This is a genomic window from Halomonas sp. HMF6819 (genome assembly GCF_044335525.1).
Lineage (GTDB): Bacteria > Pseudomonadota > Gammaproteobacteria > Pseudomonadales > Halomonadaceae > Vreelandella.
The window spans coordinates 167,897-279,277 of record NZ_JBIQVY010000004.1; the positions used below are offsets into that span (position 1 = coordinate 167,897).

Below are 111,381 nucleotides of genomic sequence, written 5' to 3' on the forward strand. Positions count from 1 at the left end.
CGGCGCCTGCGGTTGGAAGCCCCAGTATGCCCGCGCCAACACAGACACCGGCGATGATGCTAATGCCGCCCAGCAGGGTAGGCTTTTTTGTCATTGGAGTCGTCCTTAAGAGGGCCGACGAGCCCCCCGGTGCGTCGGGGACACGACAAGCCCGTTGGATTGCCGCCCTGGTGTCATCGAGTACTAATGTCATCGAGTACAAGCGTCATCGAGCGCCAAGGCGTTGTCTATGGCGATGAAAGTGGTTAGAGATCGGCTCTCACCGACCACAGCTCCGGGAAGAACTGCAGCTCCAGCGCTTTCTTGAGATAGCCCACGCCCGAGGTGCCGCCGGTGCCGGTGCGCTGGCCGATGATGCGCTCCACCGTTTTCATGTGGCTGAAGCGCCACTTGTGGAAATTGTATTCGGTATCGATCAGCTTCTCGGCGAGTTCGTAAAGATCCCAGTGACGCTCCGAGTGGCGGTAGATGGTTGACCAGGCGGCCTCGACTTCGGGCGAGGCGACATAAGGCGTCGACCAGTCGCGCGCAAGCGTCGCCGCCGGCAGCTCGAAGCCGCGCCGCGCCAGCAGCTGCAGGCAGACATCATAGAGGCTGGGAGCCGCCAGCACGTCTTGCAGGCGCTGGTAGTGGGTAGGGTGGCGGCGGTGCGCCTCGGCCAAACGGGGGTGCTTGTTGCCGAGCAGAAACTCGAGCTCGCGGTACTGGTACGACTGAAATCCCGAACTCTGACCGAGGCTATCGCGAAAGGCGAGATAGTCCGAAGGCGTCATGGTGGCGAGCACTTCCCAGGCGTTGATCATCTGCGCCTGGATACGCGCTACCCGGGTGAGCATCTTGAACGCCGGGCGCAGCTCATCGGTCTCGATCGCCCGGGCCGCCGCGTGGGCCTCGTGCAGGCACTGCTTCAGCCACAGCTCCGAGACCTGGTGAATGATCACGAACAGCATCTCGTCGTGCTGATCGCTGATCGGGTTCTGACAGGTGAGCAGCGGTGCCAGATCCAGGTATTCGCCGTAGCTCATGGGCTGGTCCCAATGCACCTGCTGCTCGTTGTCCAGATCGACGGCGCCGCGATCAGAAGGGGTCGGAGTGTCGTCATGCATGGGGGGTATCTCCCGTGTCTTGATCGAGCGTCGCCTCGGCGTGCTCGAGAATGTCGAAATGATCGCGCTGCGCCAATAGGGTGACCGTGGCCGGTACGCCATCGTGGCGGGCCTTTGTCGCCAGCGCTTCGCCCTGCTGCTGAAACACCGGCGGGTCCTGCTCGCCGTGGATCAGCTCCAGCGCCGGTAGCCCGGTCAGCGGCTGGCACAAGGGGCTCAGTCGAGTCGCGCGGGTGTCGTCCAGGTCGAGCGGGTGGGCGATCGAGGTGCCGAGCAGCGGGCGCAGGTCGTAGACGCCGCTGATCAGCCACAAGCCTTCGACCGACCGGCGGCATTCCGGCGCACGGCAGCTCATCAGCGCCAGATGCGCGCCGGCGCTATGGCCGCCCAGGCGTGCCCGGTCGCCCAGATCGAGCGTCTCGCGCTGGTCGAGCAGGTAGCGCACCCCGTTGATGCACTCTTCGATCTGCGTCTCCAGGGAGGCGTTTGGCGCCAGCGGGTAGTTCAGTGAGGCAAAGGCCCAGCCGCGCGCCAGCCAGCGCTTTGCCATGAAATCGGTGGCGGTGGCGTCGAGCGCCTGCCAGTAGCCGCCGTGGAGAAAGATCATCAGCGGCCAGGGCCCGTCGCCCGTTGGCCGATGCAAGTGCAGCCAGGCGTGGTCAGCGTCGCCATAGGCCAGGCGCAGCGGTGGGCGCATCTCGCGAAGCGCTCGGCCCTGTTCGGCCTGGTGCGCCAGGCTCGCATCGGCATCGCGCGCCCACTGGCTGGGCGAGTGGGCATGTTCGCGGGCGTCGAGATCCTGCCCTTCAAGAGCCTGTCCTTCAAGGCCCTGCCCGTCGAAACCCTGCCCGTCCGGCATCAGGTCACCTCCGTGCGGGTCTGAAAGCGCGGGTCGCGATACTCGCCGCCCTCGACGACCTCGCGGAACTGCTCGGCCGCGTGCCAGACATCGGCATGGCTGAGATAGAGCGGCGTGAAACCGAAACGCATCAACCCAGGCTCGCGGTAGTCGCCGATCACGCCGCGTTTGATCAAGGCCTGCACGACGGCGTAGCCGTGCTCACGCTGCACCAGGCCCACCTGGCTGCCGCGCTGTTCCGGGGCGGGCGTGATGTCCTCGATGCCGTGGGCATCAAAAAGATCGGCGAGGCAGGCGCGGAAGAGGTCGGTCAGCGCCAGACTCTTGGCGCGCAGCGCCGTCATGTCCACGCCTTGCCATAGCGTCAGCGAGGCTTCGAGCGGGGCGTAGGCCAGTGCCGAATGAGTACCGGTACGAAAACGCGTCATTCCCGAGGCGGGCGCGTAGTCGGCCTCAAACGCGAAGGGCTTGGCATGGCCGTGCCAGCCCGACAGCGGCTGCCATCCGGCCTGCTGGCAATCGCTGCGCACATAGAGAAACCCCGGTGCGCCCGGGCCGCCGTTGAGGTACTTGTAGGTGCAGCCGACGGCGTAACGAGCGCCGCTGCCGGCGAGGTCGACCGCTAAAGCGCCCGCCGAGTGGGCCAGGTCCCAGATCACCTCGGCACCCTTTGCGTGAACGCGACGAGTGACATCCGCCATGTCGCGCAGTTGGCCGGTGCGGTAGTTGACCTGGCTCAGCACCACCACTGCCACCTGATCGTTCAGGTGCTCCTCAAGCGGCGCGCCTTCGGGCAGCACGCCATGCTCGAAGCCGGCGCTGCGGCAGAATCCCTCGGCGATGTAGCCATCGGCGGGAAAGTTGCCGCCTTCGCTGAGGATGACCGGCCGAGCGCGCCCCTGGCGTTCGGTGATGTAGCCAAGCAGCTTGAACAGGTTGAGGGTGATGGTATCGCTGACCAGCACCTCACCCTTGCCGGCGCCGATCAGCGGTGCCAGCAGATCGCCCAGGCGCTCGGGGGCATCGAACCAGCCCTCGTTCCAGCCACCGACCAGCGAGTCGCGCCACTGGTCCCGCGCCTTGTCGAGTGCCTGGCGGGCAGCTTGCGGCTGCGCTCCCAGCGAGTTGCCGTCGAGATAGAGCATGCCCTCGGGCAAAGCGAAGTGGGCCTTGAAGTTGGCGAGCGTGTCCTGTTCGTCCAGCTTTTGGGCGTCGGTGAGCGTAGGGCGCATCGGCATATCCTGTCGTGTCGAAGATTCACCCCTAGTGTAAGACGGTCGGAGCGCTGCGGATTTGCGTTGTTTTGCGTAATATTGGCAAATAGTGATAGGTAAACGAGCTTTAACGTGGAGATATGCAAAATGTATGCACCGGACGCCTTTGATCGCCGTTTGCTGCACACCCTGCAGCGTGTGCCCCGCCAGACGCTGACGGAGCTTGCCGAGCGCGTCAACCTCTCCCCCAGCCAGTGCTCGCGACGCATTACCCGGCTCGAGGAAAATGGGATCATTCAGGGCCACGCCTTGCGGCTGGCGCCACAGGCGCTGGGGCTCATGGTGACGGCGTTCATCACGGTATCGATGGAGAAGTCACGGCTGGAAGCGCCGCGTGAGACGATCGCCTCGCTGCTCGCCTGCGACGAAGTGATCGATTGCCACTCGACCACCGGAAGCCATGATTTCATCCTCAAGGTGAAGGTGGCGGATCTCGCCGAGTTGTCCCACTTTCTGTCGTCGGTGGTGAGCCCGATTCCGGGGGTGCGCGACGTGGCCACTCAGGTGGCGCTGGAGTGCTTCAAGGAAGCCGGCCCGCTCAAGGTCATGTACTGAACATGGCCGACACGCAACAGCGTGCAAGACACTCCTTACGCGTTAAATATTTAATTCGTATTAAAAAAAATAACATATTAGATAATCTTTATTTTTATTCTCTCATCCATGAAACGTTAAGATTTATGTCATAAAACCTGGTTAGGGTTTCCATCGCCAAGGGACAGGCCGTTGATCGAGTGGCGGATTCACTGCGCCGGCCACGCGCTTATTTTTAAAAGATCAGGCAGCACGACGGCTGCTCACTGCAATGGGAACCTTCATGTTTAAGAAAACGCTACTGGCCCTGACGCTGGGTGGTTTGTTCGCAGGCGCCACCGCCCAGGCCGCCACGGTTTACGACGAAGACGGAACGAAGGTCAATCTGTACGGCCGCATCGCCATGGGGTTCGAAGGCGGTGGTGTAGGAGACGGCGTGGACAACGGCGCGGAGTTTCGTGATTACAGCTCGCGCCTTGGCTTCAAGCTGAGCCAGCAAATCACCCGCGACTTGACCGCCTTTGGCCGCCTGGAGTGGCGCTTCAACGGTGACGAGCGCAGCCGCCCCGGCTTCAAGGAAGTACGCAAGAGCTACATCGGTATCGAGAGCGACACCTTCGGTACGTTTACCGCGGGTAACTTCGACAGCTTCTACGACAACTTCGTCATGGGCGTCTTCGATGTTTACGTCGCCGAAGGCTATGAGTTCGCTGGCGGCGGCCTGCAAGCCCGCGGCGACTCCATCGGCTACCAGTCGCCGGATATCAACGGCTTCCAGGCCGTACTCGCGGTCAAGCACTTTTCTGAGCGCGGCCTGACCGTCGACGAGCAAACCGATGAAGGCAGCGGCTTCTCGTCTCAAGGCGGCATCGGCTATCAGGCAGGCCCCCTGGGCCTAGCGTTGGGCTTCGTGGATGACGACGTTCGCGGTGGCGGCAACAACCAGATGCGTTTCGGCGCCACGGCGGCGTTCGATGCGACTGAAGAGTTCCAGCTGCGCGCAGGCTTCGAAACCCGCGACGATAGCGATGTTTACGGCGGTGGGTTCGACCGCTACGGCCTCGGGGCCACCTACGCCGTCGGTGCGACCGCCTTCTACGGCGATGTCTACCATATCGATTCCGACGATGTCGACGACACGCGCAATGCCTGGGCGCTGGGCACGCTGCACAACCTGACCGACAATTTCGACCTCTTCGCCGAGCTCTACGACGGCGACCGCGATTCGCTCGGCAATGTCGACGACGAGGACCTCTACTACGCCCTGGGCGCCCGCTACTACTTCTAACCTGCGTTTAAACCAGAGACGGCTCTTTTAACGACGGCGTCAACAAGCGCCGGCTCTGACCCGTAGTGCGTCGCCCGCCGGGCGTTTTCGCGCGAGGTAGCGTGCCGATCATGCTGGCACTGCGTTGATCGATCCTTTTGGCCGGTACAAGACGTTCGTACCGGCCTTTTTGGCTTAGGCTCTGTCTGAAAAGTGTCTGCGCTCGACAATACGGCGTTAAAAATTGGCTCAGAATACTCATTTACACGGTGTAAACTCCGTTTCTTCGCCAATTTTTGCCTTGTCTTATCTTCGCTCAACGGCTTTTCAGACAGACCCTAGCGCTCGTCGTCGCGCTGATCGATGGTCTTTCGATAGCCGTCGATGAACGGCCGTTCGGCCTTGTCGATTCTATCCATGTTGGCGACCACGCGGTGCCAGTAGGGGTACTGTGGCGCCGGGCGCGTCGCCGCCTCGATGCGCTCGACCTCCTCTGGTGTAAGCGTCATTTCGGCAGCGGCCAGGTCGTCCTTCAGGTGCTCTTCGCTGCGCGCGCCGACGATCAAGGAGGTCACGCCGGGGCGGTCCTTCAGCCAGGCCAGGCACGTGCGCGGAATCGAGGCGTTGTGGGCCTGGCCGATCTCGGCGAGCAGCTCGATGATGTCGTAGGCGCGCTCCATGTCGTGGACGTAGGGCTCCGGCCAGCCGTTGCCCTGGCGGGTGCCCTCCGGTGCCTTCTGGCCGCGGCGCACCTTGCCGTTGAACAGCCCCTCGCCCAGCGGCCCCCACACCAGCGTGCCGACGTTCTGGTCGATGGCCAGCGGCATCAGCTCATACTCCGCCTCGCGGGATTCCGGGGTGTAGTAGATCTGCTGGCTGATTGGGCCGGGCACGCGGTTGAGCTCGGCCTTACCGAGGGTCTTCATCATCTGCCAGCCGGTGAAGTTCGAGGTGCCGTGGTAGCGGATCTTGCCGCTCTGAATCAGATGATCCAGCGCGTAGAGCATCTCCTCGACCGGCGTTACGCCGTCCCAGTTGTGGATCTGGTAAAGGTCGATGTGGTCAGTCCCCAGGCGCTTCAAACTCGCCTCGCAGGCCTGAATCAGGTGATAGCGCGAAAAGCCGCTGTGATTGGGGTTATCCCCTAGCGGGCTTCGCGCCTTGGAGGCGAGGATAACGTCCTGGCGCTTGTCGCCCAGCGCCTTGCCGACGATCTCCTCGGTCTCGCCCATTGAGTAGAGATCGGCGGTATCGATCATGTTCACACCGGCATCGAGGGCCAGGTCGATCTGACGTTTGGCGCCGGCGACATCGACGCTCGCCGCCTTCTCGAAGCCGCCGCTGCCGCCAAAGGGCACGGTACCAAGCACGATTTCCGACACCAGCAGGCCGGAGTTTCCCAACGGGCGATATTTCATTTCGCAGCATCCTTGTTGAACGAAAGTGTGAGCCTCTACCGTGAGGCCAAGCCGTAAGCTTGGGAGATGCGCGGGCGTTGTCAAGGTGATGCCTGGTTCGATGACCGCGTTGGCGGCCAGAGCATCGCTCGATAAACGCTCGACAGCGTGTCGACAAGAGGGCTCATAAAAGTGTTATTACTGGTCAAGGCGACTTCAAGACAACATCGATAAACGCTTCCAATGAAAACACCTACAACCTTACAAGGAGTTGGCATGCTCGTTTCCCGCACTGCGTTACCCGCTGGCGTCGTCCTGCTTGCGCTGGCGCCCGCTGCCCTGGCCGCCCCCTTTACGCTGACGATCTACCACACCAACGACCTGCACGGGCGCACCGACCAGTACCCGCAGCTTGTCAGCGCCCTCGAGCAGGCGCGCAGCGAGTACGGCGAAGGGCTGTTGCTCGACGCCGGCGATATTTTCTCCGGCACGCTCTACTTCAACGCGTTCAAGGGGCTGGACGCCGTCGAGTTCATGAATGCGATGGGAGTGGACGCCTTCGTTCCCGGCAACCACGAGTTCGACCTGAACGCCCCGGAAAACGGCCACCAGGCGCTGGCGGCGCTGTTCGAGGCCGCGGAGTTTCCCATTCTGGGCGCCAATCTGGACTTCACCGGCGCGCCGGAGTTTAGCGAGCTGCTGGGTGAATCGATCAGCGCCGAGCCGCAGCCGGGGCATCTTTATGACGGCGTGATCCTCGAGCAGGGCGGTGAGCGCATTGGCGTGTTCGGGCTGAGCACTCAGTCGAGCGAGAGCGTCTCGAGCCCGGGTAACGTCACTATTGGCGACTACCGCGCGGCGGCCGAGGCGATGGTCGAGGCGTTCGAAACCCAGGGCGTGAACAAGGTCGTCGCGCTAACGCATCTGGGCTTCGACAGCGACCCGGCAGTAGGCAACGACCGGCTGCTCGCCCAGCACGTCGAGGGGATCGACGTGATCATCGGCGGGCACAGCCACACCCGGCTCGAGCCGCCCGTGACCGTGGCCGAGAACGACCGTGGCGAGGCGAAGGCGCCCACGGTCATCGGTCAGGCGAACGAGTACGGCCAGTACCTAGGCGTGATGCAGGTTACCTTCGATGACGACGGCGTAGTGACGGATTCAAGCGGCGAGCTGCTGGCGGCAGAGGACTTCGAGCCGGACCCGGATGCCGACGCGATGCTCGCGCCTTATACCGCTCAAATCGAGGAGCTGCGCGACGCCGAGGTGGGCGTCACGCTCGACGAGACCTTGCCCAACCCACGCCACGGAAACGGCGACGAACAGAGCGTGCGTGCCAATGAAACCGCGCTGGGTAACCTAATCGCGGATGGCCAGCTTGCCGCCGCGCGCCGGGTGAACCCGGAGACCGTGCTGGCGCTGCAAAACGGCGGCGGCGTGCGCGAGCCGATTCCACAAGGCCCCGTGACTGTGGGTGAGCTGATCGCCGTGCAGCCCTTCGGCAATCGCCTGACGCTGATGGACCTGACCGGCGCCGAGCTTTTGGACACTTTCGAGATCGCGCTGGCCGGCGCTCCGGAGGAGAGCGGCGCGTTTTTGCAAATCTCCCAGGGCACCGAGGTGGTGTATGACAGCTCCGAGCCTGCTGGCGAGCGCGTGGTGAGCCTGAAGGTGACCGAGAACGGCGCGCTCACCGATATCGACCCGGCGCGCACCTACGTGGTCGCCACCAACAACTTCACCGCCGCCGGTGGCGATAGCCACACCGCGCTTGAAGGCGCGCATGAGGATGATCGTAGCCACATCGTCGGCAATACCGACTGGGAAATGCTGCGCGACTACCTGGTGGAGCAGGGCGAGATCGCGCCCCGAGTGGAAGGGCGCATCGTCGATGTGGCAGGGGAGTGAGAGTGAGTGAGCGAGTAAGCGCTTACTTGCTCGTCAGCCGGTGCGCTGACCGCTTTCACGGTTGAACGGGTGTAGAGCGCTGCGGGCGATATAAAAGCGCAGCGTCTCGCCCTCGTTCACCGGGGGCTCGCCGCCGCCGGTGCGGATCACCGTGGGCTGCTCGCTGCCCGCCAGACGCACGTACAGATGGCTTTCAGCACCGGCGGCTTCGAAAAGCTCGAGGGTGGCGTCGATGACCAGGTGCGGGGCGCTGGGGGCACTAAGATGCATATCGTCCGGGCGGATGCCGACGATATCGGTGCCGGCGGGCAGGTCGTCGAGCAGGTTGTCGGCGCTTCGCGTGGCCAGATACTCGACGGGCAGCATGTTCATCGCCGGCGAGCCGATGAAGCCGGCTACGAACATGCTCGCCGGGCTGTTGAAGATCTCCATTGGCGTGCCCACCTGTTCGATCTTTCCGGCGTTGAGCACGACCAGCCGGTCGCCCAGGGTCATGGCTTCCAACTGGTCGTGGGTGACGTAGAGGCTGGTGGTCTTGAGTCGGCGCTGTAACTGTTTGATCTCGACGCGCATCTGTACGCGCAGCTTGGCGTCCAGATTCGATAGCGGCTCGTCGAACAAAAACGCCGCTGGCTCGCGCACCAGTGCCCGGCCCATGGCCACCCGCTGGCGCTGGCCGCCGGAGAGGTTGCGCGGTTTGCGCTGAAGGTACTCCTCGATCTCGAGCATCTTCGCGGCCTTGCGCACACGCTCCTCGATCGCGGGCTTTTTGAAGCCGCGGTTTTTCAGCCCGTAGGCGAGGTTGTTATACACCGTCATGTGTGGGTAGAGCGCGTAGTTTTGAAACACCATGGCGATGTCGCGTTCGGCAGGCTCTAACGTGTTGACCACCCGGTCACCGATCTTGAGCGTGCCTTCAGAAATCGTCTCGAGCCCCGCTACCATGCGTAAAAGCGTGGATTTACCGCAGCCCGACGGACCCACCAGCACCACGAACTCGCCGTCTTCGATGGCAAGGTCGATGCCTTTGACGGCCTGCACGCCGCCGGCGTAGGTCTTCTTGATTCCTTCCAGGGTGATACTGGCCATGCTATTTCTCCGTCTCGGTCAGGCCTTTCACGAACAGTTTCTGCATCAACAGCACCACCATCACCGGCGGCACCATGGCCAGCATCACGGTGGCCATGATCAAATTCCACGCCGGTACCCGATCGGACGAGGCCATCAGGCGCTTGATCCCCAGCACGACGGTATAGAAATCCTCGTCGGTGGTGACCAGCAGCGGCCACAGGTACTGCACCCAGCCGTAGATGAACATGATCACGAACAGCGCGGCGATATTGGTGATCGATACCGGCAGCAGGATGTCCTTGAAGAACTTCATCGGCCCGGCGCCGTCGACACGGCTCGCCTCCATCAGCTCCTCGGGCACGGTCATGAAAAACTGGCGAAACAGAAACGTCGCCGTGGCCGAAGCGATCAGCGGCAGCGTCAGCCCGGCGTAGGAGTTGAGCATGCCAAGATTCGCGACCACCGCGTAGGTGGGGATGATGCGCACCTCCACCGGCAGCATCAGCGTGATGAAGATGATCCAGAACGCCAGCAGGCGAAAGCGAAAGCGAAAGTAGACGATGGCGAAGGCCGAGAGAATCGAGATCGCGATCTTGCCGATGGCAATGGTGAGCGCCATGATCGTCGAGTTGCCCAGCATCAGCCAAAGCGGCGGGGCGCCAGCGACCTGCCAGCCCGAGCCGAGCATCTGTGAGTAGGTGTCCCACAGGTTGTCGCCGGGGGTGAGCGGCAGCACCCCGCGCACGAAGGCGCCGGGTTCGTGGGTCGAGGCAATGAACGCCACGTACACCGGAAATGCCACGACCAGCACGCCGAGAATCAACACCGCGTGGGTCAGAATATTCAGGAAGGGTCTGTTTTCGACCATTGTTAAGACCTTTGCGCTAGTAGTTGACCCGGCGTTCCACGTAACGGAACTGGATGAAGGTCAGAAGAATCACGATGCCCATCAACAGCACCGACTGGGCCGACGACGAGCCAATGTTGAGCCCCGCCACGCCGTCGGTATAGACCTTGTAGACCAGCGTCATGGTCGCCTGGCCCGGCCCGCCGCCGGTGGTGGCGTCGATCACCCCGAAGGTGTCGAACATCACGTAGTTGATGTTGATGATCAGCAAAAAGAAGGTGGTCGGCGACAGCAGCGGAAAGACGATGCTCCAAAAGCGCTTGAAGGGCGTGGCGCCGTCGATGGCGGCAGCCTCGATCAGCGATTTGGGCACCGACTGAAGCCCGGCCAGAAAGAACAGGAAGTTGTAGGAGATCTGCTTCCAGGCCGCCGCGATGGTGATCAGTATCATCGCCTGGTTGCCGGAGACCCGGTGATTCCAGTTAATGTCGAACCAGTCGAGCACGTGGGGCAAAAGCCCGATGGTCGGGTTGAACAGAAACCACCACAGCACCCCGGCCACCACCGGCGCCACCGCGTAGGGCCAGACCAGCAGCGTGGTGTAGAACTTCGCGCTTCTCAGCACCCGGTTGACGCACACCGCCAGCAACAGCGCCAACCCCATGGAGAGCACCGTGACCGAGACGGCAAAGATCGCCGTGCGCCCCAGAGCGTTCAAGTAGCTTGGATCACTCAGAATGCGTGCGTAGTTCGAAAGGCCCACGAAGGTGGTCTTGAAGCCGAAGGCGCCGGTGCGCTCGAAGCTCGACTTCACCGCTTGGCTCGCCGGCCAGATGAAGAACACCAGCGTGATAATGAGCTGCGGCGCCAACAGGCAGTAGGGAAGCCACCGGTTCTGATAGGTGGAGCGTTTGGTCTGCATGATGAATCCTGTATTACGAGCGCCCGGAAAAGCCGTCCCGTGGGCCCCACCTTGAAAGTGAAAGGCAGGCCCAGGGGAAGGCTCTCACGACGAACCCCGGCGTAAGGGCCGGGGTTCGTGAGACGATCAAGCGTTAGTTATTGGCCGACTCGAAATCGCGCAGGATCTGGTTGCCGCGCTCTACCGCGTCATCCAGCGCTTCCTGGCCAGTCTTGTCGCCCGCCAGCACCGCCTGGAACTCTTCGTCGAGCACCATGCGTACCTGCGGGTAGTTGCCAAAGCGCAGGCCCTTGGAGTTCTCGGTGGGCTCGTTCAGGTTGATCTGCTCGATGGCGAGATCCGCGCCCGGGTTCTCCTCGTAGTAGCCCTGCTCCTGGCTCAGCTCATACGCGGCGGTGGTGATCGGCAGATAGCCGGTGCCCTGGTGCCACTCGGCCTGTACTTCAGGAAGCGACAGGTACTCCAAAAACTCTGCGACGCCGGCGTACTCGTCGTCTTCATGACCGGAGAGCACCCACAGGGTCGCGCCGCCGATGATCGAGTTCTGCGGGGCGCCCTCGACGTCATCGTAGTAGGGCAGCATGCCGAAACCGACTTCGAAATCGGAGTTGGCCAGCACGTCGGCGCGCGAGGCCGAGGAGTTCATGTACATCGCGCAGTCGCCGGCGTAGAACGAGGGCGCAGCGTCCGGGCCGTTGGCGGGGCCGGCGTAGCTGTAGACGCCGCTGTCGCTCCACTCCTTCAACTGATCCCAGAAGCGCGCCTGCACCTCGCCGTTGAAGACGAACTCGGTGTCCATGCCGCCAAAGCCGTTCTCTTTAGTGCCGATCGGCTGGTTGTGCAGCGCCGAGAAGTTCTCGAGGCCGATCCAGTTGGCCGCGTAGGCCATGGTGAAACCACACGACGCCGCGCCTTCGTCGACGATCTGTTGACCCATCTCGCCCATTTCCGCCCAGGTGGTCGGCGGGGTTTCCGGATCGAGTCCGGCGGCCTCGAAGGCGTCCTTGTTGTAGTAGAGGATCGGCGTCGAGGAGTTGAACGGCATCGAAAGCATGTTGCCGTCGGTGTCGGTGTAGTAGCCAGTCACTACGGGCAGATAGTTGTCCGCATCGAATTCGTTGCCGTGCGCTTCCATCAGCTCGAAGACGGGGTAGATGGCGCCCTGGGCGGCCATCATGGTGCCGGTGCCGACTTCATAGATCTGTACCAGGTGCGGCTGTTCGCCGGCGCGGAAGGCGGCGATGGTGTTGACCATGGTCGCTTCGTACTCGCCCCGGTAGGAGGGCGTGACCTGGTACTCATCCTGTGTGGCGTTGAAGTCCTCGGCCAGCGCGCTTAGGCGCTCGCCGAGCTCGCCGCCCATGGAGTGCCACCAGGTGATCTCGGTGGTGGCCTGGGCGGACATGCTCAGGGTGGCCGCGGCGATACCGACGGATAACGCGCGTAACGTGAAACGAGACATACATCACTCCTTGTAGGCCCGGGCAGGGCCGGGCGGCGCAGTACGTTTATTGAGCTTGTGGGGTGCACTGAACAGTAGTGAGTCTATATGACAAATTGATGAACGATAACCGGACAAAGGTTCAAGGCTCATGCCACTTTGGCAGTAGGCGAGCGCGGTGGGCAGTGCTAGGGTGGGGCAACGCGCTTAACCCGAGACACGTCATGACGAATGCAGAATCGCTTCTTTCCCAACTCATCGCCTTTGATACCACCTCCCGCGGCTCCAATCTGGCGCTGATCGAATTCGTCGAAGGTTATCTGGCCGAGTACGGCGTCGCCTCCGAGCGGGTGATGAGCCCCTGTCATACCAAGGCGAATCTGATCGCGCGCATCGGCCCGGACGCGCCGGGTGGGGTGATGCTGTCGGGCCATACCGACGTGGTGCCGGTCGAGGGCCAGCCCTGGTCGACGGACCCGTTCACGCTTCACGACGGCGGCGACGGCCGGCTTTACGGTCGTGGAAGCTGTGACATGAAGGGCTTTATCGCCTGCGCGCTGGCCATGGTGCCCGAGTGGGTAAAAGCACCGCTTGCTCAGCCCATCTACTTTGGCTTCTCTTATGACGAGGAGATCGGCTGTGTCGGCGCGCCGGACCTGATCAAGCGCTTTTACGAGCACTACTCCACCACCGCCCACGTCATCGTCGGCGAGCCGACACTGATGCAGCCGGTGGTGGCACAAAAAGGCGCGACCAACCTGCGTACCACCGTTACCGGGGTCGAGGCGCACAGCAGTCAGGTCAATCAGGGCACCTCGGCGATCCACGTGGCCGCGCGGCTGGTGAGTTTCATCGAGGACACCATGGCGGCGCTGGTGGAAGAGGGCCGGGTGGACGACGCCTTCAACGTGCCCCACACCAGCCTGCACGTGGGCAGAATAAAGGGCGGCACGGCGATCAACATCATGGCTCGCGAATGCACCTTCGAGTGGGAGATCCGCCACCTGCCGACCGAGACGTTCGACGAGGTGTTTGCCCGTTTCACGCAGTACGCCGATTCGCTCAAGGCAGAGCTTGCGGCGCGCGGCAAGCAGGTTGTGATCGACACCGAGGCGCTCAACGTCACCGTGCCGGGCCTGGCCGATCGCGACAACGCCGCCGTGCTGCGCCTGGCAAAGGATCATCTGCCCAATGAGTGCTGCAACCACGCGGTGGCCTACGCCACCGAGGCCGGCCAGTTCCAGGGCCAGGGGCTTCAAACGATCATCCTCGGCCCCGGCAGCATCGCCCAGGCCCACCAGCCGGACGAGTACATCGAGAAAAGCGAGCTTGAGGCGTGCGTCGAATTCATGAACCGGATGGGCCGGGCCCTGGAAGCACCATTCGAGGGGTGATCGCTGAGCTGTTCGAGGCAACTGTCGGTAGTGTCGGGTAGCCCGTAGCGAGGGTCTTTCGCCAGGGAGGGCGAAAGTAGCGTACAGGGAGGTATTCACAGCGCCCTCGCGTAGGGCTACCCGACACGGTAAAAGGCCACCAACGAAAACACCCGCCATGAGCGGGTGTTTTGGGTATCGCCAAACGTTTCTGTCAGGGCGAGGAGTGCTCTTCGAAAAGCTCCGCCTTGGCGTCGCGCATGACCTCCTCGCAGGCCTGCTGATGGGCAAGCTGGGTAATCAGACCCTGGGTGACTTCGAAGCCTTTCATCAGGCAGGTATCCACCTCGGCGAGACTAATGGCCGGCGTTACGTGACAGTCGATTCTGACCGTACGGCCGCCGCCCTGAAGGCGATCAGCGAAGCGCCGCAGTCGCCAGGCAAGTCGTTCTTTCCATCGGGCCGCGTCTACCGCGCCCTCGTTTACGCTAAACGTGCACTGCCATTCCGGTCTGTATACCTTCATGCGAACCTCCGCTGCGTCTGGAAAGATAGTTGGGTCGTGTGTCGTACTCCGTCTTTTTGGCAATGTGACTCTGCTACTATACCCACATTGACCGCGACCGATACAGGAAAAAGGCCCGATGCACCTGCGTTAATGGGGCCACCGTTATGACTTCCAGTTTGATGACACGCTGCCCCTGTGGCAGTGGCGCTGTGTACCAAACGTGCTGCGGCGTCTACCACCAGGGCGTGGCCGCCCCCACGCCCGAAGCGCTGATGCGCTCGCGCTATAGCGCCTTCGCACTCGATCTTGTCGATTATCTGAAAGCCACCTGGCACTCCAGCACCCGGCCTAAAACGCTTGCGCCGGACCCGGCCACGCAGTGGAAGCGCCTTTCTATCGAGTGCGCGCCCACACCTGAAGGCGAGCAGGGCACCGTTCACTTCAAGGCGTTCTTTTGGGAAGGCGGCTGGCACGTGCTGGAGGAGGTCTCGCGCTTCGTATTCGAGGCCGGGCGCTGGTACTACGTCGACGGCGACCCTCACCTTGAAAAACTCAAGCCCGGGCGCAACGAGCGTTGCCCGTGTGGGAGCGGGCGCAAACTCAAGGCGTGCTGCGGTGGCTAACGGCGAAGGCGCACGGGCGCCGTGGTATCTTTACCTGCTGGAGTGCCGGCGCGGCACCTACGCCGGCATCACCAACGACCTGACAAAACGCTACCGGGCCCACTGCCAGGGCAAGGGGGCGCGCTATACCCGCGCCAACCCGCCCCAGGCGCTGCTGGGCGCTCAGCCGTTCGACAGCCGCGCCGAGGCCAGCCGCGCCGAGTACCGCCTGAAGCAGCAAACGCCCACCGAGAAGCGCCGCTGGGCGGCCCGCTGGCCCTGCTGCGCGCCCGACGACTGCCCATGACTTTCAAGGAGCCACCGCCATGAAGACGTTTTTCTCCGATCAGAGCTTTCGCCGCCAGGCGGCCACCGAGCTTCACGGCAGCACGCTGGTAGCGCCCTACGAGACGCCCCGGCGCATGGAGATCGTACTCGAGGCGCTCGCGCGCGCCGGGCTCGAGGTGCATACACCCGGCGAGTACGGCCTGGCGCCGGTGGAAGCGGTACACGACGCGGGCTATATCGACTTCATCGCCCACTTCTGGCCGCGCTGGCAGGCCGAAGGTCACCCGGGCGAGGCGATCCCGAGCATCTGGCCGGCGCGCACGCTGCGCGCCGACCGTATCCCCCGCTCGCTGGAGGGCCAGCTTGGCTACTACGCCCTGGCCGCGGAAACCTCGCTGTGCGAGGGCACTTTCGAGGCCGCGCTTGCCAGCAAGGACACGGCGCTCGCGGCTCTCGAATCCACCCTTGAAACCGGTGAGCCGAGCTTTGGCCTGTGCCGCCCGCCGGGCCACCACGCGGCGACGGATCAGTTCGGCGGCTACTGCTTTTTCAACAACGCCGCCATCGCCGCTCAGCGTGCGCTGGATAGCGGCCATCAGCGCGTGGCAGTGCTCGACGTCGACTTCCACCACGGCAACGGTACTCAACAGATCTTCTATCGCCGCTCGGACGTCTTTTTCGCCTCGCTGCACGGCGACCCGGACGTCACCTTTCCCTACTACTCGGGCTACGCGGACGAAACCGGCGAGGGCGAGGGTGAAGGCTCTACCGCCAACTACCCCATGGCGCCGGGCACGACGGTCAGCACCTGGATGACGGCGCTCGACGAGGCGCTTGCGAAGATTATCCGCGCCGAGTGCGAGCTGTTGATCGTCTCCCTCGGGGTGGATATCTTCGAAAACGATCCCATCAGCACCTTCACTTTCAAGCGCGACGATTTCGCGGCGCTTGGTAAGCGGCTGGCCCAGGCCGGGCTGCCCTGCGTTTTATTGATGGAAGGGGGCTACGCGGTGGACGACATCGGAGCCAATGTGGTAAGCGTACTGCAGGGTTTCGAGTCATAAGCCTCGAAACGCGGCGCGACGGATGACAGCGCGCGCCAATTCGGGCAGTCTAGCGCCTTTTTCAGCCCGTTTGGTGGCAAGGAGTTAACGCGTGGCAGTGTATGGCGGCATTCAGGCACACGAGGTGGAGCGCTGGCTCAACGCCCTGGTCAACGCTGCCTTCGACCGGCGCTGCCCGCTTTCCAAAGTGCACGGCGGCACGGCGCGGGCTCGTACCGCCCGGCAGGACCTGCTGTGCCTGGCTCAAACCTTTCGCGGAGAACAGGGCTCGAGCGACGCCGTCGCCGATAGCCTCAGCCGCTGGTGCCAGCACTATCTGACCGAAACCGAGTGGTACGTGCTGGTCAGCGGAAAAAAGCCCCGCGCGGCTGCCCCGGCCCCCGCCGCACCGGCTCAAGGCGAAAGCGCCTCCGCCGAGGCCATCGAGGCGCTACTGCAGCACAAGGTCGGCTAAGCGAGCGCTTAACGACGCCGCCGGCGCGCTGCTACAATGGATGAATGAACAGTGCCCTCTCCGTGCCCGCCACGGCCTCCCTGGATGATCCCCTCTACTACCTGACGAACTTTCGTTATGTGCTCGCGTGGGTGAACGATCGCCACCACGATCTGCTGGGCGAACCCGAACGCGTATTTCTGAGCGCTTTCGAGACGCTGCCGCAACCCTCCCAGGCGCTGCTGGCGCGCATGGTGATGCGCAAGGGCGAACTCTTTAGAACCGGCAAGCTCGTCTACGATGAAATCGGCGATACCCCTCAGGCGCTGGCGCCGCTGGTGGAGGCCGGGCTGGTCGAGTTTGATCCGGCGCTCACCGCCGCCGAGCTTGGTCATCACCTGCGTTTGGCCGAGCTCAAAAAGGCCCTGGCGGTTGATATCCGCGCCGCGGGCCTGGGCGCCTCGCCGGCCAAAAAAGCGCTGCTGGAGCACCTCGTGCCAACGCTTTCGGCGGTCAAGCCCTTGAGCGAGTGGTGGCCGCACGCACCGGATACGCTGGTGCGTCTAAGCGTCATGGAAACCTGCGACCGGCTACGGCTGATGTTCTTTGGCAACTTGCGCCAGGACTGGGCAGAGTTCGTGCTCACCGAGCTTGGCCGGCAGCGCTTCGAGCCGGTGGCGCTCTCGCCCGACGCCCGCGCGTTTGCCCACCGCGACGAGGTCACCACCTATCTACACCTTCACCGGCTACGTGAGCGCCTGAGTGACGGCGAGCCGCCGGCCGCGCTTTTCGAAGAGGTACCGGAGGCCGGCGAAAGCCGCTGGCTTGGCGCCCGGCGAAGCCGGCTGCTGGTGAGCATGGGTCGCGAGGCCGAGCGCGGCGGCGACGAGGCGCTTTCGCTCACGCTTTATCAGGCGGCCACCGGCAGCGACGCCCGCATTCGACAGCTTCGCCTGCTGGAGCGGCGCGGCGAAGACCGCCGCGCGTTGGAGCTCGCCCGCGCCGCGCTCGAAGACGGCCCGCGCGAAAGCGAGCGCCAGGCGCTGGAGCGCCTGATTCCGCGGCTGGAAAGACGCTTGGGCGGCCCGCCGGTCAAGCGCGGGCAGGATGCCTCGGTGGCCATGAAGACCCTGACGCTTTTGGGGCCGCGGCCCGTCGAGCGCGCCGTGGCCGAGCATCTGGCCACGCCCAAGGCGCCGGTGTTTTATGTCGAGAACAGCCTGATCACCGGGCTTTTTGGTCTGCTGCTGTGGCCAGCGCTGTTCAAGCCACTGCCCGGCGCCTTCTTCCACCCGTTTCACAGCGCCCCAGCGGATCTTTACCGCGAGGACTTCGTCGAGGCGCGCCGCGAGGAGATCGACGCCTGCCTGGCGCGCCTGGACGATGGCCGCCACGTTCAAGGCATTCGCGACGTTTTCGCCGACAAGCACGGCACCGCCTCGGCGTTCATCCACTGGCCTGCGCTCGACGAAACGCTGCTGGAAACGGCGCTGGCGTGTATTCCCGGCCACCATCTGCGCGCGCTGTTCGAGCGGCTGCTGGAAGATCTCAAACACAATCGGGCGGGCTTCCCCGATTTGATCCAGTTCTTCCCCGAGGCCGAAGGCGACGTGCGCTATCGCATGATCGAGGTGAAAGGCCCCGGCGACCGGCTGCAGGATAACCAGCGCCGCTGGCTCGCCCATTTCGAGCGCCACGGTATCCCCGTCGAGGTGTGCCACGTGCGCTGGCAGGCCACCTCTTGAGCGAGTACCGGGTCGCGGTGCGCGCGCTTTGTGAATTCACCGCGCGCCGGGGCGATCTCGACTACCGCTTCACCCCGGCGCCCAGCGCTCAGGAGGGCATCGCTGGCCATACGCTGGTCGCCAGCCGCCGCGGCGAGGGCTACATCGCCGAGCTTCCACTTGCCGCCACCGTCGAAGGCTTGCGCGTCTCCGGCCGGGCAGACGGCTATGACCCGAACGCCAACTGCCTGGAAGAGGTGAAGACCCACCGCGGCGATCTTTCGCGCATGGCGGACAACCAGCGCGCGCTGCACTGGGCTCAGGTGAAGGTGTACGGGGCGCTCTTATGCGCCGAGCGTGAGCTTCCCCGGGTGACGCTGGCGCTGGTGTATTTCGAGATCAGTAGCCAGCGCGAGACCCGGCTGAGCCAGGAATTCGACGCCTTTGAGCTCCAGGCATTCTTTCGTGATCAGTGCCGGCGCTTTCTCGCCTGGGCCAGGCAGGAAGCCGCCCACGTCGAGGTTCGAGACGAGCGCCTGGGCGCGCTTGCCTTTCCCCACGCGAATTTCCGCCCGGGCCAGCGCGCGCTGGCCGAAAACGTGTTCAAGGCGGTGAGCACCGAGCGCTGCCTGCTCGCCCAGGCGCCCACCGGCATCGGCAAGACGCTGGCCACGCTCTTTCCCATGCTCACTGCCATGCCGCGAAAGCGCCTGGACCGAGTGGCGTTTCTGACCATGAAAACCCCTGGCCGGCGGCTGGCGCTGGACGCCCTCCAGACCCTACAGGGCGCCGTCGCAACGCCGCTTCGCGTGGTCGAACTGGTCGCGCGCACCAAGGCCTGCGAGTTCCCGGAGCGCGCTTGCCACGGCGAAGCGTGCCCGCTGGCGGCGGGTTTTTATGATCGCTTACCAGAGGCGCGCGCGGCCTGCGTCGAGCGCGGCTTTCTCGACCGCGAAGGGCTGAGAGAGGTCGCGCTTGCGCACGACGTCTGCCCCTATTATCTGGGCCAGGAGATGGCGCGCTGGGCCGACGTGGTGGTTGGGGATGTGAACCACTGGTTCGACACCCACGCGCTGCTCCACGGCCTGGCGGCGGCGGGCGACTGGCGGGTGGGGGTACTGGTCGACGAAGCGCACAATCTGGTCGAGCGCGCCCGGGGCATGTACAGCGCCGAGGTATCGCAGCAGCGCTTCAACCAGGCGAAAAAGGGCGCTCCGGCGGCGCTGAAAAAGCCGCTGGACCAGCTGGGTCGCCAGTGGAAGGCGCTGTTAGACGGCGGTGAGGCCGGCTCCAACCGCTATCGGCTGCTGGAGGAGCTGCCCGGCAAGCTCGTCGGCGCGCTCTACAAGGTGGCAAGCGCCATCACCGAGTATCTGGGCGAGCACCCGGAGGCTTTAAGTCTCGCGCTTCAGGAGCTTCTGTTCGAGGCGCTGGGGTTTTGCCGGCTGGCGGAGTCCTTTGGCAAGCACTCGCTTTGCGACGTCACCCGTCTGGGGCGCGGGCGCGCGGTGCTCGGCATTCGCAACGTCATTCCGGCAGACTTTCTCGCCCCGCGCATCGAGCGCGCCCAGAGCCTGGTGCTCTTTTCCGCGACGCTCACGCCGCCGCGCTACTACCGCGACCTGCTGGGCCTGCCTTTGAACAGCGTCTGGCGCGAAATCGACTCGCCTTTCGCCGTGCACCAGCTCAGCGTCAGGCTCACGCGCCACATCTCGACGCGCTACCGCGACCGGGAAGCCTCCGTTGCGCCCATCGTTGCCACCATCGCCGAGCAGTATCGGGAGATGCCCGGCCACTATCTGGCGTTTTTCAGCAGCTTCGCCTATCTCGACGCGGTGTTCGAGCGCTTTACCCGAGACTGGTCGGAAATTCCCGCCTTTGCCCAGACCCGGGGCATGGCGGAAGACGCGCGCGAGGCGTTTCTGGCCCGCTTCACTCCCGGCGGGCGCGGCGTGGGCTTCGCGGTGCTGGGCGGCGCCTTTGGCGAAGGCGTGGATCTGCCCGGCGACCGGCTGATCGGCGCGTTTATCGCAACGCTAGGCCTGCCCCCGTTCAATGCTTACAACGAGGCGCTGAAGGCGCGCCTGCACGAACGCTTCGGCGAAGGCGAGGCCTACACCTACCGTATTCCCGGCATGATCAAGGTGGTGCAGGCCGCCGGCCGAGTGATCCGCGGCCCCGAGGACGAAGGCGTGGTGGTGCTGATGGACGACCGCTTCGACCAGAGCGCCGTGCGCGGGCTGCTACCGAGCTGGTGGGCGCTTTAGGCTCTATCTGAAAAAGTGCCTGCGCTCGACAATACGGCGTTAAAAATTGGCTCAGAATACTCATTTACACGGTGTAAACTCCGTTTCTTCGCCAATTTTTGCCTTGTCTTGTCTTCGCTCACCGACTTTTTCAAATAGACCCTCGTCGAGGCGCACAAAGCTCACGTTGCCAGCGCCGAGAACGCCAGCCCCATCACGCTGACCGCGATCAGCACCACCCCCAGCACGCGAAAGAAGAGCACCGTGTTGGCCTTTTGCAGGTAGCGGTGGGCGCGCTGGCCGAGCAGGTGGCCGGCAAACGCGCAGGGCAGAAGCCAGAGCTGGTGAACGAGCTGAAGATCGACGCCGGCGACGATGAACGACACCATCTTGATCACCACGAGGATGAACCAGAGCACGAACATGGTATCGCGCAGTTGCTCCTTCGCCACGTGGGCGGCGAACACGGCCACGATCAAGGGCGCCCCGATCAGCGAGGTGCCGCTGACGTAGCCGCCCAATCCCAGCAGCACGACGTCGACGTAGCGGTGCTGGCTCTTGAACGGCTTGTTCAGCACGTAGCCCAGGGCGTAGACGAGCACGATGGCGAAGATGATATTGGTCATGATCATGGGGGGCAGCGTCAAAAGCCCGACCACGCCGACCAGCTTCGGCACGATCATGATCTTCAGCGCCTTTTTGAGATAGCGCCAGTCGATGTTGCTTTGAACGGCGCTCTTTGTGTCCGCCTTGATCTGGCGATTGCCTTGCCAGGCGATCCAGCTCGAAAAGATCAAAAGATGAATGGCGATGATCGGCAGAAACACCAGCGGGTCGTTGTGCACCAGCAGCAGAAACGGCAGGGCCAACACCGCGCCGCCAAAGCCCAGGCTCGTACGCACGAAGCCGCTCCAGGCAAAAATCAGCCCAATGAGCGCGTACTGGTACCACAAAAGATCCGCCATTCGTCGGCTTCCCTCATCGAACAAACGTTAAAGAGCGCCGCCGCCGGGTCCTTTTTCCCCGGCGGCGGCTATGCTGAATTCAAGCCTACTAGGAAACGGCCCCCAAGCGGCACTCCCAAGCACTCTTTCAACACAACGGAACGTGTTTTCCCATGCCGACATCGAAGAAACCGATCAGCTTTTTCGTGCACCATCAGGGGCGCGGTCACGCCCGCCGCGCTATGGCGATCATCCGCCACTTCGCGCTTGATCGCCCGGTCAGCGTCCTGACCGCCGATCCCAGCCTGTTCGACGGCTTCGAGCGCGATATCGACGTGGTGGGGCTGCCGGACATGATCGGCGCCGCGGTGCCGACCCAAGCGCTTTACGAGCAGCCGACGCCGTCGGTGATGCACTGCGTGCCCATGGGCGTGGTCGAAATGCGCCAGACCATGCGGGCCGTGCTCGATCATCTCGATGACATCAATGCGGGGCTGTTCGTCATCGACGTCTCCGCCGAACTGGCGCTTTTATCGCGCATTGCCAGCGTCCCGGCGGTGAGTATTCGTATGCACGGCGACCGCAACGACCCGGGCCATCTGGGCGCTTACGAGGCGAGCGTGGCCATGCTCGCGCCGTTCGATGAGCGCCTGGAACAGGCGGATTACCCGGCGCACCTGCGCGCGAAAACCTTTTACAGCGGCGGGCTCTGTACCACCACCGCCCGCGTACCCAGCCGCGAAGAGGCCCGCGCGCGGCTGAAACTCGACCCCACGCGCGAGATCGTCGTGGCGTTGACCGGCGGCGGCGGGGCGGGCACGCCCTACGCGCCGCTCACCGTGGCCGCGCGCGCCGCGCCGGACACGCTCTTTATCACCATCGGCCCGCTGCACCTGGAAGGGCATGAAACCGACTTCGCCAATTTGATCAACGTCGGCTGGGTAGAGAACGTGGTGGAGTATCTCGCCGCCAGCGACATCGTGCTCGCCTCCGCCGGCGACAACACGGTGCATGAAATCGCGATGCTCAGGCGGCCTTACATAGTGGCCCCGGAGTGGCGCTACTTCGGCGAGCAGGTACGCAAGGCCGAGCGGCTGGCGGCGCTGGGCGCGGCGGTGAACATGCCGGTATGGCCCGGCGATTTCGCCGGCTGGCAGGCGGTGCTCGCAAAGGCGCGGGGCCTGGATGTCGAGCGCCTTGCTCCGCTGTTTGACGAAACCGCCGCCCGCCGCGCCGCCGAGTGGCTGGAGGCGTGCGTCGACCGGCTCTGGGAAGGCGCACCGACGGTGCCGACGCTCGAACGGGTTCGCGCCTGACGCGCGTTTAGCCCGCGCTAGCCAAAGCGCGCGCTCTCGGGCAGGCGCGCGCGCTCGATGTCATCGACGCTTGGGTAGCGCACCACGTCGATGTCAGAAGCGCCGGGCGACCAGCGAATCGCGCCGGCCTCACGAAACTGGTTCAGCCAGTACTCCATGCACCAGCGCCCCCAGCGGGCGTGAAAGCGCCGGGCGTTGTCGATGATCGCCTCGAAGTGCGGCCAGGGCGGCGCGTATACGGCGTGGTGCTGGTGCCAGGCCATCGCCCCGCCCACCCAGTAAAGCGCCACGCCGGCGCTTTCGAGCCGCCAGGCGTAGTCGGTCTCCTCGCCGCCGTAGCCCACATACCCTTCGTCCATGCCGCCGGCGCGCAGGTGATCCGCCTTCATCAGTGCAAACGAGAGCCCCCATAAATGGCCGTGATCTGGCTCCGGGCGTATCTCGTGCTCGTCGATCGTTGGCCGCGCCGGGTGGCGCTCGCCCCGGGCGGCAAGCGCCGTAAAATCGAGCGCGCCGTTTGGGCGGCGCACTACCGCGCCGGCGGCCAAATAGTGCACCTCGCCGATATAGAGCGCGGCGCGCTCCACCAACGCCTGGCGATAGCGCGCGACGAGCGTGGGCGAGGCGATACAGTCCACGTCGAGAAACACCAGGCCGTCATGGGATGCCGCCTCGACCGCGGCGTTGCGGGCGCGGGCAAGCAACAGCGCCTCGCCGTCGACGAACACGTGGCGCACGGGAAAGCCGACGTCGGGCAGGGACGCGTGCGCCTCTGGCTGCATCCAGGCGATGACCAGTTCGTCCGGCGGGCGGGTCTGGGCGTCAAGGCTTAGCATCAGGTTGATCAGGTGCTCGCGGCGCCCGCGCACCAGGGTCAGGGCGCTGATTTTCAGAACGTGAGTGTTCATGACGCGAGTGATAAAGAGGCTAACGTTCATGAAGCGATACCGCTGAGCGGCCTGAGCCGCGGGCGGCTTTGAAAGTGTTTTATGCCTTCGATCACGCCCTGGGCGTGGGGCGCGCGGGCGATGTAAACGTGGCCCATGCCCGGCGCCTGGGCGAGGCCGTCGCTGTAGTTGGCCACCAGGATCGAACAGGGGGAGGCGCGCAGCATGTCCAGGTCGTTGCCGGAGTCGCCGGCGACATAAAGCGCCGCCTCGTCGACGCCCAGGTGCGCGCGCACGTGGGCGACCGCCCGCCCTTTCGAGGCGGCCTCGGGCAGAATGTCGACGTAGCGGCCGTGGCTGTGGATCACGGTGCAGCGAAGCCCTTGCTGCTGCAGATGTTGGGTCAGACGCTGGGCGATGTCGGCGATGTCGGCGCTATCGTCGCTTAAAAAGCTTAGCTTGTGGCGGCGCTGCTCGAGCGGGCCCTGGGGCGTGAGGTCTTTGACGTCCTCGAGTGCTTTGATCAGCGCCTTGCGCTGCCAGTGGCAGTCGATCGCCTCGCGCCAGGTCGTGTCTTCCCGGTAGGTGACGCCGTTGGCTTCCAGGTAGTGGATCTCGGTGCCCACCGAGGAGATGATCAGCTGCGGGTAGGGAATGCCCGCTTGGGCAAGAATCATGAGCGCGCTGTGAAAGCTTCGCCCGGTGGCAACGCCAAAGCCGAGCGTTGGCTGGCCTGCGAACCAGCGGTTGAAGGCGCTCACGCCGGCGATCGAGCCGGTCAGGGTGTTGTCGATATCGCAGATCAAAAGCGCGTCGATGGCGTCGAGCGCCGGGCGCGCGGCTGGGGCGGTCAGGCGCGTCAACAGGTCGTGGTAGCGCTCGGTGTGGCGCTGCCAGTCGAAGGCCTTGACCGCCTGGCGGCCGTTGTCCGCCATTTGGCGCCAGCGCGCCGGGTCGTTGAACAGCGCCAGCGCCTCGCGGCCGATATCCTCGGCCCGGCGCGGGTTGACCAGCACGCCGTTGCCGCACTGCTCGATGATGTCGTTGGGCCCGCCGCTGTCGGTGGCGATCAGCGGAAGTCCCGCGGCGGCGGCTTCCAGCAGGGTAAGCCCGAAGGGCTCGTTGAGCGCCGGGTTGACGAAAATGCCGCCGCGCTCGCGGGCCCAGGCGTAGAGCGCCTTGATGTCGTCCGGGGCGTGGTGCTTGGGGTAGGCGACGTGGCCGTACAGGTCGAAATCGTCGATCAGCGTCAACAGATCGTGCAGGTTGCCGGCGATCTCCGGCTCCAGGGTGTCGATATGATCGCGCACGCCGGCGACGATCACCAAATTCGCCTTTTCCCTGAGCGCGGCGTTGTCGCCGAAGGCGCGCACCAGGGTGGCAAGATTCTTGCGCGTGACCGGCCGGGCGATGGCGATCAGCGCCGGCTTGTTCGGGTCGATCAGAAAGGGCGCGAGCATCGCCTCCACCGCCGGGGTCGAGCGGGCGCTTTCGAAATCGCCTAGGTGGCTGCCCGGGGCGATCACGCGGATGTTGCCCGGCGCGTAGCCGTCGTAGTCGGCGTACTGGTTTTCGGCCTCATCGCGAGAGCTTGCAACAATCAGCGTCGCCTCGCGAATCGCGCGCTCCTCAAAAGCGATACGCCGCGAAAGCGCTTGCAGGGTCTCATCGTCAAGCGTCTCGCCTTCGTACTCCAGGCACTTTCGCTTGCTGCGCCCAAGCGAGTGAGCGGTGAACACAAACGGGATGCCGCGGCGGGTTTGCACCTCGGCGGCGACCTCGCCGGCGTCGGCGTAGTGGGCGTGAAGGATCGCGGGCTTTTGGGGCAGCGCATCGAGCCAGGTAACGAAGGCGTCGGTAAAGGAGGGCAGCTCCTGCCAGAGCGCCTCCTTGGAAAGATAGTCGGGGCGTTCACTTGGCAGGCGAATCAGCTCGATGTTGGGGCCGACCTGCTCCGCGCCGGGGCCGTAATCGATGTCGCTAAACTGGCAGGTAAAGGCGCGGGTGACTAACGTTAGTCGCGTAACGGCCGGATCCAGCGCCGAGGCTTCGACCAGTTCCAGCAGGTAGCGAATGTGGCCACCGGTGTCCGCGGTAATGCCGTATTCGACATCGTGGCCGCGAAGGCAGCCCTGCAAGGCAATATGTACGATATGCATGTCGTGAATTCCCTTTCACTCAAGGCCTCACCGCGCCATGACCATTGAAAAGCGTATACGCATTGCCCAGGTCGCTCCAGTGATCTTTCCCTCACCGCCCCCGGGCAGCGGCGGGACTGAACGCATTGTGGCGGACTTGACCGAGGCGCTCTTTAACCTTGGTTACGATGTCACGTTAATTGGCCCGTCGGACTGCCAAACCCTGGCGCGCCACCTGGCCACTGCGCCGAGTCTTTACGCCCTCGAGCGTGAGCACGGCCAGGTGCCGCCGGGGGTGCCCGGCGCGCTCGAGGCGCGGGTGTTGGAAGCGCTGCGCGCGCATCTCGATGAGTTCGACGTGATCCACTGCCACGGCGAGTTTGCCCACGCCGCGCTTTTGGGTGTCCGCCGCGCCCATAGCGTGACCACCGTGCACTGGCGGGTGGACGAGCTCGACCGGCAGCTGTTCTTCGAGGGCTTTCCGGATCTGCCGGTGGCGGCGATCTCCCACGCGCAGGCGCGCGCTATTCCAGCGGCGAACCTGGCCGGCGTCGTTCATCACGGCTTGAACGCCGGGCGCTTCACGCTGGGGGCGGGCGACGGCGGGTATCTGGCGTTCATCGGCCGCATGACCGACCAGAAACGCCCGGACCGCGCCATCGAGGTGGCGCGCAAAACCGGCTACCCCTTGAAGCTTGCCGGCGGCGTGGACGTGGGCAACCCGGGCTGGTTCGACGCCCACGTGGCGGGCGAGCTCGATGAATCCATCGTTCACGTGGGCACGGTCGACGATACGCAAAAGCAGGCGCTTTTGGGCGGCGCGGCGGCGCTACTATTTCCCATCGACTGGCCGGAGCCTTTTGGGCTGGTGATGATCGAAGCGATGGCCTGCGGCACCCCGGTCATCGCCTGGCGCAACGGCAGTGTGGAGGAGGTCATCGAGCACGGCGTGACCGGCTTTATCGTGGAGACAATCGATGAGGCGGTGGCCGCAGTGGCGCGGCTGGTCGAGCTCGATCGCGCCCGCATCCGCGAGCGCTTTCTGGCGCGCTTCACCGCCGAGCGCATGGCGCGCGACTACGTCGCGCTTTATGAGCGGCTGCTGGCGCGCTAGCGCTGAAGCTAGAGAGAGGCGTCGGCTTTCAAAAGCGTTCTGCCCAGCACCGCCACAATGAGGGCCAGGCTCAGGCATAAAAGCCCCATCGCGATATACACGTCGCGCAGCGACTCGAGCCCCTGCAGCACCCAGGAGACCACGATGGGCGAGATGAACTGGCCAAAGAAGAACGCCGAGGTGAACCCGCCGAACACGCGAGCGCGCACCCGCTCCGGCGCAATGCGCATCAGCCAGGTCGTGGTGTTGGGCATGAACAAGCCAAGGCCGAGCCCCGCCACCGCCGCGCCGACTACCGCCATGGCGTAGCCCTGGGCGATACCGGTGATGAAAAGCCCGAGCGCGGCGATGAAAAAGCCCAGCACGTAGATCGTCATCACCGAGAAAAACATCTTCACGCGGCCGTAGTAAAAGCTCACCAGGCTCGCGCTCAGCGCCGCCATGGAGAGCGCCGCGCCGATGGCCAGGCCGCTGTCGATGCCCTGGCTTGTGAGCAGAAACGGCAGCTGCGCGGGGAACATGTAGAACATCATCATGCTGATCATGGCGATCAGGTAGGCAAGCCCCGTGCGCCAGAGATCCAGCCGTACCGCCGGCGCCTGAGAGGCGGCGCTGTCGCTCGTCGTCCGGTGCGGCTCGCGCAGTACCATCAGCGCGTAGGGCAGCAAGAGCACGCCGGTGAGATACAACAGAAACGGCCCTCGCCAGCTCCAGTCCGACAATAGCCCGCCCAGGTTGATGAAGATCACCCCGCCCAACGCCATGGAGCTACTTTGAAGCCCGAGAAAGCGCACCCGCTCGGCGCCGCTGAAGTAATCGCCCACCAGCGTCGTGCTGATGCTCAAAATACCCGCCACCGCCACGCCCATCAGCGCTCTAGATGCCAGCAGAAGATTCACGCTATCGATCAAAAAGCCCGAGGCGCCGGCCAGCCCGTAAATCGAGAGCATCAGTATGAGCAGCGGCTTACGCCCGAAGCGGTCGGCCAGATAGCCCATCAGCGGGCTGAACAGGGTGATCATCAGTGCCGGCAGCGTCAAAATCAGCTGGATCAGTACCTGGGGGGCGTCGGCGTAGAAGCGGCCGATGCCGGGCAGCGCCGGCGAGATGATCGCGCCGGACATCACGGTCATGGTGCTGGCGAACAGTAGTACCGCCTTGGTATGTGTCGCGTGGTGAATGATGGCTCTCCGGTTTCGATCGATAGCGATCGACTAGAGTAGCACATCTGTTAGCAGGCTATTTTTACAGCGTGGCTCTTCTAAAACGCAGCACCTTTCAAAAACTCGCATCGTTCAAAACCTCGCCCCGAGAATTAACTGAAGGGCGACCGTGATCATCATCAGCGCGACCCCTACATCGATCAGCTGCCACACGAAGGGACGGCTGAGCCAGGGCGCGAGTTTGGCGCCCGCCAGCGCCAGCGCGGCGAACCAGAGCGTCGAGGCGCACATCGCCCCCAGCGCAAAGGCGCCGGGCGCGCTCTGCTGCGCGCCGAGCGAGCCCAGCAGCACGACGGTATCGAGATAGACGTGTGGGTTGAGCAGCGTGATCGCAAGCGTCATCGCCAGCACCTGAGCCTGGGAGCGCCGGGCGCCGCGCTCGAGTCGCAGCGCGTCCTTACCGGCGGCGCGTTTGAGCGCAAGCAGAGCGTAGCCGAGCAAAAACGCCGCCCCGCCCCAGCGCGCGATCGTCAACAGCAGCGGGCTTTGGGACAGCAGCGCGCTCAGGCCGAACACCCCCGCCGCGATCAACAGTGCATCGCACAGGATGCATACCAGCGCCACGCTCAGGTGATGTTCGCGGCGCAGGCTTTGCGACAGCACGAACGCGTTTTGCGAGCCGATGGCCACGATCAGCCCCAGCCCGATCAATACGCCGTTGGCATAGCTCTGCCCCATGATGACTATCCTCGTAGGCTATTGAAGTTACCGCGCCATGTTCAGGCGAGAGAAAGGTGAAAGCAGTGTGCGGCGACTTCGGGTATAAATAAAACGCATAATGGTAATGACGCATTAGGAGAACTGATTGCTCGACTACAAGCTGTTGGCCGCGCTCGCCGCGGTGGTGGAGCAGGGCGGCTTCGAGCGCGGCGCCCGGGCACTTGGGCTGACCCAGTCGGCAGTGTCACAGCGCATCAAGCTGATGGAGGCGCGCCTGGGCCAACCGGTATTGATGCGCGTAACGCCGCCGATGCCGACGGCAACGGGCCGGCGGCTTCTCAACCACGTGCAGCAGGTGCGCCTGCTCGAGCGCGACCTGCAGACCCGCGTACCCGCCGTTCATGACGGCGCGCCCCAGCGGCTTCGCATCGCGCTCAACGCCGATAGCTTGGCGACCTGGTGGGCCGCGGCGGCCGGCGACTTCTTCATCCGCCGCGAGGTGCTGATGGAGCTGATCATTGAGGACCAGGACGTGGGCCTCAAGCGCATGCGTGATGGCGAGGTGGCGGGCTGCGTGTGCGCCGCCGAGCGCCCGGTCGCCGGCGCGAAAAGTATCGCCCTCGGGGCGATGCGCTACTGCGGCGTGGCAGCACCCTCGTTTATCGAGCGCCACTTCGCCGATGGTTTCGACGGCAAGCGGCTAAGCCAAGCCCCCGCCATCGTGTTCGGCACAGACGACCGCCTGCAGCACCGCTTCGCTCAGCAGTTGGGCGCTCGCGACCCGCTCATCCATCATCTGTGCCCTTCGGCGGAGGGCTTCGTGAAACTGCTCGAAAGCGGGCTTGGCTGGGGGCTCGTGCCGCGCCTTCAGGTCGAGGCCGAACTCGAGCAGGGCACGCTTTTGGAGCTTGCCGCCGCGCACCCGGTCGACGTAGCGCTTTACTGGCACTACTGGCGCCAGGGCGGTGAGCTTCTTGGTGATCTGACGCGCCATCTTCGCCAGCGTGCGGGCGGCTGGCTGGTGGCGCCGGCGGGCGCGTGACGGGGTTGGTCCAGGCGTTGACTGGCCGAGCCGGGCCGCGGGTCTTATCATAAGCGTTTGAACGCTGACCGATCCTTTGACTGCGAGTGCCCATGACCCCCTCCAAAACGCCCTTTATCGTGGTACTGAGCCTGGCCATGACGATCATGCTGGCCCCGTTTTCCATGGATACCTACCTGCCGGCGTTTCCGGCGATCGGCGAGTCGCTCGGCGTCTCCCAGCAGGCGGTGTCGCTAAGCGTTTCGGTGTACGTGTTCATGATGGCGGTAGGTCAACTGATCGGCGGGGCGCTGTCGGATCGCTTCGGGCGTCAGCGGGTGCTGATGAGCGGGCTGGCGATCTTTGCCGTGGCGAGCGTGGTCATCGGCACCGCTGAATCGCTCGACGTGCTGCTGGGCGGGCGGGCCGTGCAGGCTTTTGGTGCCGGCTGGACGCTGGTCTCGGTGCCGGCGCTGGTGCGCGACCGGGTGGCCGGGCGCGACGCCGCCAAGCTTTTTTCGATGATGGGCTTCATCATCGTGCTGGCGCCGGGCATCGCGCCGAGCGTGGGCAGCGCGATCCTGGCGCTCGGCTCCTGGCACTACATCTTTTTCGCCCTTGCGCTCTATGCGGTGGCGCTGGTGCCGCTGTTGATCAAGGTGCTGTTCACCGGCACCGGCAAGGTGTCGCGAATGAAAGGCGCCGAAATGAGCCTGCTGACGCGCTACAAGCTGGTGCTGTCGACTAAACCTGCGCTGCCGTTCATCGCCTGGCAGGCCGGCTCGTTCTCGGTGATGATGATGTTCATCACCTACGCCTCCTACATCTATCAGGGCTATTTCGAGCTCGATGCCTCGACGTTCTCGCTGCTGTTCGGTGCCAATATCGTCGCCATGTTCGTGTTCAACGTGCTCAACCGGGTGCTCTTGTCGCGCCTGCCATCGCTGCGCATTCTGCAGCTGGCCACCACCTGCCAGGCGGTGGGCATGGTGGCGCTGCTGGTGGTGACGTTTCTGGGTGCGCCGATTTACGCCTTCGTGCCGGCGATGATGCTGACCATCGGCGCCGTAGGCGCGATCTCGCCGAACATTCAGGCCTGCTATCTGGAGTTTTTCCCCACCAGCGGCGGCACCGCCGCCGCGCTTTTGGGCGCGGCCCAGTTCGGCATCGCCGGTATTTTGAGCGGGCTGTCGACGGTGTTGCCCCACACACTGGGGGCGGTAGTGCTCGCCATGGCCGGCTGCGGCGCGGTGGCCTACGCGATGCTCGCCCGCTCGCTGATCAAGGGGCGCGCGGCGGTCGAAGCGGGTTGAGTGATCGGCACGATTAACGCAATAAAAAAAGCGCCGTGGCGATCGCCACGGCGCTTTGCTTTACAGCCGATACCGGCTGGATCAGAACAGCGCGCGTACGCAGAAGTAGAGTAGCGACGGGGCGAGCAGGGCGCCAAGGCCGGTGTAGAAGGTCGCGGTCATCGCCCCATAGGGCACCAGTTTCGGGTCGGTGGCGGCCAGGCCCGCGGCCACGCCGCTGGTAGTGCCCATCAGCCCGCCAAAGATCATCGCCGAGCGCGGGTTATCAAGGCCGATATGGCGCGCGGCGATCGGCGTGAGCACCATCACCAGAATCGACTTGAACAGGCCCGCGGCGATGGAGAGCGCGATGACTTCCGACGAAGCGCCAATGGAAGCTCCGGCGATCGGGCCGACGATGTAGGTCACCGTGCCGGCGCCGATGGTGGTCAGGTTGGCCGGGTCGCGGTAGCCAAAGGCGTAGGCGATGGCCACCCCGGCGATGAACGACACGATCACGCCGAGAAAGAGCGCCAGAATGCCGCTAATGCCGGCCTGGCGAATCTCCTGAAAGCGCACGCCGTAGGCGGTGGCGATGATCGCCAGATCGCGCAGCATGCCGCCGCCCATCAGGCCAAGACCGGCGAACAGGCTGATATCCGCCAGGCCCTTGCTGCCGCCGGTGTAAACGCCGCCGACGTAGGCGAGCGCCAGGCCCACCATGATCGCGATGGCGGAGCCGTGAACCCGGCCTTTGGTCAGCTTGTCGCTCACCAGGTACGACACGTACATGGCCGCGCCTACCAGGGCAAAGGCGGCGATCAGGTGCTGCTTTTCGAGCTGCGTGAGTAGTGAATCGAGCATGAGGGCAACTCCCTAGCGGGCGTGGTGGGGGCGCGAGGTGGTTTTCGAGCGCGCGTCGTCAGTGGCGCGCGAGGCGACCTGATTGACCGGCGTCTCGTCGACCGGGGCCTCGGGGCTCGGTTTTGGCTGGCCCAGACGCGTCAGCGCCGGGACCAGCGCAAAGCTTGCACCCACCGCCACAAGGGCTGCCAGCAAGGCAATCAGGCCGCCGTCGATGGCCGCGGCCACGTTTTGGCTGGCCGCCATCGCGACCACGATGGGAATGTACATCCCGTTCCAGAAGGTGATGCCGCTTTCGGTGCTGGGAGGCATCTTCTTCTTGTCGATCAGATAGCCGCCCAGAAAGATCAGCAGCAGCATGGCGATACCCACGCCGCCCACGTTGGATTCCACGCCGAGCAGCATGCCCAGCACGTCACCCGCCCACAGGCCGAACAGCATGCAGCCGGCAAGCAAGGCGACTCCGTAAATGACCATGGCGATGTCCTTTTAATTGTCGTTGTTGTTTGAGGGGCGCGTTGAGTAGGTGGTGGACGCCCCGTCGATGGATTTAGTTAGGGATGAATGGAATCAGGCGCTGGTGGCGGTGCGTCCGGCGCTGAAGGTATCGGCATGGGCGTCCCGCAGCTGGTTTTTCTGAACCTTGCCCATTACGTTGCGCGGGAGTGCCTCCGCGAAGAAGACCCGCTTGGGCTGCTTGTAGCGGGCGAGCTCGCCCTTGAGCGCCTCGAGCACCTGCTCCTCGCTCACCGCGTCGGGTGATTTCGGTACCACCACGGCCACCACGCCTTCGCCCAGATCCGCATGGTGCACGCCGATCACGGCGGACTCCTCGACGCCTTCCATATCGTCGATGATCTGTTCGATCTCCTTGGGGTAGACGTTGTAGCCGCCGGAGATCACCAGATCCTTGTCGCGGCCGACGATGTTGAGATAGCCCTTGTCGTCGATCAGGCCCAGATCGCCGGTGATGAAGTAGCCGTCTTCACGAAACTCTGCCTTGGTCTTCTCCGGCATGCGCCAGTAGCCCTGGAACACGTTGGGCCCGGTCAGTTCGACCAGACCGGTCTCGCCCTGGGCAAGCTCGGCGCCGGTTTCGCGGTCGGTGATGCGCACGGTGACGCCGGGCAGCGGCATACCCACCGTGCCCGGACGGCGCTCGCCGTCGTACGGGTTGGAGGTGTTCATGTTGGTTTCGGTCATGCCGTAGCGCTCGAGAATGGCGTGGCCGGTGCGCGCGCTGAAATCCTCATGGGTTTCGGCCAAAAGCGGCGCCGAGCCCGAGATGAACAGGCGCATGTTGGCGACCACGTCGCGATTCAAACGCGGGCTCGCCAGTAGGCGCGTGTAGAAGGTCGGTACGCCCATCAGGACCGTCGAGTCCGGCATCAAATCGAGCAGTTCGTCGACATCGAGCTTGGGCAAAAACGTCATTGAGGCGCCGTTGATCAGCGTCACGTTGCAGGCCACGAACAGCCCGTGGGTGTGAAAAATCGGCAGCGCGTGGATCAGGTGATCGTTTTCGCTGTAGTGCCAGGCCTTCGTCAGCGCCTGACTGTTGGAAGCCAGGTTCTGGTGGCTCAGCATCGCGCCCTTGGAGCGCCCGGTGGTGCCGGAGGTGTAGAGAATCGCCGCCAGATCATCGGCGCCGACTTCGCTGACCGTGGTGGTTTCTCCCGCATTGGCGGCCTGGTCCATCAGCGTGCCGTCGGCTTTGGTACCCAAGCTCTCGACGCGGGCCACGCCGGCTTTTTCGGCGATCTCGCGGGCGTTTTCCAACACCTCGGGGCGGCAGACGAACAGGCGCGGCTCGGCGTCACCCAAAAAGTAGTCGATCTCGCTGTCGGTGTAGGCCACGTTGAGCGGCAGATAGACCGCGCCGACCTGCAGGCAGGCGAGATAGAGCATGACGATTTCCGGGCTCTTGTCGACCTGAACGGCGACCCGGTCGCCGGGCTCGACGCCGAGCTCCAACAGCACGCTCGCCAAGCGCCGGCTCAGGCTCAGAACGTCCTTGTAGTGGTAGCGCTGGCCGTCGAGCGTGTCCATCAGCACCTTGTCCGGGGCGCGCTCGAAGTGCGGGTAAAAGTGCAGATAAAGATTGTGATTCATAAAAGACTCCATGTTTTTGTCGTCAGCCGTGATCGGGGGCGTTACGCCTTGGCCGGTGTTTTCGTTTCGAAATACTGGCTCGCCTGATTGGCCTGACGGCGAATGTCGCTGGCGCACACCACCGTGTGGTTGACGCTGTACGCCTCGTGGTTCTGTTCGATACGGTTGAGCTGGTAGAGGTAGTTCACCATCAAACCGTGGGCCTGCTTGAGGCCTTTTGATGACGTATCCGCCCGCCAGTTCAGCCGATGCAGGCTTGCGCCATTGCCCAGGTGAAAGCGCGCCACCGGGTTCAGCGGCTGGCCGCTTTTGTGCTTCACGTCGACCAGGTAGTGCGAGGCCAGACGCATGAACTCCTTGTGGGCGGCGGAGGAGAGCTCCTCGCTTTCGTGCGTGTCGAGGTAGGCGGTGAGCTCCTCGGACAGCGCCGCTTCCTTGCGCGCCTCGTCGAGCCAGTCGGCGAAACCCGGCACCGGCGAGAGGGTGACGAAGTTCTTGATCTGCGGAAGCTCGCGGCTCAGCTCCTGAACCACCTGCTTGATCAGGAAGTTGCCGAAGGACACGCCCTTGAGGCCAGCCTGGCAGTTGCTGATGCTGTAGAACACCGCGGTGTCGGCGTCTTCCAGCGGTAGCTCCTCGCCGTGCTCGAGAATGCGCTGGACGTTGCCGGGAATGCCGTCGCAAAGTGCCACTTCCACGAAGATCAGCGGCTCATCGCCGGTGGCCGGGTGGAAAAAGGCGTAGCAGCGGCGATCGTCCGGGTCGAGCCGGCGGCGCAGGTCGTGCCAATCGCCTATTTCGTGCACCGCTTCGTAGCGGATGATCTTCTCCAGCACCGCCGCCGGGGTATTCCAGTCGATGCTTTCGAGCATCAAAAAGCCGCGGTTGAACCAGGAGTTGAACAGGTGCGCGAAGTCGCTATCGAGTGCCGAGAGTTCCGGCGATTGGCGCAGGAACTTGAGCAGATCCGCGCGCATGTTGACCAGATCGAATGTGCCACCGGGGCACAGATTCAAGCGGCGCAACAGCGTTTGGCGGCGGGGTTCGCAGGCGTTGAACAGCTTCTCGAGCGAGGCGTTATCTTCGCGCTCGCGGTACACCGCGTAAGCCGTATGAATATCGGCGGGCTCGGCGGCGTAGTCGTTGGCCAGAAGCTGGAAAAATGCCAGCTTCTCCTCTTCGTCGAGCGCGCGATAGTGGGCCAGCGCCTGCTGGGCCATCAGAATTTGCGAGGCTTCACCGGTGCGACCCATTAGACCCTTGCAGGCCGCTTTCAGGGCAGTGAAGTGATTTTCACTGTCCTTGTCGGTGCCCAGAGCGCTACTGAGCTGCCGGGTACGCGAGCTGATATTGGTTAGCAGCCCCTGAAGAAACGTCATATTCATGTTCATGCGCATCAGCCTTTGAGTTTGTCGGGTGGGCAGTCTGCCGGTGACGATGCCAACGCTTTATCATTGTCTCTTAGCGTGGTAAGTATTAAACAGCGCGTCATGTTGTATATAACAAATATAGGTAAAGAATTTATGAGTCAAGGAAGCGGGGGGTAGACTTATGGCGAAGGTATCCCAGGCGCAGCGGCTGCGTGACCTTCTCGAGGACGCGATCATCGCCGGGCGCTTTACTCCGGGTGAGCGGCTCGACCCGGACGCGTTGGCGCTGGAGTACGCGTGCTCGCGCACGCCAATCCGCGAGGCGATCCAGCAGCTTGCGATGTCCGGCATGGTGCAGGTAGTGCCCAAGCGCGGCACCTTCGTGACGCGGTTGGGCATTTCCGATCTGGTCGAGCGCTTCGAGGTAATGGCGGAGCTGGAGGGGCTTTGCGGGCGCCTGGCCGCCCGGCGCATCACCGACGAAGAACGCGCCGCCCTGAGCGAAGCGCTCAAGGCGTGCCGCGCCCGCGCCGATGAGCACGACGCCAACGGCTACTACTACGACAACAGCGTCTTTCACCACTGCATTTACGCGGCGAGCCATAACCACTTCCTCGCCCAGGAAGCCGCTCGCTTGCACGCGCTGCTGCAGCCTTACCGGCGGCTGCAGCTTCAGGTACGAATGCGCGTCGAAAGCTCGCTGGCCGAGCACGAAGCGATCGTCGCCGCCATCGAGGCCGGGGATGGCGAGCGCACCGAGCAGCTCCTGCGCGAGCACGTTATGGTGCAGGGCGAGCGCTTCAACGATCTGGTGGCGTCGATGCACGCGCTGGAAGATGGTTGATAGCCAAACGCCGCCCATCAAAAAGGGCCACCCGCCTTGATGCCGGGTGGCCCTTGTCGGTGAGCGCTGCTTCTTAGCTGCTCACGCCCTGCTCGCTGGCATCGTCGGCGCCTTCCTCGATCAGCTCGTCGGCGTCCTCTTGAGCCTCTTGTGGGGCATCTGGCGGTGCCTGATCCTTGGCGGCGGCGGTTAATGTCGTCGTGATGGCGAAGTGATCCGACCCTTCGATGGTGACGCGATCGAGCTCGACGAGTTCAAAGCCGTCGGAGACGAACATGTGATCGATCGGGTAGCGCCACAGCGGGTACTCGGTGTGGTACGTGCTCAAAAGCCCTCTTCCCCGGCGCGGATCCTCGAGTTCACTCAGGCTCTTGAACAGCTTCGTCGTATTGGACCAGGCGGCATCGTTGAAGTCTCCGGTGACGATCCAGCGGTTGTCCGCGTCCTCGGCCACGCGTTCGGCCACCAGCATCAGCTCGGCATCGCGCTCCCGACTGTCCCGGCGCTCAGTGTCACCGCCGTCGTTGGGGGTGCGCTCTTTGAGCCCCGGCGGCACCGGGTGAATGCCCGCGTAGCGCACGGGCCCGATGCCCGGCACCGCAAGCGTGGCAAAGATCGACGCACGGCGCTCGGACACCAAATGCTCGACCCGGGCGTCCTGCAGCGGGATGCGCGACCAGACTACGATGCCGAGCCCCTCCCCGCGCACGTCTCCTTCTCGGTACGCGTAAAGCTCATCCAGCGGCGCCAGGCCCGCCTCCCAGCCGCTATCGACTTCGATGAGCAGCACGACGTCCGGGTCCTCGCGCTTTATCACCTCCACCGCCTCGGCGTAACGGTCATTGGTGAAGTCGAGGTTGGCGGTCATGATTTTGAGCGTGGATTGATTCGCCAGCGTTTGCGCATCGGCCTCGGCCACCTCATCAGGCCACACCGGCGTAAAGGGCAGAATATGGGAGCCCTGCCACGCCCCCGTTGCCAGCAGCGCCACCAGCAGTAGCGCGTGCTCTTTTCGCGCTCGGCCGATCCAGGCGTGCAGCGTCAACAGCAAAAGCGTGACCGCGATGACCAAACTCAACTGCAGCCGGGGAAACTCCCACAGCCGGATAGCCCAGTGGCCGCTTGGAATTTCGGGAAGCAGACTGACCACTATCAGGGCAAGGGTCAGTAAGCGAACGGTCCAGAGAAGAAGTTTTAATAACATCGCGTGCTCGAACAGGGCGTGGCGGCGTATGGGGTGTCCCCAGCGAAGAGTAATCGTACAGTATTTGAAAGTCAGTCGCGTGACAGGCAGGCAAAAAAATGGCCACATGCTTTTAAAGCTATGTGGCCATTTTTTTAACAATTTCTGGTCGGAATAGCAGGATTCGAACCTACGACCTCTGCCTCCCGAAGGCAGCGCTCTACCAAGCTGAGCTATATTCCGGCGCTCAATAACGGGGATGAATCTTACGCCTGCGCCCCGGGTTTTTCAAGAGGTAATTCAAAAATAGTCCTTACTGGCCGGCGCGAATCAGGACTGGCGCTCGATCGCCATGCGGGCGAGCTTGGCCATGCTGTCGCGGTACGCGCTTTCGGGCAGTTTTTCGAGCTCGGCGAGCGCGCGCTCGACCATTTCCACCGCGCGTTCACGAGTGTACTCGAGCGCGCCGGTGCGGTGCACGATCGCCAGCACGTCGTCGAGCTGCTCGAGCCCCCCCTTGCGGATCGCCTGACGAATCAGCTTGGCCTCCTCGGGCGTGCCGCGCTCCATGGCGTTGATCAGCGGCAGCGTCGGCTTGCCTTCGGCCAGGTCGTCGCCGACGTTTTTACCCATTTCATCGGCATCGCCTTGGTAGTCGAGCAGGTCGTCGATCAACTGGAAGGCGAGCCCCAGGTAGCGGCCGTAGTGCTGGAGCGCGCGCTCCTGCTCCGGGGTGGCCTCGGCGAGCACCGCACCGCTGTGGGAGGCCGCCTCGAACAGCATCGCGGTCTTGCCCTGGATGGTTTCGAAGTAGGCCTCCTCGGACAGGCTCGGATTGCCGATGTTGGTGAGCTGCAATACTTCGCCTTCGGCAATGATGCAGGTTGCGCTCGACAGGATCGCCATGATGCGCATTGAGCCGACGCTGACCATCATCTGAAACGAGCGCGAGTAGAGAAAGTCTCCCACCAATACCGACGGCGCGTTGCCCCAGGCGTCGTTGGCGGTTTTCTTGCCGCGGCGCAGGTGCGAGTCGTCGACCACATCGTCGTGCAGCAGGGTCGAGGTGTGCATGAACTCGATCAGGGTGGCGAGCGTTACGTGCTTGTCGCCTTCATAGCCCAGCGCGCGGGCGGCCAGCAGCACCAGTAATGGGCGCATGCGCTTGCCGCCGCTTTCGATGATGTACTGGCCGATGGTTTCGACCAGTGGGACGTTGGAGTTGAGCTGCTCGACAATGGTTCGGTTAACGGCCTCGAAATCGCCCGCCACCACGGCGTGCAGCGGTGAAGGCGTGGGGCTGACAGGCGTTTGGGGAGAGACGTTAGTCATGAAATTAGGGTCATCGCGGCAGGTGAAAAGCGGCTATTACCGCCCTGAGTGGGGATTATGCTATGGGGCCGCCTGTAAGGCGTCAAGGCGAAGCCGCTGGCGAGCCGCTGGCCAGCCGCACCGTGCCAATTGACACGCCCCCGGGGGCTTGTGGTAAAGCTAGATCATCGCTATAATCCGCGACCCACTCATCATGCTCCCTGTCAGATGGCTGCCGAAAGGGGCGCCACTCGCCGCAGGTCTTAAGAGCACGACGCGAAAGCGCGTAGGTGATGAGCGCTGGCTTAAAGGTGCCAGCTTCAACGACGAGTCCGGAGAGCGACATGTACGCAATTATCAAAAGCGGTGGCAAGCAGTACCGCGTTCAGGAAGGCCAGACCCTCAAACTCGAGAAAATCGAAGTCGCCACCGGCGAATCCATCGATTTCGAAGAAGTGCTGATGGTTGCAGACGGCGACGATTTCAACATCGGTGCACCGATGATCAGCGGCGCGAAAGTCTCCGCTGAAATCGTTTCCCACGGCCGTGGCGAAAAAGTGAACATCATCAAGTTCCGTCGCCGTAAACACAGCATGAAGCGTCAGGGCCACCGTCAGTGGTTCACTGAAGTCAAAATTACCGGAATCTCCGTTTAACACGGTTTATTCCCCTAATTAGGAGGCTATTTCGATGGCACATAAAAAGGCAGCCGGCTCCACGCGTAACGGTCGCGATTCCGAATCCAAACGCCTTGGTGTAAAACTCTTCGGTGGCCAAGCGGCAACCGCGGGTAACATCATCGTTCGCCAGCGCGGCACCCGCTTTCACGCCGGCACCGGCGTTGGCATCGGTCGTGACCACACGCTGTTCGCTCTGAACGACGGCAAAGTGCAGTTCCAGACCAAGGGCCCGCACAACCGTAAATTCGTGAGCATCGTTTCCGAGTAAGCGCTTAGCCGCTTGGACGAGTGAACGAAAGAAAAGCCCCGCATTGGCGGGGCTTTTTTGTCTGTTAACCCCCAGGCCTGCGGGCGGGGGAGAAAAGGGCGGCGAAAGCGGCCGGGAGAATTCAATGCAGTTCGTCGATGAGGCCTCGATCATTGTCGAGGCAGGCAAGGGCGGCAACGGCTGTCTGAGCTTTCGCCGCGAAAAATACGTGCCCAAGGGCGGCCCCGACGGCGGCGACGGCGGCCACGGCGGTAGCGTCTACCTGATCGGTGACGATGCCCTGAACACCTTGATCGACTTCAAGTATCAGCGCTTTTACAAGGCCGAAAACGGCCAGGGCGGCATGGGCCGCCAGATGAGCGGCAAGGCCGGTGAAGATCTGCACGTCAAGGTGCCGGTCGGCACCACGGTGATCGACGAGGACACCCTCGAGGTGATCGCCGACGTCACCGAGATCGGCGAAGTCGTGCTGGTCGCCGAAGGCGGGCGCCGGGGGCTGGGTAATATCCACTTCAAATCCTCGACCAACCGCGCGCCGCGGCGCACCACCCCGGGCACCGAAGGCGACCGGCGCAACCTGCGCCTGGAAATGAAGGTGATGGCGGACGTAGGTCTGCTCGGCATGCCCAACGCGGGTAAATCCACGCTGATCCGTTCGGTGTCGGCGGCCAAGCCGAAGGTGGCGAACTATCCCTTCACCACCCTGGTGCCGAACCTGGGCGTGGTGAAGCTCGGGATGCACGAGCACTTCGTCATGGCGGACGTGCCCGGGCTGATCGAAGGCGCCTCCGACGGCGCTGGACTTGGGCTGCGCTTTTTGAAGCACCTGACCCGGACCCGGCTCTTGTTCCACGTCGTGGATATCGCGCCGTTTGATGAGTCCGACCCGGTCGATGCGGCGAAGGCGATCGTGCGCGAGCTTGGCGAGTTTTCGCCGGCGCTCTCCGAGCGCCCGCGCTGGCTGGTGCTCAACAAGTTCGATCTGCTGCCCGAAGAGGAGCGCGAAGCGCGCGCCCAGGCCGTGATCGAGGCGCTCGACTGGGACGGCCCGGTGTTTCAGATCTCGGCGATTTCGAGTGAAGGCACCGAGAAGCTGGTGCAGGCGGCGCACCGCTGGCTCACTGACCAGCAGCGTCTGGAGAACGAGGACGAAGAAGCCTTCGAGCGCGAGCAGGAGATGCGCCGGCGCATGGAGGAAGAGTCCGTCGCACGCACCGAGGCGCGCCTGACCCATAACCGCAAGAAGCGCGACGCCGACGATGACGACGACTTCGACGACGATGATTACGATGTCGACGTCGAGTACGCGCCCTGAACCGGAAAAGCGAATAGCGCCCGCGGGCTCGGAGCAGCCCGCGGTGTTGGCATCGGCGTTGAACGCGTTATCGGCATTGAGATTATTGAGCTTATAAAGTGGCGGGCAGGAGAGAGGCGGCATGGAACATCGTGAGCAGTGGCCGGGCCGGGAGGTACTGACGGGCGCGCGCCGCGTGGTGGTGAAAATCGGCAGCGCTCTGATCACCGACGACGGGCGGGGCCTCGATGACGTGGCCATCGGCGCTTGGGTCGATCAGATCGCCGCGCTCCACGCTCGCGGCATCGAGGTCGTGCTGGTCTCTTCCGGCGCGGTGGCGGCGGGCATGGTGCGCCTTGGCTGGCAGGCCCGGCCGAGCGCGGTACACGAACTCCAGGCCGCCGCCGCCGTGGGCCAGAACGGCCTGACCCAGTGCTACGAGCAGCACTTCGCCCGCCACGCCATGCTCACCGCCCAGATTCTGCTGACCCACGACGATCTCTCCGATCGCAAGCGCTATCTCAATGCGCTGTCGGCGCTGCGCACGCTGGTGGAGATGCGCGTGGTGCCGGTGGTCAACGAAAACGACACCGTGGTCACCGACGAGATCCGCTTTGGCGACAACGACACCTTGGGCGCTTTAGTGACAAACCTGCTGGAAGCCGACGCGCTGGTGCTGCTCACCGACCAGGAGGGGCTGTTCGACGCGGATCCGCGCCACGACCCTGGTGCCACCCTGATCAGCGAAGGCCGGGCCGACGATCCGAAGCTTGCCGCCGTGGCGGGCAGCGGCGGGGCGCTTGGGCGGGGCGGCATGAGCACCAAGGTACGCGCTGCCAAGCTCGCCGCGCGCTCTGGGGCGCTGACGATCATCGCCAGCGGCCGCCAGCCTGAGGTGATCACGCGCATCATGGCCGGCGAAGCGCTGGGCACGCTGCTCAAACCCGACCAGGCACCGATGGCGGCGCGCAAGCGCTGGCTCGCCGGCCAGCTCCAGGTGCGTGGCACGCTCACCCTCGATGCCGGCGCGGTGAACGTGCTGCGCGAGAAGGGCTCGAGCCTTCTGCCGGTAGGCGTGCGCCAGGTGCAGGGCAGCTTCAAGCGCGGCGATATGGTGCTCTGCGTGGACGAGCAGGGCGAGCGCGTCGCCAAGGGCCTGATCAACTACGGCGCCGACGAAGCGCGCCGGCTGGCCGGCAAGCCGAGCCACCAGATCGAGGCGATCCTCGGCTTCGTCGAGGCGCATGAGCTGATTCACCGCGATAACCTGGTCATCGTTTAGCCTCAAGCGCGCGTTTCGACCGGTAGCGGCACCTCCCGCGGCCAGGCGTCGGGCACGATGAACACGCGCTCGCTCGCGCCGTCGTCGGCTTTCAGCATCACCTGCTGGGGGCCGAAGCGCTCGATACACGCCTCGATCTGCGGCCACAGCGCCGCCGGCGGGTGAAACGCCGTCTCGACCGGCGGCGCCATCCAGAACGGCTTGGAAAGCCAGGCCAGCCGCACTTCTCCCGCGCTCTCCAAAAGCGCCGCCCACTCCTTTCGATGACACCACCGCCCACGCTCGTGCTGTGCGGTGGCGCCTCGTGGCGGGGGAAGCGCCCCGTGAAACGGGTAGAACAGCACCCCGGGCATGGCCACCTGATGAGTGATCTCGCCGATCTCGCCCGGGCAGTCGCGCGGGGTGAGCCAATGGCGCAGCGTATTGCGCGCAAGCGGGGTGGCGGAAAGCGGCAGCTGATGGGCGTGCAGGTGCGCGCACTTGCGCGCCAGGCTGTCGAGCCCGCCTGTGCCGATCCAGCGGTTAGGACTGTCCGGCGCGTCCGGGCCTTCATCAAGCCCTAGATAGAACTTGATCGCCACTTCCAAGTGTATGGGGGCGGGGTTGGCTTGCGTGCGGTAGAGCATATCCAGCTCGCCCAGGGTCTGGCGGCGCTCGCGAATCGCAATATTGTGCGCCAAAAGCCGGGTATTGGGGCTTTGGCCGAGCAGCAGATGCCACAGCGCCTCGTGGTAGTGGCCCATCCGCGTCACCCGCTTTTTCGACAGCGCCTGAATCGCCGGCTTTTGGCGCAAAAGCCAGCCCTGCTCGCCGTGCGTAAGCCCCAGCGCCGTGCGGCTCGGCCGGCCCGGGTAGCCCTTGAGCTCGACGATGTCCGGGGCGTCCAGAAGCCACGCCAGATCGCGCGCAATGGCGTCTTCGAGCGGGGCACTGAGCGCATCGAGAGGGCTTTGTGGCGGCATATCGGCGTTCCGGCGGCGTCTGCACGTTAGCGGTGAAATCGAAAAACGGCTGCTACGCTTAAGGGCGGTTAACGATCTCAACGGTCCATCGATGCAAAGGAGTGTATTTATGGCTCATTCGAAAAATAGCGGCAAAAGCAGCGCCAAGCGTAGCACCAAGGGTAAAAAGCAGGCGCCTTCGAAAAGTGCCGAGTCCAAAAACGCGGCCTCTTCCCACTCCGATGTTGAAGCCCAAGCGCTGACGCCGCAAACCGGCGCGGCGCTTTTCGACGACGCCCGCTCGCGCCTGGAAGAGGTGTTCGAGGCGCTGGATATTCACCACGACGCCCGCGCACGGCTGATGCAGCCGGCGATGTCGCTGCAGGTCAGCATTCCGGTGCGCATGGACGACGGCCGCCTGCAGGCGTTTCCCGCCTGGCGCGTGCAGTACGATATCTCCCTGGGGCCGGCCAAGGGCGGGGTGCGCTTTCACCCAAAGGCCAACCAGCACGAGGTCACCACGCTCAGCTTCTGGATGGCGGTGAAGTGCGCGGTGGCAGGGCTGCCGTTTGGCGGCGGCAAGGGCGGCGTTCAGGTCGATGCCAAGGCGCTTTCATCGCTTGAGCGCGAGCGCCTGGCGCGAGGCTACATTCGCGCCATCGCCGATGTGGTGGGGCCGGATCGCGACATTCCCGCGCCGGACATGAACACCGACGCCGAAGTGATGGGCTGGATGATCGACGAGTACGAGAACATCGTGCGCCGACGGGCACCGGCGGCGATCACGGGCAAGCCGCTGTCGCTTGGTGGCTCGCCGGGCCGGGTCGAGGCCACCGGCCGCGGCGCGCTGAAGGTGCTGGATCTCTGGGCGCAGCAAGCATCGCGCAAGCCCGAGGAAACCACCGTGGCGGTGCAAGGCTTTGGCAACGCGGCGTACCACTTCGCCCGCTTGGCCAGCGAGCGCGGCTATCAGGTGGTAGCGGCGTCCGACTCCAGCGGCGGCATCTACAAACCCAAGGGGCTCGATATCGACGCGGCCAAAAAGGCCAAGGAGAAGCATGGCGAGCTCGCCAAGTGTCGCCAGGGCGAGAGCCTCAAGGGTGAGGAGCTGTTGGCGCTCGAGGTCGACGTGCTGGCGCTGGCCGCCATGGAAAACCAGGTCACTGGCGATAACGTCGGCGAGATTCGCGCCGGGATGATCCTCGAGATCGCCAACGGCCCGGTCACCAGTGACGCCGACCGCGCGCTGGAAAGCCGCGGAATCGACGTGCTGCCGGACGTGCTGGCCAACACCGGCGGGGTGATCGTGAGCTACTTCGAGTGGCTACAAAATCGCGCGGGCCAGGCCTGGAGCGAAAAGGAGGTCAACCAGCGGTTGGACGAGATCCTCGACGATCAGGCCAATCGGGTACTCGAGCGCGCCCGCGACGAAAAGATCACCTACCGTCAGGCCGCGTATCGTCAGGGCGTCGAGCGCATCGCCGAGGCGATCATGGCGCGCGGCAACTGCCAGGACTGCCGCTAACCTGCGTCAGGGGCGGGCGTTTGCTTGCCCCTGGCAGGTGTTAGTTATTAGTCGCGGTCGATCTCGACCACATCAAAAGAGCCCTGACGCACGCTGATCTCGATGTCGCGGCCGTCGTCGGACTCGCCTTCGATATCGATGATGCCGCTGCGGCTGATATCGATTTCCTCGAACGCGGTCATGCCTTCCTGGCGGGCCATCTCGAACGCCTGGCGGATATCGTCCTCGCTCATGCCCCAAGCGCCGCTGACCAGCCGTTCGCGCTCTTCACTCAGGCTTTCGCCGCTATCGAGCGAGAACTCGACGTCGGCGAACCACTCCTCGTCGAGCCAGCCTTCGGCTTCGATACGGCGGCCGTCATCGACGCTGAGCTCTTCGAGATGGGTGAAGCCGTAGTTGGCGGTATAATTCAGCACCTCGTCCAGCCGCTCAAGTGGCAGGCGGTCGGCCTGGGCGGCGGTGGTGGCAACGAGCAGCAGGGCAGAGGCTGGCAATAGCACTGCTTTTTTCATCGGTGTCATGTCACACTCCCTTTCCAGTATAAAAACCTCGCAGGCTAGAAACCTCGCGGGACGAGCATTGAGCGTTCTCGCCAAGCCTTGCGAGGTGAGTCATGCCCTTTATAGCAGCGGCGCTCTTTCGCTAACCTGAAGGCGGCGTTCATGAAGCGTTCATCTCGAGTTTGGCATCCTGAGCCCATGAAACGATTTTCGTGGTTCTATCCAGCCTCTTTCTGCGCCGCGCTGCTGGTCGTGGCGACGTTTGCGTGGGCGAGCGCGTCCGACGCCGAGCCGCAATGGCGAGCGCTTCACGGCCAGGTACAGCGCGGTGAAACGGTGGGGCTGGAGTCGCTTCTGGACTGGCTGGAGGCGCGCTTCGAAGGCGAGGTGATCGAAATCGAAATGGAGCGCGACGACGGCGAGATCGAGTACGAAATCAAGATGCTCGGCCCCCAGGGCCAGGTGGTTGAGTTCGAGTTCGACGGCAGAAGCGGCCAGCTAATGAAAATCGAAGGCGTGCGGATCAACGAGATGCGCCGCGACGACGTCAAGGATGACCTGCGATGAAATGTTTACTCGTGGAAGACGACCAGGCGCTGGCCAGCGAGTTGGCCCAGGCGCTCAAGGATGGCGATTGGCTGGTGGAAGTCGCCGATACCGGCCAACAGGCAGATTTCCTGGTGCGCACCGAAGCTTATGACGCGCTGATTCTCGATGTCGGCCTGCCCGACGGCGACGGCACGCGCTGGCTAGGCGCCTGGCGCGACGACGGCATCGACCTGCCGGTGTTGATCCTTACCGCCCGCGAGCGCTGGGCGGACAAGGCCGCAGGCTTTTCCGCCGGCGCCGATGATTACGTCACCAAGCCTTTTGAGTCTGCCGAGGTGCTCTTTCGCCTGCGCGCGATCTTGCGCCGCACCCACGGCCACGCCCACCCGGTGATTCGCCTGGGCGAGCTGAGTCTGGACACGCACACCCAGCACGTGAGCCTCGCCGGGCGCCCGGTCAGCCTCACCGCTCAGGAGACGCGGCTTCTAAGCTATTTGATGCACGCCGCCCCGCGCGTGGTCAGCCGCGCCGAGCTCGCCGAGCACGTGTACGATCGCGACCAGGAGCCGGACTCCAACGTGATCGACGTGCAGATCAGCCGGCTGCGTCGCAAGCTCGGCGCCTGGCGCTTCGTCACCCTGAGAGGCCAGGGCTATCGCCTGCTGGCCGAGGCGCCGGATGCCTAGCCGCCGCGCGCGCCTTCGCGCCAGGCTAAGCCAGCGCTGGGCGCGCCGCTCGATCGCCACCCGGCTGCTGCTCGCCGCACTCTTGCTCGTGGGCCTGGCGCTGCCGCTGGCCGGGGCCTGGCTTGCGCACTACTACAAACGCGCCGCGGTCGACGCCTTTGATGAGCGGCTGGAGGCAACGCTGAACGTGGTGATAGCCGGCGTCACCTTCGACGCCGTCGCCAATACGCTTGATTACCCCAGCGCGCTGGGCGATGCGCGCTTCGATCAGGTCTTTTCCGGCTGGTACTGGCAGATCACCGACCAGAGCGAGCACCGCCTCGCTTCGCGCTCGCTGTGGGATCAGCGCCTGCCGGTCACCGATAGTCGGCGGGCCAGCGCGCGCAGCCTGAAAGGCCCGCGCGGCCAGCCGCTTCGCGTGGTCGAGCGCGACATCTACCTCGCCCCGCTCGAGACGCCGCTGCACGTCAGCGTCGCCGCCGATGAAAGCGCTCTTCAGGCGGAGATTCTTGGTTTTCAGCGGCTTCTTTGGCTGGGCACGCTGGCGCTGTCGGTGCTGCTGCTGGGCGTGCTGGCACTGCAGGTGCGCTTCGGGCTGGCGCCGCTTCGGCGTATGAACGCCAACCTGCGCGAGGTCGAAAAGGGCGCGGCGAGCCGCATGAATACCCGCCTGCCCGAGGAGCTTGCCACGCTGGCCACGTCGATGAACGCGGTGCTTGCCCGCGACCAGCGCCTGATCGAGCGCGGCCGCCACACCGCCGGCAATCTCGCCCACGCGCTGAAAACGCCGCTGAGCGTCATGCGCCTTCAGCTTAGCCAGCTGCCCGAGGCGCAGCGTGAGCGCTTCGACGTCGAGCTTTCACGCATCGACAGCGCCGTGCGCCACCACCTGGCCCGGGCGAGCGCCGCCGGCGACGGCCTGCATCTGGCGCCGATCGCGCTGGAAGAGGCGCTGGCCGGGCTGATCGAGGGGCTGGGCCGGCTGGCGGGGCGGCGTCAGGTCGCGCTGGAAACCCGCTGGCAGGTGCGCCCTCATGTGCGCATGGATCGTCAGGACGTGCAGGAAGTGGTGGGTAACCTGCTCGATAACGCCCTGCGCTGGGCCGAAAGCCGCGTGACGCTGTGTGTTCAGAGCCAGGGCGAGACCCTTCATCTGAGCGTGGCAGACGACGGCCCGGGCATGGACGAGGCGCAGTGCCAGGCGGCGCTCGAGCGCGGCAAGCGCCTCGACGAGCAGCGCTCGAACAGCGGCCTCGGGCTCTCCATCGTGGCGGATCTGGTGGCGCTCTATCAGGGCACGCTGACGCTCACCCGCGCCCAGGCCGGCGGGCTGCACGTGGCTGTTACGCTGCCGGTGGTGGCCCGTGGCTGAGCGTACCGAGCACGATATTTCTGGCGTGCTGGTCGGCCCGCTGCTGCGCCGGCTGAGCCCCACGCGGCTAACGCTGTGGCTGGTGAGCTCGCGCCCGCTCGAGATGACCCTGATACTCTTTCCCAACCAGCCGCGCGAGCGCGCTTTGGATGTGAGCGCGGCGCACACGCGCCTGCAAATCGGCCGCCACGCGCACATCTGCCTGATCGATGTAACGCTTGAGGCGCCGCTGCCGTGTGACGAGCGCATCGACTACGACCTTCGCGTGAAAACGCCGAATGGTACGGAGCGCGGCATTGCCGAGTGGGCGCCCTGGCTTTGCCATGACGGCCAGGCGTTTCCCGCCTTTGTACTCGCCTCACGCCACCACCGCTTGATGCACGGCTCGTGCCGCAAGCCTCACCACGAAAGCCCGGATGGGCTGGTGCGCGGCGACGTCTGGCTTGCCAAGCGCCAGGGCGAGGCCGAAGAGTGGCCGGCGTGGCTTTTGATGACCGGCGACCAGGTGTACGTCGACGACGTGGCGGGGCCGACGCTGCGCGCTATTCACGCGCTGATCGACCGGCTCGGGCTTTTCGACGAGCGCCTCGAGGGGGCCACGGTCGAGGATAGCCAAGCGCTCTACGCCGCACCGCAAACCTACTACCAGCGCGATCAGTTGCTGCCGGACGTGACCAGCAACGCCGCGCTTCGCGAGCGCTTTTTCGGCGGGGTGAAAAAGCCGGTGTTCACCTCGGCGAACGCCTCGAACCACCTGATGACGCTGGCCGAAATGCTCGCCATGTACTGCCTGGCGTGGTCGCCGACCCCTTGGACGCTGATCGACCCGACCGAGCCCGCCCTCGAGCCGAAGGATCAGGCCGCCTACCGTCAGGAGCAGGCGACGATGACGGCCTTCGTCGAAGGCCTACCGCAGTGTGCGCGGCTGTTGGCGCACCTGCCGAGCCTGATGATTTTCGATGATCATGACGTGACCGACGACTGGAATCTAACGGCGGACTGGGAGCGCTGCGCCTACGGGCACCCGTTCTCGAAGCGCATCATCGGCAACGCCCTGATCGCCTACCTGATTTGTCAGGGGTGGGGGAACGACCCGGACAAGCTCGCCCCGCTGATCAGTGAGGCCGGCGCGCTGCTGGCATCCGCCGATGACACGCTCAAGGCGCCGCGTCAGGATCGCTTCATTGCCACGCTTTTGCGCTTTCAGGGCTGGGAGTTTCACGTACCCGGTAAGCCTGCGCTGGTCGTGCTCGATACCCGCACCCGGCGCTGGCGCAGCGAGTTAAGCCCCAGGCGCCCCTCCGGGCTGATGGACTGGGAGGCGCTGATGGAGATGCAGCAGCAGCTTCTCGAGTGCCAAAGCGCAGTGATCGTCTCGCCCGCGCCGATGTTCGGGGTCAAGCTGATCGAAGGCGTGCAGAAGCTTTTCACCCTGGCAGGCAAGCCGCTGGTGGTTGACGCCGAAAACTGGATGGCCCACCGCGGGGCGGCCAACGTGCTGCTGCAGATCTGGCGCCACTCGAAAACGCCGGGCAACTACGTGATTTTGTCCGGCGACGTGCACTATTCTTTCGCCTATGACGTTTTCGTGCGCCGCCGCGAGCGCCCTCCGCACCTGTGGCAAATCACTTCCAGCGGCATCAAGAACACCTTCCCCAAACAGCTTTTGAACGTGTTCGATCGGCTCAATCGCTGGCTCTACGCGCCTTGGTCGCCGCTGAACTGGTTCACCAAACGGCGCAAGTTCGACGTCGTTCCGCGTGACCCGGTCGGCGCCAGTGCCGGCGAGCGTCTCTACAACGCCAGCGGGCTGGGGCTGGTGACGCTGGACCGCCAGGGCCGGCCGATGGATATTCGCCAGCTCGACGCCCGCGGTGGGGAAGTCCGCTTTCCGCCGCCCAAAAAGCCGACCTGACCACCGGGTTGTCATAAAAATGTCACCGCCATGACGCAGGATTTCGCGGATCGAATCTCATCCAAAAGGACCAGGGCTCAATGAGGTTTATCCGTACATCCCGTTCATAAGGCCTTTGGCATGACCGCGCAAGACGCTCAGTGGCTACATCTCATTCTCGAACGCGAAGACCTGAGCGTTCTTTTTCAACCCATCATGGACGCGAGCCAGCAGGCGATCTTTGGCTATGAGGCGCTGGTGCGCGGGCCAGAAGCGTCGCCGCTGCACTCGCCGCTGCGCCTGTTCGACGTGGCGACCCAGGCCGGGCTTCTGGTCGAACTCGATCTCTTGTGCCGACGTTTGGCGATTACCCGCTTTGCCGAGCTCGAACTTCCAGGCTTTCTGTTTCTCAACGTCATGCCGCTGACCATCGTCGAGCGTGACTTCCAGGAGGGGCTGACCCTTGGGTTCGTGCGCGAAAGCGCGCTGCCGCCGGAGCGGGTGGTGATCGAGCTCACCGAGCACGTGCCGATTCACGACTACGAGCTGATGCGCCAGGCGGTGGATCACTACCGCGACATGGGCTTTCAGGTGGCCCTCGACGACCTGGGCGCCGGGCACTCGAGCCTTCGCCACTGGGCGGAGCTGCGCCCGGATTTTGTCAAGCTCGACCGCCACTTCATCGCCGGAATCGACCAGGAGCCGGCCAAGCGCGAGTTTCTGCGCTCGATTCTGGACGTGGCGCGAAGCCTCGACTGCAAGCTGATCGCCGAGGGTATCGAAACCGCCGCCGAGCATCTGTGTCTTTGGGAGCTCGACCGCGGGCTCTCGCTCTTGCAGGGATTTTACTTTGCACGACCCAGCGCCACGCCGCCGCTTTCCCTTCATATGCAGCTACCCGCTGCCGGGCAGGCCAGTAGCGCCGGGCGTACCGCTCGCGCCATTTCGCGCCCGATCGATACCGTCGCGCCGCAGGATTCGGTGCTGGCGCTGGCCGAGCGTTTTCGTAACGTTCCCACGCTTCGCTGCGTGGCGGTGATCGACGGTGACCGACCGGTGGCGGTGGTGCGGCGAAGCGCCTTTTTGACCCTGTTTACCAACCCGTACAGCCACGCGCTCTACGCCAAGCGCCGGGTGATGGACGTGGCCGATACCCGTGCGCTGATCAGCGAGGCGGATACGCCGCTTGAGACGCTGAGCCAGGCGCTGACCGACCGTCACGACATCGACCAGGAAGATTTCGTGATCGTCGACCAGGGACGCTATCTGGGCATGGGCAGCATCGTCGATCTGCTGCGCGAGATCACCGCCATCCAGGTGCGCCAGGCGCGCCACGCCAACCCGCTCACCGGGCTCCCCGGCAACATTCTGATCAACGAGACGTTGAGTCAGGCGCTCGAGGCGCAAACGCCCTTCGCCGCCGCCTACGTTGATCTGGACAACTTCAAGGCATTCAACGACGCCTACGGCTACGCCCGGGGCGATCAGGTGATAATTGCGCTGTCCCGGCTTTTGCAGGCGCAGGTGGACAGCGCCGGCGGCTTCATCGGCCATATCGGTGGCGATGACTTCATGATGCTGCTGCCCATCGAGCACTGGGAGAGCGTGTGCCGCCAGATTCTCGACTCCTTTGGCGTGATGGCGCCGCAGTTCTATACCGAGAGCGATCGACAGCAGGGCGGGGTGCGGGTCGAAAACCGGCGGGGGGAGGCGGATTTTTTTCCCTGCGTGAGCGTGTCGATCGCCGTTCAGCCGGTGCTGGAGTCGACGCGCTATAAGGCGCTCGAGGTCGCAGCCAGGCTTTCCGAGCTCAAGCATCAGGCGAAGAAGATTCCCGGTAACAGCCTGTTCGTCGAACGCCGTGAGACCCACGGCTAAGTGTCATTTTGGTGTCATGTCAGTGTCGCGGGGCTGTCATCCGGCGCTGCCATGATAACGGCACTTCGAATAACGCTTAGGGGTTCACGATGACGCTCTCTTTTACCCGCACGCTTCTCAGCGCCGCTATCACGGGTGCTTTCGCGCTGACCACGCTTGGCGCCGCCGCCGATCTCTCCTCGCGCTACACTGATGACGATGGCGACATGGTCGCTGACGTGCCAAGCGACGAGTCCCAGTGGGTGGATCCGGACACGCTGGTCTTCGCCTATACGCCGGTGGAAGACCCGGCGGTGTACGCCGAGGTGTGGGCGGACTTTCTCGAGCACTTGAGCGAGGCCACTGGTAAGCAGGTGCAGTTCTTCCCGGTGCAGTCCAACGCCGCCCAGCAGGAGGCGCTGCGCGCCGGGCGTTTGCATATCGCCGGCTTCAACACCGGCGGCGTGCCGGTGGCGGTGAACTGCGGCGGGTTCCGTCCGTTCGCCATGATGGCCGCCGACGACGGCAGCTTCGGCTACGAGATGGAGATCATCACCTACCCGGGCAGCGGCATCGACTCCGTCGAGGATTTGGAAGGGCGCCAGCTGGCGTTCACTTCGGAAACCTCCAACTCCGGTTTCCGCGCACCCTTGGCGCTTCTGCGCTCCGAGTACGGGATGGAGGCGGGCGAGGACTTCGAAACCGCCTTCTCCGGCTCCCACGACAACTCGATTCTGGGCGTGGTCAACCAGGATTACGACGCCGCGGCGATCGCCAACTCGGTGGCTACGCGCATGATCGCCCGGGGCGTGGTCAACGAAGGCGATTTCGACGTCATCTATACCTCGCAAACCTTCCCGACCACCGGCTATGGCCTGGCGCACAACCTGAAACCCGAGCTTGCCCAGCAGATTGAGGACGCCTTTTTCAGCTATGACTGGGAAGGCACGCCGCTTGCGGCGGAGTTCGAAAACTCCGGCGAGGCGCAGTTCATCCCCATCACCTACGCCGATCACTGGTCGGTGATTCGCACCATCGCTGACGCCAACGACGTCACCTACGACTGCGACTGACCCCCGCGTTTTTCGAGACTTTTCGGCCGGAAGCAGCGCTTCCGGCCGACCGCCGTATTGACGAGGTACTTCCATGCTCACACTCGCAGGCGTTGGCAAACGCTACCCCACCGGCGATCGCGCGCTAAGCGATATCGAGCTGACCCTTCCCAAAGGGCAGGTGCTGGCGCTGATCGGCCCGTCGGGCGCGGGCAAGAGCACGCTGATTCGCTGCGTGAACCGGCTAGTGGAGCCGACTCAGGGCAGTATCCGATTGGGGGATCAGGAACTGACCACGCTTTCCGGCGCCGGGCTCAGGCGGGCGCGGCGCTCGATGGGCATGATCTTTCAGGAGTACGCGCTGGTCGACCGGCTCACGGTAATGGAGAACGTGCTCTCCGGGCGGCTGGGTTACGTCGGCTTCTGGCGAAGCTTTCTGCGCCGCTACCCTACGGATGCGGTACGTGAAGCGTTTCGCCTGCTCGAGCGGGTGGGACTCGCGCATGCCATCGACAAGCGCGCCGATGCGCTTTCCGGTGGCCAGCGCCAGCGGGTGGGCATCGCCCGGGCGCTGCTGCAGAGCCCAAGGCTTTTACTGGTCGACGAGCCCACGGCGAGCCTCGACCCGAAAACTTCGCGCCAGATCATGCGCCTGATTCGCGAGCTCTGCGCCGAGCGCGAGCTGGCCGCGATCATCAATATTCACGATGTGGCACTGGCTCAGCAGTTCGCCGACCGCATCGTCGGGCTCAACGCCGGGCGCATTGTCTTCGATGGTGCCCCGGGGGAGCTCACCGCCGAGACGCTCACCACCATCTACGGCGAGGAGGAGTGGGATACCCGTGACGGTGAACCGGATGAGTATGACGAGCCAGGCACCGCGCCGCGGGCTGAGGCGCCGACCCTGCGCGTGGCTACCTCATGAGGGCGAATAACCAGGCGCGGCTGAGCGCGGCGCGGCGCGGGCAGTGGCGAAAACCCGTCTTCATCGAGCGTCAATGGCTTCGCGTGGCGCTTGGCGTCGGCGCGCTAGCGTATCTCGCGCTGGCGCTCGGCTCCGTAGAGGTGAACTGGGCGCGGGTCGCCGAAGGGGCCGGGCGCGGGCTCAACTTTTTGGCGGCCTTTACTCACCCGGATTTTGTAAGCCGCCAGGGCGACATCCTCGCCGGTCTTTTGGAAAGTTTGACCATGACGCTCACCTCCACGGTGATCGGCGTGCTGCTCGCCATTCCCGTAGGGCTCGGGGCGGCGCGCAACGTGGCGCCGCTGCCGGTCTACGCGCTGTGCCGAGCGATCATCGCGGTGTCGCGTACCTTTCAGGAAATCATCATCGCGATTTTGTTCGTGGTGATGTTTGGCTTCGGGCCGCTGGCCGGCATGCTCACCCTGGCCTTCGCCACCGTCGGCTTCATGGCCAAGCTTTTGGCCGAGGACATCGAGGATCTGGACGCGCGCCAAGTCGAGGCGGTGCGCGCCACTGGCGCCGGCTGGTGGCAGGTGATGAACCACGCCGTCCAGCCCCAAGTGATGCCGCGGCTGATCGGGCTCTCCATGTACCGCCTCGACATCAACTTTCGTGAGTCGTCGGTGATCGGCATCGTCGGCGCCGGCGGCATCGGCGCTACGCTGAACACCTCGCTCAGCCGCTACGAGTACAGCACCTCGGCGGCGATTTTGTTGATCATCATCGCGATCGTGCTGGCCAGCGAATACGCCTCCAGCCACGTACGCCGCTTCACCCAATAGGCAGGAATCCCTGATGCCCGTTTCGACCTCGATTGATGGTTTGCCGCTGTGGCAGCGGCGCACCAGCCGCGCCCAGTGGCTGCGCTTTGGCGGCTGGCTCGCGGGCACGTGCCTGTTTCTGCTGTGTTGGAAAGTGATCTCGGACAACACCATGTGGGTGTTCGCCCTGGACGCCGGGCGCCAGGGAAGTGACCTCATAAGCCGGATGCTGCCGCCGCGCTGGGAATACGCGTCCAACCTGTGGCAGCCGATGTGGGACACGCTCAACATTGCCACCCTGGGCACGGCGCTGGGCATCCTGATGGCCTTTCCCGTGGCATTTCTTGCCGCGCGCAACACCACGCCGCACCCGCTGGTGCGAAGCCTGGCGCTGACCGTCATCGTCTCGTCGCGCTCGATCAACTCGCTGATCTGGGCGATGCTGCTGGTCACCATCGTCGGCCCCTGCGTGCTCGCCGGTATCATCGCCATCGCGCTGCGCTCGATCGGCTTCGTCGGCAAGCTTTTATATGAAGCGATCGAGGAGATTCACCCAACGCCGGTCGAGGCGATCAGCGCCACCGGCGCGAGCCGCCTGCAGGTGATGAATTACGGCGTGTTGCCGCAAATCCTGCCGGCGTTTGCCGGGATCAGCGTCTACCGCTGGGACATCAATATCCGCGAGTCGACGGTGCTGGGGCTGGTCGGCGCCGGCGGCATCGGGCTACAGCTCAACGCCTCGATCAACAGCCTCGCTTGGAGTCAGGTCAGCGTCATCTTCGCGATGATTTTCGCAACCGTATTGATCTCCGAGTGGATCTCGGCGCGTGTGCGCCACGCCATGATCTGAGGCTCACCAGGTAGATGTGGCAACCGGGCGAGCCTTGAGCCATGATAAAACCTCATTGACGCCACCGGCTGAGCGCACCATGTCGACACCGTTTTTTTGTCCCTCTTCTCGTTCGTCTTTTGATTTTGTTTTGCCTCGCGCCTGCCGGCGACTGGGAGCGCTGCTGGCGCTTTTTCTGCTCGCGGGCTGCGCCAGCAAGGAGATTGCCACCGCCCCGACGCCGACCACAGCGGGCATATCGATGGAGCGCGCGCTGATTCTTTCCCACGCCCAGCAGGCGATCGGTACGCCGTATCGCTTCGGCGGTAATACGACCAAGGGGCTCGACTGCTCGGGGCTGGTCGAGATGACCTACCGCGCCGCCGGCTTCAAGGTGCCGCGCACCGCCGATCAGCAGTACCGGGCGCTGCCCGGCACCCCTGAGCCGCGCCCGGGGGACCTGCTCTTTTTCGGCAGCGGCACTAAGGCCACCCACGTGGGTATCTACCGCGGCAACCGCCAGATGATTCACGCGCCGGGCAGCGGCCGCCAAGTGGTCAGCGTACCGCTGGACATCGACTACTGGGAGCAGCGCTACCTGGGCGCGGCGTCGTTGGCGCCATGAGCGCGTATGAAAAAAGATGAGAAGTTTCGTTTAAGTACGCCCATTAAGTGTTAATAATGGTAGCCTGTTAAGCGTGATGAATGTAGTCATCCGCGAGCGCCTTATCCATCCGCGTAACGAGTGCCTCGCTGGTTAAACCGCTGAATTGGCAGGCTTGCCCGCGATGCATGACTCACTCCCCGATCTGCTTAAGGAGCAGTCATTGGCTCAGCAACAATTTGATGCCGCGCTGTCGTTGCGAGGTAACGCGCCGCTCTCGGTCGTGCCCTCCAGCGCCTCGTATTCGCTCTGCGAAGCGGCGTTCTATTGTGCCAATGAAGCGATTATTGTCACCGATGCTGAGAACCTCGTCGTCGACGTCAACCCGGCCTTTTGCGAGCTGACCGGGCTTGGCCTGGACCAGGTGGCCGGTAAATCACCCCAGTCGTTCAGCATTCTGGCGCTGGAGGACAGCCGGGCCTCGCGGTTGCTGCACGACGAAGTGCTGTTTCGTGACCGCGGCAAGAGCCAGGTGAGCTACCGGGGCCACGACGGCAAGCCTTATCCGGCGATGATGTCGACCAACCGGGTACGCAATGAGCAGGGTGGGGTGGCCTATCACGTCATCGTGCTGTCGGATCTGTCGGCCATTCCCGCCCACGCGCGCCATCTCGACCGCGAAATCAGCTTCGACTCGCTCACCGGCTTACCCAATCTACACCTTTTGACCCAGCTCATTCAGGAGTCCATACAGCACGCTGACGCCAGGGGCCTGCCGCTGGCGGTGTGCTCGCTCGATATCGACTATTTTCAGACCCTCAACGAGCGGCTGGGCCCCAAACGCGGTGATACCATTCTGGCGGCGTTTTCCCAGCGAGTGAGCCACCTGCTGGTCGGGGATGACGTGCTCGCCCGGGTCGGCGGCGACGAATTCGTGCTGCTCTTACACCATGGGGTGGACGAGGCGTACTTTGAAGCGCTGCTGGACTCGATTCGCCAACCGCTGATGCTCGACGGCCAGAGTATCTACCTCACGGTGAGTCTGGGCGTGACGCTCTATCCCAAAGATTATGCTCAGGGGGACATGCTGCTGCGCCACGCCAACCAGGCGATGTATCGCGCAAAGCAGCGCGGCCGAGATACCTATCATTTCTTCGACTCGGATCAGGACCGTCAACTGCGCCTGCGCCAGGAAAAACGACAGCGCTTTTCCGATGCACTCAGCGATGACGAGTTGCGCCTTTTCTATCAGCCTCAAATCGACATGCGCACCGGCGAGGTCGTCGGGCTCGAGGCGCTGATTCGCTGGCAGCATCCGGATGAAGGGCTGCTGGCTCCGGCGGCGTTTTTACCGGTCATCGAAGGAACTCCGCTCGAGATCGAGCTTGGCGAGTGGGTGATCAACAAAGCGCTGCGCCAGCTCACGGACTGGCAGGCTCAGGACGCTGCGCTTACGGTCAGTGTAAACATCAGCCCCGCCCACCTTCTGGTCAAGGATTTCAGTCATCGCCTTGGCGAGCATTTAGCGCGCTACTCAAGCGTAAGCCCCTCGCTTTTGAAACTCGAAGTGCTCGAAAGCGCCGCCATTCACGATATCCAGTCGGCGCTGGTCAATATGGCGTGCTGTCAAACCCTAGGCGTGGGCTTTGCCATCGACGATTTCGGCACCGGCTTTTCATCGCTGACCCACCTGCGCCAGCTACCGGTGAATTTGATCAAGATCGATCAGAGCTTCGTTCGCGACATGCTGGTCGACCACGACGATATGGCGATCGTCGAGAGCGTGATCTACATGGCCAACCGGTTCAAAAAGCCGATGCTGGCCGAAGGCGTGGAAACGTTGGCCCACGCGAGCGCACTAGTGGCGCTTGGCTGCTATCTGGCTCAAGGCTATGGCATTGCGCGCCCCATGCCCGCCGAGCAGGTGCTCGACTGGATCGAGCGCTGGCCCGAGCGGCTCGAGTGGCAATCCATTAAGCCGCTTTCGAAAGGGCTTTTGTAAGTTCAGCGCTTGTTCATCTTGATCCATTCATCCTCTTGGCCGCTTGAATGTTTTTCGTACTGCTATCATGCCTTCCATCGACGTCGTTTTGAGTTTGACCTCGCGCGAGTGCCTGGCGTACTACGAAGGGCGCTATCGCAACGTGCGCGCCCGGAGCGTCGACGGCCGCTGGGTCGTCTTTCCCGCCGAGGCGCTTCGCCGGGTGGTTGATCAGGACGGCGTTCACGGCGTGTTTCGACTCACGTTTACCGGTGAGGGCCGCTTTAGCCGCATCGATTTCGTCCAAGGATAATCCGCCATGTCCGCCTTCAACCCCGCACCGAGCCTGAGCGAGCTGGTGCTACGCATTATTCCTAACCTCAACCAGGCCGAAACCCTGGTGCTCAATACGCTCGACAGCCTGATCGAAAGCGCTAGCGACCCGCTCGAGGTGCTTCGGCGCAAGGAGCAAAAACAGCAGTTCACTCTCGAGATATACCGGCTGCGCTTGGGACTGGAGGGAGTGCTGGAGCGCTATCGCGACGACGTCAACGCGCTGATCGACAATGAAAACCACCGCTCGCCGCCGCTTTCGCTCAAACCCGGCGAGGAGGCCGTCATCCAGGGCGCTATCGCCATTTACGATCACGTGCGCGCCTTCCAGCGCGGCGAGCGCGCCACGCCCACGCCTCGTTAATTTCCTCTGAATGGCCGTTTTTGGCACCGATATTGCGTCTATAATGCAGGGCTCGCCCAAGGCTTACCCGCCCCGGCGAGCGACAGCGGCCTACCCGGCTTCGCTGTGACTCACTTTGGAGATGACCCATGTCGACCTTACCCGTGACGATGATGGTGGCCCGCCGCGTGGCCAACGGCCGCTATCAGGATTTTCAGCGCTGGCTCAACGAAGGCCGCGACCTGGCGGCGGATTTCCCCGGCTACCTGGGCTCCGGCGTGCTGGCACCGCCTCATGGAGACGACGAGTATCAGATCGTGTTTCGCTTTGGCGATCAGCAGATGCTCAACGCCTGGCAGCACTCCGCGTCCCGCGAAGGCTGGCTCAAGCGGGGCCAGGGCCTTTTCGACTCCCCGATCGAGCAGCGCGCCACGGGCCTGGGGGCCTGGTTTCACATGGACGGTGTCGAGCCGACCCCGCGCTGGAAGCAGGCGGTGGCGGTATGGCTGGCGTTTTTTCCCATTTCCCTCATGTTTCAGTGGCTCTTTGGCGCGCTGTTAGCCGACTGGGCGCTTGTGCCGCGCGTGCTGGTGAGCACGCTGGCGCTCACGCCGATCATGGTGTTCATCTTCATTCCGCTGTCGACCCGGCTACTGGCGCCCTGGCTTCAGGGCCGGTGGTCGCCGCGTGAACAGCTGAGCCGCTGGTGGCAAAGCCACCGCTCCCAGGCCAGGCTGTAAGAGCGCTACATCCACTACCACCAGGGAAGGGCCATGATTCACGTACACCATCTCGAGAAATCACGCTCGCACCGGGTTATTTGGCTGCTGGAGCTTCTGGAGCTCGAGTACGAGATCCACGTTTACAAACGTAACGACAAGACCATGCAGGCGCCGAAAGCGCTCAAGGAGGTGCATCCGCTGGGCAAGTCGCCGGTGATCGTCGACGGCGAGCTGACCATCGCTGAGTCCGGCGCGATCATCGATTACCTCGTCGAGCGCTACGGGCAGGGGCGCTTCAAGCCCGAGCCCGAGAATGTCGAGGCGTGGGTCGACTACCGCTACTGGCTACACTACGCCGAAGGCTCGCTGATGCCGCTTCTGCTCATGAGCTTGGTCTTTAGCCATATTCCCAAGCAGTCGCCGGCGCTGGTGCGCCCCGTGGCCAAGGGGATCAGCTCAACGGTCCGTGAGCGCTTTCTTGACCCGCAGCTCGATCAACACATGGCGTTCATCGAAGCGCACCTGCGAGCGAAGGAGAACTTCGGCGGCGCCTGGCCAAGCGGGGCGGACGTGCAGATGAGCTTTCCGATGCTGGCGCTCAAGGGCACCCGCTCGCTTGGCAATTATCCGGCCATCGCGGGGTTCACCCAGCGTTTGGAGAGCGACCCTGCCTGGCAGCGGGTGATCGAGCGCGCCGGGCCGCTGGATATCCTCGAGCGCTAAAGAAGATGCCCGGCGCGCCCCGCGCCGGGCAAACCGCTAGCCAAAGCTTGCCGCGTTGAGCCACAGATGCACCAGGATGCTGGCCACGTAGCCAAGCAGGATCACCGGGGTCCAGCGAAGGTGACCCATGAAGGTATAAGAGCCGCGCGCTTGACCCATGACGGCCACCCCCGCCGCCGAGCCAATCGATAGAAGACTCCCACCGACGCCCGCGGTAAGCGTGATCAAAAGCCACTGCCCGTCGGACATCGCCGGATGCATGGTCAGTACGGCGAACATCACTGGAATGTTATCCACCACCGCGGACACCACGCCGAGCACTACGTTGGCCCAGGTCGGGTTCCAGCCGCTATAGAGCGCCTCGGATAGCAGCCCCAGGTACCCCATGAACCCAAGCCCGCCGACGCACATCACCACCCCATAGAAAAACAGCAGCGTGTCCCACTCGGCGCGCGCTACGCGGTTGAAAACATCGAAGGGCACCACGCTACCCAGCTGCGCGAGCTTTTTATTGTCGCCTTCGCGGCTATAGATTTCGCGCTTGCGTGCAAGCGACTTGGGCAGACTCTTGCGCAGGTAGAAGCCGAAAAACTGCAGATAGCCAAGCCCGGTCATCATGCCCAGCACCGGCGGCAGATCCAGCAGCGTATGGCACAACACCGCGGTGGTGATCGTCAGCAGAAACAGCGCGATGATGCGCCGCGCGCCGCGCTTCATGATGACCTCTTCGTAGACGCTGGCGGGCTTTTGATCCTTGATGACAAGACTCATGATCGTCGCCGGCAGTAAGAAGTTGACCAGCGCCGGCACGAACAGGATGAAGAACTCCTGAAACGGTATGATGCCCGCCTGCCACACCATGAGCGTGGTGATGTCGCCAAAGGGGCTGAACGCCCCGCCGGCGTTGGCGGCGATCACGATATTGATACACGCCAGATTGATGAAACGCTTATCGCCTTCGGCGACCTTGGTGATCACCGCGCACATCAAAAGCGCCGTGGTCAGGTTGTCGGCGATTGGCGAGAGGATGAAGGCGAGTCCGCCGGTCAGCCAAAACAGCGTGCGATAGTTGAAGCCCTTGCGCAGCATCCAGCTTCGCAGCGCATCGAACACTCTGCGCTCTTCCATGGCGTTGATATAGGTCATCGCCACAAGCAAAAACAGCATCAGTTCGGTGAACTCCAAAAGCGTCATCCGAAACGCGTATTCGGAAGTCTCCGAGAGCCCGTTTTGAACGTACACCCAGCCGATGAGTCCCCAGATTATGCCCGCCGCTACCAGCACCGGTTTGGACTTGCGCATGTGAATTTTTTCTTCGGCCATGACCAGCGCGTAGGCCAGCACGAACACGCCAAGCGCCAACAAGCCGACCCCGGTAGTAGTCAAATCGAGCTCGCCGGTGACGGCCAGCGCCGGCGTAGCAAAGCAGGCAGCAATGGCTACCCACAAAAAAAGCCAGCGGCGCGAGGTTCGCGGCTGGCAGTCGTGCCGAGTCAGCGTAAGCATAGGCGTTTCCCTTTAATTTATTGGAATAGGCGTTATTGAAATAGGAATAAGCTCATCGAGTTTAGCAATTCGGGTTTTTCCCCAATACGGAATAAAACCGAACGAAGCGATGGCCTGTTTGATTCGATACGTCTTTTTTTCGCAAATTAACCGTTTCGCTAATAGCCATAAAGCAATGCTCATGGCATATCGACTGGATGAGCCAATTCCGAGATCGAGCCGTCGATCACCGCGCTGCGGCGCCTTGAGCGGCGCCATGACGCGGCTGGCTGCCGTAAGCCCTAGGACGTGCTATGTTGATGGCGCCACGGCCACGGATTGGCCGATAACGCATTTGACCGAGTGCCGACGCCATGAAGGATTCCGCTTTACACCCCGATCGCCGTAAGTTGAACCGCTTTGCTGCGTTGCTGGTAGCGACTGCTCTATCGTCTGGCGCCTACGCGCAAACGCTCATCACCTTTAAATCCTCGTCAGTGGGCACCGCTTATTATCAGATGGGGATCGAGCTTTCCGAGGTGATTAGCGCCGCCACCGAAGAGGATTTCGTGTTAAGCCTCGAGGAGAGCCGCGGGTCGGTCGAAAACGTCATGGAAGTCGCGGCGCGCCAGGGGAACTACGTTCTCACTACGCCTCCGGGCGTCATCGAGCAGGCGCTTGCCGGTGAAGGCCCTTTCGCCCAGCAGCAAAGCCCGCGCTTTGACGACATTCGCGGGCTATTCCCGATTCCGCCGATGACCATGCACTTCGTGCTGGCGGGAGATCATGCTCCCACGGCCATCGAGTCGCTCGCCGGCAAGTACGTGCTGGTTGGAAGCGGCACCTTTAGCGCCCGAGAGGCGCAGCGCTATTTCGAGCTGTTCGGGCTCACCGGCGATATTCGCCTGGCGGACGCCGCGCTGGACAACGGCCCGCAGGCATTGATGGACGGCAAGATCGACGCCTTCGTCACCGCCAGCACCTTTCCAACACCGAACGTGACCGAAGTGGCCACCAGCGTGCCGATCACGCTGTTGTCGTTGACCGAGGAGCAGATCGCGCAAACCGGCGAGCTTGCCCAGGTGATTCCCGGCGGCACTTATCCGGGCGTCGATGAGGACGTTCATACCACGTCGCTTCCGGTGCTGGCCTACACCACGACACAGATGGATGACGATACCGCCTATCGCCTCACCAGGGCGTTCTGGGAAAGTCGCGAAGCCCTGATCCAGCGCGCCGTCTGGTGGGGTGCCGTCACCCCGGATCAGCTGCAGGGCCTGGCCGCGCCGCTACACCCCGGCGCGCTGCGCTACTACGACGAGGCCGGTATCGAAATCGACGATACGCTGCGCTAACGTGCCGGGCCAGATCCTGTTCTAGGCAAACAGGGTGAAGCTTGCCGCAATGAACGCCGCGTACCCAGTAAGCAGCAGGGCGCCTTCACCGCGCGAAAGGCGAAGACCGGTATAGAGAAAGCCGAGCAGCACGATGGCCGAGGCAAGCATTACCCATTGATCGAAAAGCGCCATGCGCTCGACCAGCACCAGCGGCTGAAGAAAGGCGGAGACGCCGAGAATGCCCAGCAGGTTGAAGATATTGCTGCCCAGAATGTTGCCGACCGCTACGTCGGCGTGGCGGCGAAGAGCGGCCACCAGCGACACCGCAAGCTCCGGCAGCGACGTACCGACCGCCACGATGGTCAGCCCGATCACCGCCTCGGAAAGCCCCATTGCCTGGGCGATCCCGACCGCACCATAGAGCAGCAGCTGCGAGCCACCAATCAACAGCGCCAGTCCACCCAGAAGCCCAACCACAATCCAAAGGGTGGCGGTCGGACGCCTGGCCGGTGCCTCCACCAGCACGTTGGCGGGCTCTGGCGCCTCGACCGCCCGGCGCTCGCTCAGGTACGCCCAAGTGAGATAGCCCAAAAGCCCCGCCAATAAAAGCCCCGCGTCGGCTCGGCCGAGTTCGCCGCTAGCGCCCAGCACAATGAAAAGCACCGTTGCCGCCAGCATGACCATCCCGTCGCGTTTGAGCGCCTCTCGCCGGGTAGTCAGCGGGTAGATCAGCGCGCAGAGCCCGAGGATCAGCAGGATATTACCGATATTGCTGCCCACCACGTTGCCGATGGCGATATCCGGCTTTTGATCGAGAGCGGCGTTGATCGACACCACCAGCTCCGGCGCCGAGGTGCCAAAGCCAACAATGACAAGCCCGGTGAACAGCGCCGATACCCCCAAGCGCTCGGCACCTGCCACCGCGCTTCGCACCAACGCTTCGCCGCCCAACGTTAACAGCGCGATGCCTCCCAGGAGGCTCAATAAGTACAGCATGCTCACTCCCTTTTCGGGCGTCAGGGTCCGTCGTTATGCTTAACCTAGTCTGCAAGGCGCTGTCGTTCCACGATTAAAAGGGGAGCTTTAGTACGACGGCTAAAAAAACGCCCGGTCATGGCTGGCGAGCTTTTCAATTAATTGATATGTTATATCATATTTTTTATGGAAAGCCGCTTCAACCCGCTGTATAAACCCGTTCAAACAAGGAGAGTACATGACTCTTTCAACCCGCAAGGCGCTCGGCGCCTTGGCCGTTGGTTCGCTGATGATCAGCGGCCTGCAAAGCGTTTACGCCCAGCAGGACGACCACGCCCACGACGGACACTCGCACGATCATTCTCATGAGCATGAGCACGACAATGGCCACGAGCACGCCCATGATCACGGTCACGACGATTCCCACGACCACTCTCATGATCATTCCCATAACCATGACAGCGATATTTACGCCGGCTACTTCGACGACGACCAGATCGAAGATCGCCCGCTAAGCGATTGGGAAGGCGATTGGCAGTCCGTTTATCCCTATCTGCAGGATGGCTCGCTTGAGCCGGTCTTCGAGAAGAAAGCGGAGAACGGTGGCAAGAGTGCCGAGGAGTATGCCGAGTACTACGAGGTGGGCTACGAAACCCACGTCGATCGCATCGTGATCGATGGCAACCGCGTAACATTTTACGAGGACGGAGAAGAGCGTAGCGCCGAGTATGAGTACGATGGCTACGAAATCCTCGATTACGAAGCCGGCAACCGCGGCGTTCGTTTCATCTTCGAAACCGAAGAGAGCGATACCGACATGCCGCACTACATCCAGTTCTCGGATCACGACATCTACCCGACCGACGCGCACCATTTTCACCTGTACTGGGGCGACGATCGCGAAGCGCTGCTGGAAGAGGTCACCAACTGGCCGACTTACTATCCGAGCGAACTCAATAGCGACGGTATCGTGGAAGAGATGCTGGCGCACTGATCACACCGCACTCCATTCGTTTTATCACCACGCCCCCGGTCCTTGGACCGGGGGCGTTTTTATGGCGATTGGGCAACCCTTAAGCGTTAGGGGTGTCTGATTCGTGCGTTTAGCCAGTATGCGACAAAAAATACTTAATTTATCAAATGTTTGTCTTGAATGCCGAGTTCAATAAACTTTTTTGCATGTAATGGAATGCGTTTGTTAATGCAGTATATCCATGTTATTGGTAAAAAAGTGTATCATAATGTAAACGAAACGGGCTGTAATGATGGCCTGAAACCACGACCCCTTGCTCAAAACGAGCAAGCGAGCGTAAAGGGCGCTGCCTAACCTGATCGATGATCGACCGGACGAGAACACGATGTCGGAACCTCTGGTAATGCCAGTGCCTCCTGTAAAAGAGTGCAGCCTTCAAGCCGTTGCGGTACTTGGATTCAGTGCTGATGGTTCAGCGCTTACCGTTTTGAACGCCAGCGACGAGTACTTACACTTTTGGGGAGGCGAGCGCGACCAGTGGCTGGGGGCGTCGCCCAAACTCGTGGGCTGCGATATCGAGAATCGAAAACTTATGCGCAAACTCTGCCGAGCGCTGGTCAAGGGCGAGATGAGCGACGGTTACTCGCTTTACGGGCTCGATAAAAGCAGCTGGCCGCTCAGTGCACATCAAGCGCCCATGCTCATCGAATGGCGTGTAACGGCGATGACCATGCCCGGCTACGCCCAACGCGTACTGGTGCTGGTGCAGCGCGACATCTCCAAACGGGTCGAGAAAGAAGCCGAACTCGAGCGCTTGGCCACCACCGATATGCTGACCGGGCTCTATAACCGCGCGCGCTTCGATCGACTTCTCAGAACCGAGCTTCGCCGGCGCCACCGCTATGTGCGGCCCTTTTCGCTGATCATGCTGGATATCGATTTCTTTAAGAAGATCAACGACAGCCACGGCCACGACGTGGGTGATCAGGTGCTGGCAAAGCTTGGTCAGCTGCTGATACAGAACCTGCGTAAGGTCGATTACTGCGCCCGCTGGGGCGGCGAGGAGTTCATGATTCTGGCGCCGGAGACTTCGCTTGAACAGGCGGTCCAGCTGGCCGAGAAAATACGCTGCTGCGTGAGCCAGACGCGCTTCCCCGAGGCGGGGCAGGTGACCGTTAGCCTCGGCGTGGTCGAAGCGCGGCTGAACGAGACGCAAAAGAGCGTGATGAAGCGCGTCGATGACGCCCTCTACACCGCCAAGGAGCAGGGGCGCGATCGCGTCAGCTACTAGGCGACGGCTTCAGGCCGGGTCGCGGTCCACGTTGAAGGGCGACCAGGCCTGACGCACCGGCATGATCTCCAAGCGGTTGATATTGATATGCGCCGGGAGCGTGGCCAGATAAAAGAGCTGCTCGGCGATGTCTTCGGCCTGCAGCGGCGTGGTGCCGCGGTAAAGGGCATCGGAGGCGGCTTGGTCGCCCTTGGTACGCACCAGCGTGAACTCGGTTTCCGCCATGCCCGGCGCAAGATCGGTTACGCGCACGCCAGTGCCCTGCAGGTCGCAGCGCAGGTTATAGCCGAACTGCTGCACGAACGCCTTTGACGCCCCGTAAACGTGCCCACCCGGATACGGCCACTGGCCGGCCACCGATCCCAGATTCAAAATACTCGCGCCCGCGCCATGCTCAATCAAAAGCGGCAGAGCAGCGTGGGTAACGTTCACAAGCCCGGTGATGTTGGTATCGATCATGGTGTGCCAATCCTTGAGATCGACTTTCTGCGCCGGCTCCGGCGCCAGCGCCAAACCGGCATTGTTGATCAGGCAGGTCAGCGGTAAAAACGCCTGTGGCAGCTCGCTCAGCGCCCTGGTCACCGCGTCGCTATCGCGCACGTCCAGCGTTAGCGTCAGCACCTCGACCTGATCGGAAAGCTCGCGCTCGAGCGCTTGCAGGCGCTCTTCGCGACGCCCGGTCAAAATCAACGACCAGCCGGCTTTGGCAAAACGGTAGGCGGCAGCGCGGCCGAATCCGGACGTGGCGCCGGTGATTAATACGCTAGGCATCAAAGACTCTCCTTCAGGATATGAACGTGATAGCGCTTTAATGTAGCCGGTTTCGCGCGCGCTTGTGAAGGTTTAACTCAACTTAAGCCGCCATCGATTCTTGATGGTATCCAGCGCCGCGGGGCCGTACGGCACTGTGCGTTGGCCGCTGTAGTGCCCCCAAAGCTGGTCGCCTAGGTCGAAGTGCCACCACTCGCTCGGCAGATTGGTAAAGCTATGAGCGAGACCTAGTTCCAAAGAGTGTTTTATCCAGCTAAAGGATACCTAAAAGATTTAAATTGGGAGGTTGATTACAAGGACTCTGCAACGTCGTTTTGCAACTGCTCTCGCAGGCACTCCAGCAGCAAATCGCGGCTCTGATGTGGGGTATCGCCTCTCCAAATGCAGTGGGATTGATGGCGCCGCGGGGAATCGACCAGAGGAACGAAACGAACGTTGGAAAAGCCCGCCTTGGCCAGCGAGGTGGGCACCAGGGAAACGCCCATTTCGTTGGCCACCAGCGCCAGTACCGTCAACCAGTGAGCCGCCTCGTGGCAGATATCCGGCTCAACATCCTCATGGTGAAACAGGCTGATGATGCGGTCGTAATAGTGCGGCGCCAGCGACCGGCCAAACAATACCACTTCCTCGTTGGCCAGCTCCTTGATGGAAATGAAACTGCGCACTGCCAGCGGATGATTGGTTGGCAGGCAGCAGATGAACGACTCGCCGGAGAGCCCCATGGAGTCGATTTCCTCGGGCAGGGGCATCGAATGGATGAAGCCCAGGTCGAGCTTCTCTTGAGCGACGGCCTCGACCTGCTCGGCCGAATTGCGCTCGATCAGTTGAATTTCGATGCCTGGATAGCGGGCCTTGAGCGCTCTGGTGAGCTCGGGAACGCCGCGAAACAGCATGGTCGGGGTGAATCCTACTCGCACAAGCCCCGAGGCGCTTACCGCAATACGCTGAACGAGCGTCTGGGACTCCTTGAGCTGGCTCAGGATACGCCGCGCCTGATGCTGAAACGCCTCGCCTGCCGGCGTGAGCGACACCCGCTTGCTGTTGCGCTCAAGAAGCCGTACATCGAGCTCGGCTTCGAGCTGACGCAGGCTGGCACTCAGCGGCGGCTGGGAGATGTGCAGACGCTGTGCCGCCCGGCCGAAGTGCAGCTCTTCCGAGAGCACGAGAAAGTAGCGCAGCTGGCGAAAGGTGAGTGCCATCGTAAAAGCTCCAAAGGTTTTTTTCGGATATGACCATACAAAAAAGTGTATCGATAAATCCTAAAACTGTATTGGAAAAGGGCAAGTGGCCCGCTTAGTGTGACGATAAATTATATAATAAGTCCAAGAGGTATATGGTTTGAGTACGCTGATTCATCGCAATATCCCCGATGCCTGGGGGCAGAATCTCTACCGCAATGATCCCGCGCTTACTTGGCTTTTAAACATCTATCTGTCTTCCAGCCGTTGGCGCACCACTCCGAAACCTCTGATGCTTTGGTGGCGCTTTTCGAAGCGTCGCGATAAGCAACGAACAGGTAATCAACCGCGCGACATTAAACGAGCCAATACGGCAGAGGGAGGTAACCCATGGCTGAGCTGATGGGCGCCCTCGGCGACATCAAGGTGATCGACCTGAGCCGCGTGCTCGGCGGTCCTTACTGCACCCAGGTACTGGGAGATTACGGTGCCGACGTAATCAAGATCGAACCTCCCAGCGGCGACGAGACGCGCGGTTGGGGCCCTCCTTTCGAAGGAGATGCAGCGTCCTACTTTCATGGCCTTAATCGCAGCAAGCGCGGTATGGCGCTGGATCTTCGCCAGCCCGAGGGCCAGACCTTACTACTGCAATTGCTGGAAAATGCCGATGTGCTGGTCGAGAATTTCAAGCCTGGCACGCTCGAGAAGTGGGGGCTGGATTACGCAACGTTGAGCGAGCGGTTCCCCCGGCTGATCCATTGCCGCATCAGTGGTTTCGGCGCGGATGGCCCGATGGGCAGTCTGCCGGGATACGACGCTATCATCCAGGCCATGGCCGGACTGATGAGCGTCAATGGTGAAAAGGGGGGCGAGCCGCTGAGGGTTGGGCTGCCGGTGGTGGATATCGTTACCGGGCTCAATGCCGTGATCGGTATCGCACTTGCGCTGCACGAGCGAACGCGCAGCGGCAAAGGGCAGTTCGTTGAAGCGGCGCTTTATGACTCCGGCCTCTCCTTGATGCATCCCCACTTCCCGAACGTATTCTACGGCGGGCCTCAGCCGCGGCGCACCGGCAACGAGCATCCCAATATCGCGCCTTACGAGGTCTACCGTACCGCTACGCAATCCGTCTTTCTCGCGGTGGGCAACAACGCGCAGTTCGCGCGCCTGTGTCACAAGCTCGGCTGCTCTCGGCTGCTGGAAGACGAGCGCTTCGCCAGCAATGGCGCGCGTCTTGGCCATCGCGAAGCGCTTCGCGAGGCGCTGGAAGCCGCCATGGCCGACCGAGACGGAACGGAACTCGCCGAGCAACTGATGCACGAGGGCGTGCCCTGCGGGCCCGTACTAACTACTTCCGAGGCGCTCGCGCATCCGCATACTCGCCACCGTGACATGGTGATCGAGATTGGCGCCTACAAGGGCACCGGCTCGCCCATCAAACTGGCGCGCACCCCTTCACGCTACGATACACCGCCGCCGAGATTCGGCGAGCATACCGATGCCATTCTCAAGGAGGTCGGCCTGACCCAGAATCAGATTAAAGCGCTAAGAGACAAGGGCGTTCTGCCTTAATGGGTTAGGCAAACAAATCACTTTCATTTTTTAATGAGTACGCATGGTCATCATTAATGATTTGAAACTGGAGGGGCGAGGACCACACAGCTTTATCTTCTAAGCGTAGGGTGTCTGTCCAGTTGACTAACGCTCGCCGAGCCACCTTTGGAGCAAGCGAATTGGCACCCATGAACGCTTTGCCCCCTGGCGCCTTTTCATCGACAATGCGTTACTTCCTTTGATAATGGACAGGACGCATGCAAGCAAACGGATTTTTCGATGAGGTAGGGGAAACCATCGGCGAGGCGATTCGCGTGGTGGTGGAGTTTTTGCTGGGTATTTTTGGCAACTTCTTTGGCGCATTCGGCGATTTCATCGACGGCCTGACGCGCTCGCTGGGCATTAACGACTCCTTTTTCAGCATTGCCGTGCTGATCATTGGGCTGTTGATTCTGTGGGGCGGTATCAAGTCGTTTCTGCGCGGGTCGATCATCGGTGGGATCATTCAGACCTTCATCGCGCTGTTCATTCTTTCCTGGCTGATGATGTAACGCCGAGCGGTTGAATGAAATTCATCGGCGCATGACGCATTACCATTTGCTTATTTGGTGCGTTTTGAGATCATTTGCACTCATTTGGTGCCTGAGTGAGTGCGATGAAAACCTATCTTGGCAAAATGCGCGGTGAGCCCTTCAAGCGCGCGCGGGTTGGCTGGCAGGATGCGCTCTGGTCCTGGGTCGGCGCGTTTTCCGGTATGGCGCTGATCTGCTGGCTTAGCGCCCACTGGCTTGGCCAACAGCTGCTCATCGTCGGCTCCTTCGGCGCCACCTCGGTCCTGATCTACGCCGCCCCGGAAAGCCCGTTCGCCCAGCCCAGCCACGTGCTGTTCGGAAGCGTTTTGTCCGCTGCGGTGGGCGTAGCCTGCTATCAGCTCTTGGGCGCCACGCCGTTTTCCATGGCGCTGGCGGTGTCGCTCTCCATTCTGGTCATGCAGCTCACTCATACGGTGCATCCGCCGGGTGCGGCGGCGGCGCTGATCGCCGTCGGCGGGGGGGCGAGCGTTCACGCGCTTGGCTGGTGGTATCCGCTCGCGCCGATCGGCATGGGCTGTGTGGTCATGCTGGTAGTGGCGGTGCTGGTCAACAACCTGGCGCGCCACCGCCGCTACCCGCGCTACTGGTAAGGTCAGAGGCGCTCGAGCTCTGCTTGTAGCGCGAAAATGTGCGCATCGTCCACCTCTAACTCGCGAAGCGCCTGGGCCAGGTTCATCAGGTAGTCACGGTTGGGCCCGCTCGGGCCCACGGCTTCGTGAATATGGCGCGCCATGGTCTCGAGCGGTGCGGGGCCTAAAAATGCCGGATTATCCTCGGTCGCCATGTAGACCAGACCCTGTACCTGACGGCCATCGCTGAGATGGAGCGGGGTGATCTCGCGCAGGTAGCCGTTTTTCTCGCGATGATCCAGCGGGGCGAGCGTTTCCTCGCTGATGCGATACGCCATGCCGTGACACACCGCTTTTTCCACGGGGATCAGCGTGGCGACCCGCCCTGGCGCCTCTGGGGTGCCGCGGTGGTCGTGAGAGCCTTGCCAGAAGCGCCGCTCCCAGCCGGTGATATAAGCGCTTTGCCGCTCCAGAAAGGGAAAATCTGCCTTCCAGATCAGCGAGCCGTAGCCGAACAGCCAGATATCGCCGTTATCATCGAACGGGCGGCGGCTTTGATTTATGGCGGTAGTATCGATCAACATGTAGTCGCCAAAAAGTGGTTAAAAGGCCATGGTAACATGGCGACAAACGCTCTTTGGGAGGCTTTCATGCGCGCGATTTTTCTGGTCGATAACGGCTCGCTCAAACCCGCCGCCGTGTTCAATCTTCGCCGCGTCGCGGCGGCGCTGAGCGACGCGTTGGGCGAGCCGGTCGCGCCTGCATCGCTATTGCACTCGAACAAGATTCCCGCCGAGCAGCTTGGCGGCGAGCCCGCCCGCACCCTGGGCCCCGCCGCCGAGCACCGCGCCGGTGAAGGCGCGCTCGAGATCATCGTCATCCCGTTTTTCTTCGGCGAAAGCCGCGCGCTAACCGACTACCTGCCCAGGCGCATGCGCGAGCTTCAAGAGCGCTTTCCCGAGGTACGCGTGCGCGTGGCGATGCCGCTGGTCGACGAGTACGGCGACAACGACCTGCGCCTGGCTCGCCTTCTGGCCGACAACGTCATGGAGGTGATGCCGGAAGGCGCGCCGCCGCGGGTGGCGCTGGTGGATCACGGCAGCCCGATCTTTGAGGTTACCGCGGTGCGCAACCGTTTGGCGGGTCAGCTAAGCGCGCTTCTGGATGAGCACGCCGCCTGCGTGGCGCCCGCCTCCATGGAGCGCCGCGACGGCGACGAGTACCGCTTCAACGAGCCGCTTTTAGAGCGGCTGCTGGATCGCCCGGACTTCAGCGACGGCCCGTTAGTGGTGGCGCTGCTGTTTCTGTCGCCGGGGCGTCACGCCGGCGAAGGCGGCGATATCGCCGAGATTTGCCGTGAGGCCCAGACACGCCACCCGGGCCTTCAAGTAACGTTCACCCGGCTTGTCGGCGAGCACGACGGCATCGTCGATATTCTGCGCACGCGGGTTCAGCAAGTGATTGATCACGGTCGGGTTCTGCTGGAGCTTGCCCCGCGCGGCGGCGATTGAGTCGAGCCACCAGGTGCCAGATGGCCCAATAGCGAGTAGAATCGCGGGCCTTTCACGGGCACGTGCCCGCACTCATCGCCACGCATTCATCGTCAGCCAGGGGCCCCTTTTGATCGCCACCGCCAATATCACCATGCAGTTCGGGGCCAAGCCCCTGTTCGAGAACGTCTCGGTCAAATTCAACAACGGCAACCGCTACGGCTTGATCGGCGCTAACGGCTGCGGCAAGTCGACCTTCATGAAGATTCTTGGCGGTGAGCTGGAGCCCTCGGCCGGCCAGGTGATGCTCGAGCGCACCACGCGCTTGGGTAAGCTGCGTCAGGACCAGTTTGCGTTTGAAAACGAGCGCGTGATCGACACCGTCGTCATGGGCAACGCCGAGCTTTGGAAAGTCGCCGCCGAGCGTGAGCGCATTTACTCGATGGCCGAGATGAGCGAAGAGGACGGCATGGCCGTGGCGGATCTCGAGGTACGCTTCGCCGAGCTCGACGGCTACACCGCCGAAGCGCGCGCCGGCGAGCTGCTGCTGGGCCTGGGGATTCCGCTGGAGCAGCATTTTGGCCCGATGAGTGAGGTCGCGCCGGGTTGGAAACTGCGCGTGCTGCTCGCCCAGGCGCTGTTTTCCGACCCGGACGTGCTCTTGCTCGACGAGCCGACCAACCACCTGGACATCAACACCATTCGCTGGCTCGAGGACATTCTGAAAGCGCGCAGCAGCACCATGGTGATCATCTCTCACGACCGCCACTTTTTGAACAGCGTCTGCACCCACATGGCGGATCTCGATTACGGCGAGATCACGCTGTTCCCTGGTAACTACGACGACTACATGACCGCCGCCACCGCGGCGCGTGAGCGCCAGCACGCGGACAACGCCAAGAAGAAGGCGCAAATCGCTGAGCTTCAGCAGTTCGTCAGCCGCTTCTCCGCGAACGCCTCCAAGGCGAAGCAGGCGACGTCCCGTGCGCGCCAGATCGACAAGATCAAGCTCGAGGATATCAAGCCCTCGAGCCGGGTCAGCCCGTTCATCCGCTTCGATCAGAACAAGAAGATTCACCGTAACGCGCTCGCCGTCGAGGCGATCACCAAGGGCTATGAAGGCAACAAGCCGCTGTTCGAGCGCTTCTCGATGGGGGTGGAAGCCGGTGAGCGGATCGCGATCATCGGCCCTAACGGCATCGGCAAAACGACGCTGTTGAGGACGCTGGCCGGCGATTTCGCGCCAGACAGCGGCGAAGTGAAGTGGACCGATGCCGCCGAGCTTGGCGTGTTCGCTCAGGATCATGCGGCGGACTTCGCCGAAGATGCCACGCTGTTCGAGTGGATGGGGCAGTGGACGCAAGGCGGGGAGCAGGTCGTACGCGGCGCGCTCGGGCGGATGCTGTTTTCAAGCGACGATATCAATAAATCAGTGAAGGTGATCTCCGGTGGCGAGCAGGGCCGGATGCTGTTTGGTAAGTTAACGCTAACCAACCCCAACGTGCTGCTGATGGACGAGCCCACCAACCACCTCGATATGGAATCGATCGAGGCGCTCAACCTGGCGCTCGAGAACTACCCGGGCACGCTCATATTCGTCAGCCACGACCGCGAGTTCGTCTCAAGCCTTGCCACGCGCATCATCGACATGCAGCCGGACGGCATCGTCGATTTCAGCGGCAGCTACGACGACTACCTGCGAAGCCAGGGCCTGGTCTAGGTCGGCGAGGTCTCGCCAAGTATTTGCTGGTAGGTCACTTCCGAGACCGGGTTTTGCTCGCTGTCGAGAATATCGCCCCTGAAGGTGTCGTTCATCTCCTTAGCGAGCGCAACGTAGACGTGCATCTGCTGGTTACGTCGCCGATGGATGGGCGGTTTGACCAGCAGGCTGACTCCGCGAATTGTGTCGTGGCTCTCACCGCGTAAAAGATCCGGCATTTCCCCGGGCGGGAAAGCGTTGGCGATGATGATCGGGTTGGTGCGCTTGTGACCGTCAATCAAAAACACCCGTTTAAGCGAGTCAAAGCGAGCGTTTTTGCCGCGCAGCCACTCGGTCAGACGCTCGTCGGTGGTGACGTCCGGCCGGGCGAAAATGACGAACAGCGAGTGCTGCCTCTTTTTACCCGCCGCTGCTGGTACCGAAGGCACCGCACTTTGCGACGTTTGTGTGCGCGCAGGGCGCGCTGGAGGAGCGACGGAGGGTCCTTTGATCGGGCGTATTTTGGCCCGCGAAAGATACACGTAAATCGCGATAGCAACTAGGCCGACAAATAGAGAAAAAAGCGCCAACCCTATAGGAAGGGAAATAGTATCCATATTGTTACCCCAAGCCTCATGAAGAAAACATTATGGCATATGTTTTTCAATTAGCAGCCACGGCATACCGATCATAAATGCCTTCGTATAGCAAACTTGATCGCGGTTTTAATGATCGGGTTGCAGTCTCCATAAGGAATGTTAGCCGAACACAGTTCATGTATTAAGTCCTCACATTTAGACCATTGATGATGGTCTATGCATCGTTAAGCTTGTCGAGAAAAGTTATACCAGCGCTACCGAGCATATTTGCAGTAGGCGCTGCCACTTTCCGCACTATCGACGAGCATAAAAATGGCAACTGGCAAAACACTTTATGATAAGCATATAGACTCTCATACCGTATGTACGCTGGATGATGATGGGCATGTGCTGCTTTATATCGACCGACAGGTGATCAACGAATATACCAGCCCACAGGCTTTTAGTGGTTTGCGCGAAAAACAGCGCAAGGTTTGGCGTCCTTCCACATCGCTTGGCGTGGTGGATCATGTTAATCCTACCGCGCCCAATCGTATTGCTATTATTAACGATGAAGGCGGTGCTCGCCAGGTGAGCTACTTTGGTGAAAACTGTCGGGACTTTGGCATCGAACTATTTGACGTCATGGACCGGCGCCAGGGTATTGAACACGTGGTTGCCCCTGAGCTAGGGTTCATTTTGCCGGGTATGGTCGTCGCGGCGGGCGACAGCCACACAACGACCTATGGCGCTCTAGGGGCGTTCGGGTTCGGTATCGGAACCTCCGAGATTGAGCACCTGCTCGCCACTCAAACACTGGTTTACAAGCGCCTTAAAACCATGCGCGTTACCGTAGAAGGCACGCTGACCGAAGGGCTGGCTTCGAAAGACATTATAATGGCTCTGATCCGGCGTATTGGTGCTTCCGGTGCTACGGGCTATGCCATCGAGTTTGCCGGCCCGGGTATCGCAGCGCTCAGCGTCGAGGCGCGTATGACCATTTGTAACATGGCGGTCGAGGCCGGTGCCCGCGGAGCGTTCATGGCACCTGACGAGAAGGTGTTCGAGTATTTGAAGGGGCGCGATCGAGCGCCCACCGGTGAACTGTTCGAACAGGCGCTGGCGAAGTGGCAAACGCTTTGCAGTGATGAAGACGCCGTTTTTGATATCGATATTACCCTGGATAGCAGTGAACTTTCGCCGATGGTAACCTGGGGCACCAGCCCCGATCAGGCCGCGTTTATCGATCAGCGTGTGCCCGACCCCGCGCTTGAAGACGACCCCAATCAGCGGCGCGATATGCAGCGGGCACTGGAATATATGGGTCTGACGCCTGGTGAGCTTTTGACCGATATCCGTATCAGCCATGCTTTCATCGGCTCATGTACAAACGCCCGGATCGAGGATTTACGTGCCGCCGCCGCGGTGGTGAAAGACAGGAAGGTCGCCGAGCACGTACGCGCCATCATCGTGCCAGGTTCGACCGCCGTGCGTGATCAGGCGGAAGCAGAGGGGCTGGCCGGAATCTTTTTAGAGGCTGGATTCGAGTGGCGCCAGTCGGGGTGCTCTATGTGTTTGGCGATGAACGACGATGTTCTGGAGCCGGGAGACCGCTGTGCCTCGAGTACTAATCGTAACTTTGAAGGCCGTCAAGGCGTCGGTGCGCGTACGCACTTGATGAGTCCGGTCATGGTGGCAGCAGCTGCCATCAAGGGCACGCTTACCGATATTCGTCAACTATCCCAGGAGGCCTAAAATGGAACCCTTTACTTGCGTTACCGGCCAGGCGGCCCCCATGCTTGCGGCTAATATCGACACCGATGTCATTATGCCCAAGAAATTTCTCAAGGGAATTGATCGGCAAGGGCTCGACCGTGGGCTCTTTCATGACATCCGCTTTTTAACCGATGGATCACCAAATCCGGAGTTCATCCTGAATCAGCCCGGCTGGCAGCAAAGCAGCTTTCTAGTGACCGGGCCCAATTTCGGCTGCGGCTCCAGCCGCGAACATGCGGTATGGGGCTTACAGCAGCTGGGTATTCGTGCGCTCATCGGCACATCGTTTGCAGGTATCTTCTACGACAACTGCCAGCGCAACGGTATTTTGACCATCACGCTTGCGCCGGAAGTGCACAAGCTGCTTGCCGATACTGTCAGCAAGGCCGAAGAAAACGTTATTACCGTTGACCTGGAGGCACAAAAAATTACGCTTGGCGGTGGTACGAGCTTGTCTTTTCAGGTTGATGAACTAAGGCGCAGTGCCTTGATGCGAGGCCTGGATGCCATCGGCAGTACGCTTGAGAAAGAAAGTCAGATCAAGGCTTTTCAGGAGCGCCATCTCGCCGCCAACCCTTGGCTTGCGTAACCAGAAAGTATTCATTTGGCGCTAGCTTGGCGCCTAACGTACTGATTCAAGAATGCGTCCCGGTCGTTGTATTAAAGACAGCGTCCGGGATTTTTTTTGAATAAAAAAGCGTATCGAGTCGAGAGCCTCTTCAACAAGAAAGTATATTTTTAGAACATCTCTTGAAAACGCGACACTTAGGAGTACGACAGATAAGAGCATGCATCAGTGTAATGTTCATAAAAACAAATGGCCGGACCTTGCGGTCCGGCCATTATTGCATCGTGCGCAGTGGGGCGCGTAGTTCAAGCCAGTAGTGCGACCATAATACCCGTAATAAGCAGAATGAAGGCGCCGCCGAGTCGTGAGCTGATCTGTGCGAAAGGCATCAACTGCATCCGTTTAGCCGCCGACAAAACAGCCACATCACCGGTACCGCCCATGTTGGCCATGCAAAGGCCGGCCGTTACCGAGGATTCGAGTGGATAAAAACCAACCAGTTTGCCCACAATACCGGCCCCGAAGGCGGCACCTGCCACAACGGCAAGCGTGATAAGCACATAATTAATGCTCAGTGCCTGAAGAACTGTATCAAGATCGGTATAAGCGATCCCGATGCCGAATAGCTGGGCAAGCGTCAGATTAGCGGCAATGAAGCTGAACCACTGCGCGCAGGCATCGTTAATAACGCTGGGGATCAGTTGGAAGATCTTGCACGTTGCCACCAGTATAATCATGATGGCATAGGGGTGCAGCGGTAAAAAAGCGCCAAGTACTTCACCGGCCACGTAAAAACTGATAGAAGCCAAAAGGCCGATACCCATCATACGCAGGCTCAGGGTCTGTACCTTTTCCTGAATGGAGATACCGTGCATCAGTTGCCCATCACCGCTGAGACCCGGCACGCGACTTGAAATCGCGGTCAGAATACTAGCAATGATGATGGAAAAAACATTGCCCAAGGCCAATGCCGGCACGAGCAGGGAAATGTAGTAGCTGGCTGGCTGACCTAGCAGTTCCTCATAGATTTGGCTAAGGGGAATCGCGCCAGCACCCATGCCACCTCCCATAATAGGCATGGCGATAACGAGAACCGCATCCTGAATGGTGTAGCCGAGCAGTTGACCGACAAGCGCAGTGAGCATGATAGCGCCGAACGTGGCGCCCAGAATCGGCAAGAAAAAGCGCACGCCAATCTTTTTAAGTGCTCCCGAGTCCATGCCCAGAATACTGCCTGCAATCAAGGCGACGATATAAAAGTTGAGAAACTGGCCAGCTTTCATGAAGGTAGTGATATCGTCGACCACCTCATCAGGCAGTATATTAAAATACACAAGCGCGGCGGCGCCAAAGATAGACACGATAACCCCACCCCCGAAGTAACTTCGGATGAGAGGTACACGGTCACCGATAAAGCCCAGTATCCCGCCCGCGACGATCATCGTCATAAGACTGCCCGTTAAGCCTGCGGGTAGCGTACCCACAGCCATGGCGGCAATCAGTATGGCGGTGATGGCCAGAAAGAAGGGCCAGGGAATACCATATATTCTTTCCCACATAGGTGGGTGAGTCGTTAGCACGGGTTCGGAGGCGTTTGACATGAAGATTCTCACGTTTTTTGAGGGCTGGCGTTATAGTTATGAGCACCGATTAATAGTGTTAACGTCGATGCTACTATTGCAGCGTTATCTTGTGAGCGACTCTTCAATGCTTCAATATACGAAGTGTAATGTCAGTGTTCATGGAGTGAATATTTTTTAAGGACGCTTTTTGTCAATTGATCTTTGGTCTTGCTTTGAGAGAAAGGTAAAGAATAATGAGTTGATAGTGAAGTTGATATGAGCTGTTTCATTTGAATATGAAGACATAGCGACTAAAGTAATCTTCCAGAAATTCGATACATGCTTTCATTTTTGCCGACTGATAAAGACGTGTTTGATAAACCGCCCAGATATTGGCGGGCTGGTCATACTCCGGTAAAATTTGCACCAGCTTGCCCTGCTCGATCAGCGGTTTTACCTCCCACTGAGATCGTAGCACGATACCGTGGTTTTCTAGCGCCCACTGCATAACAATAGCCCCGCTATTTGTCGACAGAGTGCCGTTGACATTGACCGTCTGTGGCTCCTTGTCACGATAAAGCGTCCATTGGCCGAAGGAGTTGTTACGCTCTTTCAGAATCAGGCACTCATGGTTAATCAGTTCGTGAAGCGATGTAGGCGTACCGTTTTGCGCAAGGTACTGCGGTGTCGCACAGAGTATGCGGCTATTGTCCGCAAGCTTTCGGGCTATCAGGTTGTCGGACAGATCATTACCAATACGAATTTCTATATCGAAGCCTTCCCCGACCAAATCGACGACGCGGTCGATCAGGTCCAGTCGAATATTCAGTTCCGGATGCTGGTGATTGAACGTGGAAAGCGCCGGCCCTATATGGGCTTGGCCAAAACCGAAGGAACTGCAAATTTTAAGGCTTCCATGGATCAGGTCACGGCTGGCGGATAGCTCACTGTAGAGGTTGTCAAAATCGCTTAGAATGCGTGTCGCCCACTGGTAAACCAGTTTGCCATCCTCGGAAAGCGTGATGCGTCGTGTAGAGCGATGAAGCAGACAGGTATCGAAATTTTCCTCCAGTATACGAATACGCTTGCTGATATAAGCGGCGGAAACGCCAAGCTCTTCAGCGGCGCCGGCAAAACTGGATTTACGAATCACCATCAGGAAAACGTTTAGATCAATTGGCGATGGATGCTTTTCACGAATATTGCTCATGATACTTCTCTAATTACATTGATAATACTCGCGTAAGCGCCGAGTTTTAATTTATTTGGCCGGTAGATGCATCGGCTTCAGTATGCTTGATGCGTATCGGCTATTGAATAATTATAAGCGGAGTCGGCTTGTGTCTGCTCAGGCATTTACATATAAAAAATGCCCAACCCATGGGGGTTGAGCATTGTGTATTTTTAACGGGTAGATATCAGGAAGAAGCGAGACGATCAAAACCGTTATCCAAAAACGGATAGTCGGTATAGCCTTTTTCATCGCCGCCGTAGAAAGTGTCGTGATCCGGCTCGTTGAGCGCGGCGTTCTGACGGAAGCGCTCAACCAGATCCGGGTTGGCGATATAGGGGCGGCCGTACGCGATGAAGTCGCTGTTACCGCTTTTAACCATCGCCTCGCCTTTTTCGGCATCGTAGTGGCCGCAATAGATGATGCTGCCGTTGAAGCGCTCGCGCATCCGTTCGCGGAAACCGTCCGGGAAGGTGTTGTCGCCGCCGGCCCAGTTCGGCTCGTTGAGGTGGATGTAGGCGATCTCGCGCTTGGCAAGCTCGTCGGCGAGATACAGCGCCATCTCTTCGGGCTCATCGTCGGTCAAGCCGAAAATCTCGATGAAGGGCGTCAGGCGAATGCCCACTCGGTCGGCGCCGTACACCTCGATCACTGCATCAACCACTTCGAGCGGGAAGCGCGCGCGGTTCTCGATCGAGCCGCCGTAGCGATCAGAACGTTTATTGGTGCCGGTGGCCAAAAACTGGTTGAGCAGGTAGGCGTTGGCCGCGTGGACTTCCACCATATCGAAACCAGCGTTTTTGGCGCGCTGGGCTGCCTGGCGGTAATCCTTGACGATGCCCGGGATCTCGTCGGTTTCCAGCGCCCGCGGCGTGCTGGCCGGGTGCTGACCGGCGCTACCGTCTTCGAATTCGACAAAGGCCTGGGCGCCTTCGCCCTTGAGGGCGCTCGGGGCGACCGGCTTCTGGCCGTCAGGCTGAACCATTTCGTGGGAAACGCGCCCAACGTGCCAGAGCTGCAGCGCGATGCGCCCGCCCTTGGCATGCACGGCGTCGACCACGCTCTTCCAGCCGGCCTGCTGCTCGTCGGTCCAGATGCCCGGGGTATACACGTAGCCGCGAGCGGTCGGCGAGATGTTGGTCGCCTCTGAGATGATCAGACCAGCGCCGGCGCGCTGGCCATAGTAGGCGCGCTGCAATTCGCCGGGCACGCTGTCCGGAGTGCGCGCGCGGGTCAGCGGCGCCATGATCACCCGGTTGGGAAGCGTCAGGCTGCCAAGCTGGGTCGGGGCGAGAAGCGTTTCGAACGCCATGAGCAAACTCCTTCTTGCGGATAAATAAGTCAGATCATCAACAATAGACCAGTTTACTATTGTTCGCCAGCGGACCGAAAAATCGGCCCGCCGACATCACTCAATAGCCTACAACGTGGCCCAACACCAACCCCGCGAAACTTAGAAGATAGACCATCGCCATGAAGGGGAGGATGGCCTTGAGCCACTGCTCGTAGCTGACACGCCCCAGCGCGATCATCGCCAGCATCCCGCCGGAGGTGGGAATGATCAGGTTGGTCAGCCCGTCGCCGACCTGAAAGGCGGTGATCATGAGCTGGCGGCTGATGCCGACCAGATCCGCCAGCGGAATGAGAATCGGCATGGTCACCAGCGCTTGGCCGGAGCCCGAGGGCACGAACAGGTTGATCACGCCCTGGAGGACGCTTGCAAGGATAGCCGTGAGTGCGGCGGGTACGCCGCTCAGAAGCCCGCTCAGCCCATAGACGATGGTGTCGATGATCGCCGCCTCGTTGAGGATGACCTGAATCGACGCCGCGAGGCCAATGACCATCGCCCCAGCGGTGACGCTCGAGGCGCCTTCGATCAAGCGCGCAACGATGCCGTTGGGCGAGAGCCCGTTCAGCGCACCGATCACGATCGCCATCAACAGAAACATGGCGGCGATTTCGTTGATGTACCAGCCGCGGGTGAACACGCCGTGAAGCATGACCGCAAGCCCACCGACGAAAGCCGCAAGCGTCGCCAGGTTGCGCCGGCTCAGCGTGTACTCGTTCAAGGGGCGGCTCATGCCCGCGGCGTCCGGCGACTCCTTGAACGGCATGGGCACCACGCGCTTGCAGATATAGAGCGCCAGCAGGCTGAGCGAGCACAGCAGCAAAAGCGTGCGAAGCCAAGCGCCGGAAAAGGTGGGAAGCTCGGCGATGCCCTGAGCCACGCCCACGGTATAGGGGTTGATCGGTGACAGCGCAAACCCTACGCCGATACCGCCCACCGCCATGGTGGTGCCGACCAGGCTCGAACAGCCGATGGCGCTGGCGATCAGCACCGCAATCGGCACCAGGGCAATATTGTTTTCATAGCCCACGGCGACGCCGAAAAAGCCGTAGATGAAGGTGCCCACGGTAATGATCAGGTTGCGCCGGTGAACGCCGACCTTGTTCACCGCCACGCCGATAGCGTTTTCCAGCGCCCCGGTCTTTTGCAGGATGTGAAAGAGCCCGCCGGCGATGAACACGATGAACAGGTACTGCGAGGCGTTGATCAGCCCTTGAGGAATCGCTACGAAGATATCGAAAGGGGCGATCGCGGCGACATCGTCCAAATAACGAAAAGATTCCGGCACCACCAGGGTACGCCCGGCCTCGGTTACGCGTTCGAACACCCCAGCGGGAATGATGAAGGTCAACAGGTAGGTCGCGACCAGAATCATGAAGATCAGGACCATGGGATCCGGCACCGTGCGGTACCAGCGGGTTGGCGTATCAGAAGTGGGAGCGGGCGTCATGAGGGGCCTTTTCGCGGGTGTCGTGTAAGGCGGCCGATCGACTCGGGCGCCGGGCGAAGAAGGCGTATCTTACCAGTGGCCGCTAGCGTGGAATCAAGACGACCAGAACCAGCGCTTTTTAGGCGCCAGCGCCGCCGCGCTCAAAAGCGCCGCGTTAAGGGTGAGGACGATGGCGCCGAGCTGGCGATGACAAAACGCGCTGCTCAAGACGCCGGGGCACTGTTTGAGCAGCAGCTCGCACTGGTTGGAGGCAAGGCAGAGTTTCGCGTGAGCATCAAAAGGCAAAACGGAGGTGGCCTCTTCGCTCACGCGGGCAAGCTCACCGGCGAGCATCGAAAGCGTGCCGGTATCGAGCCAGCAAGGCAGCGGGTCCTCAAGGCGCGGGGCGATCGAGTGCTGCATCGCTTCAAAAGAAGTGCGCAAAAACAGCACGCTCTGGCGAAGCTGGCGCTGATCCTTGGGTACACTCCACCGTTTCATGCGGGATCTCCTAAGAGAGGTTTATTTAATTAAAAATGTTTCTCATTTGTATTTGTTCGCGAAGATAGCGTGCGCCTGCCGCCGTGTCAATCACGGGGCGGGCGAGTCATGCTCTGCTTCAAGCCGTCAGCAGATAGATGCCCTGAATTAAATAGAACGCGCCGATGGCGGTCACGATCCAGCGCGTCCAGGCGCGGAAGTTGGCGTCGGTCAAACGGTGCAGAATGCGCGTGCCGGTTTGGGTGCCTAAAAGCGCAAAGGGGGCGGCCAGCGCCACCATGGCCCAATCGCCGGCGCCGAGGGCGAGCGCCGAGCCGAGGTAAAACAGAATCTTGATGCTGTGCGCGACGACCTGAATCATCGCCTTGGTGGCGACCACCTGGCGGCGGTCCATGTTCGAGCGCACGAAGAAAATGTCGATCAAGGGCCCGGAAACGCCGGCGGCGATGGTGAGCCCGCCGGAGGCCAGCCCGCACGCGAGCGCGTGGCTTGCGCGGTTGGCGTTGAGCGCGAACCAGCGCTTGGGTAGCCAGACCAGAATCGGTAAAAGCCCGATTAAAATCGACACCGTGGCGGCGTCGGGGCTGTAGTCGAATAAAAGCAGCAGCCCCGCCGCGCCGGCCACGCCGCCGGCCATCAGCGCCACTACTCGCCAGCTAATGAAGCGCCGGGAAAGCCACGCGCGCGAGGCGTTGGCGGTGAGCTGAATCACCCCGTGCACCGCCATGGCGGAGGCCGCGGGAAAGATCAGCAGCAAAAACCAGAGCAGTACCAGCCCGCCGGCCATGCCGAAGATGCCGGACAGCAGCGAGGTAAAAAAGACCACGCCGACGAAGAGGGCGCCGATCAAAACGGCCATGCAGACTCCTTAGCGGCAAAAAGGCCATACCTGGTAGAACTTGCGGCACTGAAACTCCGCCTCGCAGGCGTTGAGCTGGGATTGATAGCGCCCCGCGCGGCTCGCGACCTGGCGCCCGGCGCGCAGCACGTGGGGTTTGTTGCGATAGGTGCCGCGCTGATAGCCGCCGGCGCCTTCGTGGTAGGCGTAGTAAAGATGCTCCGGGTTTTGCAGCGAGATGCCGGTCTGCGCGCGAGTGCGCGCGTTGTACCAGCCGATGAAATCGGTGGCATGCTTCATGTGGGTACGCCGGGCAAAGAGGCTGCCCGCCTGATCGCGGTACTCGCCCCACACCGGGTCCTGGGCCTGGGCGTAGCCTTTGGCCGACGAGGGTCGGGGGCCGGGAATGAAGCCGAGATAGTACTTGCGGTCCGGGCGCACGTGGCTTCGAAACGAGGACTCCTGCTGAATGAAGGACATTTGCGTGGCGATTGGCGTGCCCCACTGATTTTCCGAGTCGCGGGCGTAGTCGTACCAGCTTGGCTGCTCGCGGAAAATCTCGCATACGTTGCTTTGATCCTGCGGGGGGCTTGGGGCGAACGCCGCACAGCCTGACAGCGTAAGCAGCGCACACAGCGCCCAAAGGTGGCGTGCGTAAGCAGCGGTCGATCCGCGTAAATGACGCATGGCGTCTCCTGTTCGATCCCTGGTGTTATCGTTTCTCTGGCGCGTTGGCCTGGCGCAGCAGCGCGGCCAGGTGGTGGCGCAGGCGCTGCACTTCGCGGCTCAGCGTATCGCCGGAGAGCATGCCCACCCCCATCACCAGCCCCGAGCGGTCATCTTGTGGCGCACACACCGGGCTAAGCGGGCGCACGATGAGGTGCTCTTTCAAAAGCGCCTGGGCGATGGCTACGTCGTCCACCCCAGGCTCGAACTCCACGCACAGGCTGATGGTGCTGCTTGGCGGTGAAACGCGCTTGACCCGCGGTAGCCGCTTAAGCTGGTCGTGCAGCACCTGTTGGCGGCCCAGGTAGTCGCGCTGAATGCGCCGGCACCAGCTGTCCAAATCGCCGTCGAACATGAACTGGGCGAGCACCGCCTGGTCGAGCATGCGGCCTTCGCGAAAAAGCTCGCTTCTCAGCCGGTTCATTGGCTCTGCCAAGTGATGCGGCACCACCAGATAGCCCAAGCGCAGGCCGGGAAACATCATCTTGGAAAACGAGCCTACCAGCAAATGGCGCGACGAGCCGGGTTCGAACAGAAGCTCGGTGTGATCATCTTTGGTGAACTCGTAGTCGTCCTCCACCACGTAGGCGGGCTTAAGCGCTTGGCAAAACGCGCGCTTGTGCCGGGCGCTGGCGGGCATGCTCAGCGGGTAGTGGTGCGAGCCGGTCAGGTACGCCAGAGCCACCGGCTCGCCCGGCGGCTGTAAACGATAGCCGTCGTTTGGGTGCCAGGCGCGCATGTCGACGGTAAGCCCGGCGGCGGTGAAAATATTGCGCGCGCCCCAGTAGCAGGGTGACTCCATCGCGACGGTGTCGCCCACGTCGGTCAGCGCCATGGCGCAAAGCTCGATGCCGTTGTGGGTGCCGTCGGTGATGATGATCTGGTCCACGTCGCAGTCGATGTTGCGCCAGCGCGCGAGAAAATCGCGAATGGCGCGTTTGAGCGGCCCATACCCGCCGGTGGAGTAGGAGAGCAGCAGCGCGTTTTGCGCCACCGTGACGCTGGTATAGAGCTGGCGCCAGCGGCGCATGGGAAAGCGGGCGATGTCGGGAATGCCGGGCATGAAGGCGCCGCTTTGAATGCGGCTCGACCCCGGCGCGCCGAGCACCTGGCGGGCGCGTCGGGAGAGCGGCGCGGACAGCGGGTTTAAGGCCGGCGCCGATGGCGGCTTGCGCACCCAGGTGCCCTGGCCGTGGGCGGTCTTCAATAACGCTTCGCCGCGCAGCGTCTCCATCGCTTGGGCCATGGTTTGGCGCGCGCAGCCGGCGGCCTCAGCCAGCGCTCGGTGCGAGGGCAAGCGGCTGCCCTGGCTCCAGCGCTGGGTAATGGCCAAACGCAGCGCCTGCTCGATACGCACCTGCTTATTGAGCCGCCCGGGCTGGGCCTGATAGAGCTCGGAAAACTGTTCGAGCATCTCGCTTACGCTCATTGACGTTCCTTCAACGCTTTTATCCAGCGCGTTATCTCACTCATAAATCAGAACGTTACCATACGTTCGCTAAAAGTGGTCTAGTCAAACCACACAATGGTCCATTCGCTTGGGTGGTTTTGCCTGCTAGCGTGTACTAAAGAGCGCTCTATCGCCGAAGGGGCGAGCGCCCTGCCATAACAATGCGCCACGCTTACACAACAACCAATCACTCTTGGGAAGATACCATCATGACGACATCGACTCCTGAACAGGCAAAGCTTGTTCGCGTGTTGGCACGTGGGGACGTGCTGGCGCTGGCCTTCGGGGCCATGATCGGGTGGGGCTGGATCGTACTGACCGGCACCGCCATTCAATCCGCCGGTAGTCTCGGCGCCATTCTGGCTTTCATCGTGGGCGGCATTGCGATTCTGCTGGTGGGGCTAACCTATGCCGAGCTCGCCTCGGCGATGCCGAAAGTCGGCGGCGAACACGTTTACAGCTACCGGGCACTGGGCCACGGCGCCTCGTTTCTATGTACCTGGGCGATCATTCTGGGCTATTTGAGCGTGGTGGCGTTCGAAGCCGTGGCGCTGCCGACGGTGGTCGAGTACATCGCGCCGAACTACGCGGTCGGGCATCTTTGGACCATTGCCGGTTGGGAAGTGAAGGCGACCTGGGTGGCGGTCGGCGTGGGCGGCTCGCTGATCATGATGATGGTCAACTACTTCGGTGTCACCACCGCTGCGCTTTTGCAGAAAGTCGTCACCGGGCTGATTCTGGTGGTGGGCGTGATGTTCATCACAGGGGCCTTGTTCGAGGGCAACACCACGAACATGACGCCGCTTTTCGCCTCCGGCGAGGCGGGCATGGCCGCGGGCATGATGGCCGTACTGGTCATGGTGCCGTTTCTGTTCGTCGGCTTCGACGTCATCCCTCAGGCCGCCGAAGAGATCAACCTGCCCTACAAGGCGATCGGCAAGGTGCTGATGCTCTCGGTCATCCTGGCGGTGGCCTGGTACTCGCTGATCATTCTGGGCACCAGCCTGATGCTCGATAGCGCCGCACTTGAAGCGGCGAGTTTGACCGTGCCGGAAGCCATGGGCGTGCTGTTCAACGCTGACTGGGCGAGCAACCTGATGGTGCTGGCCGGTATCGCGGGCATCATCACCAGCTGGAACGCCTTTTATATCGGCGGCTCGCGGGCGATCTACGCGTTGGCCTCCGCCGGCATGCTGCCGCAAACCTTTGCCAAGCTGCACCCGCGCTACAAAACGCCGACCAACGCCGTGTTCCTGATGGGCTTTCTCTCCTGCATCGCGCCGTTTTTCGGCCGCCCGGCGCTGGTGTGGATCGTCGACGCCGGTGGCCTAGGCATCGTCATCGCGTACTTGTTCGTCGCGGTCTCCTTCATCGTGCTGCGCGTGCGCGAGCCGGACATGCCGCGCCCGTTTCGCGTGAGCTTTGGCATGCCCTGCGGCGTGGCGGCGGTGCTGATGTCGCTCGGTATGGCGTTTCTCTACCTGCCGGGCAGCCCCGCCGCGCTCACCGGCGCCGAGTGGATCATTTTCGCTGGCTGGTCGCTGATAGGACTGGTTCTTTACGTCTATTCGCTGCGCACCTATGGGCGCGCCTACAGCGACCGCCACATGCTGGACGACTTGTAACGTTTCATTCATTCAGGAGCACTTTATGAGCTTTATCGATCAATGGCTGAACGACAGCGTACCGGCGCTCATCGGCGGGCAGTGGCGCAAGGGTCAAACGACGTTCGCCGTCGACAACCCGGCCACCGGTGAGACCATCGCCCGTGTCGCCGAGCTTGGCGGTAGCGACACCGAAGAGGCCGTCGCGGCAGCGTATGAGGCCGGCCCCGCCTGGCGCACAACCCCGGTCAAGGAGCGCGCGAAAATCCTGCGTCGCTGGTTCGAGCTGATCATCGAACACACCGACGACCTGGCCCGGCTGATGACCCTGGAACAGGGCAAGCCGCTGGCCGAGGCTAAAGGCGAAGTGGGTTACGGCGCCTCGTTCATCGAGTTCTTCGCCGAGGAAGCCAAGCGCATGGCCGGCGAAACCCTGCCCAGCCACGGTGCCGACAAGCGCCTGATGGTGCTGCGCGAGCCGGTCGGCGTGGTGGCCGCCATCACGCCCTGGAACTTCCCGCTGGCGATGATCACCCGCAAGTGCGCCCCGGCGCTGGCCGCCGGCTGCACCGTGGTGATCAAGCCCGCCGAAGCCACGCCGCTGACGGCACTGGCGGCGGCGTATCTCGGCCGCGAGGCGGGCCTGCCGGAAGGCACCATCAACGTGGTCACTGCCTCCAAACCCGCCGAGGTAGGCGAAGTACTGACCACCGATTCCCGCGTGCGCAAGGTCTCGTTCACCGGCTCCACGCCGGTCGGCAAGCGTTTGCTTGCCCAGTGTGCCAGCACGGTGAAGAAAACCGCCATGGAGCTGGGTGGCAACGCGCCGTTCATCGTCTTCGATGACGCGGATCTCGACGATGCGGTCGACGGCGCAATCGCCTCGAAATTCCGCAACGCCGGCCAGACCTGTGTGTGCACCAACCGCTTTCTGGTCCAGGACGGCGTCTACGATGCCTTCGTCGAAAAGCTCGCCGCGCGCGTTCAGGCGCTGAAGGTCGGCGATGGCCTGAAGGAGGGAAGCACTATCGGCCCGCTGATCAACCAGGCGGCGGTCGACAAGGTGCAGCGCCACGTCAGCGACGCCCAGCAAAAGGGTGCCCGCGTGGTGTGCGGCGGAAGCGTCAGTGACGCCGGCGAGCGTTTCTACACGCCCACGGTGCTGGCGGACGTAACCACCGAGATGGCCGTGGCGTTTGAGGAGACCTTCGGCCCGGTCGCGCCGGTATTCCGCTTTAAGCGCGATGACGAGGCGATCCAGATGGCCAACGACACGCCGTTTGGCTTGGCTGCCTACTTCTACGCCACCGATTACCGCCGCGTCTGGCACGTCACCGAGGCGCTCGAATACGGCATGGTCGGCGTCAACGAAGGCCTCATTTCCACCGAGCTTGCGCCCTTTGGCGGCGTGAAAGAGTCGGGGCTGGGGCGTGAAGGCTCGCACCACGGGCTCGATGAATTTACCGAACTGAAATACGTCTGTGTCGGCGGTCTATAAGAGGAGTTGAAATGACGAACCACGAGTTGAACGAGCTGAAAAACCGTTTTGTCGCCAAGGGCGCCGCGACCCCGACCGCTCAGTTCGCCGAGCGCGCCGAAAACGCGGAAATCTGGGACGCCGACGGCCAGCGCTGGATCGACTTCGCTGGCGGCATCGGCGTGCTGAACCTGGGCCACCGCCACCCGAAAATCGTCGCCGCAGTGGAAGCGCAGCTCAAGAAGGTGATGCACACCAGCGCCGCGGTGATCTCCTACGCGCCATACGTACAGCTGTGCCAGAAGCTTTGCGAGCTGACCCCGGTACGCGGCCCTGAGCGCAAGGCGATGCTGGTCAACACCGGCGCCGAGGCGCTGGAAAACGCGGTGAAGATCGCTCGCGCCGCCACCGGCCGCACCGGCATCATCACCTTTGACGGCGCCTTTCACGGGCGCACCATGATGACGCTGGCCATGACCGGCAAGGTGCTGCCCTACAAGAACGACTTCGGCCCGATGCCGGGCGATGTCTTCCGCGCGCCGTTCCCGAACCCGATCCACGGCATCAGCGAAGAGGCCTCCCTGGAAGCGCTTCGCACGCTGTTCAAGACCGATATTGCACCGCACCGCACCGCGGCTATCGTGATCGAGCCGGTGCAGGGCGAAGGTGGTTTCTACATCGCCTCCCCTGAGTACCTGCAAGCGCTTCGCGCGCTGTGCGACGAGCACGGCATTTTGTTGATCGCCGACGAAGTGCAGTCCGGCTTTGCGCGTACCGGCAAGCTGTTTGCACTCGAACACAGCGGTGTCGAGGCGGACCTTCTGACCACCGCCAAGAGCCTGGCCAACGGCATGCCGCTCTCCGCGGTCGTGGGTTCGGCGGACGTCATGGACGCCTCTGGCCCCAATTCGCTCGGCGGTACCTACAGCGGCAACCCGCTGGCCTGCGCGGCGGCGCTGGCGGTGATCGAGACGATCGAGGAAGAGAACATCCTCGCGCGCAGCGAGCAGATGGGCCGCATGCTCGCCGAGCGCTTTGCGGTGTGGGAAGCGCGCTTCGAGCACGTGGCCCACGGCCGCCAGCTCGGCGCGATGGCCGCGTTCGAGCTGGTGGGCGCCGACGGCAAGCCCGACCCGGCCGCCACCGCCACGCTCTGCGCCAAGGCGCGCGAGCAGGGTCTGATCCTGCTCTCCTGCGGTTTCTACGGCAACAGCATCCGCATCCTGGTGCCGCTAACGGTATCGAGTGAGGTGCTGGAAGAGGGGCTCTCCATCATCGAGGCCTCGCTGGAGACGCTGGGCTAAGCCACGAGCGTTTCAACTGAGCCCGCCCTCGCTACAGGCACTCGCCTGGGGCGAGGGCGGGCTTTTTTATCGTGTTGAAATCGATGACGTCAGCTGAGCGAAGAACGGCATTAACAGCGCAAACAGCTCTGCCTGGGAGGAAATGCGGCACTTGGCATAGAGCTGACGGCGAAACACCTTGACCGTTTGCAGGCTGACATCGAGATGCAGGCTGATGGAAAGTGAGGAGTGGCCGCGCAGAATGAAAAGTGCCACTTCCGCTTGGCGAGGGCTCAACTGGATGCCGCGCTGCTGGTCAAGCGCTTCTCGAAGGCGTTTTTCGAGCGTCAAGGGGCGGGCGTTTGGAGCGCTTTCCGGTCGATAGTGCTGCCAATGGCGGCTGAGAAGCCCGGCCAGAGTGAGTTCGTGACGGCCGAGGGCGGTCAGTTCTGCCTGGCTAAACGGCTGATTGCTCGAGCGATCCTTTCCAAAGCAGGCGTTTAGCGTCACGCCATTTTCAAGCCGCGCGAAAATCGCGATTTCATCGAGTAGCGTCGTTTGGCGGTAGTAGTGCTTGTAATAATGCGTGCGCCAGAAACGATCCGGCGCTACGTCGGCCAGGCGGCGTATACCCTGTACGCCGCCTTTGAGATGCTCGCGGTAGAACGGATCCAGCAGGTAAGCGCCTTCCAGGTAGTGACTGTCCATCTGTTGATAGACCACCGGATCGACGCACTCCCGATACAGCACCTCGGGGCGCCGCTCTCCCTGGTAGGCGATAATGATCAGGTTATCGAACGCCGCCAACTGTTTGACCCAGCCAGAAAAGTGGTTCGGAAAATCCGGCGCGGACAGCGCCATGATCGTATCGGCCAGTTGCTTGTCGCGTTTGCTCTGCGTCACTCGCTCCCCATCACTGTTTCCATGCCACTGTTCTCATAACTCTTCTCCCATACCCCTGTTCCCATACCACCCTAGGGTTATATACGTGGCGGTGCGCTGTCCCTACCTTCTTTATCGGGTGGGGTGCGAGGCCGATTCGTTTGGCAGGGGAGCCAAGCAGACGGTCATTGAGTGCCATGCCCCTAATGATACCAAGTCAGGCAAGCCAAAGCGGATGACCTGGCAACAACGTCGTGACGACCGGTCGCAAGACGCGCCGGTGCGGTGAACGATGCCTTTAGGAGACACATCATGATAGATAATAATATCAAGCTGGAAAGAACGTTATCGCTCAAGGCGGTGGTGCTATTTGGGCTTGCTTACATGACGCCCCTGATCGTGCTGGGTACGTTCGGTGTCATTGCCAGTACCAGTCAGGGGGCGGTGCCCACCGCTTATTTGATCACCACCGTTGCCATGCTGTTCACTGCCTACAGTTACGGCATCATGGCGCGCGCCTATCCGATATCCGGGTCGGCCTATACCTATACACGCAAAGCCATCGATTCCCGTGTCGGTTTCATGGTGGGCTGGAGCGTACTGCTGGATTATTTCTTTTTGCCCATGGTGATCTGGCTGATCGGTGCGGCCTATCTCAATGCGCGCTTTCCCGAGGTCCCCAGCTGGCTCTTTTTGCTGGGCTTCATTGGAATCACCACGAGCCTGAACGTTTACGGGATTAAAATGGCGGCCCGGGTGAACTCGCTGTTGATGGTCTTTCAAATATTGGTGATCGTCTTCTTCGTGCTGCTATCGGTGCGCCACGTCGTCTCTTCCGGCGGTACGAGTTCGCTGCTCAGTATGGGGCCTTTTTTGGGCGACAACGCCGGCTTTACGGCGATCGCCGCCGGCGCTGCCGTGGCGGCCTACTCCTTTTTAGGCTTCGATGCCGTCACGACGCTCACCGAGGAGACCATCGAGCCCAAGCGCAACATTCCACTCGCCATCATGCTAACGGCGCTGATCGGCGGCGGTATCTACGTGCTGGTGGGCTATACCACCCAGCTCGTACACCCCGGTAGTGAGTTCATCAATGCCGATTCCGCTGCTTTCGAGATCGCCACGATGATCGGGGCAGATCTGTTCGGGGCCGTGTTTTTGGCCGGGCTGGTCGTGGCCCAGTTCACCTCGGGCCTTGCCGCTCAGGCCAGCGCTTCGCGGCTTTTGTATGCCATGGGCCGCGATACCGTTTTGCCTCGCCGACTGTTCGGTGCGCTTCATGCGCGCTTTCGTACGCCGGTGTTCAATATCGTGCTAACAGGCGCCATCGGTGTCGTTGCGCTGTTTCTCGACGTACTCTCGGCCGCTTCCTTTATCAATTTCGGCGCGTTCATCGCCTTCATCATGGTCAATCTGTCGGTGATCTTCATGGTGAACCGGGACGCTGACGCCAAGCGCCGCTACGGTGTCGTCAAGGGCATGCTGATCCCTCTGGTGGGTGCCGGGGTCAACCTGTGGCTAATGAGCCAGCTGGACAGCAATGCCTTCGTGTTGGGCGCCATCTGGTTGGCCATCGGGTTGGTTCAGTTGATCTATCTGACCCGAGGCTTTCGACAGCCGCCTCCCGAGGTAGACTTCGATGATTCGGATGACTCGTCACACACCGAGACATCAAACGCTCGCTAAGGAGGCACCCCATGGCCCGATACTTGCCGATACTGATGATGCAGGAGGTCGCTCGCCTGCACGGCAGTGACGCCGAGCTACAGGCGTTCGAAGCCGAAATCGCCGCGCAGCTCAGCGATTTCGGCGCGGACTTCGAACAGCCCAGAATGGTCGTTTATCCCGAAATGCACCTGTGCAGCGCCTCGGGCACGCCCGAGCAGCGCAAGAGGCAGCTGGAGGCCGCGGCTGAGCCGATCGATGGCCCCCGCAATCGGCATCTGTCTCGCATCGCGCGCCATCTGGGTATCTGGCTGTTGCCCGGCACGGTGTGTGAGCGCGGCAGCGACGGTTACCTCTACAACACGGCGCCGGTCTACTCGCCCGAAGGCGAGCGCGTTGCCGCCTATCGCAAGTGCTTTCCCTGGCGCCCTTACGAGCCCTACCGGCCCGGGGATCGCCTGGAGGTGTTCGACGTGCCGGGCATCGGCCGTGTGGGGCTGGCCATCTGTTACGATATCTGGTTTCCCGAAACGGTACGCCAGCTTGCATGGGAGGGGGCCGACGTCATCATCAACCAGGTCGCCACGACCACCTGCGACCGGGCTCAGGAGCAGATCCTCGTGCAGGCCAACGCCATCTTCAACCAGGTTTACATGGTGAGCGTCAATGCCGCGACGCCTTCCGGTGAAGGGCAAAGCCTGGTCGTGGATCCGGAAGGCCGTATTCGAGCACGCATGCCCGGCGCCACGGCGGGAACGTTGACCGACGTGCTCAATCTGGACGAGGTCGACCGAGTGCGAACCTTCGGAACAGCGGGCTTGAACCGTATGTGGTCTCAATTCCGAGATGATGATCCGGTGCTCGAACTGCCAATGTACGAAGGCCGTTTGGACCCCTGCAAGTGGGCACATCGCTCGTAACGTCTTTGTGAAAGGTGGGCTTGAGCCCATCGTGGCGGTATCGATAGCCCGCCCTCATCGTAAGCGTTTGCTTGCGGTGGGGGGCGGGCCTCGCTTTTTAAGGTTATATTAGTGCTCCTAAAAATGACGCCCGGCCGGGCGTCATTTTATGGGATCGTCACCGTTTTAAATCCCCTGGAGCACCGATGAGCCTGTTTTCTCTGGTGAGCGTGCTGATCACGCTCGCCGCCGTATCGAGCTACTTCAACTATCGCTATATCAAGCTGCCGACGACGATTGGCGTCATGCTGGTCGCGCTACTTGGCTCGCTCGCGCTGATTCTGATTAGCCCTTATAACGACGGCCTGCGCGATGAGGCCACCGCTCTGGTGGCGCGCATCGACTTCGACCAGGTGGTACTGCACGGGCTGCTCGCGTTTTTGCTGTTCGCCGCCGCTATTCACGTCAAGTTCGACCACCTGGGCCGGGAGTGGCTGCCGATCGGACTGCTCGCGGTCGTGGGCACCTTGATGTCCACGTTCATCGTGGGAACGCTTGCCTGGTGGATACTCGGCTGGATGGGGCTCGGTATTCCCTTCATGCATGCGCTGCTGTTCGGCGCGCTGATCTCGCCGACCGACCCCATCGCGGTGGTCGCGATCATGAAATCCGTTGGTGTCTCGCAGCAGCTCGAAAGCCAGATCAGCGGAGAGTCGCTGTTCAACGACGGCCTGGGCGTGGTGGTGTTCATGGTGCTGTTGCAGCTCGCTGGGCTCGACGGGGCGGAGCACGGCTCGAACTTAGGCGCTTCCATCGACGCGGCGGCCGTTGGCCTGCTGCTGCTCAAGGAGGTCGGCGGGGCGCTGCTACTGGCGTGCGCCGTGGGCTATACCACCCACCAGATGCTCAAGCGCGTCGACAATTACCAAGTCGAGGTGCTGATGACCCTGGCCATCGCCATGGGGCTTTACGCCCTGGCGGATGCGCTGCACCTGTCCGCGCCCATTGCCGTCGTGATCGCGGGGCTGTTCGTGGGCAACCACGGGCGGCAGTTCGCGATGTCGGACAAAACCCGCGAAAACGTCGATACCTTCTGGGAGCTGATCGACGAGATTCTCAATGTGGTGCTGTTCTTTTTGATCGGCCTGGAGCTTTTGATTCTGCCCATCGAGCGCGCCTGGCTTTTGGCCGGCGCACTGATGATTCCTGTCGTGGTCGGCGCGCGCGGGTTCTGCGTCTCCTTGATCATGGGCGTGCTCAAGCGGGTTAGAGAGCAGTCGCCGGGGACGATCCGGATTCTCACCTGGGGCGGGCTGCGCGGCGGCATCTCGGTGGCCATGGCGCTGTCGCTACCCGAAGGCGATCTGAGAAACCTGGTGCTGACGCTCACCTACTGCGTGGTGGTGTTCTCGATCGTGGTGCAGGGGCTGACCATGGGCAAAGTGATCCGCTGGAGCAGCCGCGGGTGAACCCATCCAACCGGGGTCGAGATAAGGAGCCTCTATAACGTCTGACTCTCATACCCGGCGCCTTGCAAGCCTCAAGGCAGACGTCGATCCGCCGATAGGTAATTAACTTCTATCGATAGGGCTGGCGAATGCAGCGATTACTCATCGGGCTTGTGTTGGCGCTGGCCGTCGTGTTGATTGGCTATGTCAGTCTTTATTCTATCCATGCGACCAATAAAGGGTTCGATCCCCAAACCCTGATGGGCACCCTGACAGATGAGCTGGAGTATCGAGTAGATACCGACGCGCATCGCTTTTTTGATGCAGCAGACGCCGCCCGGGCCGCTACATGGCACCGTAATCAAAAACCGACGCTTAACCTTGGGAGTGAGCCTAATGGCGCTTGGGTGCGCTTTCGAGTGGATAACACCACATCGGCACCCTTACAGCGCCTGCTCTTGATTGGCTGGAACTACAACCTGGTCGAAGCGTGGGTGCTCGATCGAACAAGTGGTCAGTGGTCGCCTTCCGTTCGCACAGGCAATTTCGTCGAGCCTGCTCGTCGAGACGTTGCAAGCCCCCTGCTGGCCTTACCCATCACATTGCCTTCGGGCCAGGCCGACGTTTACTTGCGCCTGGAAACCCAGCTGCCCTTGATTCTGCCCCTTCGGATGGTTGATCTAAAAACGTTCAACCGTGAAGCGCTTTATGACTACCTGAGCATGGGGGCTTTTTTCGGAGCCATGCTGGTAATGATGCTTTATAGCGCCTCATTGTTCGTCTTCATCCGCGATAGTTCCTATATCTATTATTGCTGTTACCTGGCGGCGGCGACCCTCTACGTGGGCAGTACTTACAACTATGGTTCCTACTTTTTCTGGTTCGAGTGGAAGTGGCTTAATGCACGAGTAGGTTTTTTGTCAGTTGGTTTAACGTTTTTAGCGGCCGGTCTTTTTGAACGACAATTTCTGAATATAAAGCGTGAAGGGGCTTGGCTGCTGGGTGCTGCCAATCTACTTATTTTGTATTGGTTCTGCGTCGTTCTGGCGGCATTGCTGTTTCCTAATCACGTCCATGAGCTCTTCATAGAGGAGGCGGGAGCCCTTTCATGTGTCGTGGCGTTGGCCGTTGCGTTCATCGTATGGCAACGGGGCAATGTCTCTGCCGGCTACTATTTTATAGCGTGGACGTGTTTGATGACCTCCACGTTTTTTCTGGTTCTAGCGACGGGGGGAGTGATCCCCATGAATACTTCCATACGCTCTGCCCAACTGCTTGGTTTTATACTGGAGTTTCTGCTGCTATCGATTGCCTTGGCAGAGCGTATCAGTCGCGAAAAAGCGTCCCGACTGGAGGCTCAAAATGCACTTTTAGCGGTGCAAGAGCAAAACAATAAGGTGCTTGAAAAGCAGGTTGCTCTGCGCACTCGCCAACTGGAGAAAGCCAATCGGGAACTGTTGAAGTTGAGCAGTACCGACCCGCTCACCCAACTCGACAATCGTCGCGGCTTTGAAGAAAAATTTATTGGAGCGCTTCAGCGCAGCCTCGAAAAGAGCGCTCCGCTGGCGTTTGTGATGATCGATATCGATCACTTCAAAGCGATCAACGATACCCATGGCCATAACGTCGGCGACGAGTGCCTGGCGCGGGTAGGTAAAACGCTTGGAAGCTACTGCCAGGGCGACGCTACGTTTGCCGGGCGCCTGGGCGGGGAAGAGTTCGCCATCGTTTTTGACGACCTTTCTATCGCCAAGGCCGAGGCAATGGCTGAACGGATTCGAACGGCTATCGCGGATTTGACCGTTGCAACGGCTAGAGAAGAGATTCAGTTAACGGTTAGCATTGGTGTGGCCACGGGGCTGGCCCATATCGATGACCGCATGCCAGCCTTTGCCGAAGCGGCCGACAAGGCGCTTTACCAGGCAAAGAAGCAGGGGCGTAACCGTGTTGTGCTGTCGCCACGCCAAAAGACACTCAAGCGACCACTGCAGTGTGACAGCGCACCTGACATGGAGGCGCTTGGCCTGCCTACGCAGTAAGCACGAGACATCGAGCATCGGCCTGCTGGCATCAATGGGCCGGGCTCCTATACTGAGCGCATACCCACTTTCGAGGATGCGCGCCATGAAACCAGAAAAACTGCCCTCCGGCGCCGGTGACGTGGCCGGCGAATACCCCGAGGTGTGGAGCGCCTACGCCGCACTCGGCAAGGCGTGTTCGCAGGCGGGGCCTTTGGAGGCCCGTCAGCGCCGGCTGGTCAAGCTGGCGCTGGCCGTCGGTAACCGCTCCGAAGGCGCGGTGCACTCCCACGTGCGCCGTGGGCTCGAGGAGGGCATCAGCGCCGAGGAACTCAAGCAGGTGGCGATGCTGGCGGTGCCTACCATCGGCTTTCCCGCCGCCGTCGCGGCACTGACCTGGATCACCGATATCACCGACGCGAACTGATTCGCCGCTAGCCCAGCATGTTCAGGTACTGGCGCACCACCACGGCGTTGTTGGTGCGCGTCTCTTTCGAGGCGAACACCAGCGTCACCGTTTCCCGCTTTGCGCGCTGGGAAAGCGGTCTGAGCGTTTCCCGATGCTCGGTCAGCTCCTTTAGATAGCGCTTTCGAAACTCCCCCCAACCGAGCGAGCCGTCGTGAAACGCCTCGCGCAATTCACGGCTGGGGGCGATCTCCTTTTGCCATTCGTCGATGTGGGCGTGCTCCTTTTTGACGCCGCGTGGCCAGAGGCCGTCCACCAGCACGCGGTAGCCATCCTCTTTCGCCGGCGCGTCGAACGCGCGTTTCAATGCGATCCTTGCCATGTTGCCTCCCTTTATGGATAAAGGCTGGTTACCCGCCCGCCCTAGGCGGCCACCAACGGCCTGGCCGGGCCGAAGTGCTCGAAGTGGCGGTGGCTATCATCAATACCCAGCCCCGCCAGCGCGGTGTCCACGGCGGCCATGAACCCTTGCGGGCCGACGAAGTAGCAGCGCGCTTTGGGCCCCGGCAGGTAGCGCGCCAGCAGGTCACGATCGATACGGCCGATGTGCTCAACCCCTTCACCGTGTTCGAGCACGTTGACCACCGTCAGCTGCTCCGGGTAGTCGCGCTTGAGCGCTTTGACGTCGTCGCTAAACGCGTGGTGGTCGCGATCGATCGCGGCGTGCAGGTACACCACCCGGCGGCCCTCTGACAGCGCCTGGCGGGCGATGGGGAGAAGCGGCGTCTGGCCTACGCCGCCGCTGGCCAGCAGCAGCGGCTCGTTTCCTTCGACGAGCGTCAGGTCGCCGGCCGGCGGCAAAAGCTCCAGCGTGTCGCCTACCTTTAACACATCATGGAAGTGGCGGCTGACGCGGCCCTGCTCCTCACGTTTGATGGAGATCCGGTAGCTACGGCCGTTGGGCAGGTCGGACAGGCTGTAGTGGCGATAAACCGGCTCGCCGTCGATCATCACGCGCACGCCAATGTACTGGCCGGGCTCATGCGCTGCCACGGGGCCGCCATCCTCGGGCTCGAAAACGAACGACCGGATGACCGAACTCTCCTGGTGGGTGCGGGCGATTTTGAAGCGCCGCGCGCCGCGCCAGCCGCCGGGGCGGCTTTCGAACTCGCGGTAGCGCTGATCTTCCAGGTCGATCAGCAGTGCGGCCAGCTCGCCGTAGAGCGCGCCCCAGGCATCGGCGATCTCCGGGGTCAGCGCGTCTCCCAGCACTTCGCCGATCGCTGCCATCAGGCACTCGCCGACGATCGGGTAGTGCTCGGGCAAAATGTTCAGCGAGACGTGCTTGCTGACCACGATATCGAGTGCGGCCCGCGCCTTCGCCGGGTTGCCTCGAAGCTGAACGTAGGCGAGCACCGCGCCGGCCAGCGCCCGTGGCTGGCTGCCGTTTTGCTGATGCACCTCGTTGAAGAGCACCTTGACCTCGGGGTAGCGCTCGAACATCAACGGGTAGAACCGGCTGGTGATGGCGTTGAGATGTTCGGCAACGACGGGGGCGGTGGCTTCGATCAGCGCTTCCTGCTCGTGGCTCAACATGGCGTGTTCCTTATAAGATGTATTTAAAATATATCTTATAAGGCGTGCCAAAAAAGCTCAACGCAAGACGCCCGCCGTCTCTTGATCCAGATCAAAAGAGGGCGCATTAGCGAAAGTGTGGGTTCAAACGTGGGTGGCGGGGATGCGTAAGAGCCCGGCGAGCTCCGGTACGTGGCCGTCCAGCACGTCGGCCAGGGTGTAGCGGTCGAGCACGGCGAGAAAGGCGGCGAGCGCCTCGCCCAGAATAGGCCTAAGCCGGCACGCCGGGGTGATCGTACAGCCGTTGTCCTGTTGAAAGCACTCGACCAGCCCCATGTCCTGCTCGGTGTCGCGCACCAGCGCACCCAGCCCGATGGTGGCCGGGTCCTGGGCCAGCAGCAGGCCGCCGTTTTTACCGCGAATCGCGGTGACGTAGCCTTTCTGGGCCAGCTCGTGAACTACCTTCATCAGGTGATTGCGCGAGATGTCGAACGCCTCGGCGATTTCACCGATCGTCGCGCGCGCCTCACCCTTGACGGCCAGATAGATCAACACGCGAATCGAGTAATCGGTGAACCGGGTTAGCTGCATGGTGGGTGCCTGGCGCTTGCCCCGCACGGGGCATAAGAGGGGAGGCCGTAGCCTAATCACTTCCGCTTTTCGGGTCAAAGCGACGTTTCGTCATCGGGCGAGGCATCTGCGTTCGCGGATTCGGGCACCTGCTCGAACAGTGCCAACTGGCGATGATCGACGGGCCTGGCGCGCCCGCGCTTGGCGCTGGGGCGTCGGTGGCTGGCAAGCCGAGCCATCAGCGTTTGGCTAATATCTTTCGCCTCCGGCGTATGGCTCATCTCGAAGATGCGCGTTTTCCACACCTGCGCTTCGGCCTCGAAATCATGAGGTAACGGGTAGTGCTCGCCGGGAATGAACGCGTAGCGCGTTTGCAGGCTTTCCGGCAGCGCCCAGGGTTTGGCCCGCCACTCGACGGGCAGCACGGTTAACTCCGGCACCCAGCGGGCGACGAATTCACCGCTCGGGTCGTTGTCCTCGGCCTGCTTGATCGGGTTGTAGATGCGCAGCGTATTGAAGCCGGTGGCGCCAGACTGCATCTGAATCTGCGGGTAGTGGATACCGGGCTCGAAATCGGTAAACAGTCGCGCCAGGTGAAGCCCGGGTTCACGCCAGTGAAGGCCGAGGCCAAAGGTGGCAAACGAGATCAGCATCGCGCGCATGCGAAAGTTGATCCAGCCGGTGTGAATCAGGCAGCGCATGCAGGCATCTACCAGCGGCACCCCGGTTTGGCCGCGCTTCCATGCCAGTAGGCGCGGGTGCTGTGGGTCGCGCTCGCGCAGCCCCCTGAGCGCCGGATGCAGGGTTTTATCTTCGATGCTCGGCTCGCTTTCGAGCTTTTGAATGAAGTGGCAGTGCCAGTGCAGCCGCGAGGCGAGCGCTCGCAGCGAATGCGCCCAGCGGGTTTTCTCGGCGTGCTTTTCGCGCTGGTGGCGAAGCGAGCGCACTACCTCGCGCATCGAAAGCGTGCCCCAGGCCAGGTGGGGCGAGAGCCTCGAGCCGTGTACCTCGGCCCGCAAGGGCTTGGAGATCGAGCCTCGGTAGCGCTCGCCGCGTTGGGTAAGAAAACCGTACCAGAGCGCGCGCCCGGCGCAACGCCCGCCGCGCTGGCGCTCGGGGCAGGGGGTGGTGTCGACACCCAGCGTGAGCGTGTGCAGTTCGTCCACCGGCCGATGATGAAACGCCTCCCAGCCGGGGGCCGGGCGGGCATTGGCGGGCGCCTTGAAGGTCGGGGCCTGCATCAGCGCTTCCCACTGTTCCTCCCAAGCGCTTTGATCGACGCGGCTTTTAAGCCCGCGCACCACGCCCACCTGGCGGTGTTCGTGCCACATCACTCCTTCAGCGCGGCACCACTTGAGCACCGCCACGTCGCGCGCATAGCTCCAGGCGTTGCCGGTTTCCTCATGGGAGTAGAGCGTCAGCGCCCCGTAGTGCGCCTTCAGCGCGGCGAGCAGCGTGAACACATCGCCTTCCCAAATACACAGCGGCAGCCCACGCTCGCTCAGCGCTGCCTGTAAATCGACCAGCGAGTCGGCGGCAAACTGCCAGTGGCGAAGCGCACTGTCCGGCGCCTGCCACTGGCCAGGCTCGATGGCGAACACCGGCAGCACCGGCCCCGCCTCGGCGGCCAGAGTCAGCGGCGCGTGGTCATGAACGCGCAGATCGCGCTTGAACCACACCACGTGAATACCGGCAGTCGCCATGGGTCTCCTTGGGCTATCCGTGCCCGGGTCGTAGCGTTACCATCAAGCGTTGGTCACAATCCCCCAAGGAGCAAGCCCATGTACATCGCCATGAACCGTTTTCGTATCGCCCCGGGCCGGGAAGAGGATTTTCTCGAGGTATGGCGCAACCGCGACTCGCATCTTAATGAAGTGCCAGGCTTCAAGGAGTTCAAGATGCTCCGGGGCGAGAAGCAGGAGGACCACACCGTGTTTATCTCCCACAGCATTTGGGAATCTGAAGACGCCTTCCGCGCTTGGACGCAGTCCGACGCGTTTCGCAAGGCGCATGCCAATGCCAAGTCGCCGGAGGGGATTTACCTGGGGCCGCCGAAGTTTGAGGGGTATGAGGTGGTGCTTTAAGGCATTGCTTTGAAACCACGTGTTCGATGCTGCCGCTTACGAGCGGCAGTGTTGTGTTGGGGCTGCCTAAAAGTCGGCGAGCGTAGGCCTACGACCTGTGGCTGAAGGTTGCCGTCAAATTTACGCGTGATCTAAGATAAATTTGCAAATAAAGTATAATTGAATCGAGTAAAACGAGTGGGCACGCGAAGAAGGGATAGGCTGCCTGTAAATTGATCGGTGCTAGAGTGATCAGTAGGTGACGGTCTTTAAGCGGGCTGCATAACCTCAATAAACACGCCGGCGCGTTTATTGAGGTTATGTGGATGGGCGAATAATCACTGTTATACATTATGGAGTATTCTATGAGTACCAATAAATCTGAAACCCAAATTTATGCTACATATGATGAGTTTTGTAAGGCAAGGGGACTGATTTTACCACATAGAGTGGAATTCAATAGATCAAAAGTAAAACAAGACGAACTAAAAGTCATAAAAGAATACTTCACCAACTTGTGCTTAGATTTAACTGTATATAGTGACCTCTTCACAGATCAACAATCGATTGATGTGTTAAACGAATTCAATTCTTTAATTTTTGGCAGAATACAAAAGGCATATATTGAAAAGCTCTGCCTTAGTCTTGCTTGTTTGTTGGATCCTGCCCAGACAGGAAGGAATAATGAAAACTTGTCATTAGCAAGAATTATAGCTCAATGTGAATGTCCTGAATTAGATGATAAATATTCAGAGTTGCTTAAGCTCTACGAGTTGACAGGTATTAAAAGTTGGCGTAGCAAATTATTAGCTCACAATGATTTAAATACTTTAATGGGTAAGAAAAAATTAGATTTGAAATTTAGGAAAAATGACATAGAAAATATCATTGAATTAATACAAGAGATTTTTGATGATATCTCAGGCTCTACTGCTCAAACTGATATCAGAATTGCATTGCTATTTGATCAAGATATTAGTCAGTTTTTGAATAAGTTAAAACTCTCATCTAGAAATTCATAGCAAGGCATCCAAGCAGAACAAAGAACAGTGGATTAAGTTTCGCTTCGCTACATATTTTAACCCAATATTTTTCGCTTAATGCGGCGTTAAGTATGTGAGGAAACAATGAGAACACATCAATATCAAAGAAAAAATAGGTTTGATGGAGCTGTATATCACTTTTTCGAGTTGAGCAACGCTGTTCGGGTTATTAGGGTTTTGAATAATGAAGAGTTCGAGCATACTTTCTCGAAGGGAGACTTTATTCAAGGAAGAACTCTGAAAAAATTTGATTTTGACACGGCTATAGAAAAAGGTCATGCCGTTTATGTGACTAGCGAAGAGTTTCCATCTTCAAATGCTCAAAGTTTAGCTGCTCAAGTTGATTTCATTTACAGTAATAGTGTTGAAGAAAAATCATCTTTAGAGTCTGATATAGATGAAATTCTTTCAAACCCAATGATCGAGGTTACCGAGAAAGAAAGTTTAATAAAGTCTAGGATAGGTCAGGGTGCTTTTCGTCAAAAACTAATTAATATGTGGGGTGGATGTGCTGTTACTGGTTGTGAGGTTAAAGAACTACTTGTAGCGAGTCACATTATTCCATGGAGGGTCTCTGAAGCTAATAGATTAAATCCTTATAATGGATTTCTTTTGGTTGCACACTTAGATAAAGCATTTGATTCAGGGCTTATTAGTTTTGATTCAGAAGGTTGTATTATGATATCTTCAGAGTTTAAAGGCTGTAACTTAATTGGAATATATCCTGATTTATTTATTAACTTGAAACCTGAGCACGAGAGATTTCTTAAATATCATAGGTTTAATGTATACAGAAATAAATAAAAACGCTTTATATCGATTCGTGACGTTTGGCAGTTTTTATTTAGCGTTTTCGGTGTAATGATTGAGTTTCGTGGCCAGTGTTGTTGATCACTTAAGCGGGCGTTGTGAGTCATTCAATATCGAGTATAGAAATGAACGATAGAATTAAAAAAATTGATACACCAGAGAAGTGCGAAATATTCGCCTAGAACTGCATTGAGCGTGGCCATGAAGATTTGGCGAAAGAGGCCAAAGAACGAGCTGTTCAGCTCCGAGCTGAAGCTTACGGAGCAAAATCTGATGCTGAGCGTAAAGCCCTCGAAGCTGTTTACGCATACGAAGAGGTATTGAGTGCGAGGAATGGAAGGAAAACTCGTGCCGGTCGTACATGGCAAATGATAACCCGCCATGGAATTATTGGTGCGGTAGAAAGAGCCGTAAATCGACCTACAGAAACACAAGGTTATATCGCTCTAGTTGAAATGGGTCTTGAAGATTATGCATTTGAAAATGTCATGCTTCGTCACACTGATCTTTTTAGTGATCAGGCGGTAAAAATTTCAAGAGAACGTATAGAACAGTGGAAAAACTCATAACATACAAAGGCAGTATCGCCTTTCGGGCTGGACGTGCTAACGCGCGCCGCTGCTATGGACGTTAGACCATATAGAGAAACCAATGAACATCGAAGCCTGGTTGGCATTTACTGCCATTGCATCCATAGCGACTATCGTGCCTGGGCCGGCAATGCTTCTGGTCGCCACGCATAGCTTGAAGTACGGAGTTCTTCAATCGTTAAAAACGATCCTCGGTAATATTACAGGCTTGGCGATTCTATCGAGCATCTCCGTTACGGGCTTGAGCGCGCTAATTTTGTATTCCTCGAGCGCTTTTCTGGCGGTTAAGATAGCGGGAGCGCTCTACCTCGCCTACCTTGGCATCAAAATTTGGCGCAATGGCGTCTCGCCCATTAAGGTCGAAGAGGCTGATTCAAATAAGCGTGGTGGGCTCTTGTATCTGCAAGGTATCGCGGTGTCGCTTTCAAACCCAAAAGCTATCGCGTTTACAACGGCGCTCTTTCCTCAATTTATCGAGCCGGGCCAACGCGTGCTTTTTCAGTTTTCAATATTGTTGGGAACGTTTATGGCGTTATCATTTTCCTGCTTATGTGTCTGCTCGATACTGGCACGCCAAGCCTCCCTTGGCGTTTCAGGAAAGTTGCCGCTTAATTTGGGTAAGATCTTTGGTGGCAGTTTGATTGGCGCGGGTGGTTTACTGCTGTTTGCAAAAAACTGAGCTTAACAAGCATCGACAGGGCGATAGCCAACACTACCTGCCTTTTTGTAACGAGAGCGATTAATGGCGTCTCCTGAACGCCTTTAGTGTAAAGCCTGGAAGTGCCTACGAATTCCGAGGCGATGCATTCAACCAACCTGGCCGGGTACCCTTGGTGCAGTGGGCGGGGTATATTAACCCGGCCATGGGGCTGCTCGTGGCGCGAGTCATCCAGTCGCGGGTCGTTTGGGTGTGAATCATTGAAAGAAAGAGGAACCGGTTTTGAAATTAGTTAAAAGCTTGCTCGTGGGGCTTCTGCTGCTGGGGTGCTCATCCTTTGCAAGCGCGTCGGATTACTACGTCGATATCACCAACAACACGGGCTACACCATTTTGTACATGTACGTCAGCCCGGCGAAAGCCGAAACCTGGGAGGAAGACGTGTTGGGCAGTAGTGTATTTAGAAGCGGTGAGACCCAGCGCGTAACGCTAACCAACTACGACAGCCCCATATTCGATATTCGCCTGGTGGATGAAGACAAGGACAGCTACACCTTCTGGGATGTGGATGTCTCGCAGCGCGATATTGTGGTCACGCTGGGGGATCTGGATTAAAGCACGGTCGCGGCGTGATGATCACGCCGCCTTGAGCTTCGCTCTAGCTGATATCGTTTTGGCAGGGAATAAAGGGTATTTTGCCGCCGTATCAGTGTCCAAAGACTATGAACGCCTGCGCCGCGACAGCATCAAGGAACCACGCTTTTCCCCATCGGTGCTCAAGCATTCTAAGGTTGTCGGCGATGGAGTTTAGCCAGTCGAGTCAGCAACGCCTCAAACCCGCTAGTACTGGAACCTTATCCTGGGCAAGGATATATCCATTACTCTGCTTTCGATGTGGAGCTGGAAGTCGAGGCGCGCCGCTTCCCTTCGAACAATCGGTCACGCGAGCCCGTCAAGTGCTCGCGCATAAGATCACGCGCAACACTGGGCTGGCGTTGCTCGATCGCCTCAACGATAGCTTTATGCTCCTCAAACACATGCTGAAGGCCATCGGGGGTTGCCTTGAGTGAAAGTCCGTGAAATTGCATGCCGACGGCAATGTGGTCTTCCAGTGCTTCCATTGCGGTTGCGTAATAATGATTTCCTGACGCTTGAGATATGGCTAAATGAAACTGAAAGTCAGCGTCCTCATGGTGTCTGCGACGGTTGGTTGCATCGCGCAGAACTTTCAAGGCCGATTGAATGCGTTTAATGTCGTCCTCGTTGTGCCGCTCTGCGGCTCTAGCGGCGGCTTCCGGCTCGACACTCAAGCGAAAATCATAGCAATCTTCTAAATCAGCGATATTTTCAATCTGACCAAACCCCAGTGGTTGGCGCAGGCCGACGCTGCGAACGAAGCTGCCAGCGCCTCGTCGTGAATAGATTAGTCCTTGCTCGCGCAGCTTCTGCAGCGCGTCACGCACAATAGGGCGAGATACCTGAAATTCAGCAGCGAGTTCGTGCTCGGTCGGTAAGCGTTCGTCAGCTTGATAGGAGCCTGACTTGATCGCCCGCTGCAGCTGTTCATAGATCATCTCGCCTAAGCTTCGGCGCCCCGATGTGGAGCCACGTTGTTCACTCATGCGGTTTTCCGTTAAGTTTTACAAATCATTTCGGCGACTCTTATCAGTGTATCATCCGCACCAAAGCCCCCCGACTTGGTGATAAATACCGTATTCTCGGTGCGGCAAACGGGAAGGCCGGGCAGGATTTCTCCAAGTATCTGCATTTCCACTATATCGTTACTCAGTAGCACAGCTTCAGCCGTCGCGCCACCAGTGAGAAACCAGGTAACGTCATGCTCGAAAGTAAGCTTTTTGAGCGACGCAGCGAGATTCGTTGCAACCGTTTCAGACGGTAATGATTCAGCGCCGGGAGTGGCCTGTAACACGGTTATGCGGGCATTTTGCTGTGGTGCTGTATCCAGGCAGCCGTTGGGTGCCGGTATATGGACGGCATCGCGTTTCGCTGAGAGTAACGCGTTAATTTGCGCCAAGGTAATGGGATCCCTTGACCCTGCGGTGATACACAGCGCTGGCGGGAACGACAACGGCAGGTCTTGCGGGCTTGCGTGGCCGGCCATGTGCATGGCCAAGCGCTCTGTGAGCGAGCGCGCACCCAAAAAAAGGGTGTCGGTGGCATGGTCGCCGATCCACTGATCCATTTCTTCGTCATGGCGTGTATCGGGTATACAGGCGCTGTTGGCGTGGTGGCCGAGCGCGTCGCTAACCGAGATCGGCGCGTCCACTCCAAAGCCGCTGACGCAGCCATTGATCACGATCCGATTGAATGACGGAATCGCCGGCATGGCGACGATCTTACGGTAAGGGATTGCGTCCAGCTCAGTGGCGATCGGCCCCTTGAGCCGGGAGTCCACCTTCTTGAAAATGAGTGTGCCGCCAGGCAGCGCCCGCATCACTTGAGCCACTCGTTCTTTCGCATCCTCTGGAGAAACGTCACGTGTGTGTGTCGAGACGGCCAGTACCTCGGGGCGTTGTTCGGCCAATACGCGCGCGATGGCCTCTGGAGAGGTTACGGCATGGGTGCGAAACCCATACCGTGCAAAGGCTGCGCTAGAGTCGAGTGCGCCGGTGAGGTCGTCAGCAATGATGATGAGTCTCAACGCTTGTGTCTTGGGCGCCATGGGGAATCTCTTTTTTAGTTCGCTGAACCGTTATTACCCATCACGGGCAGGCCTGGCGATAGAGTGGGCTATTCAAAGCGATTTAACTTATGCCAAGCGGTGATTAAGGTGCGTGGTTTAGAGCGCGGCTCGGTATATCGAAAGCACATCGTCCACGGTCATGTCGCGTGGATTATTGTCCATCAAGCGGCGGATACCGTGTGCTTCTTCGGCCCAGGTCGACAGATCTTGTTCTTGAGCCCCGTGCTTGGCAAGCTGCATTTCCACACCGAGATCACGACAAAACGCATAAGCGGAGTCTAATAGCGATCCAGTGGAGCCGTCGAAGTGTAGCCCCAGCGCATCGGCGATTTCGCGCGTTTTTTCTGGGCGCACTGACTCATTGAACGCAAGCACGTGTGGGAAAATGATCGCATTGGATAGGCCATGGGGAAGGCTCAGGCGTGTTCCCAATGGATAGGCGAGGGCATGGCCCGCGGCGGTATTGACCGGCCCCAGGCAGATCCCGCCGTAATACGAGGCGAGCATCATCCCGGCGCGTGCTTCAGTATCCTGACCATCGGCAACCGCACGGGGCAGGTATCTGCCGATCAAGGTCATTCCCATTCGCGCATAGCCGTCGATCAGGTCGTGCGCGTTAATGTTAGTAAACGCTTCGACACAATGCGCCATGGCGTCAATTCCGTTTGCCGCAGTGACCGCAGGCGGTACCGAGTACGTAAGCACGGGGTCGAGTACGGCGAAATCGGCCAGCAAATAGGGGCTTTCAACGGCGATTTTCGACTTCGACTCCGGATCGGTAACCAGGGCGCGAATACCCGCCTCGGACCCGGTACCGGCAGTTGTGGCCACCTGGGCAAGGAGAGTGCGGCGCCCCTGCACGCGATTCGGGCCTGCGACATCCTTGAGCGCTTGTTCACCGTCCCATAGTGCGGCAACCAGTTTGGCGATATCCATCACCGAGCCGCCGCCAAGGCCCACCACGAGTCCCGGCTGGCAGTCACGCGCGAATGCCAGTGCTCGTTCAAGTACGCTGGTGTCGGGCTCTGGCGTAACGTCAGCGAATACGGTGACGTTACCCGGTAGCTCCAGGGCCTCGGTATAACTTGCCGTGTGCTGGTCGGCGATGACGAGCGATCGCTCGACCCCGGCTGCCCATGAACCTAAACGAGCAGAGGCTCCGGCTCCCACCTCTAGCCGCTTGGGCTGATGAATAGTGATCGGTTTGTCGATTGCGCTCATTCTTTGTCCTCATGCTCAAGGTGTTCCATTCGGGCCACGACTATCTCGCGCTCCTCATCAGAAAGCTCCACGAACGGCGGGCGGACGCGTGTCCAGCTATCCAGACCCCGGCGACGGGCTAGCATCGTCTTGACGGTGGGTAGCTGAACGTAGGCGTTGGTCAGTTCGCGCCAGGCATTGATGCGCGCTTGTGCCGATTCGACTTTCGCCTGCTGAGCGGGATCATTCCATCCGTCGAAAACGATGCGTAAATCCGCCGCCACCAAATTAGAGCTGGCCGTAATGCAACCAGCACCTCCCGATTTCAGCAGCGGCAGCATCAGCGGGTCTGCCCCGGCCATCACCGCGCAGTCTGGACACTCGGCGATGGTGCGACGCATGTTGTCAATATCACCGGAGCTGTCTTTGATGCCGATCACAATGCCTGGGTAGGCAGCTTGTAAGCGAGTAATGAGCGCCTGCGAAATCGCGACCCCGGAGATCTGCGGAATGTGATAGAGGATCACTCGCAACCGGTCGTCGGCGACCCGGTCGATAATGTCGGCATAGGCGCGAAAGAGCCCTTCGTCACTGACGCCCTTGTAATAAAAGGGGGGCAGCAGCACGACCGCTTTTACGCCAGCGTCGACGGCGTGACGCGTCAGCGCTACGGTGTCCGCTACGCTGGTTTGTGCTGTTCCTGGCAGTAGCTTCGATGGCGCGATACCCGCTTCAATCACCCGATCCAGAAGCTCTTTGCGTTCTTGCAAGCCCAGGGAGTTTGCTTCGCCGGTTGTACCGAGCAGGGCGATACCGTCGCAGCCTTCTTCGATCAACGCATGGCAATGCTGTGCAAAGGCGGTGTGATCAGGGCTTCCATCCTGGGAAAAGGGGGTGGCGGCAGCACAGTACACGCCGCCGAAATCGTTGGTGGTCATGATGGGTACCTGCCTGCTACCAGTTTGCGCGCATAGGCGATGGCAGCTTTCATGTTGGTATGGTTGGCCTTACCAGTGCCGGCGATATCGAAAGCCGTGCCGTGATCGACTGACGTGCGATCAATCGGCAGCCCCACTGATACATTCACCGTCGAGTCGAAGGCGATTAGCTTGATCGGAATATGGCCCTGATCGTGGTATTGGGCGATCACCAAGTCGAATTCACCCTGGTAGGCGCGATAATAGACCGTGTCAGCTGAAATGGGCCCTTCAACGTTCATGCCTTCTTCTCGCGCCATGGCAACCGCTGGCTTGATCTTCTCGATATCTTCATTGCCGAATAAGCCGTTTTCGCCACAGTGAGGGTTAAGTCCTGCGACGGCTATGCGGGGAGACTCAACACCTACACGGCGCATATGCTCGTAGCCGGCGCGAATCGTTACGAGCACCTGCTCGGGAGTGACGTGCTCGATAGCATCTTTTAATGAGACATGGGTCGATACGTGGATCACTTCCAACCGCTCGGATGCCAGCAGCATGTAGGCAGCATCCGATCCCGTTAAAGTGCGTAACATGCCTGTATGACCATCATAGTGATGGCCGGCTGCGTTCAGCGACTCCTTGTTAATCGGCGCGGTGACAATACAACCAATTGAGCCGTCTTGAGCCGCCCGAACCGCCGTCTCAATAAAGCGAAAAGCGGCGTCCCCAGCCGCGTGGCTAAGTTGGCCCCAGGGCAGTGGCGCCCCCGGAATGTCTACATCCTCGACCAGGCCTAAAAGATCAAGGGACGTACCCACTGCCTTTTGGGCTGCCTCTAACGTCGCCAAGTTGCCAAAAACGCGCGTTTTCGATCGCTCTTCGGGCGTCATCTCGGCCAGCGCCTTGATGGTTATTTCGGGGCCGACTCCAGCGGGATCGCCCATCGTAATACCAATAACATCGCTCACACGGCTGCTCCGTTGATCCAATCAAGGTTTAGCCGAACATGCTTGATAGCTCGGCGATATAAGGTGTAGGCAATTTCTACCTGCCCGTTGTTTCGCTGCAAAATGACAGGGTAAGACAGCTCCTTGTTTTGGCCGTCCACCGAGTTGTTGGAAAGGCATGTGCCCGAGGACTCTTCAATCACGACTTGCTGGGAGAAGGTGCGTCCGCCGTCTTCGGAAAGGCATAGCGCCAGGGGGGCACGTGGAACACCCCATATGGGCTGACAGCCGCCGGACGCATTTGGCCGATCATCCTCTTCACCGAGTTCGTCATAGAGAGACTCGCGGCGGTCCTGAGACATTGCGGCTGAAACTGGATTGCAGACCATAGCGA

At 61.3% G+C, this 111,381-nt stretch carries 109 protein-coding genes and 1 tRNA gene (2 of these 110 only partly in view); 60 read left to right on the forward strand and 50 right to left on the reverse strand.

Going from position 1 to position 111,381, the window contains the following annotated elements; all coding sequences use genetic code 11:
- The 4 genes from ACGLWX_RS13070 to kynU form a co-directional block, all read right to left on the reverse strand.
- Positions 1-94: the start of an aromatic amino acid transport family protein gene (locus tag ACGLWX_RS13070; protein WP_396240239.1), read on the reverse strand. The gene continues 1,121 nt to the left of window position 1, outside the view; the window shows 94 of its 1,215 coding nt (coding positions 1-94); the start codon lies at positions 92-94; its stop codon lies beyond the left edge, outside the window.
- A 151-nt stretch (positions 95-245) separates the two neighbouring features.
- The gene (gene kynA, locus ACGLWX_RS13075; RefSeq protein WP_396240241.1) at positions 246-1,106 is read right to left on the reverse strand and encodes a tryptophan 2,3-dioxygenase; all 861 of its coding nucleotides are present in this window, start codon (positions 1,104-1,106) and stop codon (positions 246-248) included.
- Positions 1,099-1,965: an alpha/beta hydrolase gene (locus ACGLWX_RS13080; protein WP_396240243.1), complete on the reverse strand. Its 867-nt coding sequence runs from the start codon at positions 1,963-1,965 to the stop codon at positions 1,099-1,101. The genes kynA and ACGLWX_RS13080 overlap by 8 nt, the downstream gene beginning before the upstream one ends.
- Complete coding sequence (kynU, locus tag ACGLWX_RS13085) at positions 1,965-3,197, reverse strand: kynureninase (RefSeq protein WP_396240245.1); 1,233 nt, start codon at positions 3,195-3,197, stop codon at positions 1,965-1,967. The genes ACGLWX_RS13080 and kynU overlap by 1 nt, the downstream gene beginning before the upstream one ends.
- 114 nt (positions 3,198-3,311) lie before the next feature.
- Here kynU and ACGLWX_RS13090 point away from each other — a divergent pair, with 114 nt between their 5' ends.
- Complete coding sequence (locus ACGLWX_RS13090) at positions 3,312-3,794, forward strand: Lrp/AsnC family transcriptional regulator (protein WP_396240247.1); 483 nt, start codon at positions 3,312-3,314, stop codon at positions 3,792-3,794.
- 262 nt (positions 3,795-4,056) lie between these two features.
- Positions 4,057-5,061, forward strand: a complete 1,005-nt coding sequence (locus tag ACGLWX_RS13095; protein WP_396240249.1) for a porin — start codon at positions 4,057-4,059, stop codon at positions 5,059-5,061.
- A 317-nt stretch (positions 5,062-5,378) separates the two neighbouring features.
- On the opposite strand, the gene ACGLWX_RS13100 is transcribed toward ACGLWX_RS13095, so the two are convergent.
- On the reverse strand, positions 5,379-6,458 hold the full coding sequence (locus tag ACGLWX_RS13100; protein ID WP_396240251.1) for an aldo/keto reductase: 1,080 nt from the start codon (positions 6,456-6,458) through the stop codon (positions 5,379-5,381).
- Between the two features lie 255 nt (positions 6,459-6,713).
- On the opposite strand from ACGLWX_RS13100, the gene ACGLWX_RS13105 reads away from it, so the two are divergent.
- Positions 6,714-8,345 carry a bifunctional metallophosphatase/5'-nucleotidase gene (locus ACGLWX_RS13105; protein WP_396240253.1) on the forward strand — a complete coding sequence of 544 codons (1,632 nt, stop codon included), beginning with the start codon at positions 6,714-6,716 and terminating at the stop codon, positions 8,343-8,345.
- Between the two features lie 33 nt (positions 8,346-8,378).
- On the opposite strand, the gene ACGLWX_RS13110 is transcribed toward ACGLWX_RS13105, so the two are convergent.
- The 4 genes from ACGLWX_RS13110 to ugpB all read right to left on the reverse strand — a co-directional run bounded on the left by ACGLWX_RS13110 (position 8,379) and on the right by ugpB (position 12,647).
- Entirely contained in the window at positions 8,379-9,434 is a 1,056-nt protein-coding gene (locus ACGLWX_RS13110; RefSeq protein WP_396240255.1) for a sn-glycerol-3-phosphate import ATP-binding protein UgpC, read from the reverse strand.
- 1 nt (position 9,435) lies between these two features.
- On the reverse strand, positions 9,436-10,284 hold the full coding sequence (ugpE, locus tag ACGLWX_RS13115) for a sn-glycerol-3-phosphate ABC transporter permease UgpE (protein WP_396240257.1): 849 nt from the start codon (positions 10,282-10,284) through the stop codon (positions 9,436-9,438).
- Between the two features lie 16 nt (positions 10,285-10,300).
- Positions 10,301-11,185: a sn-glycerol-3-phosphate ABC transporter permease UgpA gene (gene ugpA / locus ACGLWX_RS13120; protein WP_396240259.1), complete on the reverse strand. Its 885-nt coding sequence runs from the start codon at positions 11,183-11,185 to the stop codon at positions 10,301-10,303.
- A 133-nt stretch (positions 11,186-11,318) separates the two neighbouring features.
- A complete protein-coding gene (gene ugpB, locus ACGLWX_RS13125; protein WP_396240261.1) occupies positions 11,319-12,647 on the reverse strand; it encodes a sn-glycerol-3-phosphate ABC transporter substrate-binding protein UgpB in 1,329 nt (442 codons plus the stop codon).
- A 203-nt stretch (positions 12,648-12,850) separates the two neighbouring features.
- Here ugpB and argE point away from each other — a divergent pair, with 203 nt between their 5' ends.
- Entirely contained in the window at positions 12,851-14,020 is a 1,170-nt protein-coding gene (argE, locus tag ACGLWX_RS13130) for an acetylornithine deacetylase (RefSeq protein WP_396240263.1), read from the forward strand.
- 193 nt (positions 14,021-14,213) lie between these two features.
- Here the strand turns inward: argE and ACGLWX_RS13135 are convergent, their stop codons facing one another.
- Entirely contained in the window at positions 14,214-14,525 is a 312-nt protein-coding gene (locus ACGLWX_RS13135) for a hypothetical protein (RefSeq protein ID WP_252105936.1), read from the reverse strand.
- Between the two features lie 146 nt (positions 14,526-14,671).
- Here ACGLWX_RS13135 and ACGLWX_RS13140 point away from each other — a divergent pair, with 146 nt between their 5' ends.
- From ACGLWX_RS13140 to ACGLWX_RS13165, 6 genes are all read left to right on the forward strand, one after another.
- Positions 14,672-15,130, forward strand: a complete 459-nt coding sequence (locus tag ACGLWX_RS13140) for a YchJ family protein (RefSeq protein ID WP_396240265.1) — start codon at positions 14,672-14,674, stop codon at positions 15,128-15,130.
- Positions 15,123-15,416, forward strand: a complete 294-nt coding sequence (locus ACGLWX_RS13145; RefSeq protein WP_396240267.1) for a GIY-YIG nuclease family protein — start codon at positions 15,123-15,125, stop codon at positions 15,414-15,416. The genes ACGLWX_RS13140 and ACGLWX_RS13145 overlap by 8 nt, the downstream gene beginning before the upstream one ends.
- Before the next feature lie 19 nt (positions 15,417-15,435).
- Positions 15,436-16,461 carry a histone deacetylase family protein gene (locus ACGLWX_RS13150; RefSeq protein WP_396240269.1) on the forward strand — a complete coding sequence of 342 codons (1,026 nt, stop codon included), beginning with the start codon at positions 15,436-15,438 and terminating at the stop codon, positions 16,459-16,461.
- A 91-nt stretch (positions 16,462-16,552) separates the two neighbouring features.
- Entirely contained in the window at positions 16,553-16,915 is a 363-nt protein-coding gene (locus tag ACGLWX_RS13155; RefSeq protein ID WP_396240271.1) for a hypothetical protein, read from the forward strand.
- A gap of 44 nt (positions 16,916-16,959) precedes the next feature.
- The gene (locus ACGLWX_RS13160; RefSeq protein WP_396240273.1) at positions 16,960-18,639 is read left to right on the forward strand and encodes a VRR-NUC domain-containing protein; all 1,680 of its coding nucleotides are present in this window, start codon (positions 16,960-16,962) and stop codon (positions 18,637-18,639) included.
- Positions 18,609-20,885 (forward strand): ATP-dependent DNA helicase, encoded by a 2,277-nt coding sequence (locus ACGLWX_RS13165; protein WP_396240275.1) that lies wholly within the window; start codon positions 18,609-18,611, stop codon positions 20,883-20,885. Before ACGLWX_RS13160 ends, ACGLWX_RS13165 begins: the two co-directional genes overlap by 31 nt.
- A 161-nt stretch (positions 20,886-21,046) precedes the next feature.
- Here the strand turns inward: ACGLWX_RS13165 and ACGLWX_RS13170 are convergent, their stop codons facing one another.
- Positions 21,047-21,829 (reverse strand): TSUP family transporter, encoded by a 783-nt coding sequence (locus ACGLWX_RS13170; protein WP_396240277.1) that lies wholly within the window; start codon positions 21,827-21,829, stop codon positions 21,047-21,049.
- 152 nt (positions 21,830-21,981) lie between these two features.
- Here ACGLWX_RS13170 and ACGLWX_RS13175 point away from each other — a divergent pair, with 152 nt between their 5' ends.
- Positions 21,982-23,124, forward strand: coding sequence for a glycosyltransferase (locus tag ACGLWX_RS13175; RefSeq protein WP_396240279.1), 1,143 nt, complete (start codon positions 21,982-21,984; stop codon positions 23,122-23,124).
- A 17-nt stretch (positions 23,125-23,141) separates the two neighbouring features.
- Here the strand turns inward: ACGLWX_RS13175 and ACGLWX_RS13180 are convergent, their stop codons facing one another.
- Both ACGLWX_RS13180 and ACGLWX_RS13185 read right to left on the reverse strand, forming a co-directional pair.
- Positions 23,142-24,062 (reverse strand): glycosyltransferase family 2 protein, encoded by a 921-nt coding sequence (locus tag ACGLWX_RS13180; RefSeq protein WP_396240281.1) that lies wholly within the window; start codon positions 24,060-24,062, stop codon positions 23,142-23,144.
- Positions 24,059-26,170 carry an HAD-IIB family hydrolase gene (locus ACGLWX_RS13185; RefSeq protein ID WP_396240283.1) on the reverse strand — a complete coding sequence of 704 codons (2,112 nt, stop codon included), beginning with the start codon at positions 26,168-26,170 and terminating at the stop codon, positions 24,059-24,061. The genes ACGLWX_RS13180 and ACGLWX_RS13185 overlap by 4 nt, the downstream gene beginning before the upstream one ends.
- A gap of 37 nt (positions 26,171-26,207) precedes the next feature.
- Here ACGLWX_RS13185 and ACGLWX_RS13190 point away from each other — a divergent pair, with 37 nt between their 5' ends.
- Positions 26,208-27,263: a glycosyltransferase family 4 protein gene (locus ACGLWX_RS13190; protein ID WP_396240285.1), complete on the forward strand. Its 1,056-nt coding sequence runs from the start codon at positions 26,208-26,210 to the stop codon at positions 27,261-27,263.
- Between the two features lie 8 nt (positions 27,264-27,271).
- Here ACGLWX_RS13190 and ACGLWX_RS13195 read toward each other — a convergent pair whose 3' ends face one another.
- Positions 27,272-28,474: an MFS transporter gene (locus tag ACGLWX_RS13195; RefSeq protein ID WP_396240637.1), complete on the reverse strand. Its 1,203-nt coding sequence runs from the start codon at positions 28,472-28,474 to the stop codon at positions 27,272-27,274.
- 84 nt (positions 28,475-28,558) lie between these two features.
- Complete coding sequence (locus ACGLWX_RS13200; RefSeq protein ID WP_396240287.1) at positions 28,559-29,164, reverse strand: LysE/ArgO family amino acid transporter; 606 nt, start codon at positions 29,162-29,164, stop codon at positions 28,559-28,561.
- A 127-nt stretch (positions 29,165-29,291) separates the two neighbouring features.
- Between ACGLWX_RS13200 and ACGLWX_RS13205 the strand changes: the two genes are divergently transcribed.
- Together ACGLWX_RS13205 and ACGLWX_RS13210 are read left to right on the forward strand one after the other, a co-directional pair.
- Positions 29,292-30,188, forward strand: a complete 897-nt coding sequence (locus tag ACGLWX_RS13205; RefSeq protein WP_396240289.1) for a LysR family transcriptional regulator ArgP — start codon at positions 29,292-29,294, stop codon at positions 30,186-30,188.
- Between the two features lie 92 nt (positions 30,189-30,280).
- Positions 30,281-31,480 (forward strand): Bcr/CflA family efflux MFS transporter, encoded by a 1,200-nt coding sequence (locus tag ACGLWX_RS13210; protein ID WP_396240291.1) that lies wholly within the window; start codon positions 30,281-30,283, stop codon positions 31,478-31,480.
- Between the two features lie 81 nt (positions 31,481-31,561).
- Here ACGLWX_RS13210 and madM read toward each other — a convergent pair whose 3' ends face one another.
- The 4 genes from madM to ACGLWX_RS13230 all read right to left on the reverse strand — a co-directional run bounded on the left by madM (position 31,562) and on the right by ACGLWX_RS13230 (position 35,820).
- Entirely contained in the window at positions 31,562-32,323 is a 762-nt protein-coding gene (gene madM / locus ACGLWX_RS13215) for a malonate transporter subunit MadM (protein WP_396240293.1), read from the reverse strand.
- 12 nt (positions 32,324-32,335) lie between these two features.
- The gene (madL, locus tag ACGLWX_RS13220; RefSeq protein WP_396240295.1) at positions 32,336-32,800 is read right to left on the reverse strand and encodes a malonate transporter subunit MadL; all 465 of its coding nucleotides are present in this window, start codon (positions 32,798-32,800) and stop codon (positions 32,336-32,338) included.
- A 93-nt stretch (positions 32,801-32,893) separates the two neighbouring features.
- Positions 32,894-34,435: a malonyl-CoA synthase gene (locus tag ACGLWX_RS13225; protein ID WP_396240297.1), complete on the reverse strand. Its 1,542-nt coding sequence runs from the start codon at positions 34,433-34,435 to the stop codon at positions 32,894-32,896.
- A 41-nt stretch (positions 34,436-34,476) separates the two neighbouring features.
- Positions 34,477-35,820 (reverse strand): malonyl-CoA decarboxylase, encoded by a 1,344-nt coding sequence (locus ACGLWX_RS13230; protein WP_396240639.1) that lies wholly within the window; start codon positions 35,818-35,820, stop codon positions 34,477-34,479.
- A gap of 166 nt (positions 35,821-35,986) precedes the next feature.
- Here ACGLWX_RS13230 and ACGLWX_RS13235 point away from each other — a divergent pair, with 166 nt between their 5' ends.
- Entirely contained in the window at positions 35,987-36,649 is a 663-nt protein-coding gene (locus ACGLWX_RS13235; RefSeq protein ID WP_396240299.1) for a GntR family transcriptional regulator, read from the forward strand.
- A gap of 73 nt (positions 36,650-36,722) precedes the next feature.
- On the opposite strand, the gene ACGLWX_RS13240 is transcribed toward ACGLWX_RS13235, so the two are convergent.
- The 3 genes from ACGLWX_RS13240 to ispB all read right to left on the reverse strand — a co-directional run bounded on the left by ACGLWX_RS13240 (position 36,723) and on the right by ispB (position 39,164).
- Entirely contained in the window at positions 36,723-37,853 is a 1,131-nt protein-coding gene (locus tag ACGLWX_RS13240; RefSeq protein ID WP_396240301.1) for an endonuclease/exonuclease/phosphatase family protein, read from the reverse strand.
- Positions 37,854-37,998: 145 nt separating this feature from the next.
- A tRNA-Pro gene (locus ACGLWX_RS13245) sits at positions 37,999-38,075 on the reverse strand.
- An 87-nt stretch (positions 38,076-38,162) separates the two neighbouring features.
- Positions 38,163-39,164, reverse strand: a complete 1,002-nt coding sequence (gene ispB / locus ACGLWX_RS13250) for an octaprenyl diphosphate synthase (protein ID WP_252105957.1) — start codon at positions 39,162-39,164, stop codon at positions 38,163-38,165.
- 323 nt (positions 39,165-39,487) lie between these two features.
- Here ispB and rplU point away from each other — a divergent pair, with 323 nt between their 5' ends.
- The 4 genes from rplU (at position 39,488) to proB (ending at position 42,667) form a co-directional block, all read left to right on the forward strand.
- Positions 39,488-39,799 (forward strand): 50S ribosomal protein L21, encoded by a 312-nt coding sequence (gene rplU / locus ACGLWX_RS13255; protein ID WP_252105958.1) that lies wholly within the window; start codon positions 39,488-39,490, stop codon positions 39,797-39,799.
- Positions 39,800-39,833: 34 nt separating this feature from the next.
- On the forward strand, positions 39,834-40,091 hold the full coding sequence (gene rpmA, locus ACGLWX_RS13260) for a 50S ribosomal protein L27 (RefSeq protein ID WP_252105959.1): 258 nt from the start codon (positions 39,834-39,836) through the stop codon (positions 40,089-40,091).
- Positions 40,092-40,215: 124 nt separating this feature from the next.
- Positions 40,216-41,406, forward strand: coding sequence for an Obg family GTPase CgtA (gene cgtA, locus ACGLWX_RS13265; protein ID WP_396240303.1), 1,191 nt, complete (start codon positions 40,216-40,218; stop codon positions 41,404-41,406).
- Positions 41,407-41,527: 121 nt separating this feature from the next.
- Positions 41,528-42,667, forward strand: coding sequence for a glutamate 5-kinase (proB, locus tag ACGLWX_RS13270; RefSeq protein ID WP_396240305.1), 1,140 nt, complete (start codon positions 41,528-41,530; stop codon positions 42,665-42,667).
- Positions 42,668-42,669: 2 nt separating this feature from the next.
- Here proB and ACGLWX_RS13275 read toward each other — a convergent pair whose 3' ends face one another.
- Positions 42,670-43,629: a DUF1853 family protein gene (locus tag ACGLWX_RS13275; protein WP_396240307.1), complete on the reverse strand. Its 960-nt coding sequence runs from the start codon at positions 43,627-43,629 to the stop codon at positions 42,670-42,672.
- Positions 43,630-43,738: 109 nt separating this feature from the next.
- Between ACGLWX_RS13275 and ACGLWX_RS13280 the strand changes: the two genes are divergently transcribed.
- Entirely contained in the window at positions 43,739-45,133 is a 1,395-nt protein-coding gene (locus ACGLWX_RS13280; protein ID WP_396240309.1) for a Glu/Leu/Phe/Val dehydrogenase, read from the forward strand.
- Between the two features lie 47 nt (positions 45,134-45,180).
- On the opposite strand, the gene ACGLWX_RS13285 is transcribed toward ACGLWX_RS13280, so the two are convergent.
- Positions 45,181-45,654 (reverse strand): PepSY domain-containing protein, encoded by a 474-nt coding sequence (locus ACGLWX_RS13285; protein WP_252105964.1) that lies wholly within the window; start codon positions 45,652-45,654, stop codon positions 45,181-45,183.
- A gap of 177 nt (positions 45,655-45,831) precedes the next feature.
- Here ACGLWX_RS13285 and ACGLWX_RS13290 point away from each other — a divergent pair, with 177 nt between their 5' ends.
- The 15 genes from ACGLWX_RS13290 (at position 45,832) to ACGLWX_RS13360 (ending at position 60,303) form a co-directional block, all read left to right on the forward strand.
- Positions 45,832-46,200 (forward strand): PepSY domain-containing protein, encoded by a 369-nt coding sequence (locus ACGLWX_RS13290; RefSeq protein WP_396240311.1) that lies wholly within the window; start codon positions 45,832-45,834, stop codon positions 46,198-46,200.
- Positions 46,197-46,868, forward strand: coding sequence for a response regulator transcription factor (locus ACGLWX_RS13295; protein WP_252105966.1), 672 nt, complete (start codon positions 46,197-46,199; stop codon positions 46,866-46,868). Before ACGLWX_RS13290 ends, ACGLWX_RS13295 begins: the two co-directional genes overlap by 4 nt.
- Entirely contained in the window at positions 46,861-48,240 is a 1,380-nt protein-coding gene (locus ACGLWX_RS13300) for a sensor histidine kinase (RefSeq protein ID WP_396240313.1), read from the forward strand. The genes ACGLWX_RS13295 and ACGLWX_RS13300 overlap by 8 nt, the downstream gene beginning before the upstream one ends.
- Positions 48,233-50,155 carry an alkaline phosphatase D family protein gene (locus tag ACGLWX_RS13305; RefSeq protein WP_396240315.1) on the forward strand — a complete coding sequence of 641 codons (1,923 nt, stop codon included), beginning with the start codon at positions 48,233-48,235 and terminating at the stop codon, positions 50,153-50,155. Before ACGLWX_RS13300 ends, ACGLWX_RS13305 begins: the two co-directional genes overlap by 8 nt.
- 120 nt (positions 50,156-50,275) lie before the next feature.
- Complete coding sequence (locus ACGLWX_RS13310) at positions 50,276-52,012, forward strand: bifunctional diguanylate cyclase/phosphodiesterase (protein WP_396240317.1); 1,737 nt, start codon at positions 50,276-50,278, stop codon at positions 52,010-52,012.
- An 89-nt stretch (positions 52,013-52,101) separates the two neighbouring features.
- Positions 52,102-53,064, forward strand: coding sequence for a phosphate/phosphite/phosphonate ABC transporter substrate-binding protein (gene phnD / locus ACGLWX_RS13315; protein ID WP_396240319.1), 963 nt, complete (start codon positions 52,102-52,104; stop codon positions 53,062-53,064).
- Between the two features lie 73 nt (positions 53,065-53,137).
- Positions 53,138-53,968 (forward strand): phosphonate ABC transporter ATP-binding protein, encoded by an 831-nt coding sequence (gene phnC / locus ACGLWX_RS13320; RefSeq protein WP_396240321.1) that lies wholly within the window; start codon positions 53,138-53,140, stop codon positions 53,966-53,968.
- Positions 53,965-54,789 (forward strand): phosphonate ABC transporter, permease protein PhnE, encoded by an 825-nt coding sequence (gene phnE, locus ACGLWX_RS13325; protein WP_396240323.1) that lies wholly within the window; start codon positions 53,965-53,967, stop codon positions 54,787-54,789. Before phnC ends, phnE (ACGLWX_RS13325) begins: the two co-directional genes overlap by 4 nt.
- Positions 54,790-54,802: 13 nt before the next feature.
- On the forward strand, positions 54,803-55,618 hold the full coding sequence (phnE, locus tag ACGLWX_RS13330) for a phosphonate ABC transporter, permease protein PhnE (RefSeq protein WP_396240325.1): 816 nt from the start codon (positions 54,803-54,805) through the stop codon (positions 55,616-55,618).
- Positions 55,619-55,748: 130 nt separating this feature from the next.
- Positions 55,749-56,222, forward strand: a complete 474-nt coding sequence (locus ACGLWX_RS13335; protein WP_396240327.1) for a C40 family peptidase — start codon at positions 55,749-55,751, stop codon at positions 56,220-56,222.
- Between the two features lie 202 nt (positions 56,223-56,424).
- Positions 56,425-58,203 carry a putative bifunctional diguanylate cyclase/phosphodiesterase gene (locus ACGLWX_RS13340; protein ID WP_396240329.1) on the forward strand — a complete coding sequence of 593 codons (1,779 nt, stop codon included), beginning with the start codon at positions 56,425-56,427 and terminating at the stop codon, positions 58,201-58,203.
- A gap of 67 nt (positions 58,204-58,270) precedes the next feature.
- Entirely contained in the window at positions 58,271-58,495 is a 225-nt protein-coding gene (locus ACGLWX_RS13345) for a DUF2835 family protein (RefSeq protein ID WP_396240331.1), read from the forward strand.
- A gap of 6 nt (positions 58,496-58,501) precedes the next feature.
- The gene (locus tag ACGLWX_RS13350; protein ID WP_396240333.1) at positions 58,502-58,879 is read left to right on the forward strand and encodes a hypothetical protein; all 378 of its coding nucleotides are present in this window, start codon (positions 58,502-58,504) and stop codon (positions 58,877-58,879) included.
- Positions 58,880-59,007: 128 nt separating this feature from the next.
- Positions 59,008-59,598, forward strand: coding sequence for an antibiotic biosynthesis monooxygenase (locus ACGLWX_RS13355; protein WP_396240335.1), 591 nt, complete (start codon positions 59,008-59,010; stop codon positions 59,596-59,598).
- 33 nt (positions 59,599-59,631) lie between these two features.
- Positions 59,632-60,303 (forward strand): glutathione S-transferase, encoded by a 672-nt coding sequence (locus ACGLWX_RS13360; RefSeq protein WP_396240337.1) that lies wholly within the window; start codon positions 59,632-59,634, stop codon positions 60,301-60,303.
- A gap of 36 nt (positions 60,304-60,339) precedes the next feature.
- Here ACGLWX_RS13360 and nhaD read toward each other — a convergent pair whose 3' ends face one another.
- Both nhaD and ACGLWX_RS13370 read right to left on the reverse strand, forming a co-directional pair.
- Complete coding sequence (gene nhaD / locus ACGLWX_RS13365; protein WP_396240339.1) at positions 60,340-61,809, reverse strand: sodium:proton antiporter NhaD; 1,470 nt, start codon at positions 61,807-61,809, stop codon at positions 60,340-60,342.
- 12 nt (positions 61,810-61,821) lie between these two features.
- Entirely contained in the window at positions 61,822-62,067 is a 246-nt protein-coding gene (locus ACGLWX_RS13370; protein ID WP_396240341.1) for a hypothetical protein, read from the reverse strand.
- A gap of 95 nt (positions 62,068-62,162) precedes the next feature.
- Between ACGLWX_RS13370 and ACGLWX_RS13375 the strand changes: the two genes are divergently transcribed.
- Complete coding sequence (locus ACGLWX_RS13375) at positions 62,163-63,143, forward strand: TAXI family TRAP transporter solute-binding subunit (RefSeq protein ID WP_396240343.1); 981 nt, start codon at positions 62,163-62,165, stop codon at positions 63,141-63,143.
- A 21-nt stretch (positions 63,144-63,164) separates the two neighbouring features.
- Here ACGLWX_RS13375 and ACGLWX_RS13380 read toward each other — a convergent pair whose 3' ends face one another.
- Positions 63,165-64,121 carry a calcium/sodium antiporter gene (locus ACGLWX_RS13380; protein WP_396240345.1) on the reverse strand — a complete coding sequence of 319 codons (957 nt, stop codon included), beginning with the start codon at positions 64,119-64,121 and terminating at the stop codon, positions 63,165-63,167.
- Between the two features lie 217 nt (positions 64,122-64,338).
- Here ACGLWX_RS13380 and ACGLWX_RS13385 point away from each other — a divergent pair, with 217 nt between their 5' ends.
- Both ACGLWX_RS13385 and ACGLWX_RS13390 read left to right on the forward strand, forming a co-directional pair.
- The gene (locus tag ACGLWX_RS13385) at positions 64,339-65,094 is read left to right on the forward strand and encodes a metal-binding protein ZinT (RefSeq protein WP_396240347.1); all 756 of its coding nucleotides are present in this window, start codon (positions 64,339-64,341) and stop codon (positions 65,092-65,094) included.
- A gap of 364 nt (positions 65,095-65,458) precedes the next feature.
- Complete coding sequence (locus ACGLWX_RS13390) at positions 65,459-66,364, forward strand: GGDEF domain-containing protein (protein ID WP_396240349.1); 906 nt, start codon at positions 65,459-65,461, stop codon at positions 66,362-66,364.
- Positions 66,365-66,373: 9 nt separating this feature from the next.
- Here the strand turns inward: ACGLWX_RS13390 and ACGLWX_RS13395 are convergent, their stop codons facing one another.
- Positions 66,374-67,135 (reverse strand): SDR family NAD(P)-dependent oxidoreductase, encoded by a 762-nt coding sequence (locus ACGLWX_RS13395; protein ID WP_396240351.1) that lies wholly within the window; start codon positions 67,133-67,135, stop codon positions 66,374-66,376.
- Positions 67,136-67,425: 290 nt separating this feature from the next.
- Positions 67,426-68,334, reverse strand: a complete 909-nt coding sequence (locus ACGLWX_RS13400; RefSeq protein WP_396240353.1) for a LysR family transcriptional regulator — start codon at positions 68,332-68,334, stop codon at positions 67,426-67,428.
- Between the two features lie 139 nt (positions 68,335-68,473).
- On the opposite strand from ACGLWX_RS13400, the gene ACGLWX_RS13405 reads away from it, so the two are divergent.
- From ACGLWX_RS13405 to ACGLWX_RS13420, 4 genes are all read left to right on the forward strand, one after another.
- The gene (locus tag ACGLWX_RS13405; RefSeq protein ID WP_396240355.1) at positions 68,474-68,716 is read left to right on the forward strand and encodes a hypothetical protein; all 243 of its coding nucleotides are present in this window, start codon (positions 68,474-68,476) and stop codon (positions 68,714-68,716) included.
- Positions 68,704-69,885, forward strand: coding sequence for a CaiB/BaiF CoA transferase family protein (locus ACGLWX_RS13410; protein ID WP_396240357.1), 1,182 nt, complete (start codon positions 68,704-68,706; stop codon positions 69,883-69,885). The genes ACGLWX_RS13405 and ACGLWX_RS13410 overlap by 13 nt, the downstream gene beginning before the upstream one ends.
- 239 nt (positions 69,886-70,124) lie before the next feature.
- A complete protein-coding gene (locus ACGLWX_RS13415) occupies positions 70,125-70,418 on the forward strand; it encodes a hypothetical protein (protein WP_396240359.1) in 294 nt (97 codons plus the stop codon).
- A gap of 104 nt (positions 70,419-70,522) precedes the next feature.
- Positions 70,523-71,050 (forward strand): HPP family protein, encoded by a 528-nt coding sequence (locus ACGLWX_RS13420; protein ID WP_396240360.1) that lies wholly within the window; start codon positions 70,523-70,525, stop codon positions 71,048-71,050.
- A gap of 2 nt (positions 71,051-71,052) precedes the next feature.
- On the opposite strand, the gene ACGLWX_RS13425 is transcribed toward ACGLWX_RS13420, so the two are convergent.
- Entirely contained in the window at positions 71,053-71,613 is a 561-nt protein-coding gene (locus ACGLWX_RS13425) for a gamma-glutamylcyclotransferase (RefSeq protein ID WP_396240362.1), read from the reverse strand.
- Between the two features lie 66 nt (positions 71,614-71,679).
- Here ACGLWX_RS13425 and ACGLWX_RS13430 point away from each other — a divergent pair, with 66 nt between their 5' ends.
- Positions 71,680-72,540 (forward strand): sirohydrochlorin chelatase, encoded by an 861-nt coding sequence (locus tag ACGLWX_RS13430; RefSeq protein ID WP_396240364.1) that lies wholly within the window; start codon positions 71,680-71,682, stop codon positions 72,538-72,540.
- Positions 72,541-72,649: 109 nt separating this feature from the next.
- Positions 72,650-74,239 carry an ABC-F family ATPase gene (locus ACGLWX_RS13435; protein ID WP_396240366.1) on the forward strand — a complete coding sequence of 530 codons (1,590 nt, stop codon included), beginning with the start codon at positions 72,650-72,652 and terminating at the stop codon, positions 74,237-74,239.
- Here the strand turns inward: ACGLWX_RS13435 and ACGLWX_RS13440 are convergent.
- The gene (locus ACGLWX_RS13440; protein WP_396240368.1) at positions 74,236-74,667 is read right to left on the reverse strand and encodes a cell division protein ZipA C-terminal FtsZ-binding domain-containing protein; all 432 of its coding nucleotides are present in this window, start codon (positions 74,665-74,667) and stop codon (positions 74,236-74,238) included. The genes ACGLWX_RS13435 and ACGLWX_RS13440 overlap by 4 nt on opposite strands.
- Before the next feature lie 462 nt (positions 74,668-75,129).
- Here ACGLWX_RS13440 and leuC point away from each other — a divergent pair, with 462 nt between their 5' ends.
- Positions 75,130-76,551 carry a 3-isopropylmalate dehydratase large subunit gene (gene leuC / locus ACGLWX_RS13445; protein WP_396240370.1) on the forward strand — a complete coding sequence of 474 codons (1,422 nt, stop codon included), beginning with the start codon at positions 75,130-75,132 and terminating at the stop codon, positions 76,549-76,551.
- Position 76,552: 1 nt separating this feature from the next.
- Entirely contained in the window at positions 76,553-77,161 is a 609-nt protein-coding gene (leuD, locus tag ACGLWX_RS13450; protein ID WP_396240372.1) for a 3-isopropylmalate dehydratase small subunit, read from the forward strand.
- 284 nt (positions 77,162-77,445) lie between these two features.
- Here the strand turns inward: leuD and ACGLWX_RS13455 are convergent, their stop codons facing one another.
- The 8 genes from ACGLWX_RS13455 to ACGLWX_RS13490 all read right to left on the reverse strand — a co-directional run bounded on the left by ACGLWX_RS13455 (position 77,446) and on the right by ACGLWX_RS13490 (position 86,204).
- Positions 77,446-78,741, reverse strand: a complete 1,296-nt coding sequence (locus tag ACGLWX_RS13455) for a 2-hydroxycarboxylate transporter family protein (RefSeq protein WP_396240374.1) — start codon at positions 78,739-78,741, stop codon at positions 77,446-77,448.
- Positions 78,742-78,988: 247 nt separating this feature from the next.
- A complete protein-coding gene (locus ACGLWX_RS13460; RefSeq protein ID WP_396240376.1) occupies positions 78,989-79,912 on the reverse strand; it encodes a LysR substrate-binding domain-containing protein in 924 nt (307 codons plus the stop codon).
- A 208-nt stretch (positions 79,913-80,120) separates the two neighbouring features.
- Positions 80,121-81,245: an N-ethylmaleimide reductase gene (nemA, locus tag ACGLWX_RS13465; RefSeq protein WP_396240378.1), complete on the reverse strand. Its 1,125-nt coding sequence runs from the start codon at positions 81,243-81,245 to the stop codon at positions 80,121-80,123.
- Between the two features lie 100 nt (positions 81,246-81,345).
- Positions 81,346-82,731 (reverse strand): YfcC family protein, encoded by a 1,386-nt coding sequence (locus tag ACGLWX_RS13470; RefSeq protein ID WP_396240380.1) that lies wholly within the window; start codon positions 82,729-82,731, stop codon positions 81,346-81,348.
- Positions 82,732-82,824: 93 nt separating this feature from the next.
- Complete coding sequence (locus ACGLWX_RS13475) at positions 82,825-83,211, reverse strand: hypothetical protein (protein ID WP_396240382.1); 387 nt, start codon at positions 83,209-83,211, stop codon at positions 82,825-82,827.
- A 118-nt stretch (positions 83,212-83,329) separates the two neighbouring features.
- Positions 83,330-84,070 carry a TSUP family transporter gene (locus ACGLWX_RS13480; protein WP_396240384.1) on the reverse strand — a complete coding sequence of 247 codons (741 nt, stop codon included), beginning with the start codon at positions 84,068-84,070 and terminating at the stop codon, positions 83,330-83,332.
- Positions 84,071-84,079: 9 nt separating this feature from the next.
- Positions 84,080-84,736 carry a lysozyme-like domain containing protein gene (locus tag ACGLWX_RS13485; protein WP_252106015.1) on the reverse strand — a complete coding sequence of 219 codons (657 nt, stop codon included), beginning with the start codon at positions 84,734-84,736 and terminating at the stop codon, positions 84,080-84,082.
- A 25-nt stretch (positions 84,737-84,761) separates the two neighbouring features.
- The gene (locus tag ACGLWX_RS13490; protein ID WP_252106016.1) at positions 84,762-86,204 is read right to left on the reverse strand and encodes a PLP-dependent aminotransferase family protein; all 1,443 of its coding nucleotides are present in this window, start codon (positions 86,202-86,204) and stop codon (positions 84,762-84,764) included.
- A 230-nt stretch (positions 86,205-86,434) separates the two neighbouring features.
- On the opposite strand from ACGLWX_RS13490, the gene ACGLWX_RS13495 reads away from it, so the two are divergent.
- Genes ACGLWX_RS13495 through gabT form a run of 3 tightly spaced genes read left to right on the forward strand, consistent with a single transcriptional unit; the run spans position 86,435 to position 90,610 of the window.
- Positions 86,435-87,850, forward strand: a complete 1,416-nt coding sequence (locus tag ACGLWX_RS13495; protein ID WP_396240386.1) for an APC family permease — start codon at positions 86,435-86,437, stop codon at positions 87,848-87,850.
- 25 nt (positions 87,851-87,875) lie between these two features.
- On the forward strand, positions 87,876-89,327 hold the full coding sequence (locus tag ACGLWX_RS13500) for an NAD-dependent succinate-semialdehyde dehydrogenase (protein ID WP_396240388.1): 1,452 nt from the start codon (positions 87,876-87,878) through the stop codon (positions 89,325-89,327).
- An 11-nt stretch (positions 89,328-89,338) separates the two neighbouring features.
- Positions 89,339-90,610 (forward strand): 4-aminobutyrate--2-oxoglutarate transaminase, encoded by a 1,272-nt coding sequence (gene gabT, locus ACGLWX_RS13505; RefSeq protein WP_252106019.1) that lies wholly within the window; start codon positions 89,339-89,341, stop codon positions 90,608-90,610.
- Between the two features lie 66 nt (positions 90,611-90,676).
- Here gabT and ACGLWX_RS13510 read toward each other — a convergent pair whose 3' ends face one another.
- Positions 90,677-91,492: a helix-turn-helix transcriptional regulator gene (locus ACGLWX_RS13510; protein ID WP_396240390.1), complete on the reverse strand. Its 816-nt coding sequence runs from the start codon at positions 91,490-91,492 to the stop codon at positions 90,677-90,679.
- 291 nt (positions 91,493-91,783) lie between these two features.
- On the opposite strand from ACGLWX_RS13510, the gene ACGLWX_RS13515 reads away from it, so the two are divergent.
- The 5 genes from ACGLWX_RS13515 to ACGLWX_RS13535 all read left to right on the forward strand — a co-directional run bounded on the left by ACGLWX_RS13515 (position 91,784) and on the right by ACGLWX_RS13535 (position 97,928).
- A complete protein-coding gene (locus tag ACGLWX_RS13515; protein ID WP_396240392.1) occupies positions 91,784-93,157 on the forward strand; it encodes an APC family permease in 1,374 nt (457 codons plus the stop codon).
- An 11-nt stretch (positions 93,158-93,168) separates the two neighbouring features.
- Positions 93,169-94,056: a carbon-nitrogen hydrolase family protein gene (locus ACGLWX_RS13520; RefSeq protein ID WP_396240394.1), complete on the forward strand. Its 888-nt coding sequence runs from the start codon at positions 93,169-93,171 to the stop codon at positions 94,054-94,056.
- Positions 94,057-94,241: 185 nt separating this feature from the next.
- Positions 94,242-95,504, forward strand: a complete 1,263-nt coding sequence (locus tag ACGLWX_RS13525) for a cation:proton antiporter (RefSeq protein ID WP_396240396.1) — start codon at positions 94,242-94,244, stop codon at positions 95,502-95,504.
- Positions 95,505-95,632: 128 nt separating this feature from the next.
- Positions 95,633-97,522, forward strand: coding sequence for a diguanylate cyclase domain-containing protein (locus tag ACGLWX_RS13530; RefSeq protein ID WP_396240398.1), 1,890 nt, complete (start codon positions 95,633-95,635; stop codon positions 97,520-97,522).
- A gap of 85 nt (positions 97,523-97,607) precedes the next feature.
- Complete coding sequence (locus ACGLWX_RS13535; protein WP_396240400.1) at positions 97,608-97,928, forward strand: carboxymuconolactone decarboxylase family protein; 321 nt, start codon at positions 97,608-97,610, stop codon at positions 97,926-97,928.
- Positions 97,929-97,935: 7 nt separating this feature from the next.
- Here the strand turns inward: ACGLWX_RS13535 and ACGLWX_RS13540 are convergent, their stop codons facing one another.
- The 4 genes from ACGLWX_RS13540 to ACGLWX_RS13555 all read right to left on the reverse strand — a co-directional run bounded on the left by ACGLWX_RS13540 (position 97,936) and on the right by ACGLWX_RS13555 (position 101,755).
- A complete protein-coding gene (locus ACGLWX_RS13540; RefSeq protein ID WP_396240402.1) occupies positions 97,936-98,289 on the reverse strand; it encodes a DUF488 domain-containing protein in 354 nt (117 codons plus the stop codon).
- A gap of 41 nt (positions 98,290-98,330) precedes the next feature.
- Positions 98,331-99,503 carry an NO-inducible flavohemoprotein gene (gene hmpA, locus ACGLWX_RS13545; protein WP_396240404.1) on the reverse strand — a complete coding sequence of 391 codons (1,173 nt, stop codon included), beginning with the start codon at positions 99,501-99,503 and terminating at the stop codon, positions 98,331-98,333.
- Between the two features lie 123 nt (positions 99,504-99,626).
- The gene (locus ACGLWX_RS13550) at positions 99,627-100,073 is read right to left on the reverse strand and encodes an Rrf2 family transcriptional regulator (protein ID WP_396240406.1); all 447 of its coding nucleotides are present in this window, start codon (positions 100,071-100,073) and stop codon (positions 99,627-99,629) included.
- 74 nt (positions 100,074-100,147) lie between these two features.
- Positions 100,148-101,755 (reverse strand): deoxyribodipyrimidine photo-lyase/cryptochrome family protein, encoded by a 1,608-nt coding sequence (locus ACGLWX_RS13555; RefSeq protein ID WP_396240408.1) that lies wholly within the window; start codon positions 101,753-101,755, stop codon positions 100,148-100,150.
- 78 nt (positions 101,756-101,833) lie between these two features.
- On the opposite strand from ACGLWX_RS13555, the gene ACGLWX_RS13560 reads away from it, so the two are divergent.
- The 6 genes from ACGLWX_RS13560 to ACGLWX_RS13585 all read left to right on the forward strand — a co-directional run bounded on the left by ACGLWX_RS13560 (position 101,834) and on the right by ACGLWX_RS13585 (position 105,831).
- Positions 101,834-102,136 carry an antibiotic biosynthesis monooxygenase family protein gene (locus ACGLWX_RS13560; RefSeq protein ID WP_396240410.1) on the forward strand — a complete coding sequence of 101 codons (303 nt, stop codon included), beginning with the start codon at positions 101,834-101,836 and terminating at the stop codon, positions 102,134-102,136.
- A gap of 344 nt (positions 102,137-102,480) precedes the next feature.
- Positions 102,481-103,137, forward strand: a complete 657-nt coding sequence (locus ACGLWX_RS13565) for a hypothetical protein (RefSeq protein ID WP_396240412.1) — start codon at positions 102,481-102,483, stop codon at positions 103,135-103,137.
- Positions 103,138-103,242: 105 nt separating this feature from the next.
- On the forward strand, positions 103,243-103,962 hold the full coding sequence (locus tag ACGLWX_RS13570; protein ID WP_396240414.1) for an HNH endonuclease: 720 nt from the start codon (positions 103,243-103,245) through the stop codon (positions 103,960-103,962).
- 215 nt (positions 103,963-104,177) lie between these two features.
- The gene (locus tag ACGLWX_RS13575) at positions 104,178-104,537 is read left to right on the forward strand and encodes a hypothetical protein (RefSeq protein ID WP_396240416.1); all 360 of its coding nucleotides are present in this window, start codon (positions 104,178-104,180) and stop codon (positions 104,535-104,537) included.
- Positions 104,538-104,619: 82 nt separating this feature from the next.
- Positions 104,620-105,237, forward strand: coding sequence for a LysE family translocator (locus ACGLWX_RS13580; RefSeq protein WP_396240418.1), 618 nt, complete (start codon positions 104,620-104,622; stop codon positions 105,235-105,237).
- Between the two features lie 261 nt (positions 105,238-105,498).
- Positions 105,499-105,831: a hypothetical protein gene (locus ACGLWX_RS13585; RefSeq protein WP_396240420.1), complete on the forward strand. Its 333-nt coding sequence runs from the start codon at positions 105,499-105,501 to the stop codon at positions 105,829-105,831.
- A 263-nt stretch (positions 105,832-106,094) separates the two neighbouring features.
- On the opposite strand, the gene ACGLWX_RS13590 is transcribed toward ACGLWX_RS13585, so the two are convergent.
- The 6 genes from ACGLWX_RS13590 to ACGLWX_RS13615 all read right to left on the reverse strand — a co-directional run.
- Positions 106,095-106,838 (reverse strand): FadR/GntR family transcriptional regulator, encoded by a 744-nt coding sequence (locus ACGLWX_RS13590; RefSeq protein WP_396240422.1) that lies wholly within the window; start codon positions 106,836-106,838, stop codon positions 106,095-106,097.
- Between the two features lie 11 nt (positions 106,839-106,849).
- Positions 106,850-107,899, reverse strand: a complete 1,050-nt coding sequence (locus ACGLWX_RS13595) for a four-carbon acid sugar kinase family protein (protein WP_396240424.1) — start codon at positions 107,897-107,899, stop codon at positions 106,850-106,852.
- 117 nt (positions 107,900-108,016) lie between these two features.
- Positions 108,017-109,141 (reverse strand): iron-containing alcohol dehydrogenase, encoded by a 1,125-nt coding sequence (locus ACGLWX_RS13600; protein ID WP_396240426.1) that lies wholly within the window; start codon positions 109,139-109,141, stop codon positions 108,017-108,019.
- Complete coding sequence (locus ACGLWX_RS13605) at positions 109,138-110,058, reverse strand: dihydrodipicolinate synthase family protein (protein WP_396240428.1); 921 nt, start codon at positions 110,056-110,058, stop codon at positions 109,138-109,140. The genes ACGLWX_RS13600 and ACGLWX_RS13605 overlap by 4 nt, the downstream gene beginning before the upstream one ends.
- Positions 110,055-111,008 carry a 4-hydroxythreonine-4-phosphate dehydrogenase PdxA gene (pdxA, locus tag ACGLWX_RS13610; protein ID WP_396240430.1) on the reverse strand — a complete coding sequence of 318 codons (954 nt, stop codon included), beginning with the start codon at positions 111,006-111,008 and terminating at the stop codon, positions 110,055-110,057. The genes ACGLWX_RS13605 and pdxA overlap by 4 nt, the downstream gene beginning before the upstream one ends.
- Positions 111,005-111,381, reverse strand: partial view of an exo-alpha-sialidase gene (locus ACGLWX_RS13615; RefSeq protein ID WP_396240432.1) — the 3' portion only. Its footprint extends 793 nt past the window's final position; the window shows 377 of its 1,170 coding nt (coding positions 794-1,170); its start codon lies off the right edge, out of view — the gene reads right to left on this strand; it ends in the stop codon at positions 111,005-111,007. The genes pdxA and ACGLWX_RS13615 overlap by 4 nt, the downstream gene beginning before the upstream one ends.

Excerpts from the sequence above, each read along its gene's own strand:
- proB (WP_396240305.1), top strand. The coding sequence starts at position 41,528 with ATGGAACATCGTGAGCAGTGGCCGGGCCGGGAGGTACTGACGGGCGCG.
- ugpA (WP_396240259.1), bottom strand. The coding sequence starts at position 11,185 with ATGCAGACCAAACGCTCCACCTATCAGAACCGGTGGCTTCCCTACTGC.
- ACGLWX_RS13140 (WP_396240265.1), top strand. The coding sequence starts at position 14,672 with ATGACTTCCAGTTTGATGACACGCTGCCCCTGTGGCAGTGGCGCTGTG.
- ACGLWX_RS13515 (WP_396240392.1), top strand. The coding sequence starts at position 91,784 with ATGATAGATAATAATATCAAGCTGGAAAGAACGTTATCGCTCAAGGCG.
- cgtA (WP_396240303.1), top strand. The coding sequence starts at position 40,216 with ATGCAGTTCGTCGATGAGGCCTCGATCATTGTCGAGGCAGGCAAGGGC.
- ACGLWX_RS13350 (WP_396240333.1), top strand. The coding sequence starts at position 58,502 with ATGTCCGCCTTCAACCCCGCACCGAGCCTGAGCGAGCTGGTGCTACGC.
- ACGLWX_RS13605 (WP_396240428.1), bottom strand. The coding sequence starts at position 110,058 with ATGACCACCAACGATTTCGGCGGCGTGTACTGTGCTGCCGCCACCCCC.
- ACGLWX_RS13170 (WP_396240277.1), bottom strand. The coding sequence starts at position 21,829 with ATGGCGGATCTTTTGTGGTACCAGTACGCGCTCATTGGGCTGATTTTT.
- madL (WP_396240295.1), bottom strand. The coding sequence starts at position 32,800 with ATGGTCATTTACGGAGTCGCCTTGCTTGCCGGCTGCATGCTGTTCGGC.
- rpmA (WP_252105959.1), top strand. The coding sequence starts at position 39,834 with ATGGCACATAAAAAGGCAGCCGGCTCCACGCGTAACGGTCGCGATTCC.
- ACGLWX_RS13110 (WP_396240255.1), bottom strand. The coding sequence starts at position 9,434 with ATGGCCAGTATCACCCTGGAAGGAATCAAGAAGACCTACGCCGGCGGC.
- ACGLWX_RS13560 (WP_396240410.1), top strand. The coding sequence starts at position 101,834 with ATGTACATCGCCATGAACCGTTTTCGTATCGCCCCGGGCCGGGAAGAG.
- ACGLWX_RS13345 (WP_396240331.1), top strand. The coding sequence starts at position 58,271 with ATGCCTTCCATCGACGTCGTTTTGAGTTTGACCTCGCGCGAGTGCCTG.
- ACGLWX_RS13190 (WP_396240285.1), top strand. The coding sequence starts at position 26,208 with ATGACCATTGAAAAGCGTATACGCATTGCCCAGGTCGCTCCAGTGATC.
- ACGLWX_RS13535 (WP_396240400.1), top strand. The coding sequence starts at position 97,608 with ATGAAACCAGAAAAACTGCCCTCCGGCGCCGGTGACGTGGCCGGCGAA.
- ugpB (WP_396240261.1), bottom strand. The coding sequence starts at position 12,647 with ATGTCTCGTTTCACGTTACGCGCGTTATCCGTCGGTATCGCCGCGGCC.
- ACGLWX_RS13175 (WP_396240279.1), top strand. The coding sequence starts at position 21,982 with ATGCCGACATCGAAGAAACCGATCAGCTTTTTCGTGCACCATCAGGGG.
- ACGLWX_RS13095 (WP_396240249.1), top strand. The coding sequence starts at position 4,057 with ATGTTTAAGAAAACGCTACTGGCCCTGACGCTGGGTGGTTTGTTCGCA.
- ACGLWX_RS13590 (WP_396240422.1), bottom strand. The coding sequence starts at position 106,838 with ATGAGTGAACAACGTGGCTCCACATCGGGGCGCCGAAGCTTAGGCGAG.
- ACGLWX_RS13135 (WP_252105936.1), bottom strand. The coding sequence starts at position 14,525 with ATGAAGGTATACAGACCGGAATGGCAGTGCACGTTTAGCGTAAACGAG.
- ACGLWX_RS13280 (WP_396240309.1), top strand. The coding sequence starts at position 43,739 with ATGGCTCATTCGAAAAATAGCGGCAAAAGCAGCGCCAAGCGTAGCACC.
- ACGLWX_RS13455 (WP_396240374.1), bottom strand. The coding sequence starts at position 78,741 with ATGTCAAACGCCTCCGAACCCGTGCTAACGACTCACCCACCTATGTGG.
- ACGLWX_RS13520 (WP_396240394.1), top strand. The coding sequence starts at position 93,169 with ATGGCCCGATACTTGCCGATACTGATGATGCAGGAGGTCGCTCGCCTG.
- ACGLWX_RS13490 (WP_252106016.1), bottom strand. The coding sequence starts at position 86,204 with ATGAGCGTAAGCGAGATGCTCGAACAGTTTTCCGAGCTCTATCAGGCC.
- kynA (WP_396240241.1), bottom strand. The coding sequence starts at position 1,106 with ATGCATGACGACACTCCGACCCCTTCTGATCGCGGCGCCGTCGATCTG.
- rplU (WP_252105958.1), top strand. The coding sequence starts at position 39,488 with ATGTACGCAATTATCAAAAGCGGTGGCAAGCAGTACCGCGTTCAGGAA.
- ACGLWX_RS13600 (WP_396240426.1), bottom strand. The coding sequence starts at position 109,141 with ATGAGCGCAATCGACAAACCGATCACTATTCATCAGCCCAAGCGGCTA.
- ACGLWX_RS13385 (WP_396240347.1), top strand. The coding sequence starts at position 64,339 with ATGACTCTTTCAACCCGCAAGGCGCTCGGCGCCTTGGCCGTTGGTTCG.
- phnD (WP_396240319.1), top strand. The coding sequence starts at position 52,102 with ATGACGCTCTCTTTTACCCGCACGCTTCTCAGCGCCGCTATCACGGGT.
- ACGLWX_RS13100 (WP_396240251.1), bottom strand. The coding sequence starts at position 6,458 with ATGAAATATCGCCCGTTGGGAAACTCCGGCCTGCTGGTGTCGGAAATC.
- ispB (WP_252105957.1), bottom strand. The coding sequence starts at position 39,164 with ATGACTAACGTCTCTCCCCAAACGCCTGTCAGCCCCACGCCTTCACCG.
- ACGLWX_RS13580 (WP_396240418.1), top strand. The coding sequence starts at position 104,620 with ATGAACATCGAAGCCTGGTTGGCATTTACTGCCATTGCATCCATAGCG.
- ACGLWX_RS13285 (WP_252105964.1), bottom strand. The coding sequence starts at position 45,654 with ATGACACCGATGAAAAAAGCAGTGCTATTGCCAGCCTCTGCCCTGCTG.
- ACGLWX_RS13185 (WP_396240283.1), bottom strand. The coding sequence starts at position 26,170 with ATGCATATCGTACATATTGCCTTGCAGGGCTGCCTTCGCGGCCACGAT.
- argE (WP_396240263.1), top strand. The coding sequence starts at position 12,851 with ATGACGAATGCAGAATCGCTTCTTTCCCAACTCATCGCCTTTGATACC.
- ACGLWX_RS13500 (WP_396240388.1), top strand. The coding sequence starts at position 87,876 with ATGAGCTTTATCGATCAATGGCTGAACGACAGCGTACCGGCGCTCATC.
- phnC (WP_396240321.1), top strand. The coding sequence starts at position 53,138 with ATGCTCACACTCGCAGGCGTTGGCAAACGCTACCCCACCGGCGATCGC.
- ugpE (WP_396240257.1), bottom strand. The coding sequence starts at position 10,284 with ATGGTCGAAAACAGACCCTTCCTGAATATTCTGACCCACGCGGTGTTG.
- ACGLWX_RS13360 (WP_396240337.1), top strand. The coding sequence starts at position 59,632 with ATGATTCACGTACACCATCTCGAGAAATCACGCTCGCACCGGGTTATT.
- ACGLWX_RS13290 (WP_396240311.1), top strand. The coding sequence starts at position 45,832 with ATGAAACGATTTTCGTGGTTCTATCCAGCCTCTTTCTGCGCCGCGCTG.
- ACGLWX_RS13475 (WP_396240382.1), bottom strand. The coding sequence starts at position 83,211 with ATGAAACGGTGGAGTGTACCCAAGGATCAGCGCCAGCTTCGCCAGAGC.
- ACGLWX_RS13240 (WP_396240301.1), bottom strand. The coding sequence starts at position 37,853 with ATGTTATTAAAACTTCTTCTCTGGACCGTTCGCTTACTGACCCTTGCC.
- madM (WP_396240293.1), bottom strand. The coding sequence starts at position 32,323 with ATGCTCGATTCACTACTCACGCAGCTCGAAAAGCAGCACCTGATCGCC.
- ACGLWX_RS13380 (WP_396240345.1), bottom strand. The coding sequence starts at position 64,121 with ATGCTGTACTTATTGAGCCTCCTGGGAGGCATCGCGCTGTTAACGTTG.
- hmpA (WP_396240404.1), bottom strand. The coding sequence starts at position 99,503 with ATGTTGAGCCACGAGCAGGAAGCGCTGATCGAAGCCACCGCCCCCGTC.
- gabT (WP_252106019.1), top strand. The coding sequence starts at position 89,339 with ATGACGAACCACGAGTTGAACGAGCTGAAAAACCGTTTTGTCGCCAAG.
- ACGLWX_RS13425 (WP_396240362.1), bottom strand. The coding sequence starts at position 71,613 with ATGTTGATCGATACTACCGCCATAAATCAAAGCCGCCGCCCGTTCGAT.
- ACGLWX_RS13550 (WP_396240406.1), bottom strand. The coding sequence starts at position 100,073 with ATGCAGCTAACCCGGTTCACCGATTACTCGATTCGCGTGTTGATCTAT.
- ACGLWX_RS13470 (WP_396240380.1), bottom strand. The coding sequence starts at position 82,731 with ATGACGCCCGCTCCCACTTCTGATACGCCAACCCGCTGGTACCGCACG.
- ACGLWX_RS13540 (WP_396240402.1), bottom strand. The coding sequence starts at position 98,289 with ATGGCAAGGATCGCATTGAAACGCGCGTTCGACGCGCCGGCGAAAGAG.
- ACGLWX_RS13390 (WP_396240349.1), top strand. The coding sequence starts at position 65,459 with ATGTCGGAACCTCTGGTAATGCCAGTGCCTCCTGTAAAAGAGTGCAGC.
- ACGLWX_RS13180 (WP_396240281.1), bottom strand. The coding sequence starts at position 24,062 with ATGAACGTTAGCCTCTTTATCACTCGCGTCATGAACACTCACGTTCTG.
- nemA (WP_396240378.1), bottom strand. The coding sequence starts at position 81,245 with ATGGCGTTCGAAACGCTTCTCGCCCCGACCCAGCTTGGCAGCCTGACG.
- ACGLWX_RS13595 (WP_396240424.1), bottom strand. The coding sequence starts at position 107,899 with ATGGCGCCCAAGACACAAGCGTTGAGACTCATCATCATTGCTGACGAC.
- ACGLWX_RS13310 (WP_396240317.1), top strand. The coding sequence starts at position 50,276 with ATGACCGCGCAAGACGCTCAGTGGCTACATCTCATTCTCGAACGCGAA.
- ACGLWX_RS13235 (WP_396240299.1), top strand. The coding sequence starts at position 35,987 with ATGGCGAAGGTATCCCAGGCGCAGCGGCTGCGTGACCTTCTCGAGGAC.
- ACGLWX_RS13460 (WP_396240376.1), bottom strand. The coding sequence starts at position 79,912 with ATGAGCAATATTCGTGAAAAGCATCCATCGCCAATTGATCTAAACGTT.
- phnE (WP_396240323.1), top strand. The coding sequence starts at position 53,965 with ATGAGGGCGAATAACCAGGCGCGGCTGAGCGCGGCGCGGCGCGGGCAG.
- leuD (WP_396240372.1), top strand. The coding sequence starts at position 76,553 with ATGGAACCCTTTACTTGCGTTACCGGCCAGGCGGCCCCCATGCTTGCG.
- leuC (WP_396240370.1), top strand. The coding sequence starts at position 75,130 with ATGGCAACTGGCAAAACACTTTATGATAAGCATATAGACTCTCATACC.
- ACGLWX_RS13080 (WP_396240243.1), bottom strand. The coding sequence starts at position 1,965 with ATGCCGGACGGGCAGGGTTTCGACGGGCAGGGCCTTGAAGGACAGGCT.
- ACGLWX_RS13530 (WP_396240398.1), top strand. The coding sequence starts at position 95,633 with ATGCAGCGATTACTCATCGGGCTTGTGTTGGCGCTGGCCGTCGTGTTG.
- kynU (WP_396240245.1), bottom strand. The coding sequence starts at position 3,197 with ATGCGCCCTACGCTCACCGACGCCCAAAAGCTGGACGAACAGGACACG.
- ACGLWX_RS13295 (WP_252105966.1), top strand. The coding sequence starts at position 46,197 with ATGAAATGTTTACTCGTGGAAGACGACCAGGCGCTGGCCAGCGAGTTG.
- ACGLWX_RS13565 (WP_396240412.1), top strand. The coding sequence starts at position 102,481 with ATGAGTACCAATAAATCTGAAACCCAAATTTATGCTACATATGATGAG.
- ACGLWX_RS13420 (WP_396240360.1), top strand. The coding sequence starts at position 70,523 with ATGAAAACCTATCTTGGCAAAATGCGCGGTGAGCCCTTCAAGCGCGCG.
- ACGLWX_RS13355 (WP_396240335.1), top strand. The coding sequence starts at position 59,008 with ATGTCGACCTTACCCGTGACGATGATGGTGGCCCGCCGCGTGGCCAAC.
- ACGLWX_RS13230 (WP_396240639.1), bottom strand. The coding sequence starts at position 35,820 with ATGAATATGACGTTTCTTCAGGGGCTGCTAACCAATATCAGCTCGCGT.
- ACGLWX_RS13415 (WP_396240359.1), top strand. The coding sequence starts at position 70,125 with ATGCAAGCAAACGGATTTTTCGATGAGGTAGGGGAAACCATCGGCGAG.
- ACGLWX_RS13525 (WP_396240396.1), top strand. The coding sequence starts at position 94,242 with ATGAGCCTGTTTTCTCTGGTGAGCGTGCTGATCACGCTCGCCGCCGTA.
- ACGLWX_RS13430 (WP_396240364.1), top strand. The coding sequence starts at position 71,680 with ATGCGCGCGATTTTTCTGGTCGATAACGGCTCGCTCAAACCCGCCGCC.
- ACGLWX_RS13225 (WP_396240297.1), bottom strand. The coding sequence starts at position 34,435 with ATGAATCACAATCTTTATCTGCACTTTTACCCGCACTTCGAGCGCGCC.
- ACGLWX_RS13210 (WP_396240291.1), top strand. The coding sequence starts at position 30,281 with ATGACCCCCTCCAAAACGCCCTTTATCGTGGTACTGAGCCTGGCCATG.
- ACGLWX_RS13395 (WP_396240351.1), bottom strand. The coding sequence starts at position 67,135 with ATGCCTAGCGTATTAATCACCGGCGCCACGTCCGGATTCGGCCGCGCT.
- ACGLWX_RS13160 (WP_396240273.1), top strand. The coding sequence starts at position 16,960 with ATGAACAGTGCCCTCTCCGTGCCCGCCACGGCCTCCCTGGATGATCCC.
- ACGLWX_RS13370 (WP_396240341.1), bottom strand. The coding sequence starts at position 62,067 with ATGGCGCCGCTCAAGGCGCCGCAGCGCGGTGATCGACGGCTCGATCTC.
- ACGLWX_RS13375 (WP_396240343.1), top strand. The coding sequence starts at position 62,163 with ATGAAGGATTCCGCTTTACACCCCGATCGCCGTAAGTTGAACCGCTTT.
- ACGLWX_RS13400 (WP_396240353.1), bottom strand. The coding sequence starts at position 68,334 with ATGGCACTCACCTTTCGCCAGCTGCGCTACTTTCTCGTGCTCTCGGAA.
- phnE (WP_396240325.1), top strand. The coding sequence starts at position 54,803 with ATGCCCGTTTCGACCTCGATTGATGGTTTGCCGCTGTGGCAGCGGCGC.
- ACGLWX_RS13495 (WP_396240386.1), top strand. The coding sequence starts at position 86,435 with ATGACGACATCGACTCCTGAACAGGCAAAGCTTGTTCGCGTGTTGGCA.
- ACGLWX_RS13105 (WP_396240253.1), top strand. The coding sequence starts at position 6,714 with ATGCTCGTTTCCCGCACTGCGTTACCCGCTGGCGTCGTCCTGCTTGCG.
- ACGLWX_RS13150 (WP_396240269.1), top strand. The coding sequence starts at position 15,436 with ATGAAGACGTTTTTCTCCGATCAGAGCTTTCGCCGCCAGGCGGCCACC.
- ACGLWX_RS13485 (WP_252106015.1), bottom strand. The coding sequence starts at position 84,736 with ATGCGTCATTTACGCGGATCGACCGCTGCTTACGCACGCCACCTTTGG.
- ACGLWX_RS13300 (WP_396240313.1), top strand. The coding sequence starts at position 46,861 with ATGCCTAGCCGCCGCGCGCGCCTTCGCGCCAGGCTAAGCCAGCGCTGG.
- ACGLWX_RS13480 (WP_396240384.1), bottom strand. The coding sequence starts at position 84,070 with ATGGCCGTTTTGATCGGCGCCCTCTTCGTCGGCGTGGTCTTTTTTACC.
- ACGLWX_RS13200 (WP_396240287.1), bottom strand. The coding sequence starts at position 29,164 with ATGGGGCAGAGCTATGCCAACGGCGTATTGATCGGGCTGGGGCTGATC.
- ACGLWX_RS13555 (WP_396240408.1), bottom strand. The coding sequence starts at position 101,755 with ATGGCGACTGCCGGTATTCACGTGGTGTGGTTCAAGCGCGATCTGCGC.
- ACGLWX_RS13570 (WP_396240414.1), top strand. The coding sequence starts at position 103,243 with ATGAGAACACATCAATATCAAAGAAAAAATAGGTTTGATGGAGCTGTA.
- nhaD (WP_396240339.1), bottom strand. The coding sequence starts at position 61,809 with ATGCTTACGCTGACTCGGCACGACTGCCAGCCGCGAACCTCGCGCCGC.
- ACGLWX_RS13275 (WP_396240307.1), bottom strand. The coding sequence starts at position 43,629 with ATGCCGCCACAAAGCCCTCTCGATGCGCTCAGTGCCCCGCTCGAAGAC.
- ACGLWX_RS13410 (WP_396240357.1), top strand. The coding sequence starts at position 68,704 with ATGGCTGAGCTGATGGGCGCCCTCGGCGACATCAAGGTGATCGACCTG.